At 66.1% G+C, this 108,257-nt stretch carries 77 protein-coding genes and 1 pseudogene; 37 read left to right on the top strand and 41 right to left on the bottom strand.

Features of this window, described 5'->3' with window-relative positions; translation table 11 throughout:
• Positions 1-127 (top strand): annotated as a pseudogene (locus tag D2N39_RS18625) (UTP--glucose-1-phosphate uridylyltransferase); the annotation flags it as partial.
• A 64-nt stretch (positions 128-191) separates the two neighbouring features.
• Here the strand turns inward: D2N39_RS18625 and D2N39_RS18620 are convergent.
• Positions 192-2,504: an ELWxxDGT repeat protein gene (locus D2N39_RS18620; RefSeq protein WP_119136294.1), complete on the bottom strand. Its 2,313-nt coding sequence runs from the start codon at positions 2,502-2,504 to the stop codon at positions 192-194.
• A gap of 184 nt (positions 2,505-2,688) precedes the next feature.
• Here D2N39_RS18620 and cysD point away from each other — a divergent pair, with 184 nt between their 5' ends.
• Together cysD and cysN are read left to right on the top strand one after the other, a co-directional pair.
• Positions 2,689-3,654, top strand: a complete 966-nt coding sequence (cysD, locus tag D2N39_RS18615; protein ID WP_267899587.1) for a sulfate adenylyltransferase subunit CysD — start codon at positions 2,689-2,691, stop codon at positions 3,652-3,654.
• An 11-nt stretch (positions 3,655-3,665) separates the two neighbouring features.
• Entirely contained in the window at positions 3,666-5,582 is a 1,917-nt protein-coding gene (gene cysN, locus D2N39_RS18610; protein WP_119136300.1) for a sulfate adenylyltransferase subunit CysN, read from the top strand.
• A 102-nt stretch (positions 5,583-5,684) separates the two neighbouring features.
• On the opposite strand, the gene D2N39_RS18605 is transcribed toward cysN, so the two are convergent.
• Positions 5,685-6,497, bottom strand: a complete 813-nt coding sequence (locus D2N39_RS18605; RefSeq protein ID WP_119136292.1) for a hypothetical protein — start codon at positions 6,495-6,497, stop codon at positions 5,685-5,687.
• Positions 6,494-7,183 (bottom strand): SapC family protein, encoded by a 690-nt coding sequence (locus D2N39_RS18600; RefSeq protein WP_119136291.1) that lies wholly within the window; start codon positions 7,181-7,183, stop codon positions 6,494-6,496. The genes D2N39_RS18605 and D2N39_RS18600 overlap by 4 nt, the downstream gene beginning before the upstream one ends.
• Positions 7,184-7,242: 59 nt before the next feature.
• On the opposite strand from D2N39_RS18600, the gene D2N39_RS18595 reads away from it, so the two are divergent.
• The 9 genes from D2N39_RS18595 (at position 7,243) to D2N39_RS18555 (ending at position 22,585) form a co-directional block, all read left to right on the top strand.
• Positions 7,243-8,982, top strand: a complete 1,740-nt coding sequence (locus D2N39_RS18595) for a type I secretion system permease/ATPase (protein ID WP_158589882.1) — start codon at positions 7,243-7,245, stop codon at positions 8,980-8,982.
• A complete protein-coding gene (locus D2N39_RS18590; RefSeq protein ID WP_119136286.1) occupies positions 8,979-10,337 on the top strand; it encodes an HlyD family type I secretion periplasmic adaptor subunit in 1,359 nt (452 codons plus the stop codon). Before D2N39_RS18595 ends, D2N39_RS18590 begins: the two co-directional genes overlap by 4 nt.
• Positions 10,338-10,365: 28 nt before the next feature.
• Positions 10,366-11,130 carry a hypothetical protein gene (locus tag D2N39_RS18585; RefSeq protein WP_119136285.1) on the top strand — a complete coding sequence of 255 codons (765 nt, stop codon included), beginning with the start codon at positions 10,366-10,368 and terminating at the stop codon, positions 11,128-11,130.
• Between the two features lie 282 nt (positions 11,131-11,412).
• Entirely contained in the window at positions 11,413-12,432 is a 1,020-nt protein-coding gene (locus D2N39_RS18580; protein ID WP_158589881.1) for a calcium-binding protein, read from the top strand.
• Between the two features lie 82 nt (positions 12,433-12,514).
• The gene (locus D2N39_RS18575) at positions 12,515-14,332 is read left to right on the top strand and encodes a glycosyltransferase family 2 protein (protein ID WP_119136281.1); all 1,818 of its coding nucleotides are present in this window, start codon (positions 12,515-12,517) and stop codon (positions 14,330-14,332) included.
• Positions 14,316-16,508, top strand: a complete 2,193-nt coding sequence (locus D2N39_RS18570; protein ID WP_119136279.1) for a glycosyltransferase family 2 protein — start codon at positions 14,316-14,318, stop codon at positions 16,506-16,508. The genes D2N39_RS18575 and D2N39_RS18570 overlap by 17 nt, the downstream gene beginning before the upstream one ends.
• Before the next feature lie 28 nt (positions 16,509-16,536).
• On the top strand, positions 16,537-17,151 hold the full coding sequence (locus tag D2N39_RS18565) for a class I SAM-dependent methyltransferase (RefSeq protein WP_158589880.1): 615 nt from the start codon (positions 16,537-16,539) through the stop codon (positions 17,149-17,151).
• A gap of 140 nt (positions 17,152-17,291) precedes the next feature.
• On the top strand, positions 17,292-21,590 hold the full coding sequence (locus tag D2N39_RS18560; RefSeq protein ID WP_158589879.1) for a glycosyltransferase family 9 protein: 4,299 nt from the start codon (positions 17,292-17,294) through the stop codon (positions 21,588-21,590).
• A gap of 2 nt (positions 21,591-21,592) precedes the next feature.
• Complete coding sequence (locus tag D2N39_RS18555; RefSeq protein WP_158589878.1) at positions 21,593-22,585, top strand: alginate O-acetyltransferase AlgX-related protein; 993 nt, start codon at positions 21,593-21,595, stop codon at positions 22,583-22,585.
• Positions 22,586-22,670: 85 nt separating this feature from the next.
• On the opposite strand, the gene D2N39_RS18550 is transcribed toward D2N39_RS18555, so the two are convergent.
• The 5 genes from D2N39_RS18550 to D2N39_RS18530 all read right to left on the bottom strand — a co-directional run bounded on the left by D2N39_RS18550 (position 22,671) and on the right by D2N39_RS18530 (position 27,538).
• Entirely contained in the window at positions 22,671-23,840 is a 1,170-nt protein-coding gene (locus tag D2N39_RS18550) for an AGE family epimerase/isomerase (RefSeq protein ID WP_119136272.1), read from the bottom strand.
• Positions 23,837-24,358, bottom strand: coding sequence for a D-glycero-alpha-D-manno-heptose-1,7-bisphosphate 7-phosphatase (locus D2N39_RS18545; RefSeq protein ID WP_119136270.1), 522 nt, complete (start codon positions 24,356-24,358; stop codon positions 23,837-23,839). The genes D2N39_RS18550 and D2N39_RS18545 overlap by 4 nt, the downstream gene beginning before the upstream one ends.
• Complete coding sequence (gene rfaE1, locus D2N39_RS18540) at positions 24,355-25,791, bottom strand: D-glycero-beta-D-manno-heptose-7-phosphate kinase (protein ID WP_119136269.1); 1,437 nt, start codon at positions 25,789-25,791, stop codon at positions 24,355-24,357. The genes D2N39_RS18545 and rfaE1 overlap by 4 nt, the downstream gene beginning before the upstream one ends.
• Positions 25,792-25,823: 32 nt before the next feature.
• Positions 25,824-26,231: a hypothetical protein gene (locus D2N39_RS18535; RefSeq protein ID WP_119136268.1), complete on the bottom strand. Its 408-nt coding sequence runs from the start codon at positions 26,229-26,231 to the stop codon at positions 25,824-25,826.
• Positions 26,232-26,395: 164 nt separating this feature from the next.
• Positions 26,396-27,538: a polysaccharide pyruvyl transferase family protein gene (locus tag D2N39_RS18530; protein WP_158589877.1), complete on the bottom strand. Its 1,143-nt coding sequence runs from the start codon at positions 27,536-27,538 to the stop codon at positions 26,396-26,398.
• A 269-nt stretch (positions 27,539-27,807) separates the two neighbouring features.
• Here D2N39_RS18530 and D2N39_RS18525 point away from each other — a divergent pair, with 269 nt between their 5' ends.
• Genes D2N39_RS18525 through D2N39_RS18515 form a run of 3 tightly spaced genes read left to right on the top strand, consistent with a single transcriptional unit; the run spans position 27,808 to position 29,809 of the window.
• Positions 27,808-28,068: a spike base protein, RCAP_Rcc01079 family gene (locus tag D2N39_RS18525; RefSeq protein ID WP_233557265.1), complete on the top strand. Its 261-nt coding sequence runs from the start codon at positions 27,808-27,810 to the stop codon at positions 28,066-28,068.
• Positions 28,068-29,450, top strand: a complete 1,383-nt coding sequence (locus D2N39_RS18520) for a phage head spike fiber domain-containing protein (protein WP_147373517.1) — start codon at positions 28,068-28,070, stop codon at positions 29,448-29,450. The genes D2N39_RS18525 and D2N39_RS18520 overlap by 1 nt, the downstream gene beginning before the upstream one ends.
• Positions 29,447-29,809, top strand: a complete 363-nt coding sequence (locus D2N39_RS18515; protein WP_119136265.1) for a hypothetical protein — start codon at positions 29,447-29,449, stop codon at positions 29,807-29,809. The genes D2N39_RS18520 and D2N39_RS18515 overlap by 4 nt, the downstream gene beginning before the upstream one ends.
• An 88-nt stretch (positions 29,810-29,897) precedes the next feature.
• Here the strand turns inward: D2N39_RS18515 and D2N39_RS18510 are convergent, their stop codons facing one another.
• A complete protein-coding gene (locus tag D2N39_RS18510) occupies positions 29,898-30,959 on the bottom strand; it encodes a DUF2793 domain-containing protein (protein WP_119136264.1) in 1,062 nt (353 codons plus the stop codon).
• 103 nt (positions 30,960-31,062) lie between these two features.
• Positions 31,063-32,106 (bottom strand): replication initiator protein A, encoded by a 1,044-nt coding sequence (locus D2N39_RS18505; protein WP_119136263.1) that lies wholly within the window; start codon positions 32,104-32,106, stop codon positions 31,063-31,065.
• 455 nt (positions 32,107-32,561) lie between these two features.
• On the opposite strand from D2N39_RS18505, the gene D2N39_RS18500 reads away from it, so the two are divergent.
• Positions 32,562-33,956, top strand: a complete 1,395-nt coding sequence (locus D2N39_RS18500) for an AAA family ATPase (RefSeq protein ID WP_119136262.1) — start codon at positions 32,562-32,564, stop codon at positions 33,954-33,956.
• A gap of 107 nt (positions 33,957-34,063) precedes the next feature.
• The gene (locus D2N39_RS18495) at positions 34,064-35,101 is read left to right on the top strand and encodes a ParB/RepB/Spo0J family partition protein (RefSeq protein WP_119136261.1); all 1,038 of its coding nucleotides are present in this window, start codon (positions 34,064-34,066) and stop codon (positions 35,099-35,101) included.
• An 82-nt stretch (positions 35,102-35,183) separates the two neighbouring features.
• On the opposite strand, the gene D2N39_RS18490 is transcribed toward D2N39_RS18495, so the two are convergent.
• The gene (locus D2N39_RS18490; protein WP_147373516.1) at positions 35,184-36,062 is read right to left on the bottom strand and encodes a hypothetical protein; all 879 of its coding nucleotides are present in this window, start codon (positions 36,060-36,062) and stop codon (positions 35,184-35,186) included.
• A gap of 87 nt (positions 36,063-36,149) precedes the next feature.
• A complete protein-coding gene (locus D2N39_RS18485) occupies positions 36,150-37,040 on the bottom strand; it encodes an ABC transporter permease (protein ID WP_233557263.1) in 891 nt (296 codons plus the stop codon).
• A gap of 72 nt (positions 37,041-37,112) precedes the next feature.
• On the opposite strand from D2N39_RS18485, the gene D2N39_RS18480 reads away from it, so the two are divergent.
• Positions 37,113-38,696 (top strand): sugar transporter, encoded by a 1,584-nt coding sequence (locus D2N39_RS18480; protein ID WP_119136258.1) that lies wholly within the window; start codon positions 37,113-37,115, stop codon positions 38,694-38,696.
• Between the two features lie 13 nt (positions 38,697-38,709).
• Entirely contained in the window at positions 38,710-39,363 is a 654-nt protein-coding gene (locus D2N39_RS18475) for an ABC transporter ATP-binding protein (RefSeq protein ID WP_119136257.1), read from the top strand.
• 85 nt (positions 39,364-39,448) lie between these two features.
• Here the strand turns inward: D2N39_RS18475 and D2N39_RS18470 are convergent, their stop codons facing one another.
• The 9 genes from D2N39_RS18470 to D2N39_RS18435 all read right to left on the bottom strand — a co-directional run bounded on the left by D2N39_RS18470 (position 39,449) and on the right by D2N39_RS18435 (position 52,245).
• Positions 39,449-40,381, bottom strand: coding sequence for a sulfotransferase (locus D2N39_RS18470; RefSeq protein WP_158589876.1), 933 nt, complete (start codon positions 40,379-40,381; stop codon positions 39,449-39,451).
• 53 nt (positions 40,382-40,434) lie between these two features.
• Complete coding sequence (locus tag D2N39_RS18465) at positions 40,435-41,238, bottom strand: hypothetical protein (RefSeq protein WP_119136255.1); 804 nt, start codon at positions 41,236-41,238, stop codon at positions 40,435-40,437.
• A complete protein-coding gene (locus tag D2N39_RS18460; protein WP_158589875.1) occupies positions 41,235-44,093 on the bottom strand; it encodes a non-ribosomal peptide synthetase in 2,859 nt (952 codons plus the stop codon). Before D2N39_RS18460 ends, D2N39_RS18465 begins: the two co-directional genes overlap by 4 nt.
• Positions 44,094-44,444: 351 nt before the next feature.
• Positions 44,445-45,695: a hypothetical protein gene (locus tag D2N39_RS18455; RefSeq protein WP_119136253.1), complete on the bottom strand. Its 1,251-nt coding sequence runs from the start codon at positions 45,693-45,695 to the stop codon at positions 44,445-44,447.
• A gap of 131 nt (positions 45,696-45,826) precedes the next feature.
• Positions 45,827-47,320 carry a mannose-1-phosphate guanylyltransferase/mannose-6-phosphate isomerase gene (locus D2N39_RS18450; RefSeq protein ID WP_233557261.1) on the bottom strand — a complete coding sequence of 498 codons (1,494 nt, stop codon included), beginning with the start codon at positions 47,318-47,320 and terminating at the stop codon, positions 45,827-45,829.
• Between the two features lie 115 nt (positions 47,321-47,435).
• Positions 47,436-48,710 carry a glycosyltransferase family 2 protein gene (locus tag D2N39_RS23405; protein WP_119136251.1) on the bottom strand — a complete coding sequence of 425 codons (1,275 nt, stop codon included), beginning with the start codon at positions 48,708-48,710 and terminating at the stop codon, positions 47,436-47,438.
• Positions 48,707-49,783, bottom strand: a complete 1,077-nt coding sequence (locus D2N39_RS18440) for a glycosyltransferase family 2 protein (protein ID WP_158589874.1) — start codon at positions 49,781-49,783, stop codon at positions 48,707-48,709. The genes D2N39_RS23405 and D2N39_RS18440 overlap by 4 nt, the downstream gene beginning before the upstream one ends.
• A gap of 11 nt (positions 49,784-49,794) precedes the next feature.
• Positions 49,795-50,331 carry a hypothetical protein gene (locus D2N39_RS22985; protein WP_158589873.1) on the bottom strand — a complete coding sequence of 179 codons (537 nt, stop codon included), beginning with the start codon at positions 50,329-50,331 and terminating at the stop codon, positions 49,795-49,797.
• Positions 50,332-50,481: 150 nt separating this feature from the next.
• Positions 50,482-52,245, bottom strand: a complete 1,764-nt coding sequence (locus D2N39_RS18435) for a glycosyltransferase family protein (protein WP_119136249.1) — start codon at positions 52,243-52,245, stop codon at positions 50,482-50,484.
• Between the two features lie 244 nt (positions 52,246-52,489).
• Between D2N39_RS18435 and rfbC the strand changes: the two genes are divergently transcribed.
• The 7 genes from rfbC to D2N39_RS18400 are packed head-to-tail and all read left to right on the top strand — an operon-like array spanning position 52,490 to position 61,433.
• Positions 52,490-53,059, top strand: coding sequence for a dTDP-4-dehydrorhamnose 3,5-epimerase (gene rfbC, locus D2N39_RS18430; protein WP_119136248.1), 570 nt, complete (start codon positions 52,490-52,492; stop codon positions 53,057-53,059).
• On the top strand, positions 53,056-54,105 hold the full coding sequence (gene rfbB, locus D2N39_RS18425) for a dTDP-glucose 4,6-dehydratase (protein ID WP_119136247.1): 1,050 nt from the start codon (positions 53,056-53,058) through the stop codon (positions 54,103-54,105). The genes rfbC and rfbB overlap by 4 nt, the downstream gene beginning before the upstream one ends.
• Positions 54,102-54,962, top strand: a complete 861-nt coding sequence (gene rfbD / locus D2N39_RS18420) for a dTDP-4-dehydrorhamnose reductase (protein WP_233557260.1) — start codon at positions 54,102-54,104, stop codon at positions 54,960-54,962. The genes rfbB and rfbD overlap by 4 nt, the downstream gene beginning before the upstream one ends.
• Complete coding sequence (gene rfbA / locus D2N39_RS18415) at positions 54,959-55,849, top strand: glucose-1-phosphate thymidylyltransferase RfbA (RefSeq protein WP_119136245.1); 891 nt, start codon at positions 54,959-54,961, stop codon at positions 55,847-55,849. The genes rfbD and rfbA overlap by 4 nt, the downstream gene beginning before the upstream one ends.
• A gap of 22 nt (positions 55,850-55,871) precedes the next feature.
• A complete protein-coding gene (locus D2N39_RS18410; protein ID WP_119136244.1) occupies positions 55,872-56,405 on the top strand; it encodes a hypothetical protein in 534 nt (177 codons plus the stop codon).
• Positions 56,406-56,412: 7 nt separating this feature from the next.
• The gene (locus tag D2N39_RS18405; protein WP_119136243.1) at positions 56,413-60,642 is read left to right on the top strand and encodes a glycoside hydrolase family 99-like domain-containing protein; all 4,230 of its coding nucleotides are present in this window, start codon (positions 56,413-56,415) and stop codon (positions 60,640-60,642) included.
• Positions 60,639-61,433, top strand: coding sequence for a sulfotransferase domain-containing protein (locus D2N39_RS18400; RefSeq protein ID WP_119136242.1), 795 nt, complete (start codon positions 60,639-60,641; stop codon positions 61,431-61,433). The genes D2N39_RS18405 and D2N39_RS18400 overlap by 4 nt, the downstream gene beginning before the upstream one ends.
• 40 nt (positions 61,434-61,473) lie before the next feature.
• Here the strand turns inward: D2N39_RS18400 and D2N39_RS18395 are convergent, their stop codons facing one another.
• The 5 genes from D2N39_RS18395 to D2N39_RS18375 are packed head-to-tail and all read right to left on the bottom strand — an operon-like array spanning position 61,474 to position 71,187.
• On the bottom strand, positions 61,474-64,389 hold the full coding sequence (locus D2N39_RS18395; RefSeq protein ID WP_158589872.1) for a glycosyltransferase: 2,916 nt from the start codon (positions 64,387-64,389) through the stop codon (positions 61,474-61,476).
• 49 nt (positions 64,390-64,438) lie between these two features.
• Positions 64,439-67,072: a sulfotransferase gene (locus D2N39_RS18390; protein ID WP_119136240.1), complete on the bottom strand. Its 2,634-nt coding sequence runs from the start codon at positions 67,070-67,072 to the stop codon at positions 64,439-64,441.
• Entirely contained in the window at positions 67,069-68,142 is a 1,074-nt protein-coding gene (locus tag D2N39_RS18385) for a hypothetical protein (RefSeq protein ID WP_147373515.1), read from the bottom strand. The genes D2N39_RS18390 and D2N39_RS18385 overlap by 4 nt, the downstream gene beginning before the upstream one ends.
• A 7-nt stretch (positions 68,143-68,149) precedes the next feature.
• Positions 68,150-70,705 carry a rhamnan synthesis F family protein gene (locus tag D2N39_RS18380; RefSeq protein WP_119136238.1) on the bottom strand — a complete coding sequence of 852 codons (2,556 nt, stop codon included), beginning with the start codon at positions 70,703-70,705 and terminating at the stop codon, positions 68,150-68,152.
• Positions 70,702-71,187, bottom strand: coding sequence for a hypothetical protein (locus D2N39_RS18375; protein ID WP_119136237.1), 486 nt, complete (start codon positions 71,185-71,187; stop codon positions 70,702-70,704). Before D2N39_RS18375 ends, D2N39_RS18380 begins: the two co-directional genes overlap by 4 nt.
• A gap of 272 nt (positions 71,188-71,459) precedes the next feature.
• Between D2N39_RS18375 and D2N39_RS18370 the strand changes: the two genes are divergently transcribed.
• Both D2N39_RS18370 and D2N39_RS18365 read left to right on the top strand, forming a co-directional pair.
• Complete coding sequence (locus D2N39_RS18370) at positions 71,460-72,386, top strand: NAD-dependent epimerase/dehydratase family protein (protein ID WP_119136236.1); 927 nt, start codon at positions 71,460-71,462, stop codon at positions 72,384-72,386.
• 119 nt (positions 72,387-72,505) lie between these two features.
• The gene (locus tag D2N39_RS18365; protein ID WP_119136235.1) at positions 72,506-73,621 is read left to right on the top strand and encodes a hypothetical protein; all 1,116 of its coding nucleotides are present in this window, start codon (positions 72,506-72,508) and stop codon (positions 73,619-73,621) included.
• Between the two features lie 15 nt (positions 73,622-73,636).
• Here D2N39_RS18365 and D2N39_RS18360 read toward each other — a convergent pair whose 3' ends face one another.
• The gene (locus D2N39_RS18360; RefSeq protein ID WP_119136234.1) at positions 73,637-75,490 is read right to left on the bottom strand and encodes a glycosyl transferase; all 1,854 of its coding nucleotides are present in this window, start codon (positions 75,488-75,490) and stop codon (positions 73,637-73,639) included.
• 79 nt (positions 75,491-75,569) lie between these two features.
• Positions 75,570-76,688 carry a hypothetical protein gene (locus D2N39_RS18355; protein ID WP_119136233.1) on the bottom strand — a complete coding sequence of 373 codons (1,119 nt, stop codon included), beginning with the start codon at positions 76,686-76,688 and terminating at the stop codon, positions 75,570-75,572.
• Positions 76,689-76,911: 223 nt separating this feature from the next.
• On the opposite strand from D2N39_RS18355, the gene galE reads away from it, so the two are divergent.
• Together galE and glf are read left to right on the top strand one after the other, a co-directional pair.
• Positions 76,912-77,895, top strand: coding sequence for a UDP-glucose 4-epimerase GalE (gene galE, locus D2N39_RS18350; protein ID WP_119136232.1), 984 nt, complete (start codon positions 76,912-76,914; stop codon positions 77,893-77,895).
• A gap of 104 nt (positions 77,896-77,999) precedes the next feature.
• On the top strand, positions 78,000-79,151 hold the full coding sequence (gene glf / locus D2N39_RS18345; protein WP_119136231.1) for a UDP-galactopyranose mutase: 1,152 nt from the start codon (positions 78,000-78,002) through the stop codon (positions 79,149-79,151).
• Positions 79,152-79,205: 54 nt separating this feature from the next.
• On the opposite strand, the gene D2N39_RS23595 is transcribed toward glf, so the two are convergent.
• From D2N39_RS23595 to D2N39_RS18315, 4 genes are all read right to left on the bottom strand, one after another.
• Entirely contained in the window at positions 79,206-81,071 is a 1,866-nt protein-coding gene (locus D2N39_RS23595; protein WP_158589871.1) for a calcium-binding protein, read from the bottom strand.
• Between the two features lie 298 nt (positions 81,072-81,369).
• Complete coding sequence (locus tag D2N39_RS23590) at positions 81,370-82,902, bottom strand: calcium-binding protein (RefSeq protein WP_119136229.1); 1,533 nt, start codon at positions 82,900-82,902, stop codon at positions 81,370-81,372.
• Between the two features lie 183 nt (positions 82,903-83,085).
• A complete protein-coding gene (locus D2N39_RS23585) occupies positions 83,086-86,058 on the bottom strand; it encodes a calcium-binding protein (RefSeq protein ID WP_158589870.1) in 2,973 nt (990 codons plus the stop codon).
• A gap of 105 nt (positions 86,059-86,163) precedes the next feature.
• Positions 86,164-89,538 (bottom strand): beta strand repeat-containing protein, encoded by a 3,375-nt coding sequence (locus D2N39_RS18315; protein WP_158589869.1) that lies wholly within the window; start codon positions 89,536-89,538, stop codon positions 86,164-86,166.
• A gap of 459 nt (positions 89,539-89,997) precedes the next feature.
• On the opposite strand from D2N39_RS18315, the gene D2N39_RS18310 reads away from it, so the two are divergent.
• Positions 89,998-90,780: a hypothetical protein gene (locus D2N39_RS18310; RefSeq protein ID WP_147373514.1), complete on the top strand. Its 783-nt coding sequence runs from the start codon at positions 89,998-90,000 to the stop codon at positions 90,778-90,780.
• Positions 90,777-91,874 (top strand): GSCFA domain-containing protein, encoded by a 1,098-nt coding sequence (locus D2N39_RS18305; RefSeq protein ID WP_119136224.1) that lies wholly within the window; start codon positions 90,777-90,779, stop codon positions 91,872-91,874. The genes D2N39_RS18310 and D2N39_RS18305 overlap by 4 nt, the downstream gene beginning before the upstream one ends.
• A gap of 40 nt (positions 91,875-91,914) precedes the next feature.
• Here D2N39_RS18305 and D2N39_RS18300 read toward each other — a convergent pair whose 3' ends face one another.
• Entirely contained in the window at positions 91,915-93,000 is a 1,086-nt protein-coding gene (locus D2N39_RS18300; protein ID WP_119136223.1) for a hypothetical protein, read from the bottom strand.
• Between the two features lie 217 nt (positions 93,001-93,217).
• On the opposite strand from D2N39_RS18300, the gene D2N39_RS18295 reads away from it, so the two are divergent.
• Positions 93,218-94,072 carry a sulfotransferase family protein gene (locus D2N39_RS18295; protein WP_199725299.1) on the top strand — a complete coding sequence of 285 codons (855 nt, stop codon included), beginning with the start codon at positions 93,218-93,220 and terminating at the stop codon, positions 94,070-94,072.
• A gap of 183 nt (positions 94,073-94,255) precedes the next feature.
• On the opposite strand, the gene D2N39_RS18290 is transcribed toward D2N39_RS18295, so the two are convergent.
• Complete coding sequence (locus D2N39_RS18290) at positions 94,256-94,612, bottom strand: helix-turn-helix domain-containing protein (protein WP_119136222.1); 357 nt, start codon at positions 94,610-94,612, stop codon at positions 94,256-94,258.
• A 213-nt stretch (positions 94,613-94,825) separates the two neighbouring features.
• On the opposite strand from D2N39_RS18290, the gene D2N39_RS18285 reads away from it, so the two are divergent.
• Positions 94,826-95,080, top strand: coding sequence for a helix-turn-helix domain-containing protein (locus D2N39_RS18285; RefSeq protein ID WP_119136221.1), 255 nt, complete (start codon positions 94,826-94,828; stop codon positions 95,078-95,080).
• Positions 95,081-95,178: 98 nt separating this feature from the next.
• On the opposite strand, the gene D2N39_RS18280 is transcribed toward D2N39_RS18285, so the two are convergent.
• The gene (locus D2N39_RS18280) at positions 95,179-97,005 is read right to left on the bottom strand and encodes a relaxase/mobilization nuclease domain-containing protein (protein WP_119136220.1); all 1,827 of its coding nucleotides are present in this window, start codon (positions 97,003-97,005) and stop codon (positions 95,179-95,181) included.
• Positions 96,998-97,441, bottom strand: coding sequence for a plasmid mobilization relaxosome protein MobC (mobC, locus tag D2N39_RS23350; RefSeq protein ID WP_233557259.1), 444 nt, complete (start codon positions 97,439-97,441; stop codon positions 96,998-97,000). Before mobC ends, D2N39_RS18280 begins: the two co-directional genes overlap by 8 nt.
• Positions 97,442-98,082: 641 nt before the next feature.
• Between mobC and D2N39_RS18270 the strand changes: the two genes are divergently transcribed.
• Genes D2N39_RS18270 through D2N39_RS18260 form a run of 3 tightly spaced genes read left to right on the top strand, consistent with a single transcriptional unit; the run spans position 98,083 to position 99,703 of the window.
• Complete coding sequence (locus tag D2N39_RS18270) at positions 98,083-98,808, top strand: nucleotide-binding protein (RefSeq protein ID WP_119136218.1); 726 nt, start codon at positions 98,083-98,085, stop codon at positions 98,806-98,808.
• Positions 98,808-99,485: a hypothetical protein gene (locus D2N39_RS18265; protein WP_119136217.1), complete on the top strand. Its 678-nt coding sequence runs from the start codon at positions 98,808-98,810 to the stop codon at positions 99,483-99,485. The genes D2N39_RS18270 and D2N39_RS18265 overlap by 1 nt, the downstream gene beginning before the upstream one ends.
• A complete protein-coding gene (locus D2N39_RS18260) occupies positions 99,482-99,703 on the top strand; it encodes a hypothetical protein (protein ID WP_119136216.1) in 222 nt (73 codons plus the stop codon). The genes D2N39_RS18265 and D2N39_RS18260 overlap by 4 nt, the downstream gene beginning before the upstream one ends.
• A 138-nt stretch (positions 99,704-99,841) precedes the next feature.
• Here D2N39_RS18260 and D2N39_RS18255 read toward each other — a convergent pair whose 3' ends face one another.
• The 5 genes from D2N39_RS18255 to D2N39_RS23700 all read right to left on the bottom strand — a co-directional run bounded on the left by D2N39_RS18255 (position 99,842) and on the right by D2N39_RS23700 (position 108,251).
• Positions 99,842-102,430 carry a WcbI family polysaccharide biosynthesis putative acetyltransferase gene (locus D2N39_RS18255; protein ID WP_119136215.1) on the bottom strand — a complete coding sequence of 863 codons (2,589 nt, stop codon included), beginning with the start codon at positions 102,428-102,430 and terminating at the stop codon, positions 99,842-99,844.
• A 63-nt stretch (positions 102,431-102,493) separates the two neighbouring features.
• Entirely contained in the window at positions 102,494-103,195 is a 702-nt protein-coding gene (locus D2N39_RS18250) for a hypothetical protein (RefSeq protein ID WP_119136214.1), read from the bottom strand.
• A gap of 116 nt (positions 103,196-103,311) precedes the next feature.
• Entirely contained in the window at positions 103,312-106,440 is a 3,129-nt protein-coding gene (locus D2N39_RS18245; RefSeq protein ID WP_119136213.1) for a glycosyltransferase, read from the bottom strand.
• A gap of 163 nt (positions 106,441-106,603) precedes the next feature.
• Positions 106,604-108,061, bottom strand: coding sequence for a mannose-1-phosphate guanylyltransferase/mannose-6-phosphate isomerase (locus tag D2N39_RS18240; RefSeq protein ID WP_119136212.1), 1,458 nt, complete (start codon positions 108,059-108,061; stop codon positions 106,604-106,606).
• A 97-nt stretch (positions 108,062-108,158) separates the two neighbouring features.
• Positions 108,159-108,251: an integrase core domain-containing protein gene (locus D2N39_RS23700; RefSeq protein WP_407645600.1), complete on the bottom strand. Its 93-nt coding sequence runs from the start codon at positions 108,249-108,251 to the stop codon at positions 108,159-108,161.
• Positions 108,252-108,257 lie beyond the last annotated feature (6 nt).

Genomic DNA, 108,257 nt, shown 5'->3' with positions numbered 1-108,257 from the left:
CGACTGCGGGTCCAAGGCCGGGTTCCTTCAGGCCACTGTTGCCTTCGGCATGGCTCGCCCGGATCTGCGGGACGAGTTCACCGCCTATCTTCACGATACGATCGCCCAGCAGAAAGCCGCCCAGTAACGCGCGTGCCGCAGCTTTCACAGGCCCGCCCTCTGGCGGGCCTGCTGCGTTTCGGGCCTCCGGCTCAGATGAAGTCGAACATATGGGCGCGCAGATCCTCCTTCTCGAACCCTTCCAGCAGGATACGGTTCTGACCCAGCACGATCACCGTATCGAGCCCGCCATTCACCGACCGGATATCCAGATCGCGGAATTCCAGCCCCCGGCCCGACAGGTCGATCACATCGCGGCCCACGCGGAAATCGGTGATGGCGTCGCGCCCGAAATTGCCGGTGAAATCGAACCGGTCGGCCCCGGCGGCGCCGGTCAGGCGGTCGTTCTGCGCCCCGCCCTTCAGCGTGTCATTGCCCGATCCACCCGCCAGCGTATCGGCGCCATTGCCCCCCTCCAGCCGGTCGTTGCCATCGCCGCCCAGAAGCACGTCACTGCCGGCCTGCCCGTCCAGCCGGTCATTGCCGCCACCGCCCAGCAGCCGGTCATTGCCCGTGCCACCCTTCAGCACATCGGCCCCGCGCGCGCCGTCCAGCGTATCATTGCCCTTGCCGCCGTTCAGCGTGTCGTTCCCCGCCTCGCCGCGCAGGGTATCGGTGCCGCCGCCGCCCAGCAGAAGGTCATTGCCGGTGCCGCCGCGCAGCAGGTCATTGCCATTGTCGCCCGACAGCCGGTCGTCACCCGCCAGCCCGCGCAGCACATCATCCCCCGCAAGACCGCGGATCGTATCGGCCCCCGCCGTGCCCGACAGCGTATCATCCCCGGCCGAGGCATCGGGCAGGTTGCCGATGGCGATGGTGAAGCTGCGGCTGAGCGTGCCGCCCGCGCCGTCATCCACCTCGACCGTCACCCTGTGCGAGGCGGCCGTCTCGAAATCCAGCGCCCCGGCCACCACCAGCCGGTCACCGTCAATCGCAAAGCGGCCACCCGCGTCATCGGTCAGCCGGAAGGTCAGGCTGTCGCCATCCGGATCGCTGGCCGACAGCCTGCCGACCAGCGTGCCCGCAGCCGAATTTTCATCCACCGCATTGTCCGACAGCGCCAGATCCTCGGGGGCGCCGTTCACATCGAGAATGCCCATGATCTGCGGGAAAGACCCGTTGGCGCCCGGATTGACATCCTCCACCCGCTGCGTGCCGGCGGCGGTGCCGTCGGTCACCCAAAGCTCGGTGCCGCCCTCGGCATCATAGGCGCCGAAATAGACCAGATCGCCGACCGAGGTCAGCGCATAGGGATTGGAGGAACCGCTGCCCGCCACGATGTCCTTCAGCAGTTTCGTTCCCGTCGCCGTGCCGTCCGAGAGCCAGAGTTCGGTCCCGGCCGATCCGTTGGTGCCGGCAAAGAGCACCGTGCCGGTGTCGCCAAGCGCCGCGATCTGGCCGATGCCGTAACCCGCGCCACTGGAACTGCCGTTGAGGTTCAGCACCTGCTTCGTGCCCGCCGCCGTGCCATCGGTGACCCAGAGCTCGTTCCCGTCGCCATTGACATAGGCGGAGAAGAACAGCCTGTCGCCTGCCAGCGTCATCGGCTGCGGGGTGCTGCTGGTGCTGCCGGGATTGATGTCCTTCACGATCTGGGTGCCGCCCTCGGTGCCGTCGCTGCGCCACAGCTCCAGCCCCTGCCCCGGCGTCGCGGCCGCGAAATAGGCCACGCCGTCCAGCAGCGCCATATTCTGCGGCCAGGAGGAATTCGTGCCGGGGTTGATATCCTTCAGCAATTGGGTGCCATCTGCGGTGCCATCGGTGACCCAAAGCTCGGTGCCCTCGTCCGCGGTCATGGCGCTGAACAGTGCCCGCCCGTCCCCAAGGTCCAGAAACTGAAACGGATTGCTGCTGTCGGTGCCGGGATTGATGTCCTTCAGCAGCCGGGTGCCGAATTCGGTGCCGTCGCTGATCCACAGCTCATAGCCACTGGTATCGGCATAGGCCTGGAACAGCAGCTTGCCATCCAGATCCAGCATCGACACGGCATAGGAGCTGCCGGTGCCGGGATTGATGTCGCGCACCAGCAGGGTGCCGTCCGGGGTGCCGTCGGTCTTCCACAGCTCATAGCCGCTGTCCGGTTCATAGGCCGAGAAATAGAGCGTATCGCCCACGGTCAGGAAATTGGAAGGATAAGAGCCGTTGGGCCCGAACCAGATGTCCTTCAGCCGCGAGGTGCCCGCCTCCGTCCCGTCCGAGACCCAGAGTTCGGCGCCCGCCGTGCCGTCATTGGCAGAAAAGACCATCCGCCCGTCCAGCAGGGCGAAGGGGCTGTAGGACATGCTGGGGGTATTGCCGTCCCATATGTCGCGCACCAGCGAGGCAGAAGAGCCGGTGGTATCGGTGATCCAGAGTTCATGGCCAAGCGTGCCGTTGTCGGCCGCAAACAGAAGTTTGTAGGTCATTGCGGTAATCCCTGAAATAAACAAAATCTGTAACCAGAGTGCCACAGTCTGCTTTTCGGTCAAGAAAAACGCACCCCGAACCGGCCCGCTGGCGGATTTCCCCGGCAAAGCCTGCCGCTTCCCTCTTGGAGAGGCCGCGAAAATTTGCCAAAGCGCAGGTCAGCCAGTTTCAAAGGGGCTATTCATGACGACGCGCACCTCCGCCACGGCCGGTTCGGGCCAGGGCACCCTTTCCCCCGACAGCTTTTCCCGCAGCACACTGACCCACCTGCAACGCCTGGAAGCCGAAAGCATCCACATCATGCGGGAAGTGGTGGCCAATGCCGAAAACCCGGTGATGCTTTATTCCGTGGGCAAGGATTCGGCCTGCATGCTGCATCTGGCCAAGAAGGCCTTCTATCCGGCGCCGCCGCCCTTCCCGCTTCTGCATGTCGATACGACATGGAAGTTCAAGGCGATGTATGACCTGCGCGACAAGGCTGCGAAAGATGCCGGGATGGAGCTGCTGGTCCATCACAACCCGGAAGCCATGGAAAAGGGTATCAACCCCTTCGACCACGGCAGCCTGCACACCGACATGTGGAAGACCGAAGGTCTGAAACAGGCGCTGACCAAGTATAACTTCGACGTGGCCTTCGGCGGCGCGCGGCGCGACGAGGAGAAATCCCGCGCGAAGGAACGCGTCTTCTCGTTCCGCACGGCCAATCACCGTTGGGATCCGAAGAACCAGCGCCCCGAACTGTGGAAGCTTTACAATACCCGCAAGGCCAAGGGCGAAAGCATCCGGGTCTTCCCGATCTCCAACTGGACCGAGTTGGACATCTGGCAATACATCCACCTTGAAGGCATCGAGATCGTGCCGCTTTACTTCAGCGCGCCGCGCCCGACAGTGGAACGCAACGGCCTGCTGATCATGGTGGATGACGAACGATTCCCGCTTCAGCCCGGCGAAACCCCGGTCATGCGCTCGATCCGCTTCCGCACGCTGGGCTGCTATCCGCTGACCGGCGCCGTGGAATCCGAGGCGCAGACCCTGCCCGAGGTCATTCAGGAAATGCTCTTGACCACCACCTCGGAACGTCAGGGCCGCGCCATCGACCATGATCAATCGGCCTCAATGGAGAAGAAGAAGCAGGAGGGGTATTTCTAATGACCGCCGAAATGAATGCTGGCTCGCAAGACCCCGTCTACGTCACCGATGCGCTGATCGCCGAGGACATCGACGCCTATCTCCTGAAGCACCAGCACAAGACCATGCTGCGCTTCATCACCTGCGGCTCGGTCGATGACGGCAAGTCCACCCTGATCGGGCGGCTGCTTTACGACACCAAGATGATCTTCGAGGATCAGCTGGCAAGCCTTGAGCATGACAGCAAGGCCGTGGGCACCCAGGGCGGTGACATCGATTTCGCGCTTCTGGTCGATGGCCTTGCCGCGGAACGCGAACAGGGCATCACCATCGACGTGGCTTATCGCTTCTTCGCCACCGACAAGCGCAAGTTCATCGTGGCCGATACCCCCGGCCATGAACAATATACCCGCAACATGGTCACCGGCGCCTCCACCGCCGATCTGGCCGTGATCCTGATCGACGCGCGTCAGGGTGTGCTGACCCAGACCCGGCGGCACAGCTATCTGGTGCAGCTTCTGGGCATCCGCAATGTGGTGCTGGCCATCAACAAGATGGACCTCGTGGGCTACAGCCAGGAACGCTTCTACGAAATTGTGAAGGACTATTCACATTTCGCGCAGCAGATCGGGATGGAAAGCTTCCTGCCGATCCCGATTTCCGGCCTGAAGGGCGACAATATCGCGGCCCGCAGCGCCGGCATGCCGTGGTATCAGGGACCGACGCTGCTGCAACATCTGGAAGAAGCGCCGGTCAACGATGCCCGCATGCAGGATTATGCCTTCCGCATGCCGGTGCAATGGGTGAACCGCCCCAATCTCGACTTCCGCGGCTTCGCGGGCCAGATCGGCACCGGCACCGTGCGCCCCGGCGATGCGATCCGCGTGCTGCCCTCGGGCAAGACCACCACGGTGAAGCAGATCGTTGCCTATGGTGGCAATCTGGATCAGGCGGTGGCGGGCCAGTCGGTCACGCTGACCTTCGCCGACGAGATCGACTGTTCGCGCGGCGATGTCATCGTGCAGGCCGACGAACCCTGCGAGGTCGCCGACCAGTTCGAGGCGACGCTGGTGTGGATGGATGAACATGCCATGCTGCCGGGCCGTCCCTATCTGCTGAAGATCGGCACGCAGACCGTGACGGCGACAGTGACGGAACCCAAGTATGAGGTCAACGTCAACACGCTGGAACATCTGGCGTCGAAGACGCTGGGCCTGAATGCGATCGGTGTGGTGAACATCTCGACCGACCGGGCGATTCCGTTCGAATCCTATGGGGTGAACCCCGATCTGGGCGGGTTTATCCTGATCGACCGGATGACCAATGCGACCGTGGCCGCCGGGATGATCCATTTCGCGCTGCGCCGCAGCCAGAACATCCACTGGCAGGCTGTCGATGTGAACCGCGAGGCCCATGCGGCGCTGAAGAACCAGAAGGCCGCGGTGGTCTGGTTCACCGGCCTGTCGGGCTCCGGCAAATCCACCATCGCCAATCTGGTGGAAAAGAAGCTGCATGCGCTTGGCAAGCACACCTTCCTGCTGGATGGCGACAACGTGCGCCATGGCCTGAACCGTGATCTGGGCTTCACCGATGCCGACCGGGTGGAAAACATCCGCCGGGTGGGCGAGGTGGCGAAGCTGATGACCGACGCCGGCCTGATCGTGCTGACCGCCTTCATCTCGCCCTTCCGGTCGGAGCGCCGGATGGTGCGCGATCTGATGGCGCAGGGCGAGTTCCTCGAGGTCTTCGTCGATACGCCGCTGGACGTGGCCGAGGCGCGCGACGTGAAGGGTCTCTACAAGAAGGCGCGCGCGGGCCAGCTGAAGAACTTCACCGGCATCGACAGCCCCTATGAGGCACCGGAACTGGCCGATGTCACCGTGAATACGGTCGAGCTTTCGGCCGAGGAAGCCGCCGAGCGCATCGTCGAGGCAATCCTCGCCCGTTGAGGCCGCGCAAAGACCACGAAAGCCCCCCGCACCCGCCGGTGCGGGGGGCTTTCTGCTGTCAGGGCCGGGACTTTGTCGGCGCCAGATCTTTGTCGGAGCCGGTCAATCCGCCTGCGGGTCCGTTTCCGTCTGCTCCTCCGCCGCTGCCGCCGGGGCAGGCGGGGCAAAGGCCGAGAAATCCAGCAGGTCGTCGCGGATCAGGAAGGTCTGGCGCCGCAGCGCCTCGTTGCGGCCCAGCAGTTCGCGCAGGCTGTCGGCATCGCTGCGCCGGGCCTGGGTCTCGCGCCGGTGCAGGGCCGAAAACTCCAGAACCGCCAGCAGCCGCAACGCAAGGAACGAGGCCGGCACCGGCGGCAGATTGGCCGCCGCCCCTGCAGTTTCGGCGGCCAGATCCTCGGGCGGCGGGACCCATTCGGGCATGGCCGGATCGGAGCCGCGCACCAGCAGTCCCTCCTCCACCAGAATCTGCGCCGCCTCTGCCATGCGGGTCAGACCCGCCGCCTGCGCCCGCAGCATCTGCACGATCTGGCGGCGCAGATCTTCGGGACGGTCGGGGCCGGCGGGCGCACCGGGATCGGTCAGCCGCAGCAGTTCGCCCCCCGGCGCGGCACAGAACGGCAGCAGCCGGCTGACTAGCGGCCGGTAGCTGCGCAGATAGCGGCCCTCGGCATCGAAGGCCGGGCGGCGCAACCGGCCGGGCGCCAGTTCCGCCATGACCAGCGGCCCGCCCGGCTGGTCCACCACCACCAGCGGCAGATGCCGGGCGATCTGGTAAAGCTCCTGCGGCAGCACCGGGCAATGGCGCAGATGGCAGAGCCGCGCCTCCATCGCGCGATCGGGCCAGGCGGCCAGCAGCCCCTGATCCAGCGGCAGCGCCCCGGTCACGCCGGGCAGATCGTCGAACCAATGGGTCATGCGGTGGCTCCGGCCTGGGAAATGAGCCGCGCCATGGTGTAAAGCGAGATGCGCTGCGCGGCGAGAAAACGCGCCACCGTCAACCAGTGTTCGCGTGGCAAGGCCCCGAAGATCAGCCCGTCCTCGGGGGCGGGCAGCACGGTAAAGAAATCGGGCAGGGCGAATTTCGCCGACAGATCGCCGGGCAGCGTCACCGGCTCCACCAGCCCGTGCCGGAACACCGTCTCGGTCAGCAGGGCGCGCAGTTCCAGCTCGGCCCCCCAGCTTTCCAGCGCGCGGATCTTCAGCTCGGCCCCCGGCAGCAGATTGCCCCTTTCATCAAGGATATAGGAACCCGCATCGCGTTCCTGCATCGGCGCCGCCCGGTCCAGACCGATCTCGTCGCCGCGTGTCATGTCGTGGTAGCGGAAGGGAAAGGCCTGCACCAGCAGGGGCAGCGAGGTCCGGCTCTGGGTGCGGGCCTCGGGCAGCTCGGCCCCCGGCACGAGGCCGCGCAGCACCACCAGTTCGGGGTCGCCATGGCCGTCGCGCCGCCACATCACCGGCCAGCGCTCGGCCAGACGCGGGGTTTCCGACAGGCAGACCGGCACGATGCGTTCATGAAGGGCAGGCCGGTAGGCAAAAGGATCATAAATCCGCAATGCGGCGCCCGTCGCCTCCTCCCAGCGATCAAATGTGCTGTACATGCTTGTTTCCGGCTTCCAACTGTGGTCCCTGACCCCTGAATTGACCAGGGACGCTTATGATGACGGTTACCTCTGTATTCCAGAAGGCCCGCGGCAGCTATGCACGGATCTGGCTGCACAGCATCTTCATCGCCTTGCTGGCGCTGAGCCCGTTTCTCTACATGATGCAGGTGACCGAACGTGTCTATACCAGCCACAGCTGGGAGACGCTGGGCTTCATCACCGTCCTGATCGGCTTTCTCATGCTGGTCTGGGGGATGCTGGACCATTACCGCACCAATGCACTGCATGCGGTGGGCTACCGCATCGACCATGAGCTGCGGCAGGGCATCTTCGATGCGGTGCATCGCGGCGACCGGCCCGAGGCCTTCCGCGCCTATGCCGATATTGCCACGCTGCGGCAGGGCCTGACCGGATCGCTGGTCGAATCGCTGATGGATGCGAGCCTCGCGCCGCTGTTCATCGTGGTGCTGTTCATCCTGCACCCGGTCTTCGGGCTGGTGGCCATCGGCTATATCCTGCTGCTTGCGCTGCTCAGCGCGCGGGGACGGTCGATCTGGAAGACCGTGCGCGCCGAACAGCGCGTGCCGGAGGATCAGGCCTTTGCCTTCGGCATGGCGACGGCGGCCCGGCGCGAGACGATCCGCGCCATGGACATCCTGCCCGGCGTGCGGCGCGAATGGGCGGGGCTGGAGGACCGGGCCTCGGACATCGTGCTGAAGGGGCATGAGCGCGCCGGCATTCTCGACAGTGCGATCGGGGTGTTGCAGCAGGCCCAGCTTGTGATCCTCGTCGGCACCGGCGCCACGCTCTACCTGCTGGAACAGGTTTCCGCCACGGCGGGCATGGCGGCCTTCATCGTGATGATGCGCGGTGTGGGGCCGGTGGTCGCGGTGGCGCGCAACTGGTCGGTGCTGAACGAGGTGCGCATGGCGGCGGAGCGGCTGGACGCCGTTCTGTCCGAAGAACCGGAAGAGCCGCAAAGCCCGTTGCCCGACATGCAGGGCCATGTCGCCTGTGACAATCTGGGCTATGCCGGGGCCGATGGCAAACCCGTGCTGACCGGCATCCGCTTCAGCGTGCCGGCCGGGTCCATCGTCGGCGTGGTGGGGCCCAGCGGTGCGGGGAAATCCACCCTGATGCGGCTGCTGTCCGGCGGGGCGCGGCCCACGGCGGGCAGCGTCAAGATCGACGGTTTCCCGCTGGCGCTCTGGCCTGCGGCGCAACATGGCCCCGCCACCGGCTATCTGCCGCAGGCGGTGGACCTGCTGCCCGGCACGATCTGGCAGAATGTCACCCGCTTCGCGCCTTTCGACCCGGCGCTGACCCCCGCCGTGACCGAGGCGCTGCGCATGGCCGGCGCACTGGACATCGTGCAGGGCCGCGGAAGGGGGCTGGATTTCCGGCTTCTGGATGGCGGCGCGCCCTTGTCGGGCGGCCAGCGCCAGCGCATCGGGCTGGCGCGCGCCTTCTATCGCATGCCGCGCGTCGTGGTGCTGGACGAGCCGAATTCGGCGCTGGATGCCGAAGGCGAGAAGAACCTCGCCTATAGCCTGACCGAGCTGAAACGTGCCGGCTCGACCATCTTCTTCAGCACCCACAAGGCCAATCTTCTGGGGATCTGCGACTATATCCTCGTCATCATGGATGGCTACATGCATTCCTTCAGCACCCGCGACGACATGCTGGGCCGGCTGAACGCGGCGGGCAATCCGCTGCTGGCCGCCGACAAGGAGGCAGGCGCCGGCGCCGATCAGGGCGGCGATCAGGATGCGGGCCGCGTGGGAGAACAGGCATGACATTGCAGCACAGCCCGGCGCCCGTGCCAGTTTCGCCCATGCAGGTTTCACCCGCGCTGGCCACCTGCGACCGCATGCTGCGCCGCTCGCTCCGCGCGGCCAGCATCACCATCCTCGTCTCTTTCGGCATGGTCGGCGGCTGGCTGGCGGTGGCCCGGCTCGACAGTGCCGTGGTGGCCCAGGCCGTGCTGGAAAACGCCAATACCACCCGGCAGATCCAGCATCTGGAAGGCGGGATCGTGCGCGAATTCTTCGTGCGCAACGGCGACCGGGTAAAAGAGGGTGACCTGCTGCTGCGGCTCGATTCCACCCAGAGCGCCGCCTCCGCCGAACTGTTCCAGGGGCAGATCCTCGGCAATCGCGCCCGTCAGGAACGGCTGGAGGCCGAGCTCTCGATGGCCCCCGCGCTGGTGTTTTCCGATGCGGTCCGCGACCAGCTTGCCGCCAATCCCGCCGTCGCCCGCCTCGCCGAGGACGAGCAGCGCCATTTCGCGCTGCAACGCAAGGAACTGGAACAGGCGCATGACCTGCTGCAGACCAATATCGCCCAAGCCGAGGCCGAGATCCATGCCAACGAGGTGCGCCGCGGCATCGCCAGCCGCGAGATCGAGCTTGTGCGTTCGGATCTGGAGGACCAGCGCAGCCTGCGCAAGAAGGGGCTGACCAATCAGGCCCGCGTGACGGAACTGGAACAGGAAAGCCTGTCGCTGGAGGAAAAGATCGCGCAATCCGATATCGACATCGCCCGCATCCGGCAGGGCATCGCCGGGCTTCAGTTGCAGATCGCGCAGCTGGAACAGGAATACCGCCGCCGCGCCGCCGAACAGCTGGAAACCGTCACCCGCGAAACGCGGGCGCTGGAACGCGACCTGACCATCGCCAATGACTCGCTGACGCGGGTGGAAATCCGCGCGCCGGTCGATGGCACGGTGCAGGAAAGCATTCTGGGCACGGTGGGCGCGGTGATCCGCAGCGGCGAGACCATCCTGAAGATCGCCCCCTCCGAGGATGATTACATCCTCGCCGCCCGCGTCGCCCCCAATGACATCGACGGCATCCTGCCGGGGTCGGAGGCGCTGATCACCTTCCCGGCCTTCCAGTCGCTTGACCTGTCGCCGGCCGAGGGCGAGCTGATCACCCTGTCGCGCGACCGCATCGTCGATCCCTATACGCGCGACGATTATTACGAGGCGCGGGTGCGGCTGGACGAAACCACCCTGCCCGAGGCGCAGCGCGCGCGGCTGGTGGCGGGGATGTCGGCCACCGTCATCCTGCCCACGGGCGAGCGCACGGCGCTGAACTATCTGGTCGGGCCGCTGATGCGGCGGCTGCAAAGCGCCATGCGCGAGGAATGAGCGCGCCCGCCGCGCCGGAGGATCCCCCATGTATCAGACCGTCAAGCTGCAACCCGGCCTTCTGACGCTGACTTTCGTGGCCCCCGCCGAGGGCGAGGCCGATGCACTGATCCGTCCGGTGGTGCCACCGGCCTCGCGGCAGGCGATCAGCCTGATGTTCGAGGCGGGCAATGTCACCGGGGCGCTGACGGCACCGGGCGAATTCTGCGTCATCCGCTGCGGGTGGCCCGCGTCGCTGGGGATCGAGATCACCTCCCGCAAGGCCGGGGCACAGCCGCGCGGCGGGATCGAGCTGAACTATCTGTCAAGCCGCGGCCCTGATCCGGCCCCGGACGAGACGGCCGGGGCCGATTACATCCTGCATCTGTCGGACCATGGTGACCGCCCGGCACGCTTTGGTGGCTGGGCCGGGGGCGACACGCCCGAACAGGCCATCGGCGGGCTGATGATCCGGGCGCGCAGCGGGCGGCCCCGCATCCTGGCACAGGATCCCGCCACCGGGCAGATCGCCCAGCCCGGCGATTTTCTGGGCAGCCGGGGCGGTTTTCGTCCCCTGGCCGAGCTGCAACTCTGGATTGATGAGCCCGATGGCCGCAACCGGCTGGCCGTCGAGGCCGAGTTTGCCGAAGCGGGGCGGGTGAGCGCCTCGGGCACCATGGTCAGCCTGCATGGATCCGGCCCCGGCGACCGGCTTTTGCGGCTGAACATGGCGCTGGAGCAGATGCCCGCCGAGAGCGAAAAATCCGCAACCCCAAGACGCAACGACCGCATCCGCATTTTCCGCAAAAGTTGATTCTGCACAGCAGAATCAAGCGGTAGCTACACTTTGCCAGAGCGGAGAAAATTGCTGCGACCGCGCACCAGATTTCGATGATTTGTGCGGCATATTCTGAACAATATGCCCATACTGCGGGCAAATGGACTCCATCTTACCCGCAATGTTTCTTGTTTCCGTTACCATCCAATGCTATCGAATGCACATTGTTCGGAAGTATCGGTAAATTATCGATTGTATAGAGGTCCCCCAGGCCGAAAGCCGAACGTGTTGACGTGATCATTTATGGAGAGATGCCCAATGTCCTCATCCGAATACAGTTCCCTTGAAGACGTCGGGCAGGGCCTTGACGATCTCGGGCTCAACGATTCCCAGATCAATGATATCCTTGGCGAACTACCGGAAGGCGAAGACCTGACCGTTGCGATCGTCGGTCCGGGCGAAAAACCCGACCCGGATGCCGATCTGATCGTCAAGCAGAATGCCGATGGCACCATCCGCATCCAGGTTCCGGGTTCGCCCGACAAGACCGTGATCGGCACCACCGGCAGCGACAGCGTTGCAGGCGGCGCGGGCGATGATGCGCTCAAGACCGGCAGCGGCGATGACGCGGCCAAGGGCGGCGCGGGCGATGACTCGCTTTCGGGCAACAAGGGCGACGATTCCCTTGGTGGCGGCGCGGGCGATGACCTGCTGGATGGCGGTCAGGGCAACGACACGCTGAAAGGCGGCGCGGGCAATGACGAGATCCATGGCCGGTCCGGCGATGATGTCCTGTTCGGTGACAGCGGCAATGACACGCTTTACGGCGAATCCGGCAATGACACGCTTTCCGGCGGTGCAGGGGACGACAAGCTGGATGGCGGCGCGGGCAATGACTTCCTGGATGGCGGTGCAGGCAGTGACACGCTGGCCGGTGGCAGCGGCTTCGATACGCTGATCGGCGGCGCGGGCGATGACAAGATTTCCGGCGGCGGCAACGGCGACTGGCTGAAAGGCCAGGAAGGCGATGACTCGCTCTATGGCGGCTCGGGCAATGATACGCTGGAAGGCGGCAATGGCGATGACTTCCTCGGCGGCGGTGCCGGCAAGGATCTCATGCTGGGTGGCAAGGGCGACGACACGTTCAACGCCGGGGCCGGTGACACCATCGACGGCGGCGCAGGCGACGATACCGTGATGATCGACGCCAACTTCGACGATGTCAGCATCAATACCGCCGGCGGCACGACCACCATCACCTTCTCGGATGGCACGTTCGTCACTGTCTCGGGGGTCGAGCATATCGACTTCAACGACGACAACGACGTCGATCTATAATCCTGATCCTGCGGCCGCCCGGATGTTCCGGGCGGCCGTTTTCCGTGCAGCCCCCGCGTTCCGAAGACCGATCCGACGCCGCATGAGCCAGACGTCCGGACCTCCGGCCCCCTTTCGCACCGCCGACCGGCTGCTGACCCTCCAGACAGCGCTGCATGATGATGCCGCCGCCCCGGCTTTTGTCGAACGGGCGGTTCTGCTGCATCGGCTGGGCCATGACGGCCCGGCGCTGGCGGATGCCCGCCATGCCCATCGGCTCGACCCGTCGGACCCGCAGGCCATGGTGCTGTGTTGCAGCCTTGGCGCGCGGCAGGGAGGCAACCTCCATGACATCGCGGTGGCGCTGCTGGACAGCCCTTTCGCCAGTGCCGCCGAGCGGCGGCAGGCGCTGGCCGCGCTTGATCCGGCACGACTGCCACTGATGCGGCGGCTCGACCTGCCGCTGGGTCTGCGGCTGACACTGGTGCAGCGGCGTGGCGACAGTCTGGAGCTGTCAGGCACAGGGCCCGAGGACCGGATCAGCCCGCTGGGGCAGGCCGGGGCACAGCGGCTTGTCGCGCTGGAATGTCATATCCCACGCCCCGTCCGGGGAACGCGGCGGGTGATCCTGCATGGCGCCGGGCCGGACCTGCCGGTCGATGTGGCCGCCCCTGCCCCGCCCCCGGTGCCCCTTGCCCCCGAAGGCCGCCCCCGTGCGCGGCTGTGGATCATCATGCCACTGAAGGATGGCGGCGCGGTGCTGCGCCGTTGCCTGCAATCGGTGCTGGACAGCCTGCGCCGGTTGCGCGGCGCGCGGCTGGTGCTGGTCGATGACGGATCGGAACAGGCCGAAACCCGGCAGCTGCTGGAGGAATGCGCCCGCCAACCCGGCGTCAGCGTCACCCACACACCCGGCACTCTGGGCTTTACCGGCGCGGTCAATCACGGCCTGCGGCAGATCGGCCCCGGCCCGGTGCTGCTGCTGAATTCCGATACATGGCTGCCCCGGCAGACCCTGCCCCGACTGCTGGCCCATCTGCGCGACCCGACGGTCGGCACGGTCACGCCGCTGTCGAACAATGCGGGCTCGGTCTGCCTGCCGGGGCCGGGCCGCGCGGCGCCGATGCCCGATCCGGCGATCTGCGAAAGGCTGGCCGCCGCCGCCTTCCGGCGCAACGCCGGGCTTGCGGTCGATCTGCCCAGCGGCAACGGCTTTGCCATGCTGATCGCCGAGCCCTGCCTGCGCGCCATCGCACCGCTGTCGGGGCTGTATGACAGCGGCTATTATGAAGAGGTCGATTTCTGCCTGCGCGCCAGCCTGCGCGGCTGGCGCCATGTCGCGGCAGCGGATTGCTTTGTCGGCCATGCCGGATCGGTCACCTATGGCGCCCGCAAGCACCTTCTGGCCACCGCGAACCACCGTCGCCTCGTGCAGCGCTTCCCGGAATATCCGGCGCTTTACAAGGCTTTCGCGGCACTTGATCCATTGGCCGGGCCAAGGAACCGGCTGCTGGCGGCACTGGCCCGCGACTGGGCCCCCGAGACGGGGCGCGATACGCCGCCCCATCCGGGCGCGGCGCGGGTCGTGCTGCCGCTCCCGCCCGAGGGCCCGCTGGTCCTGCCACTGCGGGGGGCGCTGCCCGAGGCTTTGCGCGCACAGCGCTTCCGCCGCCTGCGGCTGGTGCCGGAACCCGCGCTGCGGGCCTGTGGCCTGACCTTGTCGCCGGGCCACGACCTGCGGGCCGAGCATGATGCCGCGGCCGGGCTGCTGCTGATCCGCTCCGGCGCGGAGGCCACTGCCTTGGCCGGGTTTGCCTGCGCGGGAGCCACCGCCGCCGATTGCGCGGATTTCGAGACTGCCCTTCTCGACATTCTGGCCGGAAGGGCCGAAACCGGAGGGGACCATGCCGTTCCTGTCTGACGTCGCCTTCACCGAACCGGGCCTGGTGCAGGGCCATGTCCTGCTGGACAGCCAGCCGGAGCGGCACTGGCATGTCGGGCTGTTCGTAAACGGCCGTTTGATGGGCGCCATGACGGCCGGCCTGCCGGACGAATCCGGCGATCACGGCTTCCGCTTCAGCCTCAATCCCGCCGCCTTGCAGGGCGACGACCTGCTGCGGATCGAGGTGCTGAACGCGGGCCATGTGATTGTTGAACAGACATTCCTAAACCTGCGCGGCCGTGCCATCCCCGCCCCCCGTGCCGCGGGGGCGATCCATCACCAGCACGGGCTGATGATCAGCGGCACGGTCGAGAATGGCGTGACGGACCTCCCCTCTTACGAAATCCTCGCCATGGAGGGCGACCGGATTGTCGGCCGCTGCCGGGTCACGCGCTGGGAACATGTCGGCAATCCGCAGGATCCCCTGGGCCGCGCCGCCGCTTTCGACCTGCATCTTGATCCCGGTCTGGCCGATGGCCGGATGCACCGGCTGCATGTCGAAACCTCGACCGGCCTCGTGCTGGAGGGCAGCCCGGTCGATATGGTCGCCTGGCCGAACCGGCTGCGCACCGGGCTGATCGCGGCCGGATCAGGCGGCACTGCCGCCCATGCGCGCCGGGTTGACATGATGCTTGACCGGCTGATGGGGCTGGGCATGCCGCTTGCGGCCTATGCCGCACTTTACCCCGAGCTTGAATGCATCCCCGCCATGGCACCCGAGGGTCGCATCGGCACCGACGGGGCGTGGTTCCGGCTGGGCGGCACCGGCTGGGTGCTGTGCTGCCATGAAACCGTGCAGCCGGTGCCGGGCTTTGCCGCCCGGCTGGCGAGGGCGCTGCCCGAAATGCCCGGCGCGCGGGCGGTGTTCTGCGATCTGGCGCTGCGGCAGACGGATGGCGGGATCTGGCCGCTGCTGATGCCCGCCTTCGATACCGAACGGTTGCTGGAACAGGGTCATGCCGCCCTGTGCTTCGCCCTGCCGGAAACGGCACTGACCGCGGCGCCCTCGCTGGTGACGCTTTTGCTGGATCATCTGGCACCTGAAGGCGGCCTGCCGGCGGCAGCCGATCTCTGGCATCTGCCGCATCCGGGCGGTCTGGCCGATGAATCGGCACTGGCGGAAAGCCGGGCGCCGCGCGCGCGGGCGCTGGAAGCAGCGCTGACCCGGCCGGGGCGCCTGCCCGAAGGCAGCCGGATCATCGCCACCCCGACCCGCGCGGGCGCGCTGTTCCCGGCGCTGCATCTGCGCCGCCCGGTCCATGACCGCACCATCAGCGTGATCGTGCCGACCCGCAATCAGGGTGCCCTGCTGCATGCGGCGGTTACCGGGCTGATCGCGGCCAATCCGGGCTTCGATCTGGATGTGATCGTGGTCGATAACGGCTCGGACGAGGCTGAAAGCCTTGAGGTGCTGAACCGGCTGGAGGATGGCGGCGCACGCATCCTCGAATTCGGCGAGGGGTTCAACTTCTCTCTGATCAACAATCTGGCCTGCGAGCATGCCCGCCATGCGCAGCTTTGCTTCATGAACAACGATGTGGCCTTCCCCTGGCCCGGCGTGCTGGAGGAGTTGTGCAGCCGGCTGGCCGATCCGGCGGTCGGGGCGGCGGGGCCGCTGATGCTGCGCGCCTCTGACATCATCCAGCATGGCGGTGTGGTGCTGGGCCCCTGGCATGGCGCGGCCCATGCCTTCGAGGACCGGATGCTGGGCGATCCCGGTTATGGCGAACTGCTTTGTGCCGCCTCGGAGCCCGCGGCGCTGACCGGGGCCTTCCTGCTGACGCGGCGGGCGCTGTTCGAGGATCTGGGCGGGTTCGACACCACACGCTTCGCGGTGAATTTCAACGATGTCGATTACTGCCTGCGGCTGCGGCAGGCCGGATACCGCATCGTGCTGTCGCCGCAGGCCCGCATCCGCCATTACGAATCCGTCAGTCGCGGCCGCGAGAAGGGCAGCCCGGCCGGGGCGCGCCTGCAACGCGAACTGGCCTGTCTGCGCGCGATCTGGCGTGACGCGATCCTGAACGATCCGCAATATCACCCGCTGTTCGCCCCCGATGCCCTGCCCTATCGCGCCCTCGCGCTGGAGCATCGCGCGCCCGCGCCGCGCCCGGCCGGGCGCTGGCACCCTGCCGCCCTGCCCCGCTGGGCATGACCCCCCTTCCCCTTGCACAGGTTCGCCGATGTCTGCCGCCCCCCGCACCCTCTACAATCTCGGTTCCGGCCCCCGGCGCCTGTTCCGGCAATTGCCCGATGCCGACGCCTTCGAGGGCTGGCAGGAGATCCGGGTGGATGTCGATCCCGATTGCCGCCCCGACATTCTGGCCGATCTAACCGACCTGCGTCACGCCATCCCCGATGGCGCGGCGGGGATGATCTATTGCTCGCATGTCATCGAACATTTCTTCGATCATGACGTGTCGAAGGTTCTGGCCGAATTCGCCCGCATCCTGCACCCAAACGGCGCGGCGGTGATGCGGCTGCCCGATCTGGCGGCGGTGGTGCGGGCCTTCGACGAGGGCGATTTGGAACGCCCGCTCTATCAGTCACCCTCGGGGCCGATCGCGGCACTGGATGTGATCTATGGCCATCGCCGCTCGATCGAGGAAGGCAATGCCTTCATGGCGCATCGCACCGGATTCACCGAAGCCTCGCTGGCGCGGCGGCTGCTGGCAGCGGGCTTTGACGAGGTGCAGACCGTGCCAGGCCCCTCGGTCGAATTCTGTGCCTTGGCAACAATGCACCAAACCGTCTTTACCAAACAGGTGGAGGTTCTGTTGTCCTATGTGAACCCCTGACCCCGGAACGTCACCGCTCGCTGCTCCCAGCACTTTCTCTTAACTTCATCAGGAAAGACCACTACGCTGCAGTTGCATTCATTCTGTGACCGGCCAATCGTCCCCTGTCCGTCACGCTGCCGTCAATGACAGACGAGATCATGAACAATTCGATTGCCGAAAACCCGTCCGACACCGCCATACCTTCCTTCGCCGGCAAGATTCGTATCGACATTGCTCAGGTGACACGGGTCGAGACTGATACCGAAGGCAAGCGTCAGATCCGCGCCGGGATCGTTTCAGGGTGGGCCATCGGACCCGAACCATTCACACGAATCGAGATCGTACTTGGAAACCAGCGAATCGCCCGTGCCAGAATCGGACGCTACAGACCGGATATCGCCGATATCTACCCCGCGGTCCCTCATGCCGAGTATACGGGCTTTGAGGCCGTACTGACCCGAGGTGATCTACCCACAGGCCCCTGCACCCTTATCCTCATGGCCTTCTCCACCACGGGAAAGGTCTTTGTGAAACGCTTTCCTCTGGCAGGCACCGACGGCCATGACGACAACGCCATGGCGGCAATGCGCACCCATATCGAGCGCTGTGAGATCGATTCGTCTGGCATGCTTTGCGTGGCGGGATGGGCTGTGGCCAAGGCCCCCGTCATCTCGATTCAGATCTTTAGTGGTGGCCGCAAGATCGCAGGCACACTGCCCGGCTTGCCGCGTCCGGACGTGGCCAAGATGTTTCCGGCCTATCCAACGGCTGGACGGTCCGGCTTTTACGTCACTACGCCGCTGTCGGCGGGGGGCGCGGACATCGTGACCATCGAGGTACTGGCTCGCGACGGAGCCCTGCGCCGGGTGGTGACCACGCCGCAGCGCGTACAGCAGATCATGCAAATGCCTGAACCGCTAGGGGAGGCCCCGGTGCCCACCGCAGCGGAACCAGCCATTCCCACGCCCACCGCGCCCGAACCGGCAATCACCGAAAAGCCCGAAGCCGAGGATATCTGGTTCTTCTGCGACACCACCGAGGTAGACAGTGCCGGCCACTGCCTGCTGTCGGGCTGGAGCGCAGCTCGCGCAGGGCTGACGGCGTTGACTTTGCATTACGGCGGCATCGAGGTTGGCACCGCCACCCTAGGCCTGCTCCGGCCCGATGTAGCCCGCGCCTATCCCGACCTGCCTAAGGCCGATAAGACCGGGTTCCGCTTTGATCTGACTCATGCTCCGGGGTTCCCCGAGGGACCGGCGAGCCTGGTCGTCACCGCGACGCTGCGCGACGGCAGCCGACGCAGCTTCGAGGTGGATACGGTGATCGTGCCTCCGACGGCGCGGGTCTCACATCATGAGGACATCGTTCTGGGGATCGATACCTTCCAACTGGAGAACGGCCAAGCCACGAAGGCGGTGACCGGGGCATTCCGACTCAGCGGCTGGGCGGTCGCGCGGGCCGGGGTGCGGCAGATCGAGATCTTTCTGGACGGCACCTCGCTAGGCCTTGCCTATATTGGCATCCGGCGCGAGGAACTGCCGGAAATCTTCTTCGATTTCCCCGATACGCTGCTGGCCGGTTTTGCCCTGTCGGTGCCGGCGCGGGTGCTGAAGGACGGCCGGTCCGAATGCCGCATCGTGGTGACCGACCGCCAGGCCGAAACACTGGAATCGCGCTTCACCATCGACATCCGCAAGGAGGGCGACAGCACCAGCGGACCCCAGGCCCTGCGGCGGAAGCTGCCCTTCTCTGAGGTAGTAACCGGGCTGGACATCCTGACCACGCGCGGTGCGCTGCCGCTGTGCGACATCGTGATGCCGCTGGACGGCAAGGCGAAACTGCGGGACCGGATGGAGGACAGCCTGCGCAGCCTGCTGCGGCAGGCCTGGTCACACTGGCGGCTCTGGCTGGCCCCGGCGCGGGGGCAGGATGTTGCGGCGCTGCTGGCCAGACTGGAACAGGCCCTGCCCGAGCTCAAGGGCCGGGTTGCCCAACTGGCGGAGGCCGCCGGGGCAGGCAGCCATGCGATGCGGCTGCGCCCTGGCGACATCCTGGCGGCCGACGGGCTGCTGGCGCCGCTATTGGCCGCCGGCGATGCCGGCGGGACGGCGGATTTCATCTACGCCGACGATCGCCGCGCCGATCCGCTAGCGTCCGGATCGGTCGCCGCCTATTTCAAGCCTGCCTGGTCGCCCGACCTGCTGCTGGCACAAAACTATATCGGTCGCGCTTGGCTGGCCTCTGCAGCGCTGATGGCGCGTGCCGGCCTGACGCTGGAGGATCTGGCGACGGAGGGCGATTATGCCTTGGTGTTGCGGCTGACTGCAGCGGCCGGGGCGGCGGCGATCCGCCATGCGCCCGGGCTGATGCTGGAGGCCGCCGGCCGGGCCGAGACCCCGGCAACTGAACGCCGCGCACTGCAAGCACATCTGAAGAGCCTGAGCGCCACTGCCCGCGTACTGCCCGGCGCCGTCCCCTTCCTGCACCGTGTGGAACGCCAAGCACCGTCCGGCAAGGTGTCGATCATCATTCCAACGATAGGATCGAAAGATCACATCCGGCGCTGCATCGACAGCATCCGCCACCATTCGCCAGACGCCGACTGCGAGATCGTGGTGGTCGACAATATCCGCCGCCGCAGCATCACGCCCGAGGGCCGGGCTTGGAAGGCATGGTTCTGCGATCATGCCGATGTAGTGGTCGAGGTGGACGAAGCCTTCAACTGGTCACGGCTGAACAATCTAGGCGCGGCGGCGGCCAGCGGCGATTATCTGCTGTTTCTCAACGACGATATAGAGGTGCTGAGCCCCGACTGGCTGGCGGTACTGATGGCTGAGGCCGCGCGCCCCGAGGTCGGTGTGGTGGGGCCGCAGTTGCTGTATCCCGATGGCAAGGTGCAGCATGCTGGCATGTTCCTGTCCCGCGCCATGCCGGGCAGCGCGCGCCATGCCTTCCGCTTTGCCGAAGCCGATGATCCCTGCTATTTTGGCCTCGCGCTCAGCCAGCGCAACCTGCTTTGCGTCACCGGCGCCTGCATGATGATGCGGCGCGCGGTTTTCGAGGCGGTGAATGGCTTCGACGAGACTCATAGCGTGGTGAACAACGATCTCGATTTCTGCCTGCGCCTGAACCGCGCCGGCCTGTCGGTGGTCTATACCCCACATACGCGGCTGATCCATTACGAGCTGGCCAGCAGGGCCCATCTGAAGGACGACTTCGACCGCGCGGGCTTTCTGAAAACCTGGGGAGATCTCTGCCTTGCGGGGGATCCCTATCTCAATCCCGCGATCAGCAGCGAGGCCGACGATTACGCCCCCGAGGAAGAGCCGCTGCGCGAGGTCTATGCCGGGCATCCTTTGGGCGCGCGCACTGAAATCCGGCGCATCCTTGCGGTGAAGCTGGATCATATCGGCGATCTGGTCACCTCGCTGCCCGCCTTCCGGCGGCTGAAAGAGCTGTTCCCGCAGGCGCATCTGACCGCGCTAGTCGGCCGGTCCGCCATGGGCATCGCCAGCATGGAAACCGCCATCGACGAGTTGATCCCCTTCGAATTCTTCGATGCGCGCTCGGGCCTCGGACGCAAGAAGTTGACCAAGGCTGATTATGCCGCGCTGGAGGCCGATCTGACAGCGCGGCGCTTCGATCTGGCAGTGGATCTGCGCAAGCTGGGCGACACGCGCCATGTGCTGCAACTGAGCGGCGCCCCCCTGACGGCGGGGTTTGATCGGCAGCAGGACTTCCCTTGGCTCGACATCGCGCTGGAATGGGAGACCGACCGGCCGCAGACCCGCAAGCGCAATCATGTCGCCACCGATCTGTTGAACTTAGTCGAGGCGATCGGCACCGCCTTCTCGGCCGACCGCCAGACCATCTCCACCGCCCTCGACCGGCTGCCGCCGCTGTCAGCAACGCTGCGCGAGGAATTCGCGGAGCTCTTCGCACGCGACTATGTGGTGGTGCATGCGGCGGCGGGCACGGCGCTGCGGCAATGGGCGCCAGCGCATTTTGCCCGGCTGATAGACCTTTTGGTGGCGGAGGACGACGTGAATGTCGCGCTGATCGGCGGTCCCGACGAGAAGGAGATCGCGGCCGAGGTCCTGGGCCATATCCGCGACCGCGACCGGGTGTTCAATCTGGTCGGCCGGTCGAAACTGTCCGAGGTGCCGCGCATCATGGCCGAAAGCGTGCTGTTCGTCGGCAATAACAGCGGCCCCAGCCATATCGCCTCGGGTCTGGGCGTGCCAACGGTGGCGGTGCATTCAGCGCTGGTTTCATCGGAGGAATGGGGGCCGCTCGGCCCCTCGGCGGTGGCGCTGCGCCGCGACATGAGCTGCGCACCCTGCTACATCGCCATGGCCGAACAATGCCACCGCGCCATGGCCTGCCTGCATTCGCTGACGCCCTTCACGGTGCACCGGATCTGCCGGCGTTTCCTCGCACTGCGCCGGAAGGCCTGACGATGTCCGAGGCGGGCCCGACCATGTCCGGCAAGGCTGTCATCGGCAAGGACGGCTGGCTTTTCCTGTCCAACGATACCAACCGCACATGGGATCAGTTCGAAGGCCGCCTGCTGCTGGACGACACTGAAATAACGGCATGGACACAAGAACTGGCGCTGCGCGGGGCCTTCATGCGCAAGCACAATATCCATTACAGGTTCATCGTCGCGCCGAACAAGGAATGCATCCTCCCCGACAAGGTACCGGCAGAGATGCAGAAAGCCCCGGCGCGCCTGGTGCATCAAGTCGAGACAGCAACCATGGGCCTGGTCCATGGCATGTTTCTCGAACGGTTCATTCTGGGGCATGCCGCGCGCCTGTCCTTCTATGACAAGGGCGATACTCACTGGAACGCACTCGGCGCCTGGCACGTCGCAAACCATGTCTTCAAAAGCCTGCAACTCCCGCAAGAAATTACACTGATAACGGAGGAAGAGCTCGCCCTCCATCCGTCCGAGACGATGATAGGCGATCTGTCGAACAAGTTCGACCCGCCCATCAGCTGCGGCGGCATGCAGGCCACCCTCCGGGACAGCCGCGCCAGATGCAGCTTTGACAACCGGATCACCAATCACGGGCATGTCAGCATCTGGGAAGGGGGCGATCCGGAGGGGCCGTCTATCCTACTTTTCGGTGACAGTTTCGCGGGGGCCTTGGTAAAATATCTAGCCCATCGCACCCGTCGCCTTGTCCGGGTGCATAGCAGTTCCATCGACCGGGAAATCCTGTTCCGCGAACGACCCGAAGTCGTGCTTTCAATCGCGGTCGAGCGGTTTCTGCGATCGGTGCCCACCGGGATTGCCGAATTTTCCTACAAGACAGACCTGCGGCAGAAGATACAGGCACTTGATGGCGAAGCCCGGCAAAAGCTTTTTGCCGGGATGCGCGAGCGGCAATCCCCGGCCAATGCGGCCTATGCAGCCGACGTCCTGTCCGCGATGCCATTCGAATGAGGCCGCCCACCCTTGCCACCTGATCCGGTGCAAAAGAGGGCCTTCAGGCCCCCTTTCCGGCTTGCCCCGGCTGCGCCCTTGCGGATCAGGCTGTCTTCAGCCGGTCAAGTTGCTGGCCCAGTTCGCCGATAGCGCAGGTGATGTGATAGAGGCTTGAGGCACGGGCGGGTTCTTCGGGATCGTGCGGGCGGCCGTCACGACCCAGATGCTCCCACCACGATCCGGGGACCGGATGGTCGAAATAACGCCGCAGCCCGCGGGCGGCGCGGGCGGCCAGACCGGCGGCACGGTCCTGCACCACCGCGTCGGGGGCGGCGGCCAGGGCGCTGGTATGGGCCTTCACCCGCTCGGTCTGCGGCCAGAGCCGGAACAGCCCGTCACGCACCGACAGATCGGCGTTCAGCTCGTTCATCGCCAGATCCTGCGCGGGATCGACACCCGGCCCCTCGCCGATTTCGGCCAGACGCGCGGCGGCGGCCAGCGCCTCGGGGCGGTTGCGCGTTGCCCCCCAGCGCCGCAGCAGCCAGGCCCATTCGAACTGGTGCCCCGGCTCCACCACATCCTGCGGCGCGGGCAGCGCCAGCCAGTCGCCATCGAAATGTTCCTTCAGCGCGCCGGTCGCCGAATCGAGGAACCGGTCAAGGCACAGCCCGGCGATGCTGTCGGCCAGTGCGGACCAGCCCGGATCGTCCGAGACTTCCTCCCAGGCCAGCGCCGCCTCGAAGAGATGCATATGCGGATTGGCCTTCAGCGGCAGGCTGCGCGGTACCGCCTCTTCAAAGCCGCGCTGCGGATGGGTCCAGGGCGCCATGGCCGCACGCAACGCCGCCGCACGGGCCGCCAGCGCCGGGTCGCCGCCACGCATCCGGGCCGCCGCCGCGAGGGCAAAGAGCACGAAGGCATGGTCATACAGATCGAAGTCGCGGCGCAGCACCCGGCCATCGGCCGCAACCGTGGGGATCACGATCCCCTCGGAGGGCAGGTGGCGGCGGAACAGGTTGGCCAGACCGTAATCGACCATCCCCGCCGCATCGCCGGCCCAGCCCAGTTGCCCGGCCGTGGCGAAGGAAAAGATCTGTCGTGCGGTCACACGGGCGCGGCGCGGATCGTCCAGCGGCAACCCCTGCGGGGTCAGCTTTTCAAAGAAGCCGCCGGTCGGCCGGTCGGTTCCGGTTCCGGCCCAGAGCGGCAGCGCCTGACCAAACAGCCAGTCGCGGAGCCAAACATATTCCGCCCGCAGCTCGGACAGGCTCATGATCCCCCCCCCTGCCCCAGCAGCGGCGCGATGAACCTGTCCAAATTGCCACCCGAGAACAGATGCCCCGCGATGCCCACGGCGGCTGCAGCGCGCAGGTCGCTGTCCCGGTCACCGATCATCAGGCTGCGGGCGGGATCAACCGGCCAGTGTCGCATCAGATCGACCAGCATACCCGGCCCGGGCTTGCGCCAGTCACTGTCGCAACGCCATTCCGGCAAGGGTGCCTCGGGCAACCAGGGACAATGGCGGATATCGTCGATCCGGCCACCGCTGCGGGCTGCCAGATCGGCCCGGACATGGGCCATCAGCGCATGAAACTGATCTTCGGTGAAGAACCCGCGCGCGATACCCGACTGGTTGGTTACCACAAAGACCAGCCAGCCCGCCGCATTGGCACGGCAGATCGCCTCAGGGGCGCCCTCGATCCAGTTGAAACGATCTAGCGTGCCGACATAGCCGTGATCGTGGTTCAGTACCCCGTCACGATCAAGGAACAGCGCGGGCCGGGAGATCATCGGGTGACTTCTGGTGTGCCAGCGACGGCGCGGGCCACGATGCCGGTGGTCGACCGGCCCGGCAGCAGATCCAGCAGCACGGTCTCGCCGCCCCAGGCGTGGATCTCCCGAGCGCCCACCACCTTGTCGATCGTGTAATCCGATCCCTTGAACAGCCGGTCAGGCCGCAGCGCCAGGATCAACTCCAGCGGCGTATCCTCGCCGAACCAGGTAACGGCATCCACCGCCCCAAGACCCGCGACCACCGCCGCGCGATCCACCAGCGGGTTGATCGGCCGCGCCGGCCCTTTCAGCCGGCTGACGCTGGCATCGTCGTTCAGGGCCACGATCAGCCGGTCGCAGTGACGCCGCGCCTCGCGCAGCAGGCGAACATGACCGGCATGCAGGATGTCGAAACAGCCATTGGCAAAACCGACGCGCAGCCCCTCGGCCTGCCACTCGCGCAACCTTTGCGCCGCCGCCGCAGGGCGGAGAAGCCCCCCGCCACCGCTTTCGGCATGCAGCGCATGGTCAAGCTCGGCGAAGGAGCAGACCGCCGTGCCCAGCTTGGCGACCACGATGCCGGCGGCGAGATTGGCCAGATGCATCGCCTGGGGCACCGGCAGACCGGCGGCCAGCGCCAGCGCCAGCGTGGCGATCACCGTATCGCCGGCACCGGAGACGTCGAAGACCTCCTGCGCGGTAGCCGGCGAGGTCGCGACCTCACCCACACGCGGGATCAGCATCATGCCCTTCTCGCTGCGGGTGGCGATGACCGCACCGATGTCGACCCGTGCCAGCAGCGCGCGCGCCGCCGTCTCGACCTCGGCATCGGTGCCGGTGGGCAGGCCGGTGACCTCGGCCAGTTCCGAGGCATTGGGCGTCACAAAATCGGCCCCGGCATAGCGCGCATAATCGCGGCCCTTGGGATCGACGACGCAAAGCGCCCCCGCCGCCCGCGCCATGGTGATCGCCCGGGCGCAGACCTCGGGCGTCAACACGCCCTTGCCGTAATCCGACAGGATCAGCGCCCGGGCCCGCGGCAGGCTTTCGGCCAACCCCTCCAGCACCCCCGCGGCCTCGGCCATGGTGGCGGGACGCGGCGCCTCGTCGTCGATGCGCACGATCTGCTGTTGCTGGGCGATGACGCGCAGCTTGACGATGGTTTTCCAGTCGGGGCTGCGCGTCAGCCGCGCCGGCGCACCGATGACGCGGGCAAGTTCATCCCCGGCGCTGTCGCAGCCGGCCAGACCGAACAGGACCGGCCGGCCGCCCAGAGCCGCGATATTGCGTGCCACATTGCCGGCGCCGCCCGCCATCATGGTCTCGCGCGTCTTGCGCACCACCGGCACCGGCGCTTCGGGCGACAGCCGCCCGGAACTGCCATAGACGAACCGATCCAGCATCACGTCGCCGACGACGATCACGTCATGGTCGAAGGTAGGTATCACCATTGCCCCGCATTACAGAAATCACGTCCCGGACATCACACCCCCGGGTCCGGAGGTCCGGGCCTGCGCCCCTCGGCATAACCGAATTCTATGAAATGCTGCCGGGCAGAAGCGAGCGCCCCCGACCGGACAGCCTCGGCAATATCAGGATAGGCCTTGAAATACCATTCCTCATCCACCTCGACCGCCTGCGGCAACCGCCCCTCGAAATAGCCGCTGGCCACGAAATGTTCATGTGCACTGCACAGCGCGCCCTCGCGGATCGCCTGTTCCACATCGGGATAGGTGCGGCGATACCAGTCCTCGTCGATCTCGACCGCCTGAAGGACCTGCCGCAGCAGGTTTTCGAAATCCTCATAGCGCATCCGCACCCAAGGGGTGCCCTGCTCGCTGCTAAAAACAAGATCGCGGGTCAGGCTGGACAAAGGCGGAATATAACGCATGCGTCAATTCCCTCATCTTGCTCATATCTTCTTTAAAAAAAATGGGAAACCACTCACCTACGCCTGAAATCATCCGCGATTCCCGGTTGTTTTGCAAGCGCCTTGCTGCACTGCGGCACGGCTTAGGCTGCATGACGAAGCCCCCGCTCGGCCCGACCTGAAAATCAGGCCTGCAGGAGGCGCATAAGCGCTGCAAAGCCCTCGCCGATCTGCGGCATAGCTTCGATCGCCAGCTGATCTTCCCGGGGATGATCCTCGATGAATGAGGTATTCTTCGCACCGTCGCCCGGCAAGCCGAGCACCGGCAGTTGCATCATATGAGCAAAGACAAGCCCGTGGAAACGCCGGGTGATCAATCCGTCCAGACCGGCATAGGTCCGCAGTACCTCAAGCGGCTCGTCGGTGAAAGGCTGTCTGGAGAATGCCAGATGTCGCCCTTCCAGAAACCCGTTGATCCCCGACGCGATCTTGGCACCGACCACCTCATCATTATTGCGGAAATCCACATGGGACACGGAATGCGGAATATGCACGAAGCGGACCGGGGTCGGCGCTCGGTCTGAGGTGAACTCCCGCACCAGATTCATAAGCGGCCCGATCTCTTCCATGTGATCGCCGCCGGTGACCAGACCGATCCGCGGCACCCCGGCAGACCGCTCTGGGCGCGGAGGAAGCTCGCCCGCCAGTTCCAGCGCGAAATCCTCCTGTCGTTCCACATCCATGCCGCAGATATCACGGACGATCTGCTGCGAGATCGAACTGCGGACCGTCACGCTGTCGGCCAGCCGGAACAGCCCGGCGATCACATCGTGATACTCGGGGCGCGCCGCTTCGCAACCAATGCGTTCGACCCGCACGGCGGCACCCGCCGAACGCGCACGGCGGGCCAGATCGACCAGAATACCGATAGCCCCCGCATCATAGAGCAGCCCGCCACCGCCAATGACCAGCGTATCCCCGGCACGGAACTTGTTGCCGTCGCGCAGCATGCTGTACATCTCGACCGCCGGAAACTTGCGCGGCGCATTGATGTAAAGCTGGATCGCATTCGCATGGATCCGGCGCGCCCCTTCGAAGATGGCCTCGTCCCCGACATTGCGGGTGCCATAGGCACCCACAACGAAGACCCGCGGCGCCTCCGAGACGATCGCGTGGCAGCGCCGCCCCTCCTTGTGGCCAAACCGCTCGAAATGCTGCCGTCCAGAGGCAAAAAGGCCATTCCTCACCGAAGCCAGAACATCGGGATGGTTCTCGAGATAGGCATATTCGTCGAATTCGAAATCGACGGATCCAGTCTTATCCTTCATCGGCATATGCGGTCCGCAATTCCCTGATCTGTTCGGCTTTCTCATGTCCTTTGGCACAATTTCCCACCGGAGGGAAAGCCGCATCCCCGCAAGCTCCCATGCCGCACGGAAGGTCCCGCAGCCACATGCCGCGAATCCAGGCAGGGATCGCCTGTTGCGCTGCAATGCGGCGTGGCGGGCTGCCTGCTCAGAGGACGGTGACGCTTTGGCGGCAAGGTGGCCCGGTTCCCGACCCAATCCCGGTCGACCTGCCACCAGAGGAGCCCTCAATGCCCGATCCCTTCAAATCCATGACCCGCCCGCTAACCGCCCCCGCGCTCGGCTCGCTGAGCGTCACGCCATCGGACAGCACCGATCTGGTCACGCCGATCCGGGCGCTCACGCTGAATGCCGGAGGCACGCTGGCCTGGATCAACCGCGAGGGAGTGACCCAGGCGACCGGGCCGCTGCCAGCAGGCACCTACCCGCTGATGGCCGCCCGCATACTGGCCACCGGCACCACCGCCAACGGCCTCACGGGGTGGATCTGATGTTGAGTTTCAGGCTTGCGCTTTCAGCGAGCGCCCTGCGTGGCCCGTCCTGGAGCCCCCGGGCGCTGTTCCCGCCCGGCACCTCCGGTCTCTGGCTGGATCCGTCCCAACGGCCAGCGCTGTTTCAGGACGCAGCGGGCACTATCCCCGCCATCGCCCCTGGCGACCCGGTCGGGCTGGTCCACGATCTGGGCGGCCGGGGCAATCACGCCAGTCAGGCCACGGCCGACGCACGACCGACGCTGGCCCGGCATCCGGCCAGCGGATTGCGGCAGTTGCTGCCGGTCTCCACCTCCTTCGCGCCATGGTCCGGCATCGCGGCGTCAGGGGTGGCAGGGGCAGCTATCGGCGCCGGTGGTGCGCTGACCATGAGCAAACTGATCGAAAACACCGAAGACCGCGCGCATTACCTGCAATATTTCCTGACAACTACGGTGGGCAAAGCCTATACCCTGTCAGTGGTGGCGAAGGCCGCCGAGCGGTCGGTGCTGCAACTGCTGCTGCCAGCCTCGGCCTTCGGCAGCAACATGGCTGGGTTCTTCGACCTGACCAACGGCGCGTCGATCATCCGGGCCGGCGCCTCCGGCGGGGCCATCCCGCTGGGCGACGGCTTCTATCGCTGCTGGGTATCCGCCCCGGCCAGCGCCGAGGTCAGCGTTGATCTGCAAATCCGTGCCCACACTACCTACGCCGATACGTTGGCGGGCTATCAGGGCGATGGGGTTTCCGGGCTTTACATCGACACGCCACAGATCGAGGTCGGCGCAGCGCCAACGCCCTATCAGGCGGCGACGTCTGTTCATCACGTGACCGAGGCTGGCCATGGCGATGTCTGGGGCCTGCGGTTCGACGGCATCGACGATTGGCTGGCCACGACCGGGCTGATCTGGGGTAGCGACGCGATGACCGTGGTCTATGCCGCTCGCAAGCTCGGAGACGCGACCAAGGGGGTGATTGCCGAATACGGCCTAGCCTCTTCCGACGGCTCCTGGACGGTCGGCCTGCCCGGGGCCCCGGGCGGGACATGGGATCGCTACGGCTGGGCCTATTCGCGTGGGACATCGAATGTCGGCGCCGGCATTGCGGCGACCAATACGCAATATGCCGGGCCGCTGACCATGGTAGGCAGCTATCGGGCCAGGATCGGCACCGATACGCTGATCCCGCGCCTCAACGGGCTCGACCTGCCAAGCGCAACTGGGTATCAGGGCAGTAGCGACTATGCCAGTCGCCCACTGCGCATCGGCATCTCCGCCAGCGGTGGTGCACCGTTCCTGGGCACACTCTATGGTCTGCTGGTGGTCAACCAGTTGCTGTCGGTAACGGATCTGGCACGCGCCGAAGCCTGGATGGCGGCCCGTTGCGGCGTGATCCTTCCATGATCCGCGTCACCATCGCCTGCCCCGAGGCGCTGATCGGGGATGCGAACCAGCTGGCGCTGTGTCTGGGCTATGGCCCCGAGGATGGCCAGACCTATGGTGCGGCGCTCTGGCAGGATGACGCGGGCAACCGCTATGCCCTGGCTTCGGCAGTGGTGGGCGAAGGGTTTGTCGCCCTTGCCACCGGCCCCCTGCCCGCGCCCCGGTGGGGGGCCGATCCGGCGGCGGTGGCACGGGCACAGGCGGCGCTGACCCCCGGCCTGCCCGCCGCCCCGGACCGGATCGCCACGATCATCGGCGACGATCCGCAGGTGGCGGTGCAGGCGCTGGGGGTCCGCCTCGCCACCGGAACGGAAGTCTGAGACCGGATCGGCCCCGGCGCAGAGGATGCACCGGGGCCGGTTCTTGCATCTGTCGGGGGTGTTTCGCACGCGAAACATCCCCACTGCATCAGGTCCAGCGGCCGATCACCAGCGCATCGAGATTGGCATAGACCGCCGCCGTATGGCCGTTGAACACGCCGACCGCCCCGGCACTGGCGCTGCCGCCCCCGCCCACCGCCCGCAGATACCGCGCCGCATTCTGGCGCCCGGCGGCATCGTTGTAGCTGCGCGCGACGACCATCGGATAGGGCACACTGCCCGCCGCGAAGGGCATCGGATAGACCCAGGTCAGCTCTGCATAGCTGCCCGCCGCGACCGACTGGCCCATCACCGCCTCTTTCCAGCAGATCTGGGTGCCATCGGCATGGCGAATGTAGCGGCCATTGGCCGTGCTGCCGCTTTCGACCAGCGCGCCGGTCGGCAGGCCCGCCACCTGGGCGACCGTGCCCACCGCATTGCCGCGATGGAAGGCCAGCTGCCCGCCGATCTTCAGCCCCGCCGCCATCTCGGCCGCACCGCTGGCGCGGGCGATACGCAGCGCCTGGGTCCAGGCGCTGCCATCGGCGCTGACCTTCACGCTGAAATCATCGCTTCCCGCCAGGCCCATCTCGGCCCGTCCCGACCAGCCGTCCTGAAACAGCAGCGAAGCGGTGTCACCCGCCGCCGCCTTGTTCACCTTCACCTGATGCCCGGCGCCGGCATGGCTGAAGAGCGTGGCGGGGGACACCACGGCCAGCCGGTTGGTGCCGTCATGCGTGGTGCCGATGCCTACCCCCGGCAGATCATCGAGCGGCGGCTGTTCCCAGGCGGTGCCGCGCCAGACCCGCAGTTGCGCCTCGGCCAGTCCCCAGGCCCGCCAGCCATCGCGCGGGTCGAGGAAGGTCCAGGCACCGCCCAGAAAGGTGGCGAGCTTCCCCGCCTGCCCCGCCCAGTCGCCACCCGGCGCTGGCCCCAGCGCCCAGATCCGGCCCTCGGGCGGCGCGGCGGGCGGGCTTTCGGCATCGAAGCGCTGCAGGGTCAGCTGGACGATCAGGTCCAGCCGCTCCAGCGCCTCATTATGGGTGACGTGTTTCTGCGCCTGCGCGGGCAAGAGAAAGGGCAGGTCGAGATTGGGCGTGGTATCGGGCATCGGCGGCTCCTGACGGGTTGCGCGCCCGATCCTTCACCGCCCTGGCTGACAAACCCCGAAGCCGCAGGGCCCACAGGGGTTTTTCGTTAACCCTTCCGCCCCATCACCCCCGGCGCGCCCGCACCCAGCCCAGGAAGGCCTTGTCTGGCGCCGACAACTGCGGCCGCCCGGCATCGGCCCAGAAGGCGCGCCACTCTGCCTCCAGCGCATAGACATCGGCGCCGGGGGCAAGGGCACGGGCGGCCTCCAGCACCTCGGGACCGAACATCGGGGCGGTAACGGCGGGCGCCTCTTCCTCGATCACGCCCTGGCGGGTGAAGCGGATCAGGTCGCCCGGCTCTTCCGCCATCCGGTAATCGGGCAGGCCCGCCTCCTCGATCATCTTGCGGATCGCGGCGCGGAACACCCGCACCGGCGCGGCCGAGCCCGCCTTCTTGTGCAGCGTTCCGACCGAGACGCGCCATTCCGGCTGCCGCCCGCAATGCTTGCGCGCCAGTTCGTAGACCCGTCGCTCCAGCGGTTTGCGCAGCCCGAAATAATCAGGGCTCAGCGTCAGCACCGAACGCGCCAGCACCGCGCGGAACAGCCAGTCCGACAGCGTCACCATGACCGAGATCATCCGCCCGCCCCGCGTCTTGCGCAGGATTTCCCAGCTTTCGATCAGGCCGAAGCCGCTGGTGCTTTCGATGCCGCCGGTGGCGATATTGGTGGTGATGCGGGTGCCCGCCAGCCGCTCGAAAGCCTCGCGCAGCCGCAGATAGCTGTCGCCGCCGGTATCGCGCTGCGTGGCGGTCAGCAGGTCATGTGCCTTAAGCTGCAAGGTGCGGCTGATCTCGCGCCCGGCGTTCAGCCCCGCCATCAACTGGCTGATGCAATAGATCAGGATGTCCTTGTCGAAGATCGTGGCGCGCCCCTTCACCGAGGGCGTGACCTGCACCGAGGCGCCGTTGTGATCGTAGCTCAGCACCCGCAGGTCGGGTTTGGTGGACAGCGAGAAAATGGGATGTTCCATGGTGCCAAGGTCATCCTTGGCACTGGCCGCCAGCACATCGCAGACGAACAGATCGCCGATCGCCGCCGGCTCGGACTTGCGTCTTGAAATGCCCTGCCTTGCGGGGAACCTGCCCGCAACCGCCTGTCCTGCCATCACTGCCTCTTGGCCCCGTCTGTCGCGGGATTTTTTGCTCGATCCTGCCCCCGATTTTTATCGGGGTTTCAGTGACACCCAGCCTAGAGTTATCCACAGCACCCGTCCAGCCCGGCGAATGGCGGATCAGAGTCACCCGAGCGGGGGATCAGAGTCACCCCAACGTGGGATCAGAGTCGCCGAAAGCTCAAGAACCACGGTTTCTTCCTGCAAATTCAGGAAGATGGAGAAAAGGCTCTGCATTCGTAACAGAATCCCTTAACATCCCTCTAACAAAAAAAACCGCATATGAAGATCAGGCCAAAGCCGCAGAAGCCTCGGAAAGATCCCTAAACCTCACGCAGCAGAGCTGCCAAACCATAGAATCAGCTACGAAAATTCATCCACATGCCGAGTTTTCTTCCATATGCTATGTTTTTCGGTATATTGCGGAAAACAGCATACATGAGGCAGAGATGAAGCCCGAGGCAGGCACCCCCCTTCCGCCCTATTTCGGCATCGATCCGGATGCAGCCATGGCCGCGCTTGGCGCCCCCACAACCACCCAAGGCTTTGGCGCCATCGCCCGCGCCTGCGAGATCGGCCGCGACGATCTGGCGGGGCGCGGCCTCGATGCCGGCGGGCGGCGGCAGTTGCGGATGTTCTCCACCTGGGAAATCACCCGCTATCTGATCCCGGTCGCGCAGGCCCATTTCCGCCGCGTGCTGAAACAGAACCCCGACCTGCCGCAAGGCGCCTCGGAAACCGAGGGTGGGGCCAAATGGTTCACGCTGGACGAGGTGCTGCGCCTGCGCGCCTTCTTTGCCGCCGAAGGGTCGAAGACCAAACCCTATCTGCCCTATCGGCCGAAAGGGCTGCCAGCCAAGATGCTGGCAGTCGCCAATTTCAAGGGCGGCGTCGGCAAGACCTCGACCTGTGCGCATCTGGCGATGTCAGCCGCGCTGGATGGCTACCGGGTGCTGGTGATTGACCTCGACAGTCAGGGCTCGATGACCTCGATCTTCGGGGGCCGGGTCGCCGATGAATGGCAGACCGTCTTCCCGCTGCTGGCGCGTCATTATGCGGCGCATCTGCGCATCGACAACCAGCGTCGTCTGGATCGCGGCGATGCCCCCGTGCCGCTGGACGAGACACTGACCGAGGCGCTGACCGTAAAGGCCGACAGCCTGATCCAGAAGACCCACTGGCCGAACATCGACCTGATCGGGGCACAGCTGAACCTCTACTGGGCGGAATTCCAGATCCCGGTCTGGCGCATGCAGTCGCGTGGCTGGAAACTGTGGGATGCGCTGACCGAAAGCCTTTCCGCCGACGGGGTGCTGGATCAATATGATCTCATCTTCCTCGATACCCCGCCCGCGCTTGGCTATCTGACGATCAATGGTCTGGCCGCCGCCGATATCCTGCTGGTGCCGATGGGCGCCTCGTTTCTGGAATTCGATTCCACCGGCCGTTTCTTCGACATGCTGCATTCCACCTTCAACTCCATCGAGGAGGGCGAGAACATGGCCGCCCGTGCACTGGGGCGGCCGGAACTCAGCTTCGAATGGGATGCCGTGCGCGCGCTGGTCACCCGCTTCGATGGCAACCAGCAAGCCGAGCTTGCGGCGCTGATCCAGGGCTGGATGGGAAAGACCCTGTCGCCGCAGCGGCAGGAGTTCACCGCGCTGATCGGGCAGGCGGGCGAACAGGTGCGCGGCATCTATGAGGCCGATTACCGCGACTTCAACCGCGAAACCTATGCCCGTGGCCGCGAAACCTTTGACGAGACCTGGGCCGCGGTAAAGGCACTGGTTCTGGGGTCCTGGCGACGGGATGAGATCGAACAGTCGCAAGAGGCCGCACAGTGACGGTTTCTTCCCACATGTTTCGCGCGCGAAACACCGTCGAACGGCGGTTTAGGGCCTTCTTCAGCCGCACCGCCCTACCCTGCCCTCCCCGCAAGCGGAGCTGAGATATGGCCAAACGCAAACGCCTGATCCCTTTTGGCGAACCCGCCCTTTCTGACGATACCGCCCACGACCTGCCGCCCGATCTGGAAACCAAGGCGATGTTCACCCGCTATCCGCAGGGCCATGCGGGCACCTATGTTCGCCCGGCGCCGATTGCCGATATGGCGGGCGCCGCCGCCGCCACCGCCGCGATGGAGGAAATGGCCGAGGCGCTGCGTAAGGCCCGCAAAAGCGGCCGCATGGTGCTGGCCTTGCCGCTGGATCAGGTGCAGGCCGATCACCTGATGCGTGACCGGATCACGCTGGACAGTGACGAAATGGCCGCTCTGGTCGACTCGCTGCGCGTCCGTGGCCAGCAGACCCCGGTCGAGGTGCTGGCGCTGGGGCCGGATCGCTATGGGCTGATCTCTGGATGGCGGCGGCTGAAGGCGCTGCGGCAGCTTCTGGCGGAAACCGGGGATGTGGCGAAATACGGCTCTGTTCTTGCCCTTTTGCGGCAACCGGAACAGGCGTCGGATGCCTATGTCGCCATGGTCGAGGAGAACGAGCTGCGCGTCGGCCTGTCCTTCTACGAACGCGCCCGCATCGTGGCCAAGGCGGTGGAGGCCGGGGTTTATCCCGATGACAGATCGGCTCTGCGCGGCCTTTTCGGCAATGTCCCGCGGGCGCGGCGATCCAAGATCGGCTCTTTCCTGATCGTGGTGCGCGGGCTGGATGGTGCGCTGCAATTCCCCGAGGCGATCAGCGAAAAGCTGGGCCTTGCGCTGGCGCAGGCTTTGGAGGCCGACCCGGCGCTGGCCCCGCGTCTTGTCGCGGATCTGACCGCACAGCCCCCCGCCGATGCCAGTGCCGAAATGGCATGGTTGTCCCGTGGCATCGCACCGCAGAAACAGGCTCTAACTGCGCCTGTAGAGACGATTGAGCCTGTTCCCGGCCTGCGGCTGAAGGCCCGCCGGGGGCAGGTGGTTCTGGAGGGGCCAAGGGCCGATGCCGCCTTGATGGCGCGGCTGGCGGAATGGCTGAAGGCGCAGGACTGGATGTAAAGGAAGGCCCCGCAATCGCGGGGCCTTTCTGTTTCGCATGCGAAACGGCAGGGTCGTTTGTTTCGCGCGCGAAACGGGGGCGTCAGGCCGGGACCGCCAGATCCAGCCAGATCATCCGCCCGTCGGGCCGCGCCGCGCGTGCCTTCACCTCGGCCAGATCGCGGGCATAGGCGGCGTCCAGCAGCGCCTTTTCCCCCGCGCTCCATGGCATGAAGCCCGGCCGCCCCGGACCGCGCGGCAGATCGCGCACCAGACGATGGACCTCGGCCTGGCTGACCGGCCCGGCCTCGGCCATGGCATGCAGCCGCATCACCGCCTCTTGTGAAAAGCCCACCCGTTCCGGTGCCCCCAGCAAGGTGAAGGCGCTTTCCGGCAATCCGGTCACACGGGACAGAAGCCGCGCCTCCTGCCCCGGCAGATCCTCGGCGCGGTAAAGCAGGAGGTCGCTGCCCGGAAAGGCGGCCAGAAGCCGGTCGATCAGCGGCAGCCAGCTCATCGCTTCGATCGGTTGGCGCAGAAAGGCCCTGAACGGTTTGAAAGGCGTGGATTTCAGTGTCTCGCAATAGAGCGAGGGCACGAAGCTGGCAAAGCCGCGCAGACCCAGAACCAGCCGCGGTCGTTCCAGGCGCAGGTGATCGGCAATGATCCGCGCCCGCTCGCCCGCACGGGGGTAGAAACCGCGCGGCTTCAGCCCGTGCTGCACCAGCGCGGGGATGTTTTCGTCAAACACCAGCCGGTGCCGCAGGCCGGGGGGCAGGTCGGCCGGGGCAGGGGGCGTGTCATGGCCGTCATGCAGCAGCGGCCGCGTCCATTTCCGGCGGAACTCGTCCAGCGAGACCCAGGCGATGCCGGCGGCGATCAGGGCGGGTTGCGACAGGTCCAGCGACTTTTGCAGAAAGGTGGTGCCCGTCTTGTGCAACCCCAGCCACAGCACATCGCCCTGCATTACCCGCTCCTTCATCGTGACGGCTCCTGCTACCCGCGCGACGCCGAATGTGCAACGGCCCGCCTTTGGGGGCGGGCCGTCAGGGGGGCAAGGCGGGAAGGATCAATCGTAAAGGATGGTCAGGTGGTGGCGGCGCACCAGCAGCAGACCAAGCGCCAGCAGGGCCAGCGTCACCAGCAGCACATAGGACATGCTGACATAATCGGCATTGTAGGTCGGATAGAAGCCCGTGCGCATTTCGCCCACGATATGCAGCAGCGGGTTCCACCACAGCACATCCTGCGCCACGCGCGGCAGGCTTTCATACATCACCAGAACGCCCGAGGCGATATAAAGCGGCCGTGTCGCCATGCCCCAGAACATGTCCCAGACCGGAAACAGCCCCGTCAGCGCGCAATTCACCAGCCCGGTCGCCATGCCCAGCAGTGCCGCCATCGTCATGGCGGTCAGGATCGGCCCCAGTTCCAGCACCGTGCGGGTTTCGGTCATCACGATCGTGCCGGTCAGCAGGATGAAGGAGATGATCATCGAGGTGATGGAATTCAGCAGGAATCGCGCCAGAACCGCGTCGATCCAGCGGACCGAGGGATACATCAGCAGGGGTTTGGAAAAGCCGAGACTGCGCGACACCGCATTGTCCACCCGGCTATACAGCGTGAAGGGCATGTTGCCGGTGGCGAAATACAGAAGGAAGCTGGTGCCGATCGGCGGGTTGCGCATCACCAGCGCAAACCCCATCGACAGCACCAGCAGCGCCCCCAGAGGTTCAAGCACGGCCCAGATATATCCGCCGGGCGACCGGCCGTAGCGGGTGGTCATCTCGCGCAGCATCAGCGCCACGATGGTGCGCAGCGTCGAGGCGGTATCCCCGCGCGAGAACGGACGGCCCAGGAAGGCGGGCTCCAGCGGCGATGCCAGCGGGCTGGCGGGCAGGGGGGCCTCGGCGAGGGCTGAGGGCGGGATCTGGGCCTGCATCTGGAACCTGTGAAGCATGCTGGTGTTTCGAGGCGACATTATGTAGAAGGATGCAAGACAGATCAAATCGGTTCCTTCTGAGGTAACGCTTTGAAAGATAAAGACAACCTCTCGCCGGAAACCGCGACCTCGCCAGATGGTGATGCCGGCGGCGAAACGGAAGCCGTATCGCAGGCCGGACGCAAGGGACGGGCCAAGGCCGCAGGTGTGGCCGGAACCCGGCGGAAAACCGCGCGGGCCGCGACCGGAAGCCGCAAGGCCGCCGGCACGGCCGGCAGCGGCAAGCGCGCCGCCTCGGGCACCGGGCGCAAGACCCGCGCCGCCCAGAGCGATGAACCCGAGGAACTGAGCCCCCGCGTGGCGGGGATCGTCGCCCATCTGCGCGACGGCGAGCCGCTGGACCCGATGACCAGCCTCGCCACGCCGGATGATGCCGCACCGCCCCCGGATGGCCAGACCGCTGCTGCCCCTGCCGCAGATCCGGCAGAGCCGGGCCGCCGTTCCGGCCGTGGCGGCGCGGCCCGCGTCATCGAGCTGCGTCCGCCCGCCGGGGCGGCCCGCGTCCGCCGCCGTCATCGCGGCGTCATCCTCAGTTTCGTTCTGGTGGTGATCCTGCCGCTGATCCTGGCGATGTCCTACCTGTTCCTCGTGGCGCAGGACGAATATGCCTCGACGGTGGGCTTTACCGTGCGGCGCGAGCAGGGGTCCACTTCCTCGACCGAACTTCTGGGCGGGCTGGCGCAATTCGCAGGCTCCAGCGGATCGTCGGAAAGCGACATCCTTTACGAATATATCCAGAGCCAGGAAATCGTTTCGGTCATCGACGAACGGATCGGGCTGGGCAATCTTTACGCAGTGCACTGGCCGGGCGATCCGCTGATGTCGCTCTGGCCCAATCCGACCATCGAGGATCTGCACTGGTTCTGGAAACGCATGGTGCGGATCTCGTATGACCAGTCAACCCGGCTGATCGAATTGCGGGTTCTGGCCTTCTCGGCCGAGGATGCGCAGCGTATCGCCACCGAGATCGTGGCGGCCAGCCAGAACCGCATCAATGACCTGAACAACCAGTCGCGGTCCGATGTGATGCGCTATGCGACCGAGGATCTGGAAACCGCGCTGGCGCGGCTGAAGGCTGCCCGCGAGGCGCTGAGCCGCTTCCGCACCCGCACCCAGATCGTCGATCCCTCGGCCGATATCCAGGGCCGGATGGGCGTGCTGAACAACCTTCAGCAGCAACTGGCGCAGGCGCTGATCGACAATGACATCGTGCTGGGCACCACCCAGCAGAACGACCCGCGCCGCGAGCAGGCCGCCCGCCGCATCCAGGTGATCCGCGACCGTATCGCGGACGAGCGCAAGACCTTCTCCTCGGATGTCGAGACCAATATCGCGGGCGAGAACTATCCGGCGCTGATCGCCGAATTCGAAAGCCTGACAGTCGATCTGCAATTCGCCGAGGAAACCTATCGCGCCTCGCTGGCCGCGGTGGATGTGGCCCGCGCCAATGCCTCGCGGCAGACGCTGTATCTGGCGCCCTATATCACGCCGACCCTGCCGCAGACCGCCGAATTCCCGCAGCGCATCATGCTGTCGGGGCTGATCGGGCTGTTCCTGCTGCTGGCCTGGTCGATCGGGGCGCTGATCTACTACAGCGTGCGCGACCGGAACTGAGCCGGGCAGGGCGATGATCCGGTTCGAGAACCTCTGCAAGAGCTATCGCATCGGCGAGACCCGCAAGGTGATCGTCGATAATCTCACCCTGACTTTGCCCACCGGGCAGTCGCTGGCGCTGCTGGGGCGCAACGGGGCCGGGAAATCGACCCTGTTGCAGATGGTGGCAGGCACCATCCTGCCCGACAGCGGGCGCATCACCTCGGATGGCACGATCAGCTGGCCGGTGGGGCTGGGCGGTTCGCTGCACCGCGAGTTGACCGGGGCGCAGAACATCCGCTTCATTGCCCGTGTTTATGGGGTCGATACCGAGGAGCTGGTGGATTTCGTCGAGGATTTCGCCGAACTGGGCCCGCATTTTCACATGCCGGTGCGCAGCTATTCCTCGGGGATGCGCTCGCGCCTTGCCTTTGGCGCCTCGATGGGCATCCGCTTTGACACCTATCTGGTGGACGAGGTGACGGCGGTGGGCGATGCGCGCTTCCGCCGCAAAAGCCGCGCGGTGTTCCGGGACCGGATGGCGAAATCGGGGGCCATCCTCGTGACCCACGACCTTGGCGCCCTGCGCGACTATTGCGATGCCGGGCTTCTGCTGGAAAACGGTCGGCTTTACTATTTCCCCGATCTGGACGAGGCGATCACCGTCCACAAGGCCCTGATGGAATAGGCGTCCCGATGGGTTCGGGCGCAGACGAAGCGGCCCCGACAGGCGGGGCCGGTTCCGGGCGGTCTTCAGGCCCTGCTCCGCCTGATCAGGGGGTCTCTGCCCCGGCCAGAAGACTGTATCCCACGGTTTCGGCCTGCGGGAAATTGACCCGTTCGGCCAGTTCGACATAGGGCCGGTTGGCCGGGGCCTTCCAGCTTTCGGAGGGGCGGATGGTGATATGGTCGGCCTTGTGCTTCAGCACTTCCTCGTTCACCGGCGGGAACAGATGGGTGCGGTCCCACGAGACATTGGCCGCATTCGGGGCAGTGAAGAAGCCGGTATTTTCCTCCAGCCCGGCCCAGGACTGGATGGCCTGCACCATTGGCAGCGGCGAGGTGGCGAAATCCTCATAGCGGATGCGGCGGAAGGCATCGGGCATCAGCGCCTCGAACTGGCCCATGCGGGCAAGGCGGCGGTTCCAGGCGCGCTGGTGGCCCTCCAGCTTGGCCGGGTTCTTGTTGAGCTTCGACCAGCTGGCGCAGACGGCGCGCGGGTCGCGGACGAGGTTAAGCATGTAAAGATCCACCTCCCCGGCCAGGGCCAGCGCAAGGCCAAGGCCGGGGGTCTTGGAGGAATCGATCAGCGCCCGCGTGCCCGCCACCTCGCGGCAGATCCGGTAAAGCCCGGCGGTCAGGTCAAGGAAGGCGGCATGATCCGCCGCCAACGCCGCCAGATCGGGGCGCACCGACCAGTCCCCGATCAGCTCGGCGCCTTTCGAGAAGGCCTCCAGCCCCTCCTTGAAACGGCTCAGCGCATGGATGCCGTAACCGGCCACCAGACGGGCCGCGACCTCGCCCCAGAAATCGCAGGTCACCAGCGGCTTTCCGCAGGAACAGACATGCTTTTTCGCAATGCCATCCGGCAGGTCGCGGATCTGGCCGATGTCGAAACAGTCATGGTTCTGCGACAGCAGCAGGCTGACGAAGGTCGTTCCCGACCGGCCGGCGCCCCCGAGGTAAACCACTTTCGTCCTTGTCATCCCGGTCTTTCCTTGCAGCATGGTGACGTATCCCTGCGCGCCTTGCAGGCCGCCTATTCGGTGAAGATGAAATCCAGCACTGTCGCGGCAAGGCCGCTGCCGGTGGTGGTGGCCAGCCTGCGGTCGATGCTGGCCATGGAATGCCGCGCGCCGGGCACCAGATCCAGCCGGAAGCTGGCCCCGGCCGCCGCAAGGCTCTGTCCGGCGGCTTTCGGGCTGTCATGCACGATCCGCGGATCGAAAGGGTTCACCCCGCCCGTCACCGGATAGCGGGTGTCGGCGGTGCCGTTGATATTGAGCACCCGCAGACCCTGAAGCCCGGTGCAGCCCTGTTCCGCCCGCCCGCCCGAAATGGCGACCAGCGCGAAAACCCGTTCGCCATGTTCGCAGGTGAAGCGATAGCCCATCTGCGCGCCGTTCGAATGACCCACCACCGCGACCGTGCGGCCCGTCCCGATCAGGCCAAGCGCGGCCAGATGATCCACCACATCGGCCAGATAGGCGGAATCGTCACTGTCCGGCCGGATGCCGGTGCCGCAGCACACGCCGTCATTCCAGGCGATGATGCGCTTGCCGCTTGCCGCCTGAAAGCTGGTCGCGGTCAGATAGGCCACGCGGAAGGGCACGGCAGCCTCGGTCCCGGTCAGGGGCAGGTCGCGCTGCATCCGGTCGGCCGTGCCGCCCACCCCGCTCAGCGCGAGGATCAGCGGCAGCGGGCCGGTCGCCCCCTCCGGCTGCACCAGATCGAAGGGCCGGCCATCGACGGTCATCGTCACCGTCCCGGCCCGCACGGCGGGGGCCAGTGCCGAAACCGCCAGCAGGGCCAGCAGCAGCGCAACGGTGGCGCGGCGGATCATCTGCCGATCCGGTCGAGCGCCGCGCCGACCAGCCGTGTGGTCAGCTTCATCGGCCCGGTGGAGCGGTTGGTGTGGTTGTAATCGCGGAAATCGCCGGGAACGAGGCCGAATTCGGCGGGCAGAACCACCTGCGTGCCCGTGCTGTCGGTGATCCGGCGCAGCAGGGCGCTGAAGCGGTTGCCGGGGTCCGCCAGATCCGGCGTGCCAACCTTTTCGGCGCGGATCGGATGCACGAAGGCGGTGCAATTGTCGGTCAGCCCGGCAATCGCACGCCAGGCGGTCAGCCAGATCTCGATCTCCATCGGGATGAAATCGCGCTTGCCGAGGAAGGTATCGCGGTCCTCGCGCTCGCGTTTCTTGATCCAGCCCGCTCCGGCGGTCACATCCTCTTCATCGGGGGCCGTGTCTTCGGGCGTATCGGGCCGGGCCAGCGGACCCAGATCGCCGCCCCATTCCGGCGCCCAGCGGCTGCGGGTATCGCCCGAGCGGACCTTGCCCAGCCGGAAATGCCCGGCCAGATACTTGTCCACGATCTCGGAATGGGCCGGATAGGGCAGGGTGCTCAGTTCAGAGGGTTCCAGCTCGAAAACCGCAAAGGCCACCGGCCTGCCGCTGCGGCGGATCACCTCGCAGGCATGCAGCACCAGTTCCGCCGTGCCCAGATTGCTGAGCGAGGCCGTGCCGAAATTGATCGCGGTGACCGGGCTGCCACGTTTCTGCGCCTCTTCTTCGGCCACCGTGGTGGAAATGGCGTTCATCGTGCCGGAGGAACCGAAGAACAGCGCCAGAGGATGCGGCGCGGTTTCGAGGAAGGCGGGCAGATGGGTCAGGCATTCGATGACCCGGCGGGCACGGATGTCCAGCGTCTTCTGCGCCTTGCGTGCCTTGGCATCCGTGGCCTGATCCGCCTTGCCCGTCTGCTTTGCGGCCTTGCCCGGCGCCTTCTTCTGGCGGGCCGCGGGCTGCGGGGCCTCGGCTTCCGCCTGTTCCTGATGCTTCTTCACGAAGCGGACCAGCCGGGCGACCGGCATTTCCGACAGGCGGAACACCTGATCCTGATCCAGCGGGATGCCATAGGTCTTTTCGATGGTTAGCGCGAATTCGGTGAAGGCCAGCGAATCCATTCCCGCATCCATCAGGTTCACCGCCTCCAGAATGGCGGCGCGGCTGAGAGCGGGATTGATCCGCATCGCGGTATCGACAAGGAACTTGCGGATCGGAACCATGGGCGGGGCGGCGTCCTTGGGCGCGGCAGGGGAGGTCTGCGCGGGGGCGGATTTCAGGTTAGCCGGTTTTCGGGCGGCGGGCTTCCGCTCCGTCTGCGGCTCGGCCACCAGTTCGCCGATGCGCGGGCGGTCGGCCTTGCCGCTGCCGTTGCGCGGAAATTCGTCGAAATGCCGGAAGGCGCTTGGCACCATATAGGCGGGCAGCACCGCCTTCACCCTGTCATGCAGCGCAGCGTCATCGCCGCGCCAGCCTTCCACTGCCGCGACCAGCGCGGTGGGATTGGCCGATTTCAGCGGCAAGGGCACCACCACGGCATTGCAGCCATCGGTCAGCTTGCGGATGGTGGCCTCGATCTCGCCGATCTCCACCCGGTAGCCGCGGATCTTGATCTGGTTGTCCATCCGGTCCACGAAATGCAATTCGTCCGGCGCGGCAACCACCACCCGGTCGCCGGTGCGATACCAGATCCCGTCCTCGCCGGGCAGGCGCACGAAGGCGCGGGCGGTCCGTTCGGGATCGTTCAGATAGCCCTCGGCCACCTGCGGCCCGGCAACCAGCAATTCCCCCATGCCGCCCGGTGCGACGGGCTGGCCCGCCTCGTCCAGCACCAGCGCCCGCATTCCCGGCAGGCAGGCCCCGATCGGCGTCAGGTCCAGCGGCGCCTGAACCGTCTGGCCGGGTTCGGGCAGGCGGTAGCGCAGGCAGACGATGGTGGCCTCGGTCGGGCCATACCAGTTTTCCACCCGCTGACAGGTCGCCCGCTGCCAGGCGCGGGCCAGCGCCAGCGGCAGCGCCTCGCCCACGAAGAAGGACAGCCGCAACTGCGACAGCGCGCCGGGGACCAGCGCGCCCTGAAGGCTCATCTTCTGGCCAAGCGAGGGCACCGAGAACCAGCAGGTCACCCGGTCGCGCCAGACGTAATCGGCAGGCCGTTCCAGATCGCGCGCGCTTGGCACCATCAACTGCCCGCCCGCCCGCCAGGCGATGAACAGGTCATGGACCGAGACATCGAAGGTCAGGTCGAAATTCTGTGAAAAGCGGTCTTCGGGGCCGAAATCCGCCACCTGATTGGCGGCTACCAGATAGGCATGCAGGTTGTCATGGCGGATCGGCACGCCCTTGGGCTGGCCGGTGCTGCCCGAGGTGAACAGAATATAGGCGAAGGGATTGTCATGGCGCCGCTCTGGCAGGGGGGCGGGGGCGGGCAGACCCGCGACCAGCCCGACCCCGGCGGTCTCTTCCAGAATGGCCTCGGCCCGCGCCCGCGCCTGCGTGCTGCTGACAAGGAAAGAGGCGCCCGAGAGCGTGACGATCAGCCGGTTGCGCAGATCGGGGAAGATCGGGTTCAGCGGCACATAGGCATGGCCCAGCATCAGTGCCGCCAGCACGCCCGCATAGCTTTCGATGCTGCGGTCGGCATAGATCGCGGTCACGCCGCGGCTGTCCGGGGTTTCCCGCGCGCCGATCTCTGCCGCGAGTGCCAAGGCCCGTTCGCCCAGTTCCCGATAGGTATAGTCGCGCCCTTCGACCCGGATCGCCAGCGCCATCGGTGTCTGCCGCATCCGCGCGGCGAAATCATGCCAGGCCCGCCACGGCCCCTGTGCGGGAATGGCCAGAAAGCGGGACATGTCGCCCTCATCAAAACCGGCACCGGGTGCCTGACCGGGTGCTTGAAGGAAACTCTGCATGTCTTGTCTCGGGTTGTCGGGCAAGGCCGTCTGCCTTCCGGCAGCCGCCGCCCGGTCTGGAAAGATACTGGCACCGAGATAGCCGCCACCGTCACCAAATGCCACCGGGAATTGCACAGTCCCGAGGCGGTTTGAAAAGGTCTGCCGCACCACCAGAGGCCCGCGGCGATCCGCTGCCCCGGTTGTGCCGCGCCACGAAGGCTGGCGCCTGTCTGCGCCGCCAGCAATACGCCGTGCGGGGGCGCCGCCGCGGCGCACCGGGGCGGGGTCTCAATTCATGCCTTTGGAAAATCAGGATTTCCCGGCACCCTTCCGCGGGGTCTTGGCCTTCTGGGCAGGTTTGCCCGCCTGCGGGCCTTTCGTGGGCCCGGCGGGGTCTGCGGCTTTCGCGGTGGCCGGGCCGGGGGCGGGGGGCTCGATTCCCAGCCGTTTCATCTCTTTCGCCACATCGGCACGTTTCTGCCGCTGGCGCTGGACCGCGGCCGTGTCCTTGCGCTGTTGTGCCAGCCGCAACTCGGCGCTGTGGCGCAGCCAGCGTTCGCGCAGCAGTTCTTCGGTGAAGCGGCGCACCATATGGCCAAGCTGCGGCTCGAAGGGGCAGGGCGTATCCAGCAGATGCAGGTTGCCCTCTTCGGGATAGGCGTCCCAGTCGGGGGTCAGGTCGGCGGCGGGCAGTTCGGGGTGGCGGGCCTCCAGCGCGCGGTTGGCTTCCTCGAAGCGGGTATGGATCTGCCGGGCCTGCGCACGGCCGGGCTGCACCTTCTCGCGGCCGGGCATCTCGTCGATGAAATAGTCCACCCGCTGCGGATGGCCGGCGGCGGCAAGGCTGCGGTTGATCGTATTGCCAAGCGCCACCGCCCGCCAGTCCAGTGCGGTATTCACCCGTTCCGGCTCGGTCAGGCCGGTCATGTCGATGCCCAGATCCTCGATCAGGGCGCGGGTGATGTCGGGGCGGCGGCGGAAGGGGATCAGCCGGATATTTCCGGCACCGAAGACCGGCTCCCATTCATCCAGAAACCGGCCGTAGCCATAGAAGCGGTTGTCGGGGGCGATGGCCGGGCGCGACAGGCTGGCGGCGGTGATATGCCGCCCCATGCGGATCAGCTGCGAGGCATTGGACATCAGCAGATCGACCTGCGGGCGCAGATGCAGCCAGACCTCGATCTCGTCGAACAGCGGCGCCAGCAGCGCGTGCAGCCGCTCGGCCATGGGGCGGCGGTCGATCTTGCTGTAGATATGTTCGTTCGACATCACGAAACAGCGCATGCCCGGATGGGCCTCGACCTCGCGGGCGATGGCGCGTTGCAGCTGGTTGCGGAATGCGGCGTGGCTTTCGTCCGAGGTGATGCCGAAACGGGCGAAGCTTTCATCGGGCTTGTCGGTATCGCGGGCATAGGCCATCAGGCGGCGATGGTTCTCGGCCCCCGGCGCGCGGGCATAGCGGATGCCCTGCTGCGTCAGCGCGGCGCGGTTCTGCGCGAACCAGCGCTGCATGCTGGTGGTGCCGGTCTTCGGGGTGCCGATATGCAGGATCAGTTTCATGCCGCGTCATTTCCGTTCCGGCCCGGCCGATCCGGGCACCGGGGCTTTCTGGCGGATTTCCGTCAGGGAATCCAGCCTGACCGGCGGGTCCGGGGCTTTCGGTGCGCGGGTTGCCTGCTTTGGGGCCGCGGTCAGCCGCGGGTGCCCGGACCGCGGGCATAGGCATCCTCGTAGCGCTGGATGTCATCCTCGCCCAGATAGCTGCCGGTCTGCACCTCGATCAGCACCATGGGCAGCTTGCCGGGGTTTTCCAGCCGGTGCCGGACCCCCAGCGGGATATAGACCGACTGGTTTTCCGTCACCAGCCGCACCTCATCGCCGATGGTGACCCGTGCGGTGCCCTCGACCACGATCCAGTGTTCGGCGCGGTGATGGTGGCTTTGCAGGCTCAGCTGTCCGCCGGGGTGCACGAGGATGCGCTTGACCTGAAAGCGTGGCCCGCGGGCAAGGCTTTCGAACCAGCCCCAGGGCCGGTGGTCGCGGGGGAATTCCTCGGCCTGCGCCACGCCCCCGGCCTTCAGCCGGGCCACCGCCAGCTTCACATCCTGCGCATGGGCGCGGTCGGCCACCAGCACGGCATCGGGCATGGCCACGGCGATCAGATCCTTCACGCCGATGGCGACCAGTTGCAGCCCCTCGGCCTCGCTGCGCAGCAGGCTGTCGGCACAGCCGAGCGCGGTCACCGCGCCCTGCGTCACCACGCCTGCGGCATCGGGGCCGGTCTCGCGCCAGACTGCCTCCCAGCCGCCCAGATCGGACCAGGCGCCACCATAGGGCAGCACATCCAGATTGCCGGCCTTTTCCATCACCGCATAGTCGATCGAGATATCCTCGACCGCCTCCCAGGGGGCAGGGTCAAGCCGCTGGAAGGCCAGATCGGGCTGCGTGCCCGCGACCGAGGCGCGCACCGCCGCCAGCAGGACCGGGGCATGGGCTTCGAAAGCCGCGATCAGCGTGGCGGCGGTAAAGAGGAAGATCCCGGCATTCCACAGATGGCGGCCATCGGCCAGCATGGCGGCGGCGGTGGCGGCATCGGGTTTCTCGACGAAGCGGCAAAGCGGCCGGGGCGCGGGGGCGGTGAAATCCGCCGGGGCGCTGCCCTCGGGCTCCAGCCAGCCATAGCCGGTCTCGGCCCGGTCGGGGCGGATGCCGAAGGTGACGATGCGGCCTGCGGCAGCGGCAGGCAGGGCGGCGGCAACGGCGGCGCGGAAGCCTTCGGCATCGGGCACCACATGATCCGAGGGCGCGACCAGCAGCAGCGCGCCGGGGTCATCCGCCGCCAGCCACAGCGCGGCGGCCAGAATGGCGGGAGCGGTGTTGCGCGGGGCGGGTTCGATCAGCAGCGCGGCGGGCGCGGTCTCGATCTGCGCCAGCTGTTCCAGCACGATGAAGCGGAAATCGCTGGCCGTCACCACCAGCGGCGCGGCAAAACCCGGCCCCGCCAGACGCCGGGCCGAGGCCTGAAACAGGCTTTCCGCCCCGGTCAGCGGCGCGAACTGCTTGGGATAGCTCTTGCGCGACAGCGGCCAGAGCCGGGTGCCGGAGCCACCGCACAGCAGCACGGGATGCACGACCGGAGACCGGGGCGACGGGGGGGCGGAGGGGGGCACAGCTTGGGCAGTCACGGAACGGGCCTCGGGGATCGCGGGATGGCGCAATGTGCCGGGGGCGAATGGCGGTTTTGTGGCGCGGGCGGGGCGCGCGTGCCCCCCAGTGCCGCGCGCGTCCCCCCGCGCCGGATCAGGATTGCAGCGGGCCCGCGTCGCCGTCTTCTCCGGCCATCTCGGGGGCCATCTCGGGCAGCAGGCTGGCGGGCAGGGCGGGCGGCAGGTCCGGCATCGGCAGGTCGCGCAGCGCTGCATAGCGGGCGATTTCCTGCCCGATCCGCATTTGCCGTTCCAGCGCCCCGGTGCGCTGGCCCTGATCGGCAAGCGCGGTTTCCAGCCGCCGCAGATGCGACTGCACGCCCGACAGCAGGCTCTGGGTGCGGCTGGCCGCCCAGACCGCCACCACGCCCGGGACATCGCCCCGGCGCAGGGCACCCGCCACCGCGCCGATCTGGGTGCTGGCAAAACGCTCGGCCGCGGCCTGCCAGACCGGCTCGGGCACCTCGGCCAGAACCTGCGCCGCGCGGCCAGCATAGGCCCAGTAGGCGGAGGGGGCGAGCCGCTCCACATGCCAGGCCATGTTGTTCAGCAGCCAGTCCAGCGCGGTGCCCGCGCGGGCGGTTTCATCGCCAGTGGGCAGGAGCCCGCGGATCGTGCGGTAATGATCGAAGAAGGCCGCAAGCTCGGCCCCGGTCGAGGCCATGGTCTGTCCGGGCCGGTTGATCCGGTGCTGACAGAGCAGCGCATCGTGGAAGGCGATGCTTTCGGCCTTCAGGCAGACCGCCCAGTGAAACGGGTTGTCCTCGAAGAAGAACCGCCCCTCGGGGAAGCGCAGCCCGTGGCGGCGCAGGAAATCGCTGCGATAGAACTTGCGCCAGGGCACGGCGATCATGGCCAGCGCCAGATCGCGCGCCGCCTCGCCGGTGCCGCCGCGCCGCAGGGCGGGCACCCGTGCCCAGCGGGCGGCATCGGCCGGGCGGCGGTGGCTGTCCTTCGCCTCGTCATATTCGGCGTAATTGCCGATCAGGATATCGGCGCCCGAGCGTTCGAAGGCGGCGCGGCAGGCATGGAAGCCCGGCGCCTCCAGCCAGTCGTCGCCATCGACGAAGAACAGCCCCGCCAGCGCCGGATCGGCCAGCACCTCGGCCATGCCGGTATTGCCCGCGATGCCGACCCCGCCGATCGTATTGGTGCCGAACAGGACGGGCGTCACCGTCACCCCGGCGCCCAGACCGGCCGCGGCGCGTTCGGCGATGCGTTCGGCGCTGCCGTCGGAAGATCCGTCATCCACCAGCACCACCCGGTCGCCCGGCCGCACGCAGGCGGCAAGGCTGTCGAGGCAGCGGTCGATATAGGGCAGGATGTTGTAGCTGGTGACGACGAAGCCCAGCGGCATCTCGCGGCTCATGTCCGGCCCTCCGCCAGAAAACGGTTGATCCGCCCGGCCAGATCCGGGTCGGCCTGTGCGACAAGCGTGAACAGCGCGGGCGTCAGGGCGCGGCGCAGGAAATCCTGCGCCCGCCAGCGGAAGGTGGCGCGCAGTTCGGGTTCCAGCGTCTCGTCGATCCAGCGAAAGAGGTTGAGGTAGAATTCCGCCGCCGCATCGCCGAAGGCCGCCGCCCGCGGGCCCGAGGCGGTCAGCGCCGCCTGCACCGCCTCCAGCGCGTGAAACACCTCGAACCGGTCGAGCCCGCTGCGGTTGGTCAGCCGGCTGCCGCCCTGCGCCACGAAATGCTCGCAGCCCTCGCGGGTGGAGACGAGGATGCGCCGGGCATGGAAAAAGCCGGTCCAGTGCAGTTCCACATCGTTGTGCACCGGGATCTCGGTGCAGCGGATGGCGGCCGCGCGCAGAAAGGCGGTGCGGTAGATCTTGTTCCAGGGATAGGCGGCGATGCGCACCATCCGCGCGGCCTGCGCCCGGTCGATCAGAGCCGGGGCCTCGGCCGCGCGCAGCAGATCCCACAGCCGCTGGTCGCCCGCCAGCGGCCCCGGCGTGCCACTGGCGCGGGTGCGGCTGTCGATATGGCGGAACAGGCAGAAATCGAAGGGCGCGTCTTCGGAGGGCAGGGCGGCCAGATCGGCCAGCAGCGCGGTCAGGCCGGGGAGCGGCAGATCGTCGGAATCGAAGAACAGCACATGCGGGCAGTCCACCCGCGCAAGGCCGAGGTTTCGGGCATGGCCCGCGCCCTTCTGGGTCGCGCTGCGCAGCCACAGGATGCGGGAATCCGTCGCCAGACCGGGCAGGCCGATGCTTTTCGCGCCGACCGGCACATCCGAGGCATCGTCAACCACGATGATCTGCGCCACACCCGGCAGGGCGGTCAGCACGGGCAGCAGCCGCGCCAGCCCCTCGGGGTCGTTCCAGACCGGAATGACAACCGACAGCGGCAGGGCCGGTGCCGGTGTCGGTGCGGGTACAGACCCTGCTTCGGGCCCCGGTTCGGAAGCGGCCACCGTATCGGCCTGCATCTCGGCCCCCATGCCCGGCCCCGTCAGATCACGAAGACCCGCAGATCCTGCAGGTCGATCGTTGCGGTTTCGGGGCGGAAGAACAGCACCAGCTCGCGCCAGGGCGCGGGGGCGGCCAGATCGGGGTGATCGTCGATCACCAGCGCATCCAGATGCAGGCTCGGTTCCGCATAGGCGATGGCGGTCTTGCGGAAGAAGATGTCGCGGAAGCCTTCGGCCGTGCCGGTGCGCAGGCAGGGGCGGAAGGTGGTCGATTGCGGCGCGGCGGAGCGGCAGACAAGGCCGAACATCATCCGACCCGACAGATCGCATTCCTCCAGCGCGATATGCAGCGCCAGCCAGCGCGCGCCTGCGGGCACGGTGAATTCGGCCCGCATCAGCGCGCCGGGGCGGCTTTCGATGGCGATGCCGGTCGGCGCCTCGGGATCGGTGTTGAAAAAGACGCCCGGGACCAGCGGTTCCCCCGCGGGCAGCGGGGCCGTGGCACGGTCGAGCGCGCGCAGTTCCGCCACACGGGCATTGATGCCGGCTTCCGGGCCGAGATCGAGGCTGTGGGTCATACGTGGTTCCTCAGCGGTTCTCGGGGGCATGTGCCCCGCAGGGAATTCTGGCCCGGTTCCGGGCCGGGTGCGACAGGTCAGGCCCGAGTTACGGGCCGGGGGCGGGGCTTGTCAATCGGCGCGGGTGCCGACGGCGGTGCGGTGCGGGTCTCAGAACAGCTCCCGCAGGCGGGCGGTGATCCGCCGGGCGCGGGCGGCAAAGGTATGGCGATGGCGCACCAGCGCATGCAGCGCGGCCGCGCGGGCGGCGCGTTCGGCCGGGCGCGCGGTGAAATGGCGGATCGCGCGGTCCAGTTCGGCGGCATCGCGCACCTGCGGCAACTGGCCGAAGAACATGCCCGCCCCTTCGAACCCGTCCGACAGCGGAAACCCCCCCGCCATGGCGATGTCGAACAGCCGGTTCGAGACGAAGCCGCGTGCCGCCATGTCGGGCCAGTGGTCGTTCAGCACGATTCTGGCCCGGCGGTAATAGGCGCCGAGGCTGGCATTGGGCAGCGATTGCGCCCGCACGAAGGGTTCTGCCGGGGTATCCTCCCATTCCGCGCCGTAGATCGCGGGCGGATGCCCGGTGGCCAGCGCGGCCGAGACGATCCAGCGGTCGGCCCGGCGCGAATTGCCGACAAAAAGCAGCGGATGGGCGGGCAGGCTGGCCTCGGCCTGCCGCGCCGCGCCGGTCTGCGTATCGGGGGCGAAGCGGTCGGGGTCGGAACATTGCAGCAAGGCCGAGACCCGCGCGCCCATCAGCGGTTTCAGCGCCGCCGCATGGGGCAGCGAGGCCACGAAGACATGGTCGTAACGCAAGAGTTCCGGCGCCTCCACCCGGTCGGGGTGGCTCAGCATCCACATCAGGTTCACCGGGCCGGGGCGCGGGCGGCAGCGCCGCACCCCGCGCAGCAGAAGCGTGGCATCGGGGGCGGAATCCTCCGGCATCTCCCAGTCCTCGGCCAGCGCCACCCGCACCGTCACCCCTTCGGCGCGCAGCGCCACGGCAAGGCTGCCCGCGAAGTGATAGTCGCCCCAGCGATGCGCCCGCGCCGGATCGGGGGCGGGGCAGCGGATGGTCAGGCGCGGTGCGATCTCGCCCTGCCGCAGCCTTTGCCGCCGCCCGGTCAGATGCAGCGCCGCCGCGCGCGGCGGGGCGGGCACCGGCACCGGCGGATGATCGGGCCGCGGCAGTGGCCGCAGAAGGACCGGCCCCGCCGCCTCGGCCTGCAGGATCCGGCCCAGCTCGGCGGCATCGGTGCCGGCATCGGCCAGCACCAGCCGCAGCAGCCCCGCCCGCAGCGCGGCCATCCCCTCGGGCAGCCGGGTCAGCATATGCGCGACCGCATGGCCGGGGCTGGCATCCAGCACCAGACATTCGGCCCCCTCCGGCCCCTGACCGGCAGCCTTGCCGGCAAGGCCGCGCCGGATCAGTGCCAGCGCGGGCCCGGCCTCGGCCCCGTCCTGCACCGCCAGCACGAGGCTGGCGCCCGCCGTCAGCCCGCCGCGGATCTGGCGCGGATCGGGGTCCAGCCCCCGCGCCCAGCCCTCGCGCGCGTAATGCAGGATCGCCGCCTCCTGCGGGTCGCGCCGCGCCGCGCTCAGCACCTCGTAGCCGGTCGGGTCGAACCAGGGGGCGGGTGCCTCCCCGCGCCGCCAGCCCCCCGCCAGATGCGCCAGCAGCGGCCCGCCCGGTTGCGCCGCCGCGGTCGCGGGCGCCTCGAACAGGCAGACCAGCCGCAGCAGCGCGTCCGGCTCGGGGCAGAACCCGCGCAGCGCCGCCAGCGCGCTGGGCGACCGCCCCGTGCCGGGGGCCAGCAGCCCGCGCGCCACGGTCAGGGCGGTCTCGTCCGGCAGGGCACAGAGTTTTGCGATCCGTGCGGCCAGCACTCCCGGTCCGGGGAGGGGGAAGGCCGGGCGGGCGCTGCTCATTTTTTCACCTCCTCGGCACCTTCGGTGGGCAGGGTTCACTATTTTTTGCCATATTGGCGGGCATCTGCCTTTCGGGGGGCGGAAACCTGCCGGCCATTCTGACACATCTGCGGCTGCGAAGCGTGCGATCCTGCCCAGTATGGGAGGCGCCGGAGAGGTTCCACAAGCCCCCGCGACACGCGGGTTGTCATGCTGATATGGCTGGGCTAGGGAACAGGCTATCCTTTGCCGAAGGAAATTGATTATGCAGATCGAACAGACGGCGCTACCGGGTGTCGTGGTGATTTCGCCCCGGAGATTCGGGGACGCGCGCGGCTGGTTCAGCGAGACCTGGAACGCGGCCCGGATGGCCGAGGCGGGGCTGGATATGGGCTTCGTGCAGGACAACCATTCCTTCTCGGCCACGCCGGGCACCCTGCGGGGGCTGCATTACCAGCGTCCACCGCATGCCCAGGACAAGCTGGTGCGCTGCACCCGCGGCGTGATCTTCGATGTGGCTGTCGATATCCGCAAGGGGTCGCCCACCTACGGGAAATGGGTGGGGGAGGAGCTTTCGGCGGAAAACGGCAGGCAGTTGCTGATTCCCAAGGGCTTCCTTCACGGCTTTGTCACACGCACCCCCGATTGCGAGGTGCAGTACAAATGCACCGACCTCTATGCGCCCGACTGCGATGGCGGCATCCGCTGGGATGACCCATCCATCGGCATCGACTGGGGGCTGGGCCCTACACAACCCGTGCTGTCCGACAAGGATGCGGTGGCGCCGCTGCTCGCCGGTTTTGACAGCCCTTTCACCTGGGAGGGTGACAAATGAAGATCCTCGTGACCGGCGGCGCCGGGTTCATCGGCTCGGCCGTGGTGCGGCTGGCCATCGCGCGCGGGCATGCCGTGGTCAATCTGGATGCGCTGACCTATGCCGCCTGTCTGGAAAATGTGGCCGGGGCGGCGCAAAGCCCGCTTTACGCCTTCGAACATGCCGACATCCGCGACCGCGCCGCGCTGGACCGCATCTTTGCCGCGCATGACCCCGATGTGGTGATGCATCTGGCCGCCGAATCGCATGTGGACCGTTCGATCGACGGGCCGGGCGATTTCGTCGAGACCAATATCACCGGCACCTACAACATGCTGGAGGCCGCGCGCGCATACTGGATGCGCAAGGGCAGGCCCGCGGGCTTCCGCTTCCATCACATTTCCACCGACGAGGTCTTCGGCTCGCTGCCCGCCGATCCTTCGGTCAAGTTCACCGAAGAGACGCCCTATGACCCGCGCAGCCCCTATTCGGCCTCCAAGGCCGCCTCGGACCATCTGGTCCGCGCCTGGGCCGAGACCTATGGCCTGCCGGTCGTCCTGACCAATTGCTCCAACAACTACGGGCCCTATCACTTCCCCGAAAAGCTGATCCCGGTGATCATCCTCAACGCGCTGGCCGGCAAACCGCTGCCGATCTATGGCGATGGCAGCAATATCCGCGACTGGCTTTATGTCGAGGATCACGCCGATGCGCTGCTGACAGTGGTGGAAAAGGGCGAGCTGGGCCGCAGCTACAATATCGGCGGCGAGAACGAGCGCACCAATCTGGAACTGGTGAAGACGCTCTGCGCCATTCTGGACGAGAAGCGTCCGAAGGCGGAAGGCTCCTATGCCGACCAGATCACCTTCGTCACCGACCGTCCCGGCCATGATGCGCGTTACGCGATCGACCCCGCCCGCATCCGCACCGAGCTGGGCTGGAAACCCAGCGTGACGGTGGAGGAAGGTCTGGCGAAGACCGTGCAATGGTATCTCGACAACGAGGCCTGGTGGCGCCCGCTTCAGGAACGCCACGGGGTCGGCCAGCGGCTCGGGACCAAGGCATGAGCGGCGCCGGTCTTCTGATTTTCGGCAAGACCGGCCAGGTGGCCACCGAATTGCAGCGCCTCGCACCGGAGGCGCTGTTTCTGGGCCGTGACCGGGCCGATCTCATGGACCCGGCCGCCTGTGCCGCCGCGATCCGGGCCGCAGGCCCCGCAGCGGTGATCAATGCCGCCGCCTGGACGGCGGTGGACAAGGCCGAGACCGAGGAAGAAGCCGCCACCGTGGTGAACGGCGCGGCGCCCGCGGCCATGGCGGCGGAATGCGCGGCACTGGGCATTACCTTCATCCATATCTCGACCGATTATGTTTTCGACGGCGCGGGCGAGACGCCTTTTGCCCCCGGTCACCCGACCGCGCCGCTGGGGGCTTATGGCCGGTCCAAGCTGAAGGGCGAGGAAGGCGTGCGCGCCGCGGGCGGGGTGCATGCGATCCTGCGCACCTCCTGGGTGTTTTCGGCCCATGGCAACAATTTTCTGAAGACCATGCTGCGGCTGGGGCGGGAACGCGACAGCCTGACCGTGGTGGCCGACCAGATCGGCGGCCCGACCCCGGCGCGTGCCATCGCCAAGGCCTGCCTTGCCATCGCCGCGCAATTGCAGGCCGATCCGGGCAAGGGCGGCACCTATCACTTCTCGGGCGCGCCCGATGTCAGCTGGGCCGGTTTCGCGCGCGAGATCATGACACAGGCCGGGCTTTCCTGTAGTATCGGTGACATTCCGACCAGCGCCTACCCGACCCCGGCCCGGCGGCCGGCGAATTCGCGGATGGACTGTGCGGGACTTTCCATTTTCGGCCTCACCCGCCCTGACTGGCGGGCCGGGGTCACGGACGCATTGACAGAACTTGGAGCACTTTCATGACGCAGGCACCGGCGCTTTCGCGCAAGGGCATCATTCTGGCGGGCGGCTCCGGCACGCGGCTTTATCCGATCACGCAGGGCGTGTCGAAACAGCTGCTGCCGGTCTATGACAAGCCCATGATCTATTATCCGCTGACCGCGCTGATGCTGGCGGGCATCCGCGAGATCGCGCTGATCACCACGCCGCAGGATCAGGACCAGTTCTGCCGCACCCTGGGCGACGGCAGCCAGTGGGGGCTGAGCCTCACCTATATCACCCAGCCCTCGCCCGACGGGCTGGCGCAGGCCTATATCCTGGCCGAGGAGTTTCTGGCCGGGGCGCCTTCGGTCATGGTGCTGGGCGACAATATCTTCTTCGGCCACGGGCTGACGAAGCTTTTGGCCGAGGCCTCGGCCCAGCCGGAAGGCGCCACGGTCTTCGGCTATCGCGTCTCGGACCCGGAACGCTATGGCGTGGTGGCCTTCGATGCCGAGGGCCGGGTGGAAAGCATCATCGAGAAGCCGGAAAAGCCGAAATCGAACTATGCGGTGACCGGGCTTTATTTCATGGACGGCACGGCACCGGCCAAGGCGCGGGCGGTGCAGCCCTCGGCGCGGGGCGAGCTGGAGATCACCTCGCTCCTGGAGATGTATCTGGCCGAGGGCACACTGACGGTGCAGCGCATGGGCCGCGGTTATGCCTGGCTCGATACCGGCACCCATGGCAGCCTGCTCGACGCCGGGAATTTCGTGCGCACACTGGAAAAACGGCAGGGCCTTCAGGTGGGCTGCCCCGACGAGATCGCCTTCGAACAGGGCTGGATCGACGCCGCGGCGCTCAGGGCGCGGGCGAAGCTGTTTGCCAAGAATGACTACGGGGCCTATCTGGCGCGGCTGATACACGAGTGACGGCAGGAAGGCGAGGGACGGCATGGCGAAACAGGATGCGGCGCCCGTGGCCGGGACGGCTGCGCAGGACCGGATCGCCGCGCTGACCGCCGAAACCCGGCGGCAGGCGCAGGAGCTTGCCGATCTGGCCAGTCTGCTGGACCGTGCCGAGGCCCGCTGTGCCGCGCTGGAGCACGATCTCGCGGCGGCGCGCGAAATCCCCGAGGAGACCGGCACGGCACAGGCCCCCGAGGAATATCGCCGTGCGCTTTCCAGCCTGCGCCGCCGGGTGGCCGAGCTGAATGCCGAAAGCGACGGGCAGGCGCAGGATCTGGCCCGTCTTGCCCGGCTGGTCTTCGACAAGGAAGAGGCGCTGAAGCGCCGCAACGCCGCCGCGCATGAGGCCGGGCAGGCTGCGGCTGCGGCGCGGCGCGACCTGCTGGCGGCACAGGAGGCCGAGGCGGCCTGCGCCCGGCGTCTGGCCGAGGCGGAGGCGCGGATCGAGGCGCTGCTGCACAGCAGTTCCTGGCGGATCACGGCACCGCTGCGCGGTCTGGCCCGGCTGTGGAAGCGGTAAGCCGGACATGCCGGGCAAGGAACAGATGAGCGTTTCGGACGAGGTGAAAGGCTCGGGCCTGTTCGACCGGGACTGGTATCTGAAGACCTATCGGGATGTCGCGGTGTCGGGCATTCCGCCGCTGGCGCATTTCGTGCGGGTCGGCATGAAGATCGGCCGCGATCCGGGGCCGGGCTTCGACAGCCGGCATTATCTGGCGCAACTGCCCGAGGCGGAAGCCACCGGCCTGCCGCCGTTGCTGCATTACCTCAGGATCGGGCGGGCACGGGGGCTCAGTCCCTGCGGGGTCAGGGAGACCCCGGCCGCTGCGGTTCCGGTCCCTGATCTGGCCCCCGATCCGGTCGCCTCCGGCCCTGGGCGCAGGGGGCCGCTGTTCCGGGATGGCCGGGCCGCGTTCCTGTTGCGCAGCCTGCGGCCGCTGGCCCCGGTTGCCGTGGTGGCCAATGTCGCCGACGAGGCGGCATGGGAGATGGTGCTGGCGCGGCTGGCGCGGCTGGGCATCGCGCATGACCTGTTCCTGCTGGGCGTGGTCGAGCCGGAAGGCGCGGTGCATGTGCCCGAAACCCTTTCGGTCACCGAAACCGGCCCGGCCGATGCGCCGGGGGCGGCGGCGGAATTCCTGTCGCTGGTGCAGACGCAGGTGCTTGACGATTACGCGGCGCTGCTGTGGCTCTCTCCCGGCGAGGGCGGGGGCTCCGACCTGTCCGGTTTTGCAGAAGATCCCGGCTGGGGGATCGGCGCGGAAACGGAGCCTGCCGCAGAGCAGGGCACAGCCCCGGTCCGGCAGGTATTGGCGGCCACTCTGGGGCTGCGGCCGCCCGAAGGCGGGCTGACGGTGCCGCGCGGCGCGGAAATCTGGCTGAAACCCCTGCTGCTGCGCGGTCTGGCGCGGGCCTTCCCGCCTGCCGGTGCCGAAATGCCGGATCGCGGCACGGTGCTGGCCGCGCTGGCCCTGCTGGCGCGGGAGGCGGGGCTTGATCTGCGGGGCAGCCCCGTGGCGCGGCCCGCCGCGAAGGCGCGCACGGTCAAGGCCGTGGCCTTCTACCTGCCGCAGTTCCACCCGATCCCGGAAAATGACCTGTGGTGGGGCAAGGGCTTTACCGAATGGGCCAATGTGACACGGGCGCGGCCGATGTTTCCGGGTCATGACCAGCCGCGTGTGCCCACCGAACTGGGTTATTACGACCTGCGGCTGGAGGAAACCCAGGTGGCGCAGGCCAGACTTGCCAGCGCCTTCGGCATCCATGGCTTCTGCTATTACTATTACTGGTTCGACGGCAGGAAGCTGCTGAACCATCCGGTCGAGCAGATGGCACGCTCGACCCGCATCGACACCGGATTCTGCGTCTGCTGGGCCAATGAGAACTGGTCGCGCAACTGGGACGGGCAGAACCGCCATGTCCTGATGGAACAGACCTATACGATGGAGAGCAATCTCGCGCTGATCCGCGAATTGATCCCCATGATGAAAGACCCGCGCTGGATCCGCCACGAGGGCAGGCCGGTGATGATGGTCTACCGGATCTCGATCATCCCGAACTGGCTGGAAACCGCCGCAGCCTGGCGCGAGGAATGCCGCAAGGCGGGCCTGGGCGAGATCCATCTTTGCGCCGTGCGCTTCGGGCTGGAAACGCTTCAGGGCGGGCCAGGGGATCACGGGCTCGACAGCTATGTGCTGTTCCCCCCGCATGAGGCGGCGCGGGTCGATCTGCGCGACAGGATGCCGGATCTGGCGCCGGATTTCCGGGGCCAGATCTTCGATTATACCGCAGTGGTCGAGGGCGATCTGGAAACATTCGGTCAGGGCTACGGCTGGCCGGTGCATCGCGGTGCCATGCTGGGCTGGGATAATACCGCCCGCCGCCTGACCGAGGCGCGCATCTTCCACGGTGCCACGCCCTACGGCTTCCGCCGCTGGATGCAGGGCATTCTGGAACAGGAGCAGCGGCTGAACGGCAAGGACGAGTCGCTCGTCTTTCTCAATGCCTGGAACGAATGGGCCGAGGGGACCTATCTGGAACCCGACCAGCGCTGGGGGCGCGGCTATCTGACGGCTCTCGCCTCGGCGGTGGCGGCCACACCCGGCGTCACCACCCCGGTTCTGCCCGCAGGTGTCGCTGCCCTGCCGCGCGGCACCACGGCGCTGGAGCGGCTGGGCAATCCCGATGCGAAAGCGCTGGCGCCGCCGGTCTGGCATCCGGGCGCGCGCATCCGCAACCCCGACTGGCCGACGGTCATGCTCTGCGCCCATATCTCGGGCCACCACCTGTTCGGCGGCGAGCGCAGCCTGCTTGACGTGCTGGAGGCGCTGGCGGAACTGCCGCTGAATGTGGTGGTGACGCTGCCCTCGGACCGCAATGCCGCCTATCTGGCGGCGATCTGCGCCCGCGCGCTGGGGGTTCATGCCTTTCCCTATCCGCAGTGGAAGGACGACCGCGACAGCCAGGGCTGGCTGACCACCACTTTTGCCGACATCCTCGCCCGGCATGCGGTGGATGTGGTCCATGCCAATACGATCGTGCTGCTGGAGCCGCTGGCGGCGGCGGCGCGGATGCGGCGCATCCGGGTGACCCATACGCGCGAGCTGATCTCGCTGGACGATGCGCTGCGCGAGAAGATCGGGCTGGGCGTCTCGGAGATCCTCGGCCGGGTCCATGCCCGTTCGGACTGGGTGATCGCCAACAGCCGCGCCACCGAAAAGCTGTTCTCGCGGCCGGGCCGGACGCTTTATGTGCCCAATGCCGTGACCCCGTCGGATTTCGACATGGAAATCACGGCGGGACCCATGATCCGTTTCGGCATCGTCAGTTCCAATATCCCGCAGAAGGGCGTGACCGATTTCGTCGAGGTGGCGCGCCGGGCCGCCGAACGGGCGCCGCGGGCGCAGTTCGTCATCGTGGGCCCGGTGAACGATCAGGTGAAACGCTGGCGCGACGAGGTGAAGGCCGGCACCCGCCCGGCCAATCTGGTCATCGCGGGCTATGCCGATCATCCGCGCACCGCGATGGCGCAGCTTGATGTGCTGATGAACCTGTCACGCTTTGCCGAAAGCTTCGGGCGCACCGTGGCCGAGGGCATGGCGGCGCGGCGTCCGGTCATCGCCTATGACTGGGGGGCGCTGTCCGAACTGGTGCAGCACGAGGAAACCGGCCTTCTGGTGCCTTACCGCGATCTGGACGGCGTGGTCGATGCGGTGGTGCGCCTGTGCGCGGAGGACAGCCTGATCGTCCGGATGGGCGAGGCGGGCCGTGCCTTCGTCAGCCGCCATTTCGGGCAGGACAACCTGCGCGCGCGCCTTGCCGAAGGCTATGGCGCGATCCTGAACCGGCCGATGACCGGAACAGGGGCGGGGGCAGGGGCGGGCGAGGCCGCCCCCACCGCCGCACCCACCGCCGCGCGCGCCGTGGGCCTGCCGCCCGCCCGCACCACGGTCATCGTTCCGGTCTACAATGCCCCGGAGGAGGTGCGCGACTGCCTCCGTTCGGTGCTGAAGCACACCGACCTGACCCGCGACCGGCTTCTGGTGATCGACGATGGCAGCCCCGATCCGGCGGTCGCCCCGATGCTGGCCGAATTCGAGGGCACGCCGGGCGTGACCCTCCTGAAGAACGAGCCGAACATCGGCTATACTAGGACCATCAACCGCGGCATCCGCGAGGCGGGCGGCGACGATGTGGTGTTGCTCAATTCCGATACCGTGGTGACACCGCGCTGGCTGGAGGGCTTGCGCAGCGCGGCCTACAGCCGGGCGAAGGTCGGCACGGTGACGGCGATGAGCGACAATGCCGGGGCCTTCTCTTTCCCGAGGTTCAACGAATACTGCCCCCGCCCCGCGCATCTGACGCATGAGGATTACGCGCTGCTGATCACCCAGGCCACGCGCGACTGCACGCCGCCCGAGGTGCCCACCGGCTCGGGCTTCTGCGTCTACATCCGCCGGGCGATGATGGAGGAATGCGGGCTGTTCGATGAAGAGGGCTTCCCGCGCGGCTATGGCGAGGAGAATGATTTCTGCATGCGCGGCCTGACGGCGGGCTGGGTCAACCTGATCTCGCCCTGGTCCTTCGTCTATCACATCCGCACCGCCAGCTTCAAAGGCGAGAAGACCGCGCTGGTGAAGGCCGGGGTGGATGTGGTGACGAAACGCTACCCCGATTACGCCAAGCGGGTGAAGGCGGCTTTTGCCGGGCCGGAGATGGCGGCCCTGCGGGCGGCGGCGGAACGGGCGGCGCAATGAGACGGCCGAACCTGCTGATCGCGGGGGCCCAGAAAAGCGGAACCTCCAGCCTCTACCGGATGCTGGCGCGGCATCCCGAGATCTTCATGGCGGCCCGGAAAGAGCTGAACTTCTTCAACCGTCAGGGGCTGACGGCGCAGGATTTCGCGGAATATCTGGAAAATTTCGCCGATGCGGGCGCGGTGCGCTATCTTGGCGAGGCGACGCCGCATTACTTTTCCAGCGACCGCGACGGTTCAGGGCGCAGTCAGGTGGCGGAACGGATCGCCGGCTGGCTGGGCACGGATCTGCGCATCGTGCTGATCCTGCGCAACCCGGTTGAACGCGCCCTGGCGGGATGGCGTCACAATTATGTCTACGGGCGGCTTAGCGAGGCGGTCTCGATCTTCGAGGCGCCACCTGCCCAGGGCCTGCTGGAACTGAGCCATTATGCGCGGCACTGGCGGGCCTGGACGCAGCCGTTCGATCCCGGCCGGTTCTCTGTCCATCTGTTCGACGATCTGGCCCTGCGTCCGCGCCGCTTGCTGCGGCAGGTGCTGGCGGGGCTGGATCTGGATTTTCCCGAAGCGGCCTATGCGGAATTTCCGTTTCGCCAGCCTTTCAACAACATCCGCTCGAACATGACGCGCCAGCAGGTCGAGGCCATTCCCGGCTTCGATGCCGGAACGATCAACCGGCTGGTCGCGCTGTTCGAGGCCGATATTGCCTTTGTCGAGGCCATGACCGGACGGGCCCTGCCGGAATGGCGCGATGCCGGCCGGATCGCGGCGGCCTTTGCGGAAATCCGCTAGGCCGGCGCCGGAACGTGTTCCTCGGCCCGGAACATGTTCCTCAGAACGTGTCCCAGGGTGCGGCGCGGAACCCCAGTTCGGCGGCGGTTTCGGCATCCCACTGGTTGCGGCGGAACATCAGTTCGAATTCCGCATTGCGCCCGTCCTTGCCGCGCAGCCGGTCTGTGGCCTGTTGCAGCTTGTGGATCACATGCGCCTCCGGCACATAATAGAGCTTCAGCCCGGTCAGGCTGCGCATCATGTCGCAGAAGACCCGGTCCGACCGGTAATGGCGGCCATATTCCGCATCCAGCGGGCCCAGTTCCGCCAGAACCTCGTGACGGATATAGACCGCGAAGAAGGGCGCAAAGCCCAGTTCCAGCGCCCCGCCATCGTGAAAGACCGGCACATCCGCGAGATTGCGGTGATGGGCCGAGATGTTCACGTCGCAATCCAGCCCCGGATTGGCGAAGGGCACATGATCGGCGATGGTCTTGGTCTTGCCGGGCAGGATCTGGCGCGGCACGGTCATCCCCGCCGAGGGCAGGGTCAGCGCCGCGCGTTGCAGTGCCTGGATCGCGCCGCCCTGCACGATGGCATCATTGTTCAGCAGCAGGATGTCGCTGCCCGGCCGGGCAGCGGCGATCCCCAGATTGGCGGCATGGGTGAAGCCGTAGTTGCGGCCGCTTTCGATCAGCCGGAGCCGCCCGGCGGCCGCCCCGGCGCGCAGCGGCTCCAGCACCGCCTCGTCCGAGCCGTTGTCGGCCACCACGATTTCCAGCAGGCCCTGCCAGTCGCGTGCGGCCAGTGCGGCCAGACAGTCACGCAGATCCTCGGGGGATTGCCAGTTCGGAATGACCACGGTGACCGGCCGTTCCAGCCCGGCGCGGTCGGCTGCGGCGCGTTGCGCCGCCTGCCGTTCGGCCAGCCGCGCCCGGATCACCGCCATGTCGCCCGCATGGCGCGGGTCGCTGGTCATGGCATTCTCGGCCTTGTCATAGAAATAGTGGCACAACAGCACCGGCACCGAGACCAGCCGCCCGGTTTCGGAAAAGCGCAGGATCGCATCGTAATCGGGATAGCGGCGCAGCGTCTCGTCGAAGAAGGCGGCCCCCGGCCCCAGTGCGCGGCGGCGCAGCGCGATCACATTGGTGTCGATGTAATTCTTGTTTTCCAGCAGGGCGCGGTTGAAGTGGCCGTAGCGCACCGCGAAGGGATCGGGTTCCGTGCCGCGATAAAGCAGCATGCCCGAATAGATCGCATCGGCGGCGGGCAGGCTGTCGAAGGCGCCGACCATCGCGCCCAGATAGCGGCTGTCCCACTGGTTGTCGCTGTCAAGAAAGGCCAGAAGCGTGCCCTGCGCGGCCGCCAGCCCGGTATTGCGCGCCACGGTCTGCCCGCGGTTTTCCGGCAGGCGGATCAGCCGCAGCCGCGGATCGGCAAAGCCTTCGGCCACCGCGACGCTGCCGTCGCTGCTGCCGTCATCGACCACGATCAGTTCGAAATGCGGATAGTCCTGCGCAAGGACCGAGGCGATGGCCTCGGCCAGAATGGCCTCGCGGTTGAAGACCGGCATGACGACCGAAACCAGCGGCGGCGCCTCCAGGGCGGCGGCCCGGGCGCAGAAGCGGTTGGCGATCCCCTCCATCACCGCGAAACAGCGCTTGTCCTCTTCTGCGAAGGGCCCTTCGATCAGCGGCTGGGTCATGCGATGGCGCAGAAAGCCCTGAAAATCGGCATATTCCGGTTTGGGCTTGCGCCAGCTGGCCTGACGGCGCGCCACGACCCGGCCGGTTTCGGCATCGCGCAGCACGACATCGCGGGGCTGCCCGTCGCGCTCGGACATGGGGACCTGCACCTGAAAGCCGTGCCAGCCCGCATTGATGCCGTTGCGCAGCAGATCGTCGCGGAAGCTGCCTGCGGTGACCTCGATCTCGCAACTGCCGATGCTCAGCCGGGCGCGGCGCGGGGCGGTGTCGCCCTGAAGCGCAAGCCAGCCCCGCAGCGTGGCACCTGTGGGCAGGTCGAGATTGCCGCGCAGCCCGTCCGGCGCCTGCCCCTGCGGGCGGTCCTGCTCGATCCGGGACCGCCGGATCTGACCGGCTTGCCGGAACCGGACGCCGATGCCATTGCCCGCAGCGGCCAGAAGGCGTTCGGCCGGGTCGGCGATATCCTCGGTCCGGGCCAGACGGGCGATCAGGCCGGGCCGGAACCAGAAGCAACCGGCGCGCAGCAGGTCGAGACAGGCCGCCCGTGCCGCCGCCCGCGTGGCGGGAAGGGGGGCAACCGACCCGCCCAGCTTCAGGCCGCGATCGGCGCGGAAATCGGCAATCGTGGCGGCGATGGTTTCGGCATCGGGCAGGGCGTCCGCCAGGGTCGCCGCCGCATCCGGCACGGGGGTCCCGTCCGGGGCGGTCAGCGGCGGGCCGATCCGGCAGAACAGGCCATAGGCGGCAAGATCCACGGCTTCGGCAAGCGCTTCCAGCCCGGTCAGGGCGGCATCCCCGGCGCCGGGGGGCAGGTCGATGCGCTGCACGCCGGGGAAGGCGGCCAGGGTCGGGGCGGGGGTCTCCGCCGGGCAGAGCAGGAAGCGATCCGTGCGCGGCGGATACAGCGCCGCATGCCGGGCCAGCGCTGCGATCCGCCCGGGCGTCATGTCCTCCGCCGCAAGCTGGAGGATCAGCGCATGGCGATCCGTGCGGCGCAGGGGCGACAGGCCCGCGGCCTCTCCCTCGTCCAGAAAATGCAGCAGCGGATTGACGTCGGGCGGAATGTGGTCGCCATAGGCTTCCAGATAGGCCCGGGTCGAGAATTCCGGCCCCGGATCACGGCCCAGCCGCCAGCCGATGCGCAGGTAATGCGCGGCCGGCCCCAGTGCGCCGGGCCTGCGCAGATCGGGATGCTGACCGATATACCATTCGGCATCGAAGAACGCGCTTGCCGTGATGCGGTCTGCATCCGCCTGGGTCCGGGTCATGGGGCCAATCGGTCCTTTGTCTTTGTGCGGCGCCTGCGGGGGCGAGGGGTCAGTCCTGCCGCCGCCGCACCGCCAGCGAAAGCTTGCGCAGCGGGGCGGTGACACGCCAGGAGGTGCTGTCGCGCAGGGCGGCATTGTCGGCCTCGATCTCGCGCATCCGCGCCAGCAGCGCCTCGCGCTCCTCGTGGCCAGCCTGACGCAGCGCCTCGGCCTCGGCCACGCTTTCGGCGATCCGCGCCTCGGCAGCGGCACGGCTTTCCTCCAGCTCGACCGCCTGCTGCGACATCTGCGCCGCCAGTCGGCGGATTTCGGCGGTGGCGTCGCGGGCCTGCTTGCGCAGGCGGTCGGTCTCGGCCTTGCCGGTCTTCTGCGCTTCGGCATGGGCCTCGCGCAGACGGGTCAGTTCCTGTTTCAGACCGCTGGTTGTATCGGTTCCGGCCTGAAGCTGCCGGACTTCGGCTTCCAGCCGGGCCATGTCGGCGGCATGGCGGGCCTCGGCGGCCCGCAACGCGGCATCACGGGCCGCCAGCTCGGCTTCCAGCGCGGCACTGGCTCCGGCCAGCCGGTTCTGGGCCACGGCGGCTTCGGTCAGCCGCGCCTCGTATTCCGAACGGATCGCCGCCTGTGCGGCCTCGGTCAGGGCAGGGTCGGGGGCGGGGAGCTCGACCGGGGTCTCGGCAGCGGCAGCGGGCGTGGCCGATCCGTCCAGCCGGGCCAGAAGGTCGCGCCGCATTGCGGCCGCGACCCGGCGGCTCATCTGGTCCAGATGCCCGGCGCTGCGGCGGGCGCGGCGGTCGAGATCGGCATGTGCCTGACGCAACTGGCCAAGGGTCGCCTCCATGGTGGCGATCCGGGTCTGGTCTTCCAGATGCTGGCGCTGCATGTCGTCAATCTCCTGGCTGCGCTGAAGCAGCATGCTTTGCAGCCGGTGCAGATCCTGTTCCTGCTGGCTGCGGGTCTCCTCGCTGCGGGACAGTTCCGCCTCCAGCGCCTCCTGCCGAGCCTGCAGCGCTTCGGCCCGGTCCTGCCCGGCCTGCACCTCGGCGGCCTGAAGCTCTGCCATCTGCTGCATTTCGGCGATCCGCGCGGTCAGGGCTTCGGCACCGGCCTCTGCGGCGGCCCGGGTCAGCTGTTCGGCACGATGGTTGGCGGCATGGCTGTCGGCACTGGCGCGGGCTTCGGCCAGGGCCGCGGCGAGGTCATTCGCGCGTGCCTCCGCTGCGGCCCGGGCCTGTTGTTCGGCACGATGGTTGGCGGCATGGCTGCCCGCACTGGCGCGGGCTTCGGTCAGGGCAGTGGCGAGGTCATTCGCGCGTGCCTCCGCTGCGGCACGGGCCTGCTGCTCGGCGCGATGGTTGGCGGCATGGCTGTCGGCCGTGGCATGGGCTTCGTCCAGCGCGCGGGCAAGGTCATTCGCACGGCTTTCCGCCGCGGTGCGGGCCTGCTGTGCGGCGCGGAGACTGGCCGCCTGGCTTTCGGCACTGGCGCGGGCCTCGTCCAGGGCCTGCGCCAGATCCTTCACGCGGGCCTCTGCCGCGGCGCGGGCCTGCTGTTCGGCGCGGTGATTGGCGGCATGGCTTTCGGCACTGGCGCGGATCTCGTCCAGGGCCTGCGCCAGCTCCTTTGCGCGGGCCTCTGCGGCGGCCCGGGTCTTCTGTTCGGTGCGGTGATTGGCGGCATGGCTGGCCGCCTCCTGCCGGGCGTTGCGGGCCTCGTCGGACAGACGCTCGACACTCTGCTGCCGGTTTTGCCCTTCCAGCCGCAATTCCTGACTGCGGCGCACGATCGGCACGAAAGAGGGGCTGGCCGCATCGAGCCCGTCCCGGATGCGGTCCAGCACGGGATGATCGGCCGCATCCTCGCCCGTCACCGCCCAGCGATCCAGAATGGCATGCGCCTCGGCCACCCAGTCGGGCAACACCTGCCCGCGGCGGTCGGCATCGGCCGTCTGGTTGAAATGGCGCAATTCGTTCGACAGGAAACCGGCGACCGCCGGGGCGGCCGTTTCCGGGCTGCGGGGCCATTTCAGCCCCAGCCCCTGCCCGATGCGGCCGATCTCCTGCGTCCAGTCGGTCAGCAGCCGGTCATAGGAGGTGAACACCCGTGCCCGGCCCCGGCTTTCCGCCTCGGCATCCAGCACATGCCGCAGCCACAGCACCAGCCCGTATCCCGGCTCGTAATTGGCCCAGCGGGTCAGCGAGGCGGCAACATCCAGCGGATGACGGTGGGTGCAGACATGCAGCGGGCGGCAGTCTGCGGTTTCCAGCGCATCATGCCAGAACGGCAGCAGGCGGCAGATCCGCGGGTCCTTCATCACGAAAAGATGCGACTGGCCGAATTCGTCGCGCAGCACCTCCTGCGCGCGGAGCGCGAATTCGCCCGCCTTGGGCGAGGCGAACCAGTCCGCCGGAAAGCGCGGCACGGAATACCAGGTGAAGCCCGCCGAGGCCAGCAGCTCTTCGTTCAGGCCGGTGATGCGGTTGGATTCGAAGAACCCTTTCGCATTCATCGGTGCCGGCTCCATCAGATCCTGCGGCAGGTCGCAGCCCATCTGCCCCAGAACCCCGGCCAGGGCCGAGGTGCCGGATCTGTGCATGCCCAGCACGATCAGGGCAGAGCGTCCGGCCCCGGACGGGCGGGCGGCATCGGCGCGGCGCGGTTTGGTCTTGCGGGCGGTCTTCATGGCCGGGCACCATCCGTCTTCGGGGGTGTTGTCTGATCGGCAAGCTGCTTTTGCAGCGTTGCCACCTGATGACGCAGCCCGCCGAGTTCGGCGGTCAGGGCGAAAATCAGCTTCAGCATCAGCTGGTCCATTTCCCAAGGGGAGGGATGCAGGGTCTGGCGGGGCGGGCTGTCGAAGGCCAGCGGCGGCTCGCCCGAACGCGCCAGCATCGCGTCGATCTGCGCAATATCCGCCGCACGGTCGCGCACCAGATCGTGCAGCACCCCGGCCGAGGGCATCAGGCGGTCGATCGGCGGCAGCGGCGCCCCGCCGGTCTGGTCATGGCGGCGCAGCATGTTCTGCACCCCGTCGAAAGCCGTGGGCAGCACCTGATCGCGCCGCATGGTGTTGAACACCGTCTGGGCGGCGGTGATCGCCGGATCGGGCGAGACATTCTCGGTGATGCTTTCAACATCGTGCAGGCCGTTGGCGGCAAGGAAATGCTGCACCACATCCCCGGCGGCATCGAAGTTGAATACCCGCAGATCGGGGCCGAAGGCGGCTTCCCAGATGGCCAGCGCCGGGGCAAAGCGGAATTCGCGGTCGCCGAAGACCGGCAGCCAGCTGGCGAAATCGCGGATCGGGCCGGCGTAGGATTTGTGCTTCAGCCCCCATTGCGCATAGGCGCTTTGCGCCCATTTGTCATGGCGGCGCACATAGCACTGGATCTCGATCGCCTGGCCGCGGCGCTTGAGGTCGCACAGCGCAGGCAGGACCGAGCGCGAGCGTTCAAGCAGCCATTCGTTGCTCCAGATCGCGCGCGCCACGCCCGCGCGGTCCAGCCGGGCCAGTTCGCTTTCCAGCACCGCCAGCAGTTCGGCATTGGCGGTGGCCGGGTCCGTTCCGTCGAAGAACTGGTTCGAGCCGGACATGATCTGCCAGGCCGGGCGCGGCGCATTCTGCGCATGTTCCAGCATCAGGCCCAGATAATGCACGCCCTGGGTGGCGAGGGCAGGCCGGGCCGCCAGCAGGCTTTGCTGGATCGAGGTCGAGCCGGTCTTGCCGTGACCGATATGAACAACAAGCTTCACCACGGGCTCAGGTCCTTTTCTGGTCCAGCTTGTGCACGAAGACCGAGTCGAGCCCCAGATGGGTCGCCATCGCGGGCCAGAGCCGTTCGATCAGGTGGAATTCCGTGCCGTCATTGGCGATCGGCTCGTTCGGCCAGGGGTATTCCGGTCCGAAGACCGCATTCATCGCCAGAACCACCGGGCGGCGGACCCAGAACATGTTGCCGACCGGGAAGAGCAGCGGGTTCTCGGGCATCGGTCCCGGCAGGCGGGAGGCGAATTTCGGCAGCAGCCCGCGCGCGGCATTCCACGGGATGTAATAGGGATCGAAGGGCGAGACCAGCCCGGTGCCGGGATCACCGATCCGGGTCAGCGCATCCGACAGGCCGGTTTCGTCGCCCAGCAGGATCCGCATCAGGAAGCTGCGCCAGATGTCGCCGGTCGAGGTGGTGTTGAGCGATTTCTTCTGATGCAGGTGGCACCAGATTTCGTCCTCGCCCGCCGCGCCGCCTTCGTGGAACAGTTCCATGAAGGGCAGGATGTCGCGGCCGCGGTTCTTCACCAGCACGATCTCGGGCTCCAGCCCCTCGGCGCGCATGGTGGTGCGGATCTCGTCGGCCTTCTTCTCGGTATCGGTGGTCACCACGATCCGCCGGGCGGCATGATAGGCCCGGTAGCGTGCCAGATCCTCGCCCAGTTCGTCGGTATAGAAGGCGTGGATATGCATCGAAAAATCGGGCACCTCCGCCGCTTCGGCCACACCATAGGGGGCAAGCCGGCACTGGCGGTGGATCCAGTTGTCCGAACGGTCCAGACTGTGCTGCACCTCGGCCAGATCGCGCCAGACCAGACGGCGGCCGTAGCGCAGCATCTTTTCGCGTTCGCGGATGCGCAGCGGGCGATCCTCCGGCGCGCTGGTGAACAGCATCGGCACGTCGATTTCGGAAGCCCCGCGCAGGAAATAGCGCTGTGCCTTCAGCCGGGTCCGCAGCGCGTCGCAGATCGCGGCAAAGAGCTGCGGGCGCGGCGGCGCTTCCGGGATTTCGGCGGCGGGCTGCTTGCGGGGCAGGGCCAGCAGCGCGGTGGCGGCCGCTTCGGGATCGGCATAACCGACCGCGGTGAAGTGATCCGAGGCGCGATAGAGCGGATCGTTGAAGCCGGTGGCGCCCTCGAACTGCACGATGCGGCAGCCCCGGTCCAGCGCGTCGAAGACGACATTGGGCAGCGGATCGAGCCGCGACGAGACGAACATCGCATCCGAGGCTGCCATGACATCGGGATAGGCCGGGCCGGCGGGCAGCAGGAACAGGTTGCTGTCGGGCAGGTCCGCCCCGATCTGGCGCAGGTGATAGCCCATCCAGGCGCCGAAATGGGTGTCTTCGGCATTCAGCCCGTCGCCGATCCACAGAAAGACGGTCTCGGGGTCGCGCCGCCGGCAGATGCTGGCGGTCATGGCGAAGATGTCGGTGCCCTTGCGCCATTGCAGATGGCCCGCGCCGCAGACCAGCCGCACCTGCGACAGGTCGCGCCCGACCAGGGCCGACAGCCGGGCCCGCGCGGCCGCATGGGTTTCGGCATCGACACCGCCGATGATGAAATCGCGCTGCGGCAGGATATGGGTGTCGCGCGCCACATCGAATTCGATGTCCCTGAGCCGCCCCGCCCAGCTGTCGCGCACATGTTCGGTCGAGAAGACCAGAAGATCGGTGAACAGCGCGGTGAAGGTCGATTTGTAATGCGGGAAGGTGTAATCCGCATATTCGTGCACATAGGCGGCGAAGGGGATCTCGCGCGCCACGAGGAAGGGCGCGAAGGCATAGCATTCCACCGAATTGGTGATCGCAAGGTCGATCTTCGAAAAGATCTCGCCGAAATAGAAGGGGATGTCGATCAGGGGCCGGTTGGTGACGATCACCTCGCAGGCATGGTCGCGGAAATCTTCCAGCAGATCGCCGCCCTTCAGCGCGGCCACGATCACATTGTGGGTCAGCGCCGCCTCGCGCACCAGATCGAGCCCGACGATCGGCGCCCCGGTGCGCGAGAATTCATGCACCATGATCATGCAGGTCGGCCGGGCCGGCGAATAGGCCAGATGGCCGCGATACTGGGTCTTGCGCAGGTCCGCCAGCGTCCGGCGTCCCTCGGTCGCACCGTAAAGCAGATAGTGCATCAGCGGGTCCATCCCCGCACGGGCGATGTCGGGATGGGTGATCAGATAGCCCCGCAACGAGAAATCCGAGATCGCCGCATCGACCGGATCGCCAAGCCGGATCAACTCGCAGGCCAGATGGCAGGCATCGGGCTGACCGGCGGCAATGGCCTCGGCCAGTTCGGGCAGCAGCACCAGATCGGCCAGAACCGCGTCGATCGCGGGTTTCTGCGCCTTGTGCAGGGCATAGAAAGTCGGAGACCGGCCCTCTGCCCGCCCGGCGCTGCGGTAATGCGCGGCGAGCGTCTCGGGGTCCTGCGGCAGATCGGGCTGGCCCGCGCCGTAATGGACCGGGTCGAACCGGAAATCCGGGCGGTCCCGGAAGACATTGGCTTCGGTGGCATATTTCTGCCACAGCAGGTCGAGATCGGTCATGCGGAGGTCCAAGCGAAAGCGTCGTGAAGCAGGGCGGCGAAGGTGGCATCCTCCACCGGGCGGCCCCGCAGGACGGCAAGGAATTCGGGCATCAGCGGGCTGGTCGCGATCATCTCGCCCAGACGCAGCGACAGCAGCCGCCCCTCCGGTGACAGATCTGCCCGCAGGTCATGCGGATGGCTCTGTCCGGCTGCCGCCTCTGCGGCGACGAAGGCCGCCCCGGCCGGATGGTCGAGATAGAGCAGCGGCCAGTCCGCCTCGCGCAGCAGCGGCGCCAGCCAGCCAAGCGCGTCGCACAGCAATGCCGCCGCGCCGCCGGCCGGTTCAAGATGTTCGACGATGATGAAGTCGCGGTTCAGGCGCTCGACATCTGCCGGGGACAGGCCGGTGTCCGGCCGCAGGATCAGGACACGCGGTCCCGGCCAGGATGCGGACAGCGTATCGCTGTTGTCTGCGATGGTGTCCGAAGTCAGGATCAGCATGAGTGACTCAAATTGTTCGGCTTCAAGAAGTCGGGGCCGATGACCGGGCGGGAAACCCTCGCGGCACCGGCAAAAGGGTGATAAACAGTGACTGGAGGCCCGTCTACTTGATTTCCGGGCCGAGTCGTAGTTTTTTCCGCCGCGGCGCCATTTACCCCAACCGGGGTATTACGGAGCCGGAAAGGCACGGTTAAACAGGCGAATCCAACCGGATCGGATGCCTGGGCGTTTCGTTCCTTTTCCATTATTTTAGGCAGTCTGGGGAGACGCATTTGAAAATCCTGTTGATCGGAGGTTGCGGCTTCATCGGCTCCCATGTCGTTGACAGTCTGCTTGCGCAGGGCTTCCAGATTCGCGTTTACGACCGCCGCCCCGAGCTTTTCCGCGAGCCGGTGCCCGGTGTCGAATATGTATCGGGCGATATCGGCGACATTTCGCTGGTCTACGAGGCGATGAGCGGTGTCGATGCCATCATCCATCTGGCCAGCACCACGGTTCCGGCGACCTCCAACCTTGATCCGGTGGCCGATATCACCGGCAATCTGGTGTCGATGGTCCGCCTGCTGGAAATGATGCGGGCGACCGGGTTGAAGAAGATCGTCTATCTGTCCTCGGGCGGCACCGTCTATGGCCCGCCCGAAACCGACCCGGTGGCGGAAAGCCATCCGCTGCGGCCCATCAGCTCCTACGGGATCGTCAAGGTCGCCATCGAGAATTACCTGCACATGGAACACAAGCTGCACGGGGTGCAGCATGTGATCCTGCGCGCTTCCAACCCCTATGGGCCTCGGCAGGGCCATACCGGCATTCAGGGCATCATCGGCACGCATCTGTGGCGCGTCGCCCGCGGCGAGCCGGTCGAGGTCTGGGGCGACGGCAGCGTGGTGCGCGACTTCATCCATGTGCGCGATCTGGCCGATCTCTGTGTGCGGGCGGTGCAGTCGGATGTGGCGGGCTGCTACAATGCGGGCAGCGGCAGCGGTACCTCGGTCGCCGAGATCGTCGCCAGCATCGACCGTATCGTGCAGGCGCGGGGCGGGGCGCCGGTCCGGCCGCTTTACAAGCCCGGCCGCAATTTCGACGTGCCGCGCGTGGTGCTGGACATCACCCGCGCCCGCACGGAGCTGGGATGGGCGCCGCGCATCGGTCTGGACGAGGGGATCGCCGAAAGCTGGGACTGGGTGCGCAGCCGCAGCTGAGGCCGGTTTCCCGCCATCTTGCGGAAAAAGGGCCGGGCAGGCCGGAAAAGGGTTGCGACCTGACCGCAATCGTGGTCCATCCGGGCCGCCCCGCAGCAGGACAGGACCACAGCCGTTTCATGCCGCCGAAGCTCATCTTCCACATCGGCCAGCACAAGGCCGGTTCGACCGCCATTCAGGACGCTTTCTCGACCGGCAGCGTCAGCATCGAGGGGCAGCGCATTCTTTATACCGCGCCGCTGTCACACAACCATCTGCCGGCGCAGTTCGAGGCCTGGCTGAAGGCAGATGCGGCGGCGGAGGTGCCCCCGGTTCTGGCGGCGCTGGAAAAGAAGCTGGCGGAAGGCGGCTATGATCACGCCGTCTTTTCGGCCGAGGATTTCGAATGGAGCGACCCGGAAGGTGTCGCGCGGGTGCTGGAACGGTTCTTCCTGCCGTTTTTCGACGAGATGGCGGTGATCTGCTATGTCCGCCCCCATGCCGCGCGCTTCCTGTCAAGCTATGCCGAGCGGGTGAAGATCGGCTGGTTCCAGGGCGGGATGCGCGACTTTCACGCGGCGGTGGTGAAGGACCAGCAGTTCTTCTACGCCCCGCGTCTGGCGATGTGGGCCGAGGTTTTCGGCGCCGATTTCCACCTGCGGCCGCTGCGGCGCGACCTGCTGGCGGGGGGCTCGGTGGTGCAGGATTTCGCGCGCACCGCCTTTGGCCCCGATGCGCCCGTCACCATCGCGGCGGAACGGATCAGCAATGAAGCGCTCTGTGTGGAGGATCTGGTGCTCCTGCGCCATGTCCAGCGGCAGTTGCGCAAGCTGCCGCGGCTGCAACGCCATGCGGCGGGCTGGGCGCTGGCGCAGGCGCTGCTGAACCGGCCGCGGGCGGGTGCCAGCACGCCGCTGGCGCTGGACCGCGCCATGGCCGCACAGATCCGCAAGACCTATCTGGCAGATGCCCGCATCCTTGACCGCAGCCCCTTCGCCGCGACCCCGGTGATGGAGCAGGAACTGGACCGCGCGGTGGACGAGGCCCCGGCCGAGCCGCAGTCGCTGAACCCGGCCGATCATTTCGACGCCGACGAACTGCGCCGGGTCGAGGCCATGGCCGAGCTTGCCGCGACCCTGATCGCCGCCGATCCCAAGGGCGCGCGCAGCGCGCTGACCCGGATGCGCATGGGCTATCAGGCCAGCCCGGACCAGACGGATGAAGATCCGTCTGACGAGGACCCGGCGGACGACTGACGCCCCGGCGCGGGATCAGGGCCGGGGGGCGCCGGTTTCCGCGGGCGCATCCAGCCCCAGACGGCCACGCCAGAAGCCGGTGCTGGCCAGCCGCTCGTAGCCCTGCCGCCATTCGGCCCGCAGCGCCGGATAGCGCAGCATCAGGCGCAGCAGGTCGCGCAGGAAGACCCCGGTTGCCCGCAGCGCCGCCAGCTTGGAATGGCGCACGGTATAGATCTGCCCGGCATCGTTGCGGCAGGTGACCGCAGCCGCACCCCAGACCCGGCGGATGGCGCCGCGCTCGCCGGTTTTCAGGACCAGCCGGTTGCCGAACAGGCCGAAGAAGGGCAGCAGATGTCCGTTCAGCGTGGCTTTCATCGCCAGCCGCACCAGCGGGTTTTCGGGGTTCAGCCTCTTGCGCGGGGCGGGCAGCGGCCCTTCGGGTGCATGCCAGGCCTCGACCTTGCGCAGCGCGGCCAGATCGGCGCGGCGCTGCGCCATATCGGCGTTGGCGGCAAAGAAATCCGGGCCGCGCATCACATCCTGCACGGCAAGGCTCTGGGCCGCGATGGTTTCGTAATGCATCTGGATCAGGCTGCGCAGGAAGAAGAAGGCCAGAAGCTTCACCAGCCCGATGCGGCCGATCTCCATCGATGGCAGCGACAGGTGATGCACCAGATGGCTGCGCAGATCCAGATAGACGGTCAGCGGGCTTTCCTTGTCCGAGAAATCCGCCTCCTGGCTGGAGACGACGCCCGGCAGGGTCACGATGTCGAAAGTATTGGCGAGGCTGAAGCTCACATCGTCGCCGCGCACGAAGAAGGGGAAGGGCCGATACTGCGCCGAAGCCAGCGGGAAGGCGAAGAACCACCAGCCGCCATAGAAGTTCGGCGCATTGCGCGGGGTCGATTCCATCTCCATCTCGACGGTCTGGAAGATGTCGCGCAGGTCGGTGCCCATGAATTGCGGCCGGCAGACCCGGTCGAACAGCGCGCCGTTTTCCCACATCGCCCAGCGGTGCCGCGCCGACAGAAGCCCCGCCGCCACCGCCGTCGCCGGATCGGTGGCATAGGCGAGGAACATCCATGTCCGTTCCAGCGCCGCCATATGGACCGAGGCATCGTCATCCATGAACAGGCAATGGCTGGCGCCGCGGGCCTCGGCCTCCAGCAGGCCGCGGGCAAAGCCGCCCGCCCCGCCGAGGTTCTCGTTCGGCACCGGCGTCACATGGGCCGAGGCGGGGATTTCGGCGCTTTGACCGTTATCGACCACCACCATGTGCAGATAGGGCGCGAGGGGGGTTGCGCGCATGAAGTCCTCGAACCGCGCCACGCTGGCCCGCACCGCCACCTCGCGCCGGAAGGTGGTGACGGCGATCACCAGATCGGGCTGTCGCAGCGGCTGCTGCGGGGTGATCCAGTCGGCCCCCGAGAAGCGGCCCGCGTCCAGCGCCTTCAGGGTGAACCACAGCACGCTGCCCAGCGGATCTTCCACCGGCGCCAACGCCAGATCCAGCGGCAGGCCGGGCTCCAGCGTCACGATGCGGTTGACCAGCCGTTCCCAGGACCGCCCCGGCAGGGCCTGAAACACCGCGAGTTCGAACCGCCCCGCGCCATGCAGCCGCAGCCCGATCTGGTCCAGCGCGCAGGACCGCCGCCATTTCCCGAGGTTGAACAGGTTGAAGGCGGTATCGAAACGCAATTCGCCCGCCGGGCCGAAAGACACCTCATTCGTGTCATCGGTCCAGAAGGCCGGACCTTCCAGCCGCAGATAGAGATCGCGTTCCGAGGAAAAGCCCGCCTCGGGCCAGAGCAGCGATTGCAGGACGACAGGGGCGGGGGCAGGGCTGGCGGCCGGGACAGGGGCGGAAAGGGCGGTTGCGTCTTGCATGGCGGGCTCCGGGGCAGGGCGCGGCGATCGGGCGCGCGGGGTCCGGGGCCGGCCCCGGACGGGTGTCGGACGGGGCGGCTCAGGGCTGGGCGCGATGGGTCTCGCGCAGGCCCGCGACGAAACCGCGGGCTTCCGGGTGGCTCAGCCGGGCCAGATGTTCGGGGGTGATCTGGTCCAGAACGCGGTGCAGCGCCTCGGCTTCGGTCAGCGGGCGACACTCGGCCATCGCCTCCAGATCGGGGAAGAAGGCCTCGCGCCCGGTGGTCTGCGACAGCCAGTCGTGGATCGGGCGGAAGGCCTCCATCATGCGGGCGCGCTGAGCGGGGCCGAAGAATTCGACATCCTTCTGCGATGGCATTTCCAGCCCCTCGGTCAGGGTGGCGATCTCATGCGCCAGCGCCAGCGAGGCGGGGCGCGGCAGGGCGCGGTTGGCCTCGCGCAGCAGGGTGAAGGTGGCGGCGGGGAAGCTCACGTTCATCGTGCGCGCTTCCAGCAGGCCCTCGGGGAAGGCGATGCCGGCATGGTCGATGAAATGCTGCACCGATCCGCCCGCTGCCATCAGCTCGGCATAGGGGGTGATCTGGATCTTCGCCTGCGGCAGCCGCGCGATCCAGGGTTCCAGCACGCCGCGATAATCGAAATGCAGCGCCTTCAGGTTGACGCCCTTGTCCGGGTCCGACAGCAGGGCGGGCGACTGGCCGAAGCGCAGCTGCTGGCCATGCCAGGACATCAGATGTTCGTCGGGCCGCCGCAGGGTGCAGTAAAGCTGTGTCTCCGCCTCGCCCGCCACCGTGCGCAGCCGGTCGATGAGCTGGGGCGCGGCGATGCCGAAATGCGACATGACCTCGGAGCAGAGCACCACCGTATCGGGCATCAGCGCCATGATCTGGTTGCGCATCGAGATCAGCATCTGGTTGGAATGCGGCAGTTCGCGGTGATATTGCGGAACCTTCCAGTTCGGCAGCGTATCGGCCAGCATGCGGAAGGCCAGCGCGTTATGCGCCTCGCGCATGTTGATCGGCAGCACATCGGCGCTGTCGCCGCCAAGCGCGCGGGCCAGCATCAGCGCCGCACCCTGGCTTTCCACCGAAGGGTAAAGGATGCCCGCCTTCAGCAGGGCGATGGCATTCTGCGACAGGAAGACCTGAAGCGAGGTGGTGCCGGTCTTGTGATGGCCGATGTGGCAGACGAATTTCATGCGCGGCGCGATCCTGAGAGGCCGGGGCCGGGACGCGGCCCTGAGATGCGGCCGGGCAAGGGCCACGGGGTTCGGCGCCCTGATTACTGGCCTGCCGCCCAGAGGTAAAGCGCGGCTTGCGCTGTTTCGCCTGCCGCTGTTGCCTTTCGCCCCTGCCCTGGCCCATAGAAGGGGGAACGGCGCTCCTCCGGGCGGGGAGGCGACAGCAATGGCGGCAAGGCGGATGCAGACGGTTCTGGTGACGGGCGGCGCGGGCTATATCGGGGCCCATGCCTGCAAGGTTCTGAAGGCGGCGGGCTTCACCCCCGTCACCTTCGACAATCTGAACACCGGCTGGGAGGAGGCGGTGAAATTCGGCCCCTTCTTCAGGGGCGATCTGATGAACCGCGCCGATGTCGATGCGGCTTTCGTGCAATATCGCCCGGTGGCGGTTCTGCATTTCGCGGCGCTGAGCCTTGTGGGCGAAAGCATGAAAGACCCCGGCAAATACTGGCGCGTCAATGTCATGGGTGCGCTGAACCTGATCGAGGGCGCGCTGGCCGCAGGATGCAGGAATTTCGTCTTCTCCTCGACCTGCGCCACCTATGGCGATCAGGACGGGGTGCTTCTGGATGAAAACTCGGTGCAGAAGCCGATCAATTCCTATGGCGCCTCGAAACGCGCCATCGAGGACATGCTGGTCAATTTCGGTGAAAGCCACGGGCTGAACCATGTGATCTTCCGCTATTTCAACGTCGCCGGGTGTGACCCCGAGGGCGAGATCGGCGAACAGCATGTGCCGGAAACCCATCTGATCCCGCTGATGCTGGATGCGGTGGCGGGCAAGCGCCCGGCGCTGACGGTCTTTGGCAGCGACTATCCCACCCGCGACGGCACCTGCGTGCGCGATTATGTGCATGTGATGGATCTGGTGCAGGCGCATGTGCTGGGCCTGCAATGGCTGCTGGAGGGCAAGGGCAACCGGGTCTTCAACCTTGGCACCGGCACCGGATTCACCGTGCGCGAGGTGATCGAGGCCAGCCGCGCCGTCACCAACCGCGAGGTGCCGATCATCGAGGGCGCGCGCCGCGCGGGCGATGCGGTGGCGCTGGTTTCGGGTTCGGCCCGCGCCATCGAGGAACTGGGCTGGGAGCCCGTGCATTCCACCCTGCGGCAGATGATCGGCGATGCCTGGGGCTGGGCGCAGGGACCCGGCTATACGAAGTGACGGGGCCGAAGTGACCCCGGTTTCCCCCGCGCCCCGGACATGCTAGGGGCGGCGCGGGGTTACGGAACGGCACCGGCACGGCCGGGCAGGGTAAGGATATTGCCATGACGAAACATTGCCTGATGGTGGGGGCCGGGTTGTCCGGCGCGGTGATCGGCCGGATGCTGGCCGAGGCGGGCCATCGCGTCACCGTGCTGGATGCGCGCGGCCATATCGGCGGCAACTGCCATACCGAGCGCGATGCCGATACCGGGGTGATGGTCCATGTCTATGGCCCCCATATCTTCCATACCGACGATGCCGAGGTCTGGGACTATGTGAACGGGTTCGAGACTTTCCTGCCCTACAAGAACCGGGTGAAGACCACCTCGCAGGGGGCGGTCTATTCGCTGCCGGTGAACCTGCACACGATCAACCAGTTCTTCGGCCAGACGCTCCGCCCCGACGAGGCCCGGGTGTTTCTGGAAAGCAAGGCCGATACCTCGATCTCTGACCCGCAAACCTTCGAGGAACAGGCGCTGCGCTTCGTCGGCCCCGAGCTTTATGAGGCCTTCTTCAAGGGCTATACGATCAAGCAATGGGGGTGCTCGCCTTCCGATCTGCCCGCCTCGATCCTGAAGCGGCTGCCGGTGCGGTTCAATTACGACGACAATTACTTCTTCCACAAATTCCAGGGCATGCCGGAAAACGGCTATAGCGCGATGATCGGACGCATCCTCGATCACGCCAATATCACCGTCACGCTGAATACCCCGGTCAGCCGCGATCAGGCGGCGGGTTATGACCATGTGTTCTATTCCGGCCCGATCGACGGCTGGTTCGGCTTCGATCTGGGCCGTCTGGGCTATCGCACGCTGGATTTCGAACGCTTCGATTACAGGGGCGATTATCAGGGCTGCGCCGTGATGAACTACGGCGATGTCGATGTGCCCTATACCCGCATCACCGAGCACAAGCATTTCGCCCCCTGGGAAAGCCACGAAGGATCGGTGCTTTACAAGGAATTCTCGCGGGCCTGCGGGCCCGATGACATCCCCTATTACCCGATCCGTCAGGTGGCCGAGAAAACCCTGCTGGCCGAATATGTCGCCAAGGCCGAGGCCGAGGCCAATGTCACCTTCGTCGGCCGTCTGGGCACCTATCGTTACCTCGACATGGATGTGACCATCCGCGAGGCGCTGGATTGCGGCCGCCGCTATCTGGCCACGCTGGAGACCGGCGAACCCATGCCTGCCTTCACGGTGAACCCGCTCTGACCGGCGAAGCCCGGCCCGGAAAACCGGGCCGGGCATGGGCGCGTCTGCCGTCGCTCAGAGGATGAAGTCGCCCACGACGACGGAGGTCACCCCCAGCAGCGCCACGTTCAGATCGGCGTTCCCGTCGCCATCGGTATCGCCCAGCAGGAAGCTGTTGGCCCCGGATACTGCAAGGCGCAACTGCCCCGCGACGCCGGTGAAGGCGGCGGTGCCGAGGAAGGTGAATTCCTGATCCCCCGCTGTGCCGCTGTCGGCATCCATATGGCCAAGGTTGATCCTGTCGGTGCCGCTGACGAAATCGGTGATCGTGTCGCGGCCCGAGATCAGGTCGCTGTCGGCCGCACGGGTGAAGAAGAACACATCCGCCCCGGCGCCGCCGGTCAGCGTATCCTGCCCCAGACCGCCGATCAGCCGGTCCACCCCGCCGCCGCCCGAGATCGTGTCATTGCCCTCGATCCCGTAGATCACATTGTCGTCCGCATTGCCGGTCAGCGTGTCGCCGAAGCCCGAACCCGACAGGTTCTCGACATTCACCAGGGTATCGAACCCCTCGCTGGCCGAGATGGCCTGTGCCCCGGTGATCGACAGATCCACGGTGATGCCGCTGTTTGCCGCCGGGCGGTAATCGGCGAAATCGAGACCGTCCCCGCCGTCCAGCGTGTCGTCGCCCGCACCGCCGAACAGCCGGTCATTGTCTTCGCCGCCGAACAGCTGGTCCGCGCCATCGGCGCCGTAAAGCCCGTCAACCCCCGCGCCACCGAACAGCGTGTCATTGCCGCCGACGCCGAACAGGTTGTCGGCCCCGGCATTGCCGGTCAGCACATTGGTGCCGGCATTGCCGACCAGCCGGTCGCCGCCCGCGCCGCCAAGGATATTCTCGATCTGCAGCAGCGTGTCCGAACCTTCGGTGGCCGAAATCACCTGCGGCACGCCCGAAATGCCCAGTTCGACCACCACCCGCGCCGTGGCGGCGGAATAATCGGCGGTGTCGGTCCCGGCGCCGCCGGTCAGGGTGTCGTCCCCCAGACCGCCGCGCAGCGTGTCGTCGCCATCGTCCCCGCGCAGCGTATCATTGCCTGCGCCGCCGACCAGATTGTCGTTGCCCGTCCCGGCATTGATCTCGTTATTTCCGGCGTCACCCAGAATATTGTCGGAAAAGTCCGAGCCGGTGACATTCTCGAAGTTCACGATACCGACCGAACTGCCGCCATTCACGATCTGCTGGCTGGCCATATTGACGATCGTGCCCGCGGCGAAAGCGGTGCCCAGTTGCGACAGGTCCAGCCAGTCGGTTCCGGCGCCGCCGTCCAGCGTATCGCCGTCCAGCGCATTGGATCGCACGAGGATCTGGTCGTCGCCGGTGCCGCCATAAAGCGCATCCGTCGCACTGCCGCCGCTGATCGTGTCATTGCCGCCATTGCCGAAGACCGTATTCGCGCCGCTGGTGATCTGGTCCCCTTGCAGGTCGGTATACCCGATCGCCATCCCCTCGGCGGTATCCAGCCCTTCGACCACGCCATTGCTGGTGGCGGGCAGGGTGAAGGGGGCATCCGCGTCGATGGTCAGATCGACCAGAACCCCGCTCAGCAGGGGCAGGCCGTCGGGGGCATAAAGATAGATCTGCCCGCCGACCTGGAAAGCGGCCACCGGCCTGCTGAGCAGCGGGATGCCGAGCAGGGTCAGCGTCTGGATGGTGCCGGAGCCGAGATAGGTGATCGCCGCACCACTGCCGCCGCCGAGGGCAAACGTGGTGATCCCGTTGTCATCCGTTGTCAGCTGGCCGTTGTTGTCGATGAAGCTGCCACTGTTCGGCCCGCCCGAGACATTGATCAGGCTGGCACTGATAATGCCCCCCGTCGTGATGTCGAGCAGGGTGCCGTCGAAAGCATAGATATTCGTTACATTCGAAGTGATGGTCATGGGTGTTTTCCCGGAAATATGCGATTGGTCGTGAGCACTTGCAAAAAACCGATTACACACGGGTATGCGCATCAAGGCCCTCAACCATGGGAAGCATGGCGGGCTTTTAAAGATGTATTACAGACGCGTCTTTTCAATCTTGGCGAGATTTGCGTCAGAAAAGTGTCGAAACTTTGCGCTCTTTGGGAACGGAAGTGGCAATTTCCGGGCAGACAGGATCGTGTCACGCGCGGCCTGAACGCAGCCCGGCGCCGACAGGGCTGTCGGCGCCGGGGCACATGTTTCGCAAAAGCAGATGTCAGAGGATGATGTCGCCCGCGACGATGGAGGTCACGCCCAGCAGCGCCACGTTCAGATCGGCGGTGCCGTTGCCGTCGGTATCACCCAGCAGGAAGCTGTTGGCCCCGGATACCGCAAGGCGCAACTGCCCCACGACGCCGGTAAAGGCGCCGGTGCCGAGGAAGGTGAAGGCCTGATCCCCCGCGAGGCCGCTATTGGCGTCGATCTGGGCGAGGTTGAGCTTGTCGGTGCCGCTGACGAAATCGGTGATCGTGTCGCGCCCCGAGATCAGGTCGCTGTCGGCGACACGGGTGAAGAAGAACACATCCGCCCCGGCGCCGCCGGTCAGCGTATCCTGCCCCAGACCGCCGATCAGCCGGTCCACACCGCCGCCGCCCGAGATCGTGTCATTGCCCTCGATCCCGTAGATCACATTGTCGCCCGCATTGCCGGTCAGCGTGTCGTTCCGGATCGATCCCGACAGGTTCTCGATATTGATCAGCGTGTCGCTTGCATCGGCGCTGGAGACGAATTGCGCCCCGGCGATTGCCAGGCTGACCTGCACGGCCAGCGCCGCCGGGCGGTAATCGGCGAAATCGAGACCCGCGCCGCCGTCCAGCGTGTCATTGCCCGCGCCACCGAACAGCCGGTCATTGTCGGCCCCGCCGAACAGCTGGTCCGCGCCATCGGCACCGTAAAGCCCGTCATTGCCCGCGCCGCCGAACAGCGTGTCATTGCCGCCGACCCCGAACAGGTTGTCATTGCCGCCATTGCCGGTCAGCACATTGCTGTCCTGCTTGCCGACGATGCGGTCGCCAGCCGCGCCCCCGGACACGTTTTCAATATCGGCCAGCGTATCGAGCCCCTCGCTGGCCGAAACCATCTGCGGGGCGCCCTGGAATTGCAGCTCGACCACCACCCGCGTGGTGGCGGCGGAATAGTCCGCCGTGTCGATCCCGGCACCGCCATTCATGTTGTCCAGCCCGGCGCCACCGCGCAGCGTGTCATTGCCCGCCCCGCCCCGCAGCGTGTCATTGCCGGCAAAGCCTTCCAGCAGGTCGTTCTGGCCGCTGCCGGTCACGAGGTCATGCCCGCCCGCCAGCCCCGCCAGCAGCGCCGCCGCCAGGTTCGGTGCGGCATCAAGCGCGGCGGAATCCATCGACAGGCCGCTGACCTCGGCCACCAGCTGCCCGTCCCATGGCTGATAGCTGGAGGTCAGGATCTGGTTGTTCGGGTCGTCGAAGGTCAGCAGGTTTTCGTAGCGGTCATAGATTTCGATGCCGGTGATGGTGCCGGAAAACGGCACCGGATTGGTCTGGCTGAAATCCCCGGCGATGGACAGCGAACTGTCCCCGGTGAAGCGCACCAGATAGCCGGCAAGGGGCCCGGTCTGAAGCACGGCAAGCTGGGCGTCATAGACCGGCACGACCTCGTAGCCGACCCCGTTGAACACGACATAGGGCGAGATGCCGGCCAGCCATGTCTCGGCGGTCCATCCGGCCCAGGATTGTGCCGAAAGCGGGGCCAGCCCCGTATAAGTGACGGTTGCCATAGGTATTCCTCCTGAAAATCATATCCGGCGAAAAAGTGAACGGGTCATACGGAACAGGCCCGAAACGGGCAGGCAGAAAATAGCAGATGCAGGCGCCCCTGTCAGTCCGTCATGGCCCCAAATGCAACGGGCGGTCCCGCAGGACCGCCCGTTTTTCCCGGTTCCGCACGGGGCGTGCCGGGGTCAGAGGATGATGTCGCCCGCGACGATGGAGGTCACGCCCAGCAGCGCCACGTTCAGATCGGCGGTGCCGTTGCCATCGGTATCACCCAGCAGGAAGCTGTTGGCCCCGGATACCGCAAGGCGCAGCTGTCCCGCGACGCCGGTAAAGGCGCCGGTGCCGAGGAAGGTGAAAGCCTGATCCCCCGCGACGCCGGTATTGGCGTCGATCTGGGCGAGGTTGAGCTTGTCGGTGCCGCTGACGAAATCGGTGATCGTGTCGCGCCCCGAGATCAGGTCGCTGTCGGCGACACGGGTGAAGAAGAACACATCCGCCCCGGCGCCGCCGGTCAGCGTATCCTGCCCCAGACCGCCGATCAGCCGGTCCACACCGCCGCCGCCCGAGATCGTGTCATTGCCCTCGATCCCGTAGATCACATTGTCGCCCGCATTGCCGGTCAGCGTGTCGCCGAAGCCCGAACCCGACAGGTTCTCGATGTTCACCAGGGTATCGAAGCCTTCGCTGGCGGAAACAAGTTGCGACCCGGCGATCGACAGGTTGACATTGACGCCGGTGCCCGCCGCCGGGCGGTAATCGGCGAAATCGACACCCGCGCCGCCGTCCAGCGTGTCATTGCCCGCGCCGCCGAACAGCCGGTCATTGTCATTCATGCCGAAGATCTGGTCATTGCCGGCGCCGCCATAAAGCCCGTCATTGCTGTCGCCGCCATAAAGCACATCGCTGCCATCCACCCCGAACAGGTTGTCGGCCCCGGCATTGCCCGCCAGCACATTGTTTGCGGTGCTGCCGACGATGCGGTCATTGCCCGCGCCGCCCCGGACATTCTCGATATCGACCAGCGTATCGGTGCCCGCCGTGGCCGAAACGAGCTGGCCGACCCCGACGATACCCAGTTCGACCACGACCCGTGCGGCCTCGGCCGAATAATCGGCGGTATCGCCGAAGCCCGCGCCACCGTTCAGCGTGTCATTGCCAGTGCCGCCGATCAGCAGGTCATTGCCGTCACCGCCGCGCAGGATGTCATTGCCGCCATTGCCGGTCAGCGTGTCATCGGCCCCCAGCCCGTTCAGCGTATTGGCTCCGGCGCCGCCGGTCAGGGCATTGGCGCCGTTGTTGCCGAAGACCGTGGCCGCGTTGCCGGTCGCATCCATGGCGGCGGTGCCCGTCATGGTGAAAAGGCTCACCCCGGCGCCCAGCACGAAATCGGCCTCGAAGGGGCCATTGGCCTCGACCGTCAGATTGTCGCGGATCACGTTATGGGTGCCGACATTGCCCAGCGTGGCGGGGGCGTTGACGACGACAGCATTGCCGGCCTGGGTATTCTGCATCGCAAGGCCGAAGGGGTTCGGCCCCAGACCCGTGCTGTAAAGAAGCTGGGTCTTGGCGGATGTGTTGAAGACGCTGACCAGCGCGGTGCCGGTGTCGCCATCCGTGATGGAGCCGTTCAATGTGCTGGTGCCCAGCTGCTGCGTCGGGCCACCGAAGGGATCGGAAATCCCGGTCAGTTGCAGGGTGAAGGTCTCGATCGGCTCGATCAGCGCGTCATCGGCGATCTGGAAGGTGACCTGGATGCTGTTGGCCCCATAGGCGGCGAAGTTGACCGAACCCGAGGGCAGCACGCCGCCGGTGAAATCCGCGGCGACAAGGCCGGGATGCGTCGGCGTCAGTTGCCAGAACACCGTGCCCGCTTCCGAGGCCATGCCGGTGCGGTTGATGTAGAAGGTGTAGATCGTTGATCCGCCGCCGGTTTCGGTGACGCCGGGCGTGGCGGAATGGATGTAATAAAGCGTATCGGCATCGGTGACGCTGCCCGATCCGGCCCCGAGGTTCAGGCTGTTCGCGCTCGCCTGCCCGTTGCTGCCCGCACTGCCGTTGCTGCCACTGCCGCCAGATGTGCCGGGGGTGCCGTTATAGCCGCTGGGGGTGCCGAAGCCGCCGTAGCCGGCGCCGCCGCCGCTGCCGCCACCGCCGCCATAGCCCGCGGTGCCGCCGTTTCCGGCAGCGGCATAGTTATACTGGAAAGCACCGGTGCCCGACAAAGTGCCATAGTTCAGGATGGTGGCGGCATTGCCGCCATTGCCACCATTGCCGCCCGAACCGCCGTAGCCGCCATCGCCGCCATTGCCGCCATTGCCACCCGGCCCAAAGCCACCACCGTAGCCGTAGCCATAATAGGAATAGGCTCCGCTGCCGCCTGCCCCGCCCGAGCCGCCGCTGCCGCCATAGCCGCCCCAGCCGCCGTTGCCGCCGTTGCCGGCGGTCGTGTTGTTATAGGCAATCATGGTGTCGCGCAGGTTCAGCGAGGCGCCGGCATCGTTCAGGATGATGGCGGCATTGCCGCCGGTCCCGCCATCGGCCCCGTTGCCGCCATTGCCACCAGCACCGCCGTCACCGCCTGCGCCGCCGCCATAAGAGCCGTAATATCCGTTGCCGCCGGTCCCGCCGCCGCCGCCACCGCCGCCGCTACCGCCATAACCGCCCCAGGCGCTGTTGCTGGTGATCTCCGACTTTTCGATGACCAGAGATCCGGCATTGTGAATGAAGGCCGCCGATCCGCCATCGCCGCCGGGAGTGCCGTTGCCGCCATAGCCGCCGGGGCCACCACCATAACTGCCATAGCTGCCGGGGCTGCCGCTGCCGCCATAGCCGCCATATGTTCCGTTGCTCCAGCCCGATTGCAGCCGCAGCGATTGCAGGGTCAGGCTGGCGGTGCTGGTGATGTCGAGGATCGTGGCGCTGCTGCCGTTGAGCATGATGTCGGCAAGGCCATCGCCATTGGTATCGCCGTTGATCGTGATGGCCTCTCCGGCGGCGATGGTCAGGGGCGCGGTGATGTTGATCACCGACAGCGAAGCGTCGAAGATGACGGTATCCGCTCCGGCGGATCCCTGCGCGATGGTCAGGGCTTCGCGCAGGCTGGTCAGCCCGTCGTTGCCGACGACATCATTGCCGGTCGTTACGGTAATCACGGCCATTTCGATACTCCGGGGAAAAGGGGTTCAGGTTAAAGGAAAAGGGACGGATCTGACCGGCGAAGCCCGGCCCGGAAAACCGGGCCGGGCATGGGCGCCTGCCCTCGATCAGAGGATGATGTCGCCCGCGACGATGGAGGTCACGCCCAGCAGCGCCACGTTCAGATCGGCGGTGCCGTTGCCGTCGGTATCACCCAGCAGGAAGCTGTTGGCCCCGGATACCGCAAGGCGCAGCTGCCCTGCGACATTGGTAAAGGCGCCGGTGCCGAGGAAGGTGAAGGCCTGATCCCCCGCGAGGCCGGTATTGGCGTCGATCTGGGCGAGGTTGAGCTTGTCGGTGCCACTGACGAAATCGGTGATCGTGTCGCGCCCCGAGATCAGGTCGCTGTCGGCGACGCGGGTGAAGAAGAACACATCCGCCCCGGCGCCGCCGGTCAGCGTATCCTGCCCCAGACCGCCGATCAGCCGGTCCACCCCGCCACCGCCCGAGATCGTGTCATTGCCCTCGATCCCGTAGATCACATTGTCGCCCGCATTGCCGGTCAGCGTGTCGCCGAAGCCCGAACCCGACAGGTTCTCGACATTCACCAGGGTATCGAAGCCTTCGCTGACCGAGATGGCCTGCGCCCCGGCGATCGACAGGTTGACGGTGACGCCGGTGCCCGCCGCCGGGCGGTAATCGGCGAAATCGAGACCCGCGCCGCCGTCCAGCGTGTCATTGCCCGCGCCACCGAACAGCCGGTCATTGTCGGCCCCGCCGAACAGCTGGTCCGCGCCATCGGCACCGTAAAGCCCGTCAATCCCCGTGCCACCGAACAGCGTGTCATTGCCGCCGACGCCGAACAGGTTGTCATTGCCAGCATTGCCGGTCAGCGTGTTATCGACGGTATCGCCAACGATGCGGTCGCCGCCCGAACCGCCGAGGACATTCTCGATCAGCACCAGCGTATCCGAGCCTTCGGTGGCCGAAATCACCTGCGGCACGCCCGAAATGCCCAGTTCGACCACCACCCGCGCCGAGGCGGCGGAATAATCGGCCGTGTCGATCCCGGCGCCGCCATTCATGTTGTCATTGCCTGCGCCGCCGCGCAGCGTGTCATCGCCATCGGCCCCGCGCAGCGTGTCATTGCCGTCGGCGCCGCCGATATTGTCGTTGCCGCCCCCGGCATTGACCTCGTTATTGCCGCTGTCGCCCAGAATATTGTCGGCGAAGGCCGAGCCGGTGACATTCTCGAAGTTCAGGATGCCGACCGAGCTGCCGCCATTCACGATCTTCTGGCTGGTCAGGTTGACGACCGTGCCCGCGGCGAAAGCGGTGCCCAGCAGCGACAGGTCCAGCCAGTCGGTTCCGGTCCCGCCGTCCAGCGTATCGCCGTCCAGCGCATTGGACTGCACGAAGATCCGGTCGCCGCCCGCGCCAAGGTTGATGTCATCCACCCCGGTATTGCCGAAGACGGTATCATTGCCGCCATTGCCGCGCAGGGTGGTATTGCCCGCGCCGTCATGGATGGTGTTCGACCCGTCATTGTCGAGGTAGACCTCGATGCTCTGCATGTCCAGAACCGCGGTCGAGGCGAATGTGGTGGTCAGTGTCTGCGCCACCATGTTGATGACCGCGCCATCCACGTCGGAGACGCTGGAGGCCGAATTGTCCAGCGTATCGGTGCCGCTGCCGCCATAGACATGGTCGAGGAACTCGCCGACCTGCACGATGAACCGGTCGTTGCCCGCGCCGCCGTCAAGGGTGTCGGTGTTGAAGCCGCCGTAAAGCGTGTCGTTGTCATCGCCACCAACAAGAGAGTCGTCGCCGCTGCCGCCGAAGAGCACGTCATTGCCGCCATTGCCGCTGATCGTGTCGTTGCTGCCCTCACCATTGACCGTATCGTCGCCTGTGCCCGCAGAAACCACATCGGCACCGGAGCCGGCGCTGACCGTGTCATTGCCGTCGCCGCCATAGATCGTGTCTGCGCCGCTTGACCCGATGATCGTATCGGCATTGTTGGTGGCGTAAAGGATCTCGAACCCGTCCATCACTTCGGTGTTGGCGCCGACCGTGGCGGTGCCGGCCCCCATGTTGAAGGTGGCGTTGGAAACGCCCGAGCTGGTCCAGGAAATCGTGTCGATCCCGTTGCCACCGTAATAGGCATCGAGATTGACCGCCGAGACGACGACGATGGAATCGTTGCCCTCGCCCAGATAGTAGGTCTTGACGATGCCATTCGCGGTGACGACATCGTTGCCATCCCAGGCATGCACGACATCGGCGCTGGAATCGGCGGTGAAGGTATCATTGCCCACCGTGCCGATCTGGTGGCTGTCGGGGCTGTAGACCGCGGGCGAGTTCACCCCGTCGCGGGTATCGAAGATCTGCAACTCGATCTCGCCGCTTTGCTTGACCAGCGCCACGCGCCCGTCCCCCAGCAGGATCGCATCCACCACGCTGCCATCGGACGGGTCGAAGACAAATTCCGCCCCGACAAGGCTGCCGGTCGCGGAAAACCGCTGGCCGCGCCCGGCATTATTGCCCGATTCGTCATCGTCCCACAGGATGATGAACCCGCCATCTTCCAGCGCCACGACCTTCGACTGGTTGTTGTTGTCGGTGAAGGCACTGCCCGCGACCGTGCCGCTGCCCGTCTGGACGCCAACCGCACTGTAGATGCGGAAGTTGACGTCGGTATCGTTGCTGTCGGTATTGGTATAGGTGATGACGAAACCACCGCCGGTCAGTGCGGTGATCGCGGGTTCGCGGTCATTCTGGCCGTTGTTGTCGGTGCCGGTCACGAAGCTGGCGCCCAGCACCGAGGTGCCGGCCGCATTGAAGATGCGATAGACCAGCGAATTGTCGGTATCGCTGCGCGTACCGACAAGGACATAATTGCCATTGGTCAGCGTGGCGATCTTGACATTGCCGGTCGCGGCACCAGACATTCCAATGGTTTCCGCGCCATAGGTATCCGTGGTGGGGTTGTAGATCCGGAAGGAGACATTGCTGACCCCCGCGCCGGTGGTCACCGTATAGGCGATCATCACCGAAGTATCGCTGGAGGCCGCGATCTCGGGGTCGGAATAGTTCGGAACGGCGGTGGAGCCGTCACTGACGACCGAGGTGGAGGCCGTGACCGAGGTGCCGCTGGCATTGAATTCCTGAAGCCGGATCGAGGTGCCGTTGGCATCCGTATCCTCATAGGCCACGATGAAACCGCCGCCGGGCAATGCGGCGAGGCTGAAATCGCGCTCGTCATCGACGTTGAAGGCGATGTTCAGCCGGAATTCCGCACCGATCTTGGCGCCGAACGGATCGAGGATCTGGCCGATGATGTCGGTGCCGTTCGGGCTGCCGACGCCGGTGTCGTCGGACGACGTCCAGGCCACGATCATGTTGCCGTTGGTCAGCTGGATGATCCGGGGTTCGGACTGGATGTTGTTGACCGTGGTGTTGACGACGGTTTCGGGAAGCCAGGTTTCGGGAGTAAGAGGCATGAGCGTGATCCAATGATTTGGCGGCAAGCCCGGCACACGAAGAATATCGGAAACGGGATGGGCAGCCGCGGTTAAGAAAAGAGGTTCCGGCGCAGCACGCGGAACGGGGAAGCAAGGACTTTCCGGAACCTCCTTTCGATATTTCGCCGCTGGTGTCGTGGCGCCGGTATAAAATTCCTGAAAACTCGCCATAATTTTGCGCCAATTCGGGGAACCGATCAACAGTCAACTTTTGAAGAGGGTCCGAAAACCCGGTTCGCCCCCCTGTCGGGGACATATCGCCTTGACCTTCGTGCCGGGGGTGCGATCTATGAACGGGGGCTGCGGGTCGGCCTGCCGGGCCGCTGCAGGGCAGGCCGGGACCACCGGGTTTTCCGGGGGTCTGACTTGCCACCGCCCGACATGTCTGCCGCCCCGGAGCGTCTGCTGCCCCGAATCTTCTGCTGCAAGGACATTTTCATGCGAGAACCCATTCTCTGTTTCGGTCACAGCCACATGGTCGCCCTGCGCGCGGGGCATCTGTGGCGGGTGCGGCATGGCGAGGCCGCCGCAGATGACATGGAATTCGTGCCGCTGAACGACCCGCCCTGCCAGCTCAGGACCGTTCTGGTCGAGGGTCGGCGCGAACTGGCGCCGGACCTGGTCGAACATGTCTCGACGCTGCTGGCCGGGTGTCGGCCGAAGGCGGTGGTGCTGCTGGTGACGGGGAACGAGCACAATATCCTCGGCCTGTTCCGCCATCCCGATACGCCCGCCCCGCCGGATGTGGACTGGCCCGAAAGCGGCCTGCCGCTGGCCGAGGGCCGTGATCGGGTGCCGGCCGACCTGCTTTTCGCCGAGATGCAGAACCAGCTCGACCGCGCCAATTTCCGCTTCTGCCGCTGGATCGCGGGGCAGGTGGACTGCCCGCTGGTCATCGTTGGCCCGCCGCCCCCCATCGTGGACGAGGCGCATATCCGCGCCCATCCCGGCGTCTTCGCCGACCGGATGGACAAGCTTGAAATCGCGCCGGCCGATTTCCGGCACAAGCTCTGGCGGATCGACGCAAGGCTGCGGCAGGATCTGGCGGCGGAACTGGGGGCGGCTTTCGTTCCGGCCCCCGCCGCCGCGATCACGGATCTGGGGCTGGCCGAAAGGCTGCGCGGCAATGATCCGACCCATGGCAATCAGGAATATGGCCGGATGCTTCTGGCCGATGTGCTTGCGGCGCTCGCTGCCGCCCGGACGGAGGAATCCGCATGACCCGCCCCGAAAAACCCGCAAATCCCTATGCCGGACTGCCGGCGCATTGCTTCTGGTCGCGCAGCCATCGCGGCCGGGAGGTCTCGGAGATCGACCCGGTGGTGTCGGGCGCATTCCGGCTGAAGCCCGAGATGCGCATTGCCACGGCCGGAAGCTGCTTTGCCCAGCATATCGCCCGGCACCTTCAGGCGCGGGGCTACAATTACTTCGTCACCGAACAGGCGCATCCGCTGATTTCGGACGAGGTGGCCCGCCGCTATGGTTATGGCGTGTTCTCGGCCCGCTATGGCAACCTTTATACCGCACGCCAGCTTCTGCAACTCGCGCAGCGCGCCCATGGCCGCTTCTCGCCGCTGGAAGACGTGTGGGAGGCGGCGGATGGCCGGCTGATCGACCCGTTCCGCCCCAATATCCAGCCCGGTGGCTTCTGTAGTCTGTCGGAATTCCGCGCCGCCCGCGAAACCCATTTTGCGGCGGTGCGCCGGATGATGGCCGAGGCGGATGTCTTCGTCTTCACCTTCGGCCTGACCGAAGGCTGGCGCGCGCGCGCCGATGGCGCGGTCTTCCCGCTGGCGCCGGGGGTGGCCGGGGGCAGCTTCGACCCGGAGAAACATGAATTCGTCAATTTCTCGGTGACCGAGACCATCGCGGATTTCACCGAATTCGCCAGCATGATGCGGGCGGTGAATCCCGGCGTGAAGATCCTGATGACCGTCTCGCCGGTGCCGCTGATCGCCACGGCGCGGGCCGGGGAAAGCGTGATCGCCGCCACCGCCTATTCCAAGGCGGTGCTGCGCGTGGCCTGCGAGGAACTGCGCAACAGCCTGTCCGACTGCCACTATTTCCCCTCTTACGAGGTCATCACCGGCAATTACACGCGGGGCGCCTATTACGGCCCCGACCTGCGCGAGGTGGAAACCGCAGGGGTGGAACATGTGATGGGGCTGTTCATGCGCCATTACACCGATACGCCCCCCGGCGCGGCCCCCGCCAGGGCAGCGCCGAAAACCCCGGCGGCCGATTTCACCGCCAGCGTCCAGAAGGGGCTGGAGATCATCTGCGACGAAGAGATGATCCAGCGTTCGGTGGACTGAGCGGCCTGACGGGGCCGGGGGCGCTCCCCCGGTGCCCGCCTCAGCCTTTCGGGGGGGTGGCCTTCGGGGGCAGGGGGGTCTTGCCCTCCTGCGCCAGTGCGGCCTCGGCCCTGGCAAGGCGGGCGCGCAGCCCCATGATCTGTTCCTGCAACGCGAAGATCATCTTCAGCATGAACTGGTCCATCTCCCAGGGGGCGGGATGCTGGCTCTGCCGCGCCGGGCTGTCGAAGCGCAGCGCCGCCTCGCCCCGCGCCGCGAAGGCCGCGTTCAGCGCCGCGATATCCGCGGCATTTTCCTCGACCACACGGGCCAGATCCTCGGGCGTGGGCATCAGCGCATCCAGCGGTGGCAGACGCGCCTTCAGCGCATCCTGCGCCAGCGTGGGCTGAAGCAGTTGCGGAAAGCGGCCCGCCGCGATCACCTCGTCAAACCGGTTGTTATAGACGCTCCAGGCCGCCAGTTCAGCCGCGTCGGGCGAGATATTGTCGTTTTCCGGCACGAGGCCGGTCAGGCCGAGCCGGGCGTTGAAATGCGTCACCACATCGCCCACCGCGTCGAAATTGAACAGCAGGCAATCCAGTCCGAAAGCGTCGATCCAGGGCTGCACCGCCGGCATCTGGGCGAAGGAACGCCCCTGTTTCCACGCGCCATAAGGCCGGATCGGCCCCGGATAGGTCTTGTTCTTCAGGCCCCATTGCGTATAGGCGCTTTGTACCCATTTGTCGTGGCGGCGCAGATAGCAGATCACCTGCACCGGATGGCCCGCCGCGCGCAGGCGCAGCAACGCCTCCAGCACGCGGTCGTGCCGGCTGTACATCCATTCATTGCTCCAGATCAGCGTATGCAGACCCGCGTCAGACGCGGCGGCCAGCTCGTCCGACAGGATGCGCTCCAGATCCTGCGCATGGTTCGCTGGGGGCTCTGCCCCGGCGAAGAACGCGGGAGAGCCGGGCGTGCGCTGCCAGTCCCGGCCGGTCTGCGTCACCGCATGTTCCAGCATCAGGCCCAGATATTTCACCCCCTGCGCCGCAAGCGCCGCCGCATTGTTCGACAGGGTCAGCTGGATCGAGCTGGAGCCGGTCTTGCCGGCCCCGATATGCACGATCAGGCGGGGGCGGTCCGTCATGGCACTATCCTTTCTGCACGGGGCCTGTCCGGCGCCGGGCATATCAAATTCCGGCCCTCTGCGGCCATCAATCCGCCCTGTCATCGCGTGTTTGCCCTGCGGTTTCAAGCCGCGGTGCCCCGGCGGTGAGGTCAGGCGGTGCGGTCAGGCGGTGCAAGGCCATTGACCGCCCGATACCGGGAACGGCATGTTCGGGGGGTTCATACGGGAAAGCATGATGCGCAAGATCCATTTCATTTCCGGCCTGCCCCGCTCCGGTTCGACCCTGCTTTCCGCCATCCTGCGCCAGAATCCGGCCTTCGACGCCGCGATGTCGAGTCCGGTCGGCACCATCTTCAATGCCTGTCTCACGGCGATGGGCCCCGAGAACGAATTTTCCGTCTTCCTGACCGAACAGCACAAGCGCGACATCCTGATGGCGACCTTCGACGCCTATTACCGCGACCGCGGCCCCGACCGCCTGGTCTTCGACACCAACCGGATGTGGACCAGCCGCCTGCCGGCACTGCTGCAACTGTTTCCCGGCGCGAAGGTGATCTGCTGCGTCCGCAATCCCGGCTGGGTGCTCGATTCGGTGGAAAGCCTGATCCGGCGCAATGCCTTCGACGTGTCGCGCATGTTCTCGAACCCGGCCGAGCGCAGTTCGGTCTATGCGCGGGCCGAAGCGCTTCTGGGACGCAACCGGATGATCGGCTCGGCCCTGACCGCGCTGAAGGAAGCCTATTGGGGCAACGAGGCAGGGGCGCTGCTGCTGGTCGATTATGACCTGCTGACCGCGCGGCCGCAGGAGACGATGAAGCTGATCTACCAGTTCATCGGCGAACCCTGGTTCGCGCATGATTTCGAACATGTCGAATATCAGGCCGAGGAATTCGACACGCAGATGATGGCACCGGGGTTGCATACTGTGCGCGGCCGGGTGGAATACCGCAGCCGCCGGTCGATCCTGCCGCCCGAACTTTTCCGGCAATTCGCCGATCTCGCCTTCTGGTCAAGCCGCAACAACACCCTGGCCCATCACATCGTCTCGGAGCCCTTGCCCGCCGTGCCACCGCCATCGCCCGCTGTCTGACGGTGGCCGTCAGGCGGGCACGGCTCATATGTATTACATAATTAACCTTATCTGATAAACTTGGTGTAGCGGTCATGTTCTAAAATGTCACCCGTAGCGCGAAACGGGAGTGCCATGCCTACGGCACTCTGGCGTGCGGCGGAAGGTTGGCCGTGGGAAGGATTCTGATGCGCTGGATATCCCTTATATCGCCATGGTTCTGGCCAGCCCTAGAAGTGCTTCCTTTTGATCGCTGGAAAGCCTGCTGAAAAGCTTAACCAGAAGCATGAGATCTTTTGGAGGTAACTCAGGCTGCCATTTCTGGCCGCACGAGGCTGAGGTACAGGCATCGTCGGTAAAGAAATAGGAGACAGGGGCTTCTAGGCTTTCCCCGATCATCCAAAGCCGTGACGCGCTAACCCGGTTGGCGCCCGTCTCATATTTCTGGATTTGCTGGAACTTGACGCCAACACTTTCGGCCAGTTCCTGCTGTGTAAGACCCGTGAACCACCGTCTTTGCCGAATGCGCCGACCGACGAGATGATCTATTTCATGTGTCACTCGGCGCCACCCTTCCTGCTCAGCAAGCCACTACCTGTATCGCCAAGGCAATAAAGCAGAGGCAATCCGGTGATCCGCCTGACCTGCCACTTTTCTCGAGCGTGAAGCACGCTTGATCGTACTCAACTCATATTTACCTTACAATCGTTCAGATACCTTTTTGAAGAGTATACTCCGTAGATAAATACTCTTCAAGGAATAGCTCTCGCGATCATGGAAATCCGAGAGATATTTGCACGCAATCTGAGAGTGATCCGCCGGTCCCGGGGGTTATCACAGGAGGAACTTGCTTATCGCGCGGGACTGGATCGAACTTACATCAGCGCCTTGGAGCGCTGCCTGTATAACGCCAGCATTGACGTTGTTGATCGCCTGGCAAGGGAGCTTGGAATAGAAGCAGCTGATCTGCTCAAACGGTCATCGAAGGACGAGGACAGGGTAAGCCCAGCCTGCCGCCCAACCGAGTAGAGCACAACCAGCACCTCGTCAGGGCAATATGCTGAGCGTCACTGAGGGGGCGCTGTTCATCAGGTCCCGCTCCCTGACCAGAACAGCCTTCGCCTTGCTCACTGCTCCCAATCCTTTGTGTCGGTGGGTTCCCGCACATCGCTTAACTGCCGCTCCGCCACCGTCGCCTCTTTCAGCATCAACCCGAAGGCCACATGCGACCTTGCGGCTGAGACCACTGCGCGGGCGATCCAGTGACGATCGGCCTCGTCCCCGACATCCTGCGCCAAGGCATCTGTCCGGCCTGCGGTGAGGTCTGTCACGATGCCCGCCCCATACCGCGCCCGCAATTCCGCCGCGAACCGCTCGGCATGGGTATCGTTGCGGAACTCGACCTTGCCCTCGGCCTGCATGATCCGTCCCATTGAGCGCAGCGTGCAGACCAGTCGGTCATTTTTCTGCACGACCTCGTGGGTAGCAGCATGATCGATCAATTGGGCAGACTTGTCATAAAAGGCCTGCAGGTCCCCGGCAATGCGCCGTCCCTGCTCCGGATTGCGCAGGTCCAGCCGCCGCCGTCCGGCGAGGACCAAAAGATCACTCCGGACCCAATCCCGCTCTTCCCAGGCGTTCGCCGCGCCCGTTTCCAGACGGCTGGCGATACGATCGCCGCTCAGGCCAATTGCACTCGCGCTGGCCACGATCTCCGCGCGCAGCCGCTCCGCCGCCCCGGGCTGCAGGGTCGTTTCCACACGCCCCCGCATCAGGACATCGCCATCGAGCGCCATGCCGTAAACCGCCGACTGCGGCATCATCTGCAGAAGCTGCGCGCCGCGGGTATCACCAAGCCCACGCGCGATGTCGACGGCATAGCCATAAAGCTCATCCCGCAGGTCCTTCCGCTCGGCCATGGGTGCCTTGCGGATCCTGGCTTCTGTCTCCGTCATCCAGCCGCTGAAGTGCAGATCCAGATCAGCGCGCTCAAGCGTCGCCGCCTCGGCCGGGAAAGGATGCAGCACCCCGCCCCGCCGAAGTACCTCCTCCGCTTCGGCGATCTTTTCCCCGATCTCCGGCAACCCGGTCAGAGCCGCGACATGGTGCAGGCTGCGCATGGTGTCGGCCGCACGCGCCAGAGTGGCCAGCGCATCCTCCAGCGCCCGGCCCTCGCGCGGTCGTTCTTCCGGCGCCCGGCCTTCCGTCCGTGCCTGCTCGATCTCAGCGCGCGACGGGCCATAGGTCAGCAGCCCCCGCTCCGCCCGGGACGTGGCATCGAGGAACACGCCTTCCTCGGCCGCGATGGCCACCATGCGGTCCTTCATCCTGTCGAGGTTGAACGCATGCTCCTTGGCCATGAAGAACCAGCCGTCGTTCAGCGTGCCCCGGTTGTTCACCACGATATGGACATGCGGATGCGCCCGGTCGGTATGCAGCGCCGCGACATAGGACCAGACATCGTCCTGATGTTCGCCCGACTGGAACATCTCGAAGGCCCAGGCCTCGGCGATCAGCTTCGCCTTTGCGGGACGGACATGGGACGGAAAGCTCAGCAGCAGATGACTGGTGTGCCCGTTCCTGGGCGACCCTCGCCAATCCTCCACCCAGTCGCCGACGATCTCGTTCCGTTCGTCCTTGGTTAGACCCTTGGCATCTGCATCCAGCACGACGCCATTGCCGAAGATCGCGGCCGATTTCGAGAACAGATAGTCCATCTGCGCCGCCAACTCCTTCGCATTGGCCGTACCGCCCCTGCCGATCTTCTTGATGACCGCGGCATGCGAGCCGAGGGCAAAGCGCCACATCTGGCTGGCCCGCGCTGAGAACCGGAAGCCCTGCCGGGAGGGGGAGGATACCCCCGCCTTCACCCGCCCCTGCCGAGGCCGCAGCACTTCAAGCTCACCCAGAACCGCCTGAGCGAGGCCAACAGGACGCGAACCAGGCTTAACCATGGCGCGCGCCTTCCTGACCTTCGGCAAACTTGCGGAACAGCGCCACGCCCTGCCGCCGACGTTCTGCGATGATCTGGTTCAGGACCCGCGCCACGACCGGCAAGGATCGCCGCAGTTCCCCGACCGTGGCCCATTGCGCCCGCACCATCGGCGCCCGGCCCCGGTTCGCCGCCAGCGCGATCTGGTTCACATTGGTACCGATCTTCGCCAGCTCGTAGCGGATCTCCTCCAGACGCGCGCTGTCCTCCCTGCTGAACTCGAGGAAGCCCGAGGCCATCCGCACGACCGACCGCACCCCGTCCGAGCGGGATTTCGCGCCAAGCTGCACGCAAAGCGCATCGAAGGCTCGCAGCTCTTCAGCCGGCAGACGGCAGCTGACGACCTGTCCCCGATCCGCCGACCGGGGGCACCCGCGCCCGGCGGATTTCCGGGGCACCGGATCAACGGCATTCCTCTCCGCCCCATCCGAATTCCGGTCTTTTCCATGCGCGTCATATTTTACCACAGACCTCATCCACCGAATATTTGTAGACACATCGCATTTCTTGCCACCCTTCCTATTCCCCTCCATTCTTTCCAATCAAGCACAATCAACGGGGGATCAATTAAATCTGTGATTGTGTTGACCTTAGGGCATCCATCCATTACCCGAGGCCTGTCACGGATCACGGGCGGCACCGGAAACTGGCCGATACGATGTCCCTGCGGGCATCGCAACAAGGCGGGCTTCCTGAATGATACATGCAGTAATGCATTGTTTTTGTTTTATTTGAACCCAGGAATTCCGTACCCTGGATCGGAGAAAGGACAGGTGGGATGCGGGGTATGGCATCAGGGAAGCGCGTCAGGTCTTGTGAATTGCGCCACACGCATTGCGCGATCAGATAAAAGACAAACGCATCCGGTCATCAGGCAAGGGATAAAAGACAAAGGACTTGCGCATTACGTTTTTCGCGGGGCGCATTCTGATATCCGGCCTGCGGGATCGGAATAAAGGGATGCGCATTATGATAAAGGAATTCGGCCTCCGGCATTCAGAGAAATGCCGCAGGACATGTAGAATGTGGGAAAGGTGCGATGGAATACGGAATACGGGTTGTGCTGGTGATGAACAGGAAGGGCGGATCAGGCAAAAGCACGCTCTGCCGCGCCCTCGCGTCAGCCGCAGTGGCCCGCGGCGAGACGGTGACCATCTTCGACACCGACAGTTCGAAATCCTGTCTGAACTGGATGCGGGCCGGGCAGACGGCGGGCCACTGGTCCCCTTCCGTCGCGGTGATTCATACGCTCGATGCCCACCGGGTCGCCGAGGCGATTGACCAGATCTACGAACAGCCGGATCAGGAGCATCTGATCCTGATCGACACCTTCGGCGGCGGGTCGGAGGCCCAGGATATGCTGGCAGTCGCGGCCCACCGCATCGTCTGTCCGATGATGCTGTCGCGCGGTGATCTCAGCGAGACCATGGAAACCGCCCGCTGGTATCTGACCCTGCGCCAGCGGATCGACAGGCCGGAGGCATTGGCCAGTTTCTCGGTGATCCTCAGCCGGGTGCCCGCACGGTTGTCAGAGACTGAACGTCTCGTGGCGGAGGAATTGTTCCGCTCCCTGCCCGCCTGTGAGGCCTGGCTCTCGAACCGCAGCGCCTATGTCCGGATGGACAGGGAGGGACTTCTCGGTGTCATCGCCGACAAGACCCCGAACCGCGGGCTGGCCGCGCATCTGCAGGCCGCCGTGACGGAGGCAGGCGCGCTTCTCGATGAGATCGACCAGTCGATCCTGTCCCCGGCAGAGGTCGCCTGATGGCGCCGCGCAAGGATCAGATGCGGATCATCCGGCAGGATGCAGGCTTCTCGGCCAAGCTCGGATTTGGTACGGCGGGTGGAGAGGGGCCGGTCGCCGAAACGCCAGCACCGCCGTCCCCAAAGGTGCCGCCCGCCACAATCGACAGCGCAGAGGTCATGCCGCAAGGCGATGACGGCGGGCGGCCCGGTCGCATCCGGGAAGAAGCCCGGAAAGAGGAGGGTGAACCTCCGGCCGCCGTAACACCCCCCATACATTCCGCAGCCTCTGCCCAGCCCCCCGCCGCCCGCGGGCAGGTCGTTTATGTCGCGGTCTCGCTGACACCCCGTCAGGCGGCGCGGGCGGAGGTCTGGGCTGCGGCAGCCCGGTGCCCGGTCCGGTTCCTGATCCGCCGCGTAGCGCAAGCCCTGCGCGATCAGGTCTTTGATGACTGGGCGCGCGATGGCATGCCGGAGGTCACCGAGCCGCGCGGGGTGCGGGGCAAACATCCGACCAGCGTGACCCTGACCCTGCGACAGCAGTTCGCCACCGATCTGGCCGCCCGGCATGATCCGCTGGGCCTCATGGGTCTGGCGCGCGTCATGGGCCCGGCCTACCGCGCCCGGTTCCACGAGGCCTTCGATGTGGCTCTGGAAAAGGCGGAGCGTCAGATGAAACCCGGAGGGAAAGCAGAATGACAGACCACAAGCCAGACGCCCGCACCTGCCTCCAGCTAGCAGCGGAATACGACGTGGGCAATCCCGTCGAATGGATGGTCGACCCACATCATCCCGACAAGGTTCTCGGTGTCACCTACGAGTTCAGCCAGACCGGCACGCGAAAAACTGTCTGGTACACGCAGAACAAACGGCGCGCGAAGAATTGCACTGTTGTGACCGATCTAGATGGGACCTGAGGTGTCATGCTGTGGTGACCAACCGCTTCAACTCCGTTCATTTGAATGGGATCAATGCACCAGTACAATACCATGGCGGAATACTTTGTGTAGATCTGCTCCCGGCGGCTCGATAATAGGCCAACTCATTGGATTTTTCTATCCTAGGTAGATTGAGGCTGTCAGCTGATCCTGCGACCAGTGCTGGCTGCTGCCGCGCGTCGAGGCCTGATACATTGAGCGCTTGACATATGTCTCATACATCTCCTGATCGGGGATGATGCCCAGCGTCGTCGTCTCCTCCTGTCCCAGCGCCGCGATCCAGGCACCGGGGCCGGTTACGCTCCAGACATTCTGGTCGGTTTGCAGGCTCATCGCCTGCAGGATATGATAGGCAACCTGTTTGAGATCGGCAGAGCCCTTCCGGGCATAAAAAATGCTGTTCACGATCCGGCCATGGAAGCGCCGCATGACGACCAGATCTTTGCCTGTCGCTGCGAAACCCGGGCAGACTAGAGGGGCGAGGGTGATGTCGCTGTAGATCCCACCCTCCTCTATTGCCCAGAATACCCGGAAGAAATCCGCCTGCATCGCGGGTAGTCGGCATTTCCTGAACAGCCGGGCGATTTCGACGCCGCATCGGTCCTGCAACCAAGCCCCGGCCGAGGCTTGCGAAAAAAGTGTCACCGTCCAGTCCGCATAGATCTCCTGCCATTGTCCGACCACATCGCGCACCGAGGGCGGTGGCGTGTCATCGGCCCAGTAGAGCATCACATTGCGGCAGAGGTTTTCAATAGGAGCGGGAATGGGCGTGGGCTGCTCCGGCCGGGCAGGCGTGCGGGCTGCGGCTTTCCCGTGCCGTTCGAGAAAGAAGGTGCTGAATTGTCCGGGATGCAGGCGATGCGCGTGGCGAGCATATTCCATGGCCCTATCCTCATCGCCCGCCTGACGGCAGGCAACCGCATGGGCAAGCAGCAGAACATGGTTTTCCGGGGTTTTCTCCAGCGCCCGGCGCATCTCGTCTTGCAACTGTGCCCCGTAACCCGCCTGGCAAAGTGGCAGCAGGATATTGGCCCAGCCCCCGGGGTCTATTGCCGCACATCTTGTCTTGAAGATACGAAAGGCGGTTGCCTTGTGCCGTCTGCTGGCCTGCAAGGCGACACGCAGCGGGCGGGTGAGGGCGCCGCGGCGCCAGCGTTGGATATCATGGCGCAAGCCGACGATGTTTCCGCTGGCAAGATTATGCAGGACACGAGCCAGCCGCTCCGTTCCGGCCACAAGCTCGGCGACGACATGGCCAGCATTGCGCACGGGCAGCGGAACGACCTCCCCGGAGCGGGTGATTTCACGCATATGGGCATTGTCGACCACATCAAGTGGATCGAAAAGGGCGACTACGGGGAAATCGATGTCCTGAGGCTGAAGCTTCATGGCCGGATGCAGTGCTGGATCGAAGAACCTGTTGAAACGAGGGTCCGTGATGTCCGCCGGGTCAATCGAACATTGCGGTGCCAGAACGAAGGCCATGTCCAGTTGCAGCGCTTTGCCGTAGCGCAACAGGGCATATCCCCCCATGCTGGAGCCATAACCCAACCGCCTTTTAAAGCCCTGCAATGCAGGGTCATTCGCGAGATGGTCAATCGCCCGTTGCATATCGCGCTGCGGATACCAGTTCGGTGCTTTCGCCACGAATCCAAGCACGGAGCAGCCGAGCTTTTCCAGCGGCTCTTCGGCCCAGACCCGGTTGCGCTGTGGCCGAAGGCCGGACCCGGCGAAGGTCATGACAAGTTGGTCGCTGCCACGGTCATGCAGGATGCAGACTAGGTTTTCCGTCTCGAACAAGATAGTTTTGCGGGTGGATACCCAGACGGCTTGCGCCGAGCCTTCAGAGGCGGGCATGGTCGGCATCTGTGGTGTAAATCGTAGGTTGGCATGATCCTGCAAGGCCTCAGCCTGCCGGTCGTAGCAGGCGAAGCTCCAATCGCGCAATTGCGACATGTCCAGGCGTTCCGGCGGATCGGGCAGATGAACTCCAGACTGCTGCAGATCGGGGAGCAGCCCCTGAAGCGGGAAGCCGCTGTCCGGCCCGTGCCAGAGCGATGGCGGCACGATCCGCGCCAGCGGCTCCTGCTCCGGCGGTGTGAAGGGGCGCGGGATCAGGCCGGCCCGGTCGCAGACCCGCTGCACCAGCCGGTGCAGCAGCCAGTTGGCAGGATGATTGAAGGTGAAGAACAGCGGCCGCCGGTGCGCTTCGGCCTCGATCAGGTCGGAGACGATCACATCGCAGTTCGCCTCGCGCAGGCGCAGATCGTCCAGCGCGCAGCGCGTCACCGCATCGGGGTTGATCACAGGCAGTGGGTTGTGTCCGGTGCGAGCCTGATACCAGTCCCCGAGGATGCGCAGGTCGTGATAGGTGTCGAGCGGCCCGAGGATGCGACCCAGCCGTGCATGGGTGACATAGCGCAGCCAGGGTTGCTGGCCAGCATAGAATAGGTTGGGCCAGACCAGCACCTTGCCAGCATGTCGCGCCCGGATACCCGACGAGGCGACATGGGCGGGAGAAAAGGCGTCCTGTGTCGCCTGCGCGACAATCAGATCTACCTCCCGCATCCGGGCCTCATGCACGGGCGCTTCCTCGGACCGGGCAAGATGCAGCACCACCGGCTCCAGCATCGTGGCTCCGGTCGCCAGACCGAGAAGCTGCGAGACGGGGCGGGCCTGACAATTGCCCAAGACGAGAATCTTCATGTGCTGGCATCCCTGACGGAAACGAATGAAATGCCTACTGGATGTGCGGCCCGGCGGCCCTGTTCAGAATGTTGCCTTCACCCAGTCCAGCAGGGCAATGTCCTGAGCATTGGCCTCGCGCAGAAGCGCCTCCAACGCGGGGTTCATCTCGACCGGATCGGCCTTTTCAGAGGTATTCGCTCGAGTTTGCTGCCAGTCGAATGACGGCCAGACCGGTCGGAGCCGTTTGGTCAGCCGCTCCATCGTCTCGTCGAAGCGCGCGACTAGGCCGACCACGCCGGCGTCCCGCAGCCTGCTGACCGAGGCCTTGGCCCGCGTCAACTCGTCCCCCGCACCCGGGATCATCCGGGCGAGGATGGTGGTGTGAAAGTTACGGCACTGGCGGTCGCCTGCAACCTCCAGACGGGCGCGGACATAGCCCTCGAAGTCATGGGCCCTGGCCAGCTGGGTGCCCAGCGTATTGGCCACCTGCCGTCTTTCGAACTGATAGGCCGAGCGGATACGTGTCAACGGATCCCGTAGAAGTATCACCGGAATGACACGGACCCCTTCGATCTCCGGCAGCGGGCCGGTCATTGTATGGGAGGAATAGGCAGCGCCCTTCGGGCTGCCTGCGATCCAGTCCGCGACCAGCGCGCTGTTGTTACCGGACATGGCCGGAAATTCCTGCGTGACCCAAGCATCGTCGAAATTACGCTTGAGAACTGCATCGAGCGACGTGCCCGCATTTTTGAACAAATGGTAGTGCAGAACGACGGTTCGCAACCTGTGCCCCCTGAATGCCGGGACCGGCCGCGGGAACCGCGCCTCTACCCTGCCCTAAATTTCAGCAAGTGCGGCAACCATTGATAGAATGATGTCGCTTCCTTGAATTCCCCCCCTTATTCGAGCATCCCGAAAATATCAACGGTTTCGAAGGCGTGGCGCATATCCTTCCGTCCTTTTGTAAAGGAGTATACATCTTCGACCAGTTCCCGCGCATGGGTGGATATCCGGTTCCATAGTCCTGCGTCGTCCAGCAGACGCAGGATGGCGCTTTCCCATTCTGCTGGTGTATTGGCGATGAGGCAGTCATAGCCGCTGCGGAGGCCAATACCCTCTGCCGCCACTGGGCTGAGCACGCAGGGAATGCCATGCGCCAAGGCCCCCAGTACCTTTCCCTTGATCCCGGCCCCTGACAGCAGCGGTGCCACAAAAGCCATATGGCGGTCATAAGCCAGATCGAGCGTCTCGATAAAGCCGACGGGATCAATCTGCGGCGAAGCAAGATTGCGGATTCTGTCGTTCATGCCCGAGCCATAGATCGACAGAACAGTCTCGGGTCGCGTATTGGCCAGCCGTGCCATGACTTCGGAGGTGAACCACAAAACACCTTCCTCATTAGGATCATGTCGGAAGCTTCCCAAGAATGAAAGCCCCTTACGCCCTTGGCGCTCCGGTACCGTCGCCGGGGCCTGGACGACCCAAGGACATTTCGCCACTTTCACCGCCCCATTGGTATGCGACTGGATCACTGCATGTTCGACTTCGTTGTAGGACAGTACCAGATCAACAGAGCGCATCGCGGCTAGCTCGCGGTTGCGCAGCATGTCGACATCGGATATCTGCTCCATCCCCTTGTTCGTCAGCATCTTGCGCATGACGCGCAAGAAATGCAGATCAGCATTGTTCAGAATGATCCGGGCCTGCGGATTGATACGTCGCAGGGTCGAGGTGACATTCTCGGCCACATGGTAGCGGGTCAAGTAGAAGGCATCAAATTCCCGGCCACGCGCTTCCAAGAATTCGTTCACCGACAGCACGAAGGGAGCGGTGATGACCTCAACCCCCATGCGCTGCAATTCGGTAGTGTAATGGCCGAGATCGGCGATATTCTCGGGCAGGAAGGTAACCTTGAAGCCCAGCGACTGCACTAACCGGATTTCCTGGATCGCGGCATAGCTACCGGCATCCTGATCCGGACGGGGCAGCATATAGTCGATAAACAGCACCCGTCCAATGCAGCCGCGATCCTTCTCCAGATCGGGCAACTCGCCCTCACGGCCATGATTGGCGAAGGCGCGCGACCAACGGCGCTTGAACTTGGGTCGGTTGACTTCTTGGAAGCGCTTGAAGCCCGAGGCGGTGCTAGTGCCGCTGGTCATCCCCTCGTAGTGATAGACGATTGAGGTTGGCATAAACCAAGTGCTGAACCCCGCTTCGCGCACCTTGAAGGCAAGGTCGGTATCCTCGAAATACATCGGCTCGAGATACTGGCTCAGCCCGCCGATTCGGTCCCACAGATCGCGCGGCATCATCAGCGCCGCACCCGACAGGTAATCCGCCTGCCGGGCATAGCAGAAGCGCGGGTCCCAAGGATTTTGGCGGTTGCCATAGTTCCAGGGATTGCCGCTGCCCCAGATGATGCCACCGGCATCCTGCAAGGTGCCGTCGGGATAGATCAGCTTGGAACCGACCATGCCCACCTTGTCGAACCGGTCGAAGGTATCGCGCAGCTCGTCCAACCAACCGGTCGTCGGTTCGGTGTCATTGTTCAACAGAACGACGTATTTGCCTCGCGAGGCCGCCACACCGGCATTGCAGGCCCGGATGAAGCGCTGCGGCTCGACGTTGCGCACCACTTTCAGCCCGGACACCAGCCGTTCGATCGTGGCTGTCTCGTCACTAGAGGCATCATCGACGAGGATCACCTCGAAGCTGGTGCGGTTCCAGGCCAGTAGCAGCGCGCAGAGCCCGGCATAGGTTACCTTTACCTTGTTATGGGCTGGGATAATTATCGAAACCTCGGGCTCTTCCACTTCGGGCAGAGTCAGCGGGCGCAGTTTCAGATTGTCATAACCCGCTTCCAGCGTGTCGATGGCATGGGCAAGCTGCGCCAGAACCTCGGGCGGGCTTCCGGCTTCCAGATGGGCGCGCAACGCCTCGTACCGTTTGGCTGATTGGCTGAACATCTGTACCGGGAAGGGACGCGAGGTCTCGCGCTGCAACACTTCGGTCGGGGTCAGAACGCGCGGCGGCAGGATCCAGGTTTCATAAAGCGTGCGCAATCCGGCGCTGTCGCGAATCTCCAGCCGGGCTGGCTCGCCGGTCAGGGCCTGGGCGGGCAGACGCAACCAGCTGTCATCGGGTTCGATCCGGCAGGCGCAGATCGAGCGGCCGTTGAGAAACAGCCGCGCATCGACCGGCTCGCTGGCCTGGAAGCAAAGCGAATGGCCGTCATCGCGCAGCAGGCGGATATTGCTTTGCGGCGGTGGCGCCAGAATCGTCATCCTCTGGTCGCCCACCACCAGATCGAGCCCGGCCGCTCCGGCCCGCACTGACGGCACCGTGGCGCGGAACCAGCCAGCATCGACGAGATCCGGGCCCTGATGCAGCATTGTCTGATGCGACAATTGCGCCCCGGGATCGGTGGAGAGCACCGGCTCCACGAGAAAGACATAGGGATCATGCGACGAACCCGGCGCATTGGTGGATAGGTAGTTCAGCACCAACGCGACCTTGTGGGCCTTGTCGGTCAGCGGCAGCGTCAGGTCGATCTTCTGGTAGAGATCGAGCGTCCGCCCCCCCTGCATATTCGGCTGAAGATCCACGCCGGCGCGCTCCAGAACCTGACCGGTGGCATCGAGGATTTCCACCTCCAGCGTCGCGGCGGCCCGGTGGCCGGCGATATAGGTGCCGATGGTGATGCTGGGCAACCCCTCGGCCAACGCAACCGGGGAGCCCAGCGGCAGGGTCCGGCTGCGTTCGCGGTTCTTGAACTGGATCTGATAGGTCCGGGTGCCCTCGGCGGCCCAGTCCTCCAGACCGTTTAGGATGATGTCGGCCTCGTCCAGTTCCTCGGGCGTGATCTCAACCGCCGCACGGAACATCTTTTCGGCCCCCAGAGGCTCTAGGGCGATCATGGCTTCCCCGACGGTGGCATGCAGGCCCCGCTCCATCGCGACGGGGGCTGCCTTGACAAAGAGATCGCTACCGCTCAGCGCGACGTAAGAGATGTGGTCCGAAAGCATTATCTGGAAATATCCCCGTCCGTTTTCTTGGCTACAGGTAAGATGTTTCGCGAGCGCCACGCAACCCGGCTTTGGCCGGGAGCGGCGTTTTGCGAGGCTTTGCCCGAAGCCGTACCCCTGCTACCGCGCGCTGGTCGGAAAACGGGCAGGTACAGGCTCTGCCTCAGACTTTCGCACCCTGACCGCGGGCATAGACATCGTCGAAGCGGATAATGTCATCCTCACCGAGATAGCTGCCGGTCTGTACCTCGATCAGCACCATCGGCACCTTGCCCGGGTTTTCCATCCGGTGCACCGCCCCCAACGGGATATAGACTGACTGGTTCTCGGTCAGCAGGCGCACCTCCTCCCCCACGGTCACCCGGGCGGTACCCTCGACCACGATCCAGTGTTCCGAGCGATGGAAATGCGATTGCAGCGACAAGGCCGCCCCGGGATGGACATGGATGCGCTTCACCTGGAAGCGGTCGCCGATCACTAGGCTTTCATACCACCCCCAGGGGCGATAGTCGCGGGGCAGTGTCTCGGCCTGGGGGGCGCCGCGCGCCTTCAGCGCCGAGACCGCCTGTTTCACATCCTGCGCCCGGTCGGCCGCTGCCACCAGTACCGCATCCGGCATGGCTACGGCAATCAGCCCCTCCAGCCCGATGCCCACCAGTTCCACCGCCGGGCTCTCGGAGCGCAGCAGCGTGTCGCGGCAGTCGATGGCGGTGGCATGGGCCGAGGTCACATTGCCGGCCGCATCCGGCCCGCCCGCACGCCAGACCGCATCCCAGCCGCCCAGATCGGACCATCCCGCATCATAGGGCACAACCGAAAGATTGTCGGATTTTTCCATCACCGCATAGTCGATCGAGATGTCCTCGAGCGCGGTCCAGGGCCCTTCGGCGAGTCGCAGGAAGCCAAGATCCGGGCGCCCCGTTGCCAGCGCCGCCTCGACCCCGGCCACCATGGCCGGTTGCAGCCGGCGATAGGCCGCAACCAGATCGGCGGCGCGGAACAGGAAGATCCCGGCGTTCCACAGAAAATTCCCCGCCGCCATCATCGTCCCGGCCTGGGCGGAATCGGGTTTCTCGACGAAACGTGACAGCGCGACCGGGGTGCCGTCGGCCGAGACTGGGCCGACGAGCTCCAGCCAGCCATAGCCTGTTTCGGGCCGCTCGGGCGTGATGCCAAAGGTCACGATCCGGCCTTCCTCCAGCGCCGGCAGACCGCGGGCGATGGCGGCGTGGAAGGCGGCCGGATCGGGTACCGCGTGATCCGAGGGCGCGACCAGCGCGATGGCCCCGGGATCTGCTGCCAGCAGATGCAGCGCCGCCGCCAGCACCGCAGGCGCGGTATTGCGGGCCGAGGGCTCGATCAGGATCGGGCCGGGGTCGACGCCGGCAGAGGCCAGCTGTTCGGTCACGATAAAGCGGAAATCGCTGCCAGTCACCACCAGCGGGGCTGCGAAATCGCAGCCCTCCGCCCGCCCGGTCAGCCTGAGCGCGGTGGCCTGGAACAGCGACCTGCTGTCGATTTCCAGCGCGAATTGCTTAGGGTAGCTCTTGCGCGACAGCGGCCAGAGCCGGGTGCCAGACCCGCCGCACAGCAGGACAGGGGTGATCTGGGGCAATGTCATCTCATAGACCAGTGGGTTAGAGTTTCCAGATATGCTGAGGCTTGTGGTTAATAAAATACTTGGCAAAAGTGTATCGACCCAGCGGAATCTGCACAGGTTAAGCCGCTAATGCGAATGCCTCAGCGGGGGTTTTCATATCCAGCGCCTGATGCGGGCGTCGGTTGTTGTAGAAGCTGATCCAGTCACCGATGGCGCG

Origin of the sequence: Gemmobacter lutimaris (genome assembly GCF_003570715.1) — a bacterium.
Classification (GTDB): domain Bacteria; phylum Pseudomonadota; class Alphaproteobacteria; order Rhodobacterales; family Rhodobacteraceae; genus Gemmobacter; species Gemmobacter lutimaris.
Note: the sequence above shows the minus strand (reverse complement) of the source record. Positions and strands in the feature narration are given on the sequence as shown.

What these genes read in the sequence shown, in the direction of transcription:
- D2N39_RS18560 (WP_158589879.1), top strand. Translation starts at nt 17,292, where the DNA reads ATGAACAATTCGATTGCCGAAAACCCGTCCGACACCGCCATACCTTCC.
- galE (WP_119136232.1), top strand. Translation starts at nt 76,912, where the DNA reads ATGCAGACGGTTCTGGTGACGGGCGGCGCGGGCTATATCGGGGCCCAT.
- D2N39_RS18515 (WP_119136265.1), top strand. Translation starts at nt 29,447, where the DNA reads ATGATCCGCGTCACCATCGCCTGCCCCGAGGCGCTGATCGGGGATGCG.
- rfbD (WP_233557260.1), top strand. Translation starts at nt 54,102, where the DNA reads ATGAGCGGCGCCGGTCTTCTGATTTTCGGCAAGACCGGCCAGGTGGCC.
- D2N39_RS23405 (WP_119136251.1), bottom strand. Translation starts at nt 48,710, where the DNA reads ATGAGCCGCGAGATGCCGCTGGGCTTCGTCGTCACCAGCTACAACATC.
- D2N39_RS18315 (WP_158589869.1), bottom strand. Translation starts at nt 89,538, where the DNA reads ATGCCTCTTACTCCCGAAACCTGGCTTCCCGAAACCGTCGTCAACACC.
- D2N39_RS18500 (WP_119136262.1), top strand. Translation starts at nt 32,562, where the DNA reads ATGAAGCCCGAGGCAGGCACCCCCCTTCCGCCCTATTTCGGCATCGAT.
- glf (WP_119136231.1), top strand. Translation starts at nt 78,000, where the DNA reads ATGACGAAACATTGCCTGATGGTGGGGGCCGGGTTGTCCGGCGCGGTG.
- D2N39_RS18520 (WP_147373517.1), top strand. Translation starts at nt 28,068, where the DNA reads ATGTTGAGTTTCAGGCTTGCGCTTTCAGCGAGCGCCCTGCGTGGCCCG.
- D2N39_RS18240 (WP_119136212.1), bottom strand. Translation starts at nt 108,061, where the DNA reads ATGACATTGCCCCAGATCACCCCTGTCCTGCTGTGCGGCGGGTCTGGC.
- D2N39_RS18405 (WP_119136243.1), top strand. Translation starts at nt 56,413, where the DNA reads ATGCCGGGCAAGGAACAGATGAGCGTTTCGGACGAGGTGAAAGGCTCG.
- D2N39_RS18245 (WP_119136213.1), bottom strand. Translation starts at nt 106,440, where the DNA reads ATGCTTTCGGACCACATCTCTTACGTCGCGCTGAGCGGTAGCGATCTC.
- D2N39_RS18260 (WP_119136216.1), top strand. Translation starts at nt 99,482, where the DNA reads ATGACAGACCACAAGCCAGACGCCCGCACCTGCCTCCAGCTAGCAGCG.
- D2N39_RS18620 (WP_119136294.1), bottom strand. Translation starts at nt 2,504, where the DNA reads ATGACCTACAAACTTCTGTTTGCGGCCGACAACGGCACGCTTGGCCAT.
- D2N39_RS18580 (WP_158589881.1), top strand. Translation starts at nt 11,413, where the DNA reads ATGTCCTCATCCGAATACAGTTCCCTTGAAGACGTCGGGCAGGGCCTT.
- D2N39_RS18265 (WP_119136217.1), top strand. Translation starts at nt 98,808, where the DNA reads ATGGCGCCGCGCAAGGATCAGATGCGGATCATCCGGCAGGATGCAGGC.
- rfbC (WP_119136248.1), top strand. Translation starts at nt 52,490, where the DNA reads ATGCAGATCGAACAGACGGCGCTACCGGGTGTCGTGGTGATTTCGCCC.
- D2N39_RS18400 (WP_119136242.1), top strand. Translation starts at nt 60,639, where the DNA reads ATGAGACGGCCGAACCTGCTGATCGCGGGGGCCCAGAAAAGCGGAACC.
- D2N39_RS18440 (WP_158589874.1), bottom strand. Translation starts at nt 49,783, where the DNA reads ATGGGGGCCGAGATGCAGGCCGATACGGTGGCCGCTTCCGAACCGGGG.
- D2N39_RS18305 (WP_119136224.1), top strand. Translation starts at nt 90,777, where the DNA reads ATGACCCGCCCCGAAAAACCCGCAAATCCCTATGCCGGACTGCCGGCG.
- D2N39_RS18530 (WP_158589877.1), bottom strand. Translation starts at nt 27,538, where the DNA reads ATGAAGGATAAGACTGGATCCGTCGATTTCGAATTCGACGAATATGCC.
- D2N39_RS18525 (WP_233557265.1), top strand. Translation starts at nt 27,808, where the DNA reads ATGCCCGATCCCTTCAAATCCATGACCCGCCCGCTAACCGCCCCCGCG.
- D2N39_RS18555 (WP_158589878.1), top strand. Translation starts at nt 21,593, where the DNA reads ATGTCCGAGGCGGGCCCGACCATGTCCGGCAAGGCTGTCATCGGCAAG.
- D2N39_RS18360 (WP_119136234.1), bottom strand. Translation starts at nt 75,490, where the DNA reads ATGCAAGACGCAACCGCCCTTTCCGCCCCTGTCCCGGCCGCCAGCCCT.
- rfbB (WP_119136247.1), top strand. Translation starts at nt 53,056, where the DNA reads ATGAAGATCCTCGTGACCGGCGGCGCCGGGTTCATCGGCTCGGCCGTG.
- cysN (WP_119136300.1), top strand. Translation starts at nt 3,666, where the DNA reads ATGAATGCTGGCTCGCAAGACCCCGTCTACGTCACCGATGCGCTGATC.
- D2N39_RS18365 (WP_119136235.1), top strand. Translation starts at nt 72,506, where the DNA reads ATGCCGCCGAAGCTCATCTTCCACATCGGCCAGCACAAGGCCGGTTCG.
- D2N39_RS18475 (WP_119136257.1), top strand. Translation starts at nt 38,710, where the DNA reads ATGATCCGGTTCGAGAACCTCTGCAAGAGCTATCGCATCGGCGAGACC.
- D2N39_RS18505 (WP_119136263.1), bottom strand. Translation starts at nt 32,106, where the DNA reads ATGGCAGGACAGGCGGTTGCGGGCAGGTTCCCCGCAAGGCAGGGCATT.
- D2N39_RS18490 (WP_147373516.1), bottom strand. Translation starts at nt 36,062, where the DNA reads ATGAAGGAGCGGGTAATGCAGGGCGATGTGCTGTGGCTGGGGTTGCAC.
- D2N39_RS18545 (WP_119136270.1), bottom strand. Translation starts at nt 24,358, where the DNA reads ATGATCTCCCGGCCCGCGCTGTTCCTTGATCGTGACGGGGTACTGAAC.
- D2N39_RS18280 (WP_119136220.1), bottom strand. Translation starts at nt 97,005, where the DNA reads ATGGTTAAGCCTGGTTCGCGTCCTGTTGGCCTCGCTCAGGCGGTTCTG.
- D2N39_RS18390 (WP_119136240.1), bottom strand. Translation starts at nt 67,072, where the DNA reads ATGAAGACCGCCCGCAAGACCAAACCGCGCCGCGCCGATGCCGCCCGC.
- D2N39_RS18460 (WP_158589875.1), bottom strand. Translation starts at nt 44,093, where the DNA reads ATGTCCCGCTTTCTGGCCATTCCCGCACAGGGGCCGTGGCGGGCCTGG.
- cysD (WP_267899587.1), top strand. Translation starts at nt 2,689, where the DNA reads ATGACGACGCGCACCTCCGCCACGGCCGGTTCGGGCCAGGGCACCCTT.
- D2N39_RS18270 (WP_119136218.1), top strand. Translation starts at nt 98,083, where the DNA reads ATGGAATACGGAATACGGGTTGTGCTGGTGATGAACAGGAAGGGCGGA.
- D2N39_RS18310 (WP_147373514.1), top strand. Translation starts at nt 89,998, where the DNA reads ATGCGAGAACCCATTCTCTGTTTCGGTCACAGCCACATGGTCGCCCTG.
- D2N39_RS18510 (WP_119136264.1), bottom strand. Translation starts at nt 30,959, where the DNA reads ATGCCCGATACCACGCCCAATCTCGACCTGCCCTTTCTCTTGCCCGCG.
- D2N39_RS18375 (WP_119136237.1), bottom strand. Translation starts at nt 71,187, where the DNA reads ATGCTGATCCTGACTTCGGACACCATCGCAGACAACAGCGATACGCTG.
- D2N39_RS18435 (WP_119136249.1), bottom strand. Translation starts at nt 52,245, where the DNA reads ATGAGCAGCGCCCGCCCGGCCTTCCCCCTCCCCGGACCGGGAGTGCTG.
- D2N39_RS23590 (WP_119136229.1), bottom strand. Translation starts at nt 82,902, where the DNA reads ATGGCAACCGTCACTTATACGGGGCTGGCCCCGCTTTCGGCACAATCC.
- D2N39_RS18535 (WP_119136268.1), bottom strand. Translation starts at nt 26,231, where the DNA reads ATGCGTTATATTCCGCCTTTGTCCAGCCTGACCCGCGATCTTGTTTTT.
- D2N39_RS18380 (WP_119136238.1), bottom strand. Translation starts at nt 70,705, where the DNA reads ATGACCGATCTCGACCTGCTGTGGCAGAAATATGCCACCGAAGCCAAT.
- D2N39_RS18285 (WP_119136221.1), top strand. Translation starts at nt 94,826, where the DNA reads ATGGAAATCCGAGAGATATTTGCACGCAATCTGAGAGTGATCCGCCGG.
- D2N39_RS18565 (WP_158589880.1), top strand. Translation starts at nt 16,537, where the DNA reads ATGTCTGCCGCCCCCCGCACCCTCTACAATCTCGGTTCCGGCCCCCGG.
- D2N39_RS23585 (WP_158589870.1), bottom strand. Translation starts at nt 86,058, where the DNA reads ATGGCCGTGATTACCGTAACGACCGGCAATGATGTCGTCGGCAACGAC.
- D2N39_RS18550 (WP_119136272.1), bottom strand. Translation starts at nt 23,840, where the DNA reads ATGAGCCTGTCCGAGCTGCGGGCGGAATATGTTTGGCTCCGCGACTGG.
- D2N39_RS18410 (WP_119136244.1), top strand. Translation starts at nt 55,872, where the DNA reads ATGGCGAAACAGGATGCGGCGCCCGTGGCCGGGACGGCTGCGCAGGAC.
- rfaE1 (WP_119136269.1), bottom strand. Translation starts at nt 25,791, where the DNA reads ATGGTGATACCTACCTTCGACCATGACGTGATCGTCGTCGGCGACGTG.
- D2N39_RS18485 (WP_233557263.1), bottom strand. Translation starts at nt 37,040, where the DNA reads ATGCTTCACAGGTTCCAGATGCAGGCCCAGATCCCGCCCTCAGCCCTC.
- D2N39_RS18470 (WP_158589876.1), bottom strand. Translation starts at nt 40,381, where the DNA reads ATGACAAGGACGAAAGTGGTTTACCTCGGGGGCGCCGGCCGGTCGGGA.
- D2N39_RS18255 (WP_119136215.1), bottom strand. Translation starts at nt 102,430, where the DNA reads ATGAAGATTCTCGTCTTGGGCAATTGTCAGGCCCGCCCCGTCTCGCAG.
- D2N39_RS18600 (WP_119136291.1), bottom strand. Translation starts at nt 7,183, where the DNA reads ATGTACAGCACATTTGATCGCTGGGAGGAGGCGACGGGCGCCGCATTG.
- D2N39_RS18355 (WP_119136233.1), bottom strand. Translation starts at nt 76,688, where the DNA reads ATGAAATTCGTCTGCCACATCGGCCATCACAAGACCGGCACCACCTCG.
- D2N39_RS18455 (WP_119136253.1), bottom strand. Translation starts at nt 45,695, where the DNA reads ATGAAACTGATCCTGCATATCGGCACCCCGAAGACCGGCACCACCAGC.
- D2N39_RS18590 (WP_119136286.1), top strand. Translation starts at nt 8,979, where the DNA reads ATGACATTGCAGCACAGCCCGGCGCCCGTGCCAGTTTCGCCCATGCAG.
- D2N39_RS18575 (WP_119136281.1), top strand. Translation starts at nt 12,515, where the DNA reads ATGAGCCAGACGTCCGGACCTCCGGCCCCCTTTCGCACCGCCGACCGG.
- D2N39_RS18395 (WP_158589872.1), bottom strand. Translation starts at nt 64,389, where the DNA reads ATGACCCGGACCCAGGCGGATGCAGACCGCATCACGGCAAGCGCGTTC.
- D2N39_RS18585 (WP_119136285.1), top strand. Translation starts at nt 10,366, where the DNA reads ATGTATCAGACCGTCAAGCTGCAACCCGGCCTTCTGACGCTGACTTTC.
- D2N39_RS23595 (WP_158589871.1), bottom strand. Translation starts at nt 81,071, where the DNA reads ATGACCATCACTTCGAATGTAACGAATATCTATGCTTTCGACGGCACC.
- D2N39_RS18295 (WP_199725299.1), top strand. Translation starts at nt 93,218, where the DNA reads ATGCGCAAGATCCATTTCATTTCCGGCCTGCCCCGCTCCGGTTCGACC.
- D2N39_RS18495 (WP_119136261.1), top strand. Translation starts at nt 34,064, where the DNA reads ATGGCCAAACGCAAACGCCTGATCCCTTTTGGCGAACCCGCCCTTTCT.
- D2N39_RS18570 (WP_119136279.1), top strand. Translation starts at nt 14,316, where the DNA reads ATGCCGTTCCTGTCTGACGTCGCCTTCACCGAACCGGGCCTGGTGCAG.
- rfbA (WP_119136245.1), top strand. Translation starts at nt 54,959, where the DNA reads ATGACGCAGGCACCGGCGCTTTCGCGCAAGGGCATCATTCTGGCGGGC.
- D2N39_RS18605 (WP_119136292.1), bottom strand. Translation starts at nt 6,497, where the DNA reads ATGACCCATTGGTTCGACGATCTGCCCGGCGTGACCGGGGCGCTGCCG.
- D2N39_RS18300 (WP_119136223.1), bottom strand. Translation starts at nt 93,000, where the DNA reads ATGACGGACCGCCCCCGCCTGATCGTGCATATCGGGGCCGGCAAGACC.
- D2N39_RS18465 (WP_119136255.1), bottom strand. Translation starts at nt 41,238, where the DNA reads ATGATCCGCCGCGCCACCGTTGCGCTGCTGCTGGCCCTGCTGGCGGTT.
- D2N39_RS18595 (WP_158589882.1), top strand. Translation starts at nt 7,243, where the DNA reads ATGACGGTTACCTCTGTATTCCAGAAGGCCCGCGGCAGCTATGCACGG.
- D2N39_RS22985 (WP_158589873.1), bottom strand. Translation starts at nt 50,331, where the DNA reads ATGACCCACAGCCTCGATCTCGGCCCGGAAGCCGGCATCAATGCCCGT.